This window comes from Ignavibacteria bacterium (assembly GCA_016707005.1).
Classification (GTDB): Bacteria; Bacteroidota; Ignavibacteria; order Kapaibacteriales; family Kapaibacteriaceae; genus UBA10438.
Genome location: JADJIQ010000002.1, coordinates 749,730 through 865,072, shown reverse-complemented (window position 1 = coordinate 865,072; position 115,343 = coordinate 749,730). Strand labels below are relative to the sequence as shown.

Sequence of the window (115,343 nt, the reverse complement as noted above, 5' to 3'; positions counted from 1 at the left end):
AGCACGAAGGATGTCCTTCGTCATTACATATCCCGACACCGTATCCAGATCCTGTCCGTCATAGACCGGAAGTCGTGAGAACATCTGCAGTTCCGGAAGTTTGATCGCATCAGCAACGGTATGTTCTGCTCCAATGGCCGATACCACCGTTCGTGGCGTCATCACATCCGTAACCTCAATGCTGCTCAACTGCATGATGTTGGTCATGATCCGGTATTCCCCGGCATCTAACGCCCCTTCTTCACGGGCTGTTTCTACAAGTGCTTCAAGTTCCTCCCGCGCCTCTTCTTCTTCCTCTTCCCTTGATCGTGGTTTTGTCAGTGCCAACAATGCGCGATGAGTAAGGAGGAAGGGGCTTGCCACTACCGTAACAATGGAGAGCGACAAACTGGTGAATCGAAGCATGAACTCTGCCGTGCGCTCGCCGAGTGCGCTGGCAACGATCTTGATGATCACAACGCCGATGATGAAGGCAATGGCATCTATAAAGAGTCGACCTCCATCATTCATCGTTACGGAGGCGATGATGAATGATGCGATCACGAGAACGATCACGTCAACGATGCTGATCGCAAGCCGAGTCTCGTTGGCCTCATCGATCGCACGTTTCAGTCGACGCCCAATATGAGACCCTTCGTCGGCCATGGTGGAAACCACAGACGTTGGGATGTTCAGCAATGCTGCTGCCAGAAAGTCACACAGACCACTGATGAAGACTGCGAGAAGGAGTACGGGGATGTCCATTATTTACCGCGGAACTCCGTGTCCACGATCGAAATGCGACTTGGGTATGTCATCGGACCAAGCGGTGTTCCAACTGTTGGCATCGCATCAAGCTTCACGCGTGAAGTGCTGCCTTTTTGACCGCCTAGTGCGAGTGCAAGATTCACGATGCCGTCATATCCTTTGTCGGCAAAGAACGAATACATGTCCATGCTCATCGAAAGCGGGATCTGCGTTGTCTTTCCGTTGCCCGGAACGTCTACCGGCTTGTCGAGATCGCCATTGATCGTTGGCTTGTCGTCGATCAGGAGACGCCAATCCAAACCCTTGAGCGTTAGCGGAACGCTCTTCGATGCTGATGAGCCGGTGTTGGGATTCTTTGCGTCCATGTTCACAACGAAGGTGGTTGGCAATGACTTGCGCGCAAACGCCTGCGTAAGTGCGAGGCCGTCGGAGATGGAGAGCGAGGTTGGTGATGCGATCCGTGAGACGTCAACACCGGCCAGGCGCATGCCTGTGATGCCGGTGAGTTTGAACTGCATGTTCTGAAGCGACGAAAGGCTGTTTGTGATGTCGCGAATGGATGCACACGAGACAAGAAAGACAACGGAAAGGAGAAGTAGGGTTCGCATGTTCTAGGGAGTTGAAAGTGATGACAAAAGTAGGTCTGCGGCGATCATACCGCTTGTGATGACCAGCGGAACACCTCCGCCGGGGTGAGAACTTCCTCCAACATACCAAAGATTCGCAACGTCTGTGGAGCGTTGGCGCGGTCGGAGGAATGCACTGAACATAGAATTTGACGATGCTCCGTAGAGAGCTCCGCGATAGGACGACCATTCGGTAGCCATCGTGTCCGGCGTTCTGATCAGTCGTTCTCGCACGTGCGGGCGCAGTCCGAACGTCTCCATTCGGTCGAGGATCATGTCTGCCTGTTCTTCTTCGTGACCTAGCCATACGGATGATTCGGTTGTCTCAAAGTTTGAGGAGATCCCACGTGGAGGTGCATTCACCAAGACGAACCAGTTCTCGCGGTCGGGCGGAGCATCCGATGGTGTGGAGTGGACTGAACGGGAGATGTAAACAGTGGAATTGCTGCGCGGACGTTGTTCAAAGCGGATATTGTGGAATTCTCCTGGATAGTCGTTGCCGAAGAGAATGTTGTGGTGCTGAAGCGATCGTTCCTGCCGGTCAACACTAAGAAGCATCACCAACCCGCTGCATGAAAGATCGGTTGGTTCGGGCATGCTCTTCCCGAGGAGATACGTTCGCGTTACGTGCACGTCCGCATTGGAGATAACGTGGTCAGCACGGACGAATGAACCGTCTTCGAGTTCAACACCACTGGCAACACCGTGGAACGTCCGGATAGACGCAACGCGTGTATTGCAGTGAATGCGAACACCGCGTAGTAAAGCGAGTTGCGTGATGGCCTCGGCGATCGCATAGATGCCACCCTTAGGATACCATGCGCCAAGTCCGATCTCCACCCATGGGATCACCATCAATGTTGCAGGTGCGAGGTATGGCGAAGAGCCATTATACGTTGCGAACCGGTCGAAAAGTTGGATGATGCGCTTGTCGCTGAACATCGACGTGTGTACATCGTGGAGCTTTGATGTGAATCGGAGTCGACTCAGCTTGGGCAGCAACGAAAGATTCTTCCGTTTGAAGAATTCCTTGAATCCATCGAACGGCGAGAAGATGAAAACGTCCTTCGTGAGTTCGTAGATCTCTCGTGCGCTGTTGAGATATTTTTTGACAGGAGCCCCGTGTCCGGGTGAGAATCGCTCGATGGCATCGGGCACAGCCTCTGCGTCGAACGGGAGATCAAGGATCGATCCGTCTTCCCAGCGGTACTGGCATGCGGGATCAACGCGTTGCAACGTAACGTGATCACTGAACCGTTCGCCCACGCTTGCAAAGAAGCGTTCAAAGACAAAGGGCATGGTGATAAGGGTTGGTCCGGTATCGAAGGTACACCCATCAACGACAACACGACCCATCTTGCCGCCGGTCTGTGTTCCCTGCTCAAAGAGGTCTACGCTGTGTCCTGCATGCGCAAGTCGAGTGGCTGCAACAAGACCGCCGATGCCACCGCCGATGACAACGATATGGCTCAGGATCGTGGCCCGATTGTGGCCATAAGTTCTTGGGCGCGTGCTGTATCGCCCCCTGCATAAGCATCGATCACGGACCGAAGTTCGCGGATCATCATGCGGGCATGAGAGAGCTCGGTGAGCATCGCTGCCTTGGTAAGGATCAGCTTCTCCTCGATCGGCTTTGTTAGGAAGTCATCTGCACCGGATTCAACAGCCTTGAGCTGTGTGGTGAGGTCATTGAGTGCCGTTACAATGGCAACCGGAATGAGGCGAGTTGTTTCATCGCTTTTTAAGCGACGAACGGTCTCAAATCCATCCAGACGAGGCATCATCACGTCGATGATGATGGCATCCGGAATTCGCTGACCAACTTTCTCCAGACACTCAATGCCGTCACCGGCTTCCTCAACCTCGAAACCATTGCCTTCGAGGTATCTGCGCATGAGCTTGGTAGTGATCTTGTTGTCGTCTACGACCAGGACATACGGACGATTCATGCAGGTTCCCGAGTTGACAGATCAGAATGCCCCATCACGACATGAGTGCCAATTGGCTGGCTCGCTATCGCCTCGGCAATTATACGTAGTTCTGCAGTGCCGAAGCGCGATTCCCAAAATCCGAGCGGAAAGTTTCGTTCTTGTAATGTACCACGAGGCATAACGATCGAATGGATGGCCTTGATGCGATCCATGGTCTGGGCACCGGCACGTTTGGCAGCTGCACGCAGCTTGCCCTCGAGCGCTTCTAGGGTGGCTGTGATGCCGGCCCCCTGAGCGCGCACCGTGGCGATCAATGTTTGATCGATCGACTGAGCAGCAGTCAGGTAGGGGGCTAGCAGGGTTTCTAGCGTTGCGTTGCGCTCTTCGGTGTTCGGCAAGACGTCTGACGTAAGGAGATCCGCCGTGGCGCGCTCAACGTCTTCAGAGCTTCGCATAAACCAGGAAAGTGGGTGACCATCCTTGGCAAGCAATCGCTCTGTCCGCGCGTCTAACAAGGTTGCCCCATTGCGCAAGACGAGGTACGGCATTGGCACGCCGCATAGCTCATAGAGCTCACGTAGCTGGGCCTGATAGGCGATCTCGGCAGAGCCAAGGACGCTGATCACTGTTGGCAGCACGGCGTCTTGGACAACGGGTCTGGCTAACACGTTGGGTGTGAATCGTTCAGGATGTTCCTGAACATGTTTTGCGAATGCCAGTGTTGTGAATTTCTCAGCACCCATCGTGACGGTGTCGCCTTCGATCGAACATCGTTGACGTCCATTGGAGTCACTTCCAAAGAAGAGCATCGATCCGGTTGTTGCCTGTGCTGTAAAGCCCCTTTCAAGAAGGACCTGTGTTCCGGCAGTTGTCGCTGCGGATAATGATCCCGGAGCTTCTGTCTCGCGCATGAGGATCGGCAGGTGGAGTCCGGATGCAATCACATCGGAACCGCGAACAACGATCACTCCCCACGGTGCAAGGTAGGGTTGCAGGACTGCGAGAAAGGCATCGGACCAAGAGCGGCCAACGGCATAGGCGTCCAACATTCGCTGTCGAGTAACATCGGCGAAGTGTCCAGTGAACGTGGCGGCTCCTGCCTCCACCATGTCTGCCATCTGGCCGGTAATGACACGCGCAGAAACCGACCTACGCTCATCCGAACCGTCCCAGATGTTGAGGTCTGTAACACCGCCGTCTGCAGCGAGGAGATGTGTTGATGCCGCTTCAGCTGCATCATGGTCGTTGTCCTCGAGCCAGAATACCGTTGCCGCCGGAACTGCTGTTGATGCAGTGAGCCTGCGTGCTTCTTCTACGGCTGTGCGGATCTTGTACAGGGTGTACATCGGACCGCCATAGAGTCCGATCTGTTGACCGGTGGTCACAACAACACTTGTTGGGTTGCGCAGCACATCAAGCGCAGAGCGCTGTTCTGAACTGAGTTCAAGGCCACGCATGGATGCTGTGGCAAGGTCTACAAGACGCGACCGAGAAGCCCCGTGCTTGGATCGTTGGAGGCAGAACTCGGCATCGACGGATAGACGTTGGAACCGATCTGTGATAGCGGGATCTCGATCGAGGTAGGCGCGAGTGATCGGCGTTGTGACGATCGTTTCCGTTGGGAGTGTTGTCATCGTCCGCTGACCGATCCCGACATTTCATCATCGTCTGTGTCGCAATGGTATTCACGGCGCGGTCCACTTCCTCCGGGTTTGGAGCCAGATCCTCCGGCAATGGCCTTGATGGCTTCTTGTTCTAGGAATCTGCGAAGTTCTGCATCACGTTCGCGGAGGCGCGCGTCGACGTCACGAGCGAAGTACATACGTCCGTCTACGAACGTGCGTTCTACGCGAGACATGTTGGAAAGCGGATCGCCTGACCACACAACAACATCGGCATCCTTGCCATCTTCGATGCTTCCGGTACGCGTGTCAATGGCCATCTGTTTGGCGGCATTGATCGTAACGAACTTCATGGCATCAACAGCGCTGACACCTCCGTACTTAATGCTCTTTGCCGCTTCTTGGTTAAGTCTGCGAGCCATTTCTGCATCATCGGAGTTGATCGAGACCGTTACGTCGTTCTCTTGAAGAATGGCAGGATTCTCGGGGATCGCATCGTAGACCTCAAACTTGTATGCCCACCAATCAGCAAACGATGATGCACCGGATCCATGTCTTGCCATTTCCTTGGCGACCTTGTAGCCCTCAAGGATGTGCGTGAAGGTGTGCACGCGGAATCCGAATTCTTCGGCAAGGCGCATGAGCATCAAGATCTCGCTCTGCACATAGGAGTGACAATGGATGTTGCGCTTGCTGTTAAGGATCTCCACAAGGGCATCGAGTTGGATGTCTCGTCGTACAGGTTTTGAAGGGTCGTTCGCGGCAAGTTCCTTCTCGTACTCGCGTGCTGTACGGAAGGCATCACGCATGATCTGCTCAACACCCATACGCGTCTGCGGATACCGCACCGAGAACTTGTCACCCCAGTTGGCTTGCTTTACATTCTCACCCAGGGCGAACTTCACCGTTGGTACAGCGCCCTGCACCTTGAGTCCGTCTGCATCAGAACCCCATCGGAGCTTGATGAACTGTAGCTGACCGCCCATTGGGTTGGCGGAGCCGTGAAGAAGGTGAGATGCTGTTACGCCACCAGCGAGTTGACGGTAGATGTTTACATCGTCAGGGTCCACCACGTCACCGATGCGCACTTCTGTTGTTACAGCATGCGTGCCCTCGTTCACACCGCGAGAGATAGCGATGTGTGAGTGTTCATCAATGATGCCCGGTGTGATATGCATCCCGGTGCAGTCAATGGTTGTGTCTCCGGTGAGCCCCTTACCGACACCTGCGATGGTGCCATTGCGGAGAAGAACATCCGTGCTATCCAGAGTGCCACGCGGACCGCATGTCCACACCGTAGCATTCTTCAGAACCACTGCACGTTGTGCCGGCGGTGCCGAGAGACCGAATGGTCCGAGAGGAGAGATCTGCGGCAGAGATCTGCGCTTGGTAGTAAGTGCTTTTGGACGATCCGGCTTGGCCTTGATCAAGGAGTCGCGACGAAGCACAAATGGGGTGACTCGTCCATCAGGAAGAAGGAGGTCGCCACTAATGAGGATACTATCGATCTCCACCGATGTGCGCGTACGCCCAACAATGCCCATCGTATCGAGCGTAAGGCCAAGTGTTGCACGTCTGCCGTTGATCGAAAGCGATGAAGGAATCGAGATCGAATCACGTTTTACATCCATTGACGGTTGCTCAACAGTGCCCGTGATACTAACGCGCAGTGATGTTGTTGAAGGCAGGGCGCTGGACGTGAGTGTCCAATGGCCGCGCACATCGACCTCTGTGGGACGAGAGTATGTTGTTTCATCGCCGGCTACTACTACTGCGCGGATATCACATTCTTCGGCGAAAAGGGGCTTCGTGGTGATGACAAGATTGGCGTAGTATCCCTTCTCGATCTTCCCGAAACGGTCGGCAACACCAGCGATGCGTGCAGCTTCTGTTGTGATGGCAGCAAGTGCCTTTGCGGAATCGAGTCCGCGTTCAACACACAGACGAATACGAGGAAGGAATTGAGACTTGTCCTTGAGTCCATCCGTTGTGAAGACGATGCGGCACCCAACGCTGTCAACCAATCGTGCATTATCGGCAGCCCAATACCACGAGATCAGGTCGCTGAGAGATACTTCATGGGCACTCACCGGATCGCGTACATCAGGAGTTTCCGGGAACGTGAGTGGAAGGATGATGTCGGGCTTCGTTGCTGCAAGTCCTTGGATCCTGCGGTATTCTCCGCCGCTGCCCTTGATGATGATCGTGAGCCCAAATTCCTTGGCGATCGCCTGCCAACGTGCGATATCGTGTTCGTCAACGGTCTCAACCACTATCGGCTTCTTTGCATCAAGTGCTGCCCGTAATGCCTGCAAAGAAATGTTCACTTCCGGTGGTGTTGCAAGTGTGCCACGTGCGGCTGCTGCGTGGGCCTTGCCGTACCACTCTGCATCGTAGAGTGCTTGACGAATGAGCGCGATCGATCCCATCTGCGACGACGGATATGGCGTCTTTGATGAGCCTTTCATAAAGGCCATCGCTTGGTAGGTGTTATCAGCAATAACGGTCTTAGCGGCAGGCCCTGTGCGAAGCAGTACGGCGGCAGCACTTCCGCGGAAGATCCCGTCGTGCGACGCCGCGGCTGCTGCACCGAAACCAAGTTTATTCCAGTCGCGTTGCGCATCATCGGAGATCGAGAGAGCGTCCGTGACTGTGCGTTCAGGACGAACCGCTTGGTTCCAATAATGTGCGCCTTGAGCCGGGGGAGTGTTTGGGCCTTCGTCTTCATCACTGAACATCTGCTTTGATGATCCGCCCTTTGCGCCCGAAGCAAGTGCTTGTGCATCGAGATACGGTTCAACGAAACCAGCATACACAAATGCACCATGAAGATCGCGCACATCTGCACCGGTGGGAATGGTTAGCCCCTTCCCAACGGCGATGATACGTTCATCGCGAATGATGATCACGGCTGAGTCTATTCGTGATCCCGGCTGCGGGATGGCCGTGCAATTCGTGTAGGCAACTAGTCGGATGCGTTTGTCGCGCAGACCATCAACAGCGGTTGTTGAGATCTGAGCCGACACGGTAGCGGCGGCGAGGAGGAGGACGAGGATCTTAAGCATCCCCAAAGTTACGGCAGGGAAACTACACGAGGTCGGTGAGCGGGGTTACCGTCATGGCATGCTCTCTGGCGGCGGCCAAAGCTGCGCGTTGGCTAACGACTCCGGCGCCTTGGCGGAGAGTAGGAAACGACTCTAACGGACGGGCAGTAGACGTAAGGATGTCCTTCACCTCGCGGGGGGTGAGCGACGGAGAAAGTTCCAGCATTTGGGCCACAATGGAGGCGATCACTGGTGCGGCAAAGGAGGTGCCGTCAACCATCTTGTAGAATGGCGAGGCAATGAGTTCCTTGTCGATCATCTCTGTGATCGCATTGCGAAGTGCCGGAATGTCCCGAGATGTCCATAGAGGCATTGGCAGACCGCTATGGGGCATCAGTGACGGTGCGCAGGCCAGGAGCATCTCATCTGTGAGCATGTCCAGAGCGCAGAGTGCCGATGCTTGGGTGTGCGTGGTCGTGCCCGGCAGTATAGGTGCCGGGAGCCAAATGGCCGGTGCGATCAGTTCCGGCTTCTGAACACCGAGTTGTGTGATACCAAAGGTGCTGTGATAGAGTTCTTCGTCCTCATGACCTAACGTGTTCTTATCGTCAAGTCCGCCAACTGTGAGTGCACTTGGTGCGGCAGCCGGAGGTCTGATCGGCGAGAAGGGATTATTCCCAGCGGCTGCAACAACTACGATGTCTCGTGCACAGATCTCTTCCACGGCTTTATTGACCGGATGATCCAGTGTGTGGTCTATCTCGTCTGAATACACGCTAAGGTTGACAACACGGATGCCGAGTTCTTCGGCATGCTCCTCAATGTAGTGTAGCGCTCGGACGATGGTTGGTGTGGTAACACGACCCGAATCGTTCATAGTCCGGATAAGAACAACGGTTGCATTTGGGGCGAGCGACGTGAATTCTCCGCGCGAGAGGTAGCCGTTTCCTGCTGCGGTACATGCCGTCATTGTACCGTGCCAATGCCGAGATTTTGCCACAGATGGTGGAAGATCATGCTCCTCATCTTCAACGGCATCGTAATACCGAACGATCCGCTGGTTCGGCATCGACAGATCGGGATGGTTCACAAAGTCACTGTCCACCATGGCTATGCAGATACCCTTTCCGGTGGATCGTACGTCGGCGTGAAGTCGAACGGGAAGGGGAAGAACGGGCTTTGTTGCGAGGGGGCGGATCGGTTCGTCGTGCTGCATATGTCTGCGAAGTTAGGGTGTTGCATCGAGGTGACGTGTATTTTTGCCCCACTTCTTTCACCCCTCAATGTGAGGTGCCTATGTTGATACGTTCGATTCTCGTTTTCATAGTCTTCGCAGGTATTCTGCAGCCTGTTCATTCGCAGGTAGATGCGAAGGCCTCGGCTGAGGCACTCCAGAAGACGGCAGCATTGAAAGCCGACTCCATCCCGTGGAAGTGGAAGACAGATTGGGGACTTGGATTCAGCACGGTGCAGTTGAACAACTGGACAGGGGGCGGTCAGGATGCCGTCTCGATCCGATTGCTCTTCCTTGGATCTCTTGATTATGCCAATCCCACGTTTGCATGGGATAACGATCTCGAACTGGGCTACTCGATCTTGAAGCAAGGATCACAGGCATTCCGTAAGGCCGATGACCGGATCTACTTCTCCTCACGAGCTTCACTCCGACAGTCCGATCATTTCCGGTATACAGGTTTCGCTGAGTTCCGAACTCAGTTTTACATCGGTAGTAACTATGACGTGATCGATTCAACAACAGGCGAGTTCTTAAAGATCTCCAACATCATGGCCCCGGGGTACCTGTCCGGCGCTCTCGGTATGGAATATCTCCCGGTACCTGAATTGCAGGTTCTGGTAGCCCCGTTGTCAACACGATCCACGTTCGTCGGTGACGACGATATCGTACAGTCCGGCATCACGTCCAACAATGGTGTCTATGGTCTAGCTCCCGGTGTACGCTCACGAACCGACATCGGTGCCGTCCTCAATGTTGCCCTCGATTGGGATTTTGTTGAGAACGTAAAATGGAAGGGCCGGTTCAATGCCTTCATGCCGTATGAGACGCCGGACCTTTGGGTGCTCACGTTTGAGAACGCCTTCTTGATGAAGGTGAATAGCTGGCTGAACGTAACGTGGTTGACAGACGTGTTCTACAACGACCGCGTACCGGTTCTTCGCGATGATGGAACAACTGGTCCAGCAACACAGATCCGCAACCAACTTGTGATCGCCATCAACTGGTCGATAGCAAACTTCTAAACTCCTCTTCACTGAGAACAGGTACGCCGAGTTCATTCGCCTTGGCGAGTTTGCTGCCGGCATTTGCACCGGCCACCAAATAGGACGTCTTCTTACTCACGGAGCCCGATGCCTTACCGCCTCGGGCTTCGATGTTTTCTTCTGCCTCTTTGCGCGTCATAGTTGTGAGCTCACCTGTAAGCACGAAGGTCTTACCGGCAAACGCTTGCGACGTGGGAGCCGTGTTTTCAGAAACGAAGCGGAGTCCGGCTCTCTTCAGTAGCTCTATAAGCTCAGTGTTATCAGTATCGTCAAAGAACTCGAGCACTGAGTTGGCGATCGATTCGCCGATCTCATGAACGCTTGTGAGCTGCTCCAACGTTGCGGAACGAAGCTCGTCGATCGATGGAAATGCCCGGGCTAGGATCTTCGCAACACCTTCACCAACGAACCTAATACCTAGGGCGAAGAGTACTCTCGCATAGGGCTGTTCAGTGCTCTTGATTATGCCTGCTACAAGCTTTTCGTAACTCTTCGGTGCCCATCTGTCGAGTGCAAGGATCTCGTTGCGACGTTCCGGAAGTCTGTAGATGTCGGCGATGCTTGTCAAAAGTCCGGCATCAACAAACTGATCGATGGCCTTTTCACCCAGTCCTTCGATATCCATCGCATCACGTGACGCAAAGTGCTGTAGCCTTCGACGGATCTGCCACGGACAAACCACGTCATCACAGTACCAGTTCACTTCACCCTCAGGACGGTGCAGATGTGAACGGCGCGGACATGGGCAATGATGTGGCATGTTCCACGGATGCGAATCGTGTGGTCGCATTGCTGCAACAACAGCGCTGACCTTGGGGATCACATCGCCCCCTTTTTCGATAACAACGGTATCGCCGATGCGCAGATCGAGTTCGTGAACGAAGTCCTCGTTATGGAGTGTGGCGCGCGATATCGTTGATCCGGCTAGGAGCGTAGGTTCAAGTTCTGCAACGGGGGTCACAACACCGGTGCGGCCCACCTGCAGTGTGATGTCGTTGAGGGTGGTCTGCGCCTTCTTTGCTTCGTATTTGTAGGCGATGGCCCAACGAGGAGATCTCGCCACAGCCCCGAGCTCGTCCTGATGCCGCAGAGAATCCACCTTGATCACAATACCGTCGATCTGGAACGGAAGCTCGAACCGACGTTCATCCCACTCGTTGATGAACTTCATCACGTCATCGATGGACCGGCACGTATGGATCGCTCCGCCCGTTGAGAAGCCCATTTGCTGCAGTAATGCAATGTTGGCAGAGTGGGAGGTAAGGGGCGTATCCGGTGTGTCCAGCCAATACGCGGTGAACTCGAGCTGACGTTTTGCAACGGCCTTTGAGTCCTTCTGTTTGAGTGTCCCGGCTGTCAGATTCCTCGGATTCGCATAGGTCTTTTCACCGGCTTGTTCTGCCTTCCGATTGATCTCCATGAAGGTCTCAGTGAGCATATAGACCTCACCGCGCACGGTGGCATTCACGATCTCTGTTGACGCAAGGCGCAAGGGAACTGAGCGGATGGTTCGCACGTTGGCGGTTACGTCGTCCCCGCTCTGGCCGTCACCGCGCGTAGCTGCGAGGGTCAGAACGCCGTCCGTATAGGTCAGAGACATAGCAACGCCGTCGTACTTGAGCTCGCAGACGTAGACGGGGTCGTCGATGCCAAGTCCTTCTCGGACGCGACGGTCGAAATCTTGCACTTCTTCTGCGGAGTAGGTGTTGGCCAGCGACAGCATTGGAACGGCGTGGGTAACGGTCCGAAACTCACCGATGGGTGCAACGCCAACCCGTTGTGTGGGGGAGTCTGGCGTGAGGAGTTCCGGATGGTCGCGCTCGATCGTTTGCAGTTCTGCAAGCAGATCGTCGTACTCGCGGTCACTGATCTCCGGCTGTGCGTCGATGTAGTAGAGTTTATCGTGCCGGCGGATCGTCTCGCGCAGTTCGGTGGCACGTTGATCAGGGTCGGATGGGTTGTCGAACAAGGACTTCATCGTCAAATATCACTCTGTGAGTTGAAAGCACAAGACTATATTCCCGTTCTGTTATCCTTTGGAGATGTCATGCTCGGACGATACTTCGTTCTGCTGTGTTTGGTCGGATTCCTTGCTTTTACGTCCACGTCGGCTCAGATCGCGTTCTCGGTAGGCCAGGCAGATGGCCTGCGGACATCCGCCGTTGTGCCGAAGACGGCAATGGTCGTCCGCCCTCCTGCCGGTCTGGTGGATCTTCTTCTCCAGAAAGGCGAGCACCGGATCACTGTGCCTACGGCAGAGGGGAACGTGACGCTGATCGCAGAACGATTCGATCTCTTTACGGACGATGCCGTCTTCATCGACCGGGGACGTGCAGGCGAAGAGATCGTCCCACTGCCACACCATGCTCTTGTCAGAGGACGTGTTGAGGGCCGTCCAGGCTCCACTGTCTTCCTTGCAGCCTTCCAAACCCACATCATTGCCATGGTGGAATTCCTCGAACCTGAGGGCAAGAGGCGTTTCCTTATTGCTCCTGATACGATCATCCCCGGCACGATGGCCACTCATGTCTACTATGAGTCGCTTCCGGGAGAAGGCTCACCTCGAGACTGTCATGCAGAGACCCTGCCTGATTATCAGCGAAAGGTGGACTCGGTGTTCCGCATCGTCAATGCCATGGATGCCCAGCGGAAAATCTCGGGAGACCGTGAACAAAAGGCAACGCCATATGCATTGCAGTTCGCTCTCGACTGTACGAATTCGTTCTACAAGAACCTTGGCAACGATCTCACAACAACTGCATCATCGGCCATCGCTATCGCCGGCGCTGCAGCAGTGGTCTATCAGCGAGATGCCAACGTCATCCTGCGTGTGCCGTACCTGCGCGTGTGGACTGTAACCGACCCATATCCAGGTGAGATCGGAAACAAGCTGGGGAAGATCCGAGATCACTGGGAAGCCAACATGAAACACGTTCGCCGTTCGGTAACGTGTCTTCTCTCCGGCGAAGGCGGAGGGGGCTTGGCATGGGTTGGCGTCTTGTGCGGCGGATATGGATACAACGTGAGCGGCGTTGACGGTAAAGTGAACTTCCCGGCAACGGGATATGTGTGGGACGTAGACGTTACCTCGCACGAGCTTGGACATAACATCGGATCCTCTCACACGCACAATTGCGGTTGGAACCCACCACTTGATTCCTGTTGGAATGCGGAAGGTGGTTGCTATGAGAATACGCGCGTGCAACGCGGAACGATCATGAGCTACTGTCACCTTCAATGGAAGGGAACAGAACTTCAGTTCCATCCACGCGTTGCGTCGCTGTTCAATCGGGTATTGGAGGGCACGAACTGCGCAGCCCCCTTACCGAGTGCACGTGATACTGATGTAGCCGTGATCAATATCCGTGTGCCGGCCAATGGTGCAACGATCGTTACGCGGCAAGGGTTCGCTCCGAGTATCGACGTTCGGAATCTCGGATTGAAATCGCTTGTGAATGTTCCTGTAACGTTCGCCGTGACCGGACTCGATAATGTTGTGAAGAAATCGGTCACGACGAATGTTGCTCGAATCGATCCTAACGCATCAGTAGTTGTGACGTTCCCAACGATGGCCATTGATACGGCGGGTGACTATCTGGCGGTGGCTAACATCCAGGCGGTCAGTGACCAGCATGCAACCAATGATATCATGACGAGACCCTTCCGTGTTGCTGCTGCTGAGAATGGTTCGATCACGATCACGTCACCCAATGGCGGGGAAACGTTGATCGGTGGAACCACGGCCAAGGTCTTGTACAAGGCAACGAATGTTGCTCGTGTGTTGTTTGAATATTCTGTTGACAATGGGTCCACGTGGAAGACACTTCAGTACAGTGTTGATGGAACACTGACCGAGCTCGACTGGGTCGTCCCATTCGTTCCTTCAACGCAGTGTTTGATACGGGCCAGCAGCCTCAAGAATGCCAGCACCGTGGATCTCTCGAATGCGGTGTTCGCGATCTCGGTCCCGCTGGATGTACAAGCCTATGATATTGCTGCTCCTGTAACGAATTCCTCGAGTGCTACTCCAGTTGCGCCGCGCGTTGTTGTCCGCAACAATGGTTCAACCGATGCCGTTGATGTGAAGTGCACGGTTGCGATCCGCTGGGTTCGTTCTGCTGTGCCATCGGTAGACACAACCTTCGTTGTTCCGCGCGTGCGTGCTGGCGCACAAGACACCCTCACGTTGTTACAAACGCCGATACTCGCTAGTGGTGTCCATGTAGTAACATTTACAGTGGACGCAGCCGGTGATGAGAATGATGCTAATGACAGATTTGGTCGCGAGTTCACATCCGTTGGCATTTCGCCCCCTTCCGATATTAGGTATGAAGAGGGTCCGGGTAGGGTTCTGTTGCAGTGGATGAACCGTGACAACAATGCGGCAGACCGGATCGAGCTCTGGCGTGGTAGTTCTGTAGAAGACCTGCGACGCATCCGAACATTCAGACCTAGTGTTACATCGTTTGTCGATGATGGTCTGGTGAATGACACTACCTACATCTATGCACTTCGTACCGTGAACGGTGCAAAACTAAGCGTGTATTCTCCGTACCTAACGACGCGTCCAACGATCTTCCCGGCGGGCACAAAGCTCTCCGCTCCGGTTTTGATCTCGCCAACGGATGGACTCTCTGGAGTGCCGGTGCCAACCGACCTCGTGTGGAGCACTGTGAAGGGTGGTGATCAGTATGAGATCCAGATCGCTGAAGACGCATCGTATCAAAACCTGCTCTACGTTCATATCGTGCGTGACCCGGGTGCGATCGTTCTACCGCTCGAGTATAACACAACGTACCGTTGGCGCGTGCGTGCCCTGAATCAGACGTATACCGGACCTTGGTCCACAAAAGCAACCTTTGTCACCACCCGTACATGTGCCGGTACGGCACTCTCCTTCAATGGAACTGATTCGAAAGCAACCGATGCATCTTTCACTTGGAATGGTGGACCCGTTACAGTTGAGTATTGGACGTTTGTAAAAAGTTCTGAGCGGAAAACCAGTTCTACGTTCATGGTTGGTGCCGGTGATAATGGCGCCAACAGATTCCAAGCCCACGCCCCGTGGGAAGATGGAGTGGTGTATTGGGACTATGGCTCGGTGAGTGATAAGGGGCGTATCTCAACCACATTCGGTCCGTATTTCGATCAATGGGTTCACGTGGCCATGGTCAGCGATGGTACATCCTTCAAGGCCATCTACTTCAATGGTCAACTCGCGGCATCTGCAAATGAAGCAGGCCAACCTATCGGACTCACAGAGCTCACGATCGGTGCGATGCGGACCAACCTCTTCTTTAAGGGGCTTGTGGACGAATTCAGGATCTGGAGCGTTGCGCGAACTGCAGATGAGATCAGATCGTCTATGTTCAGACGCCTCCCACAGCCGAGTGAAAACTCAAAGATCGCGGGTTGTTGGCGCTTCGACGAAGGGTCGGGAACAACGGCCAAGGATGCTGTCAGAAACCGACAGCTCACGCTTACGCCATCCACTGAATGGACCGCGAGTGGTGCTACAGTGAATTGCGAAGATGTTGCACCACTCACAACACCTACGTTCTTGTCGGGTGTTGGCAGTGTCCCACGTCCAAGAGACCATCGATACGAGATATCGTGGTCGGAGATAACTACAACGCGAGGAAATGTTTGGTATGACCTAGAAGTGACTGATCCGCGTGGCTCCAGTATAGTAGCCTCGGCCAATAACGTGACATCGTCTTCTCCTACCCATACCGCCCATGTTGTTGGGGAGTTGCCAGCCGATTCGACAATGACTGTCAGAGTGAGAGCTCATTCAACCTATTCACAGAGTGCGTGGGCCGAGGTCCCCATCACCACATTGCCTCCATGTGAAACAAAGGCCGTGCAGTTCAGCGGAAAGGGAGAGCGATTTACAAGTGCAGACTTCCTTTACGCCGGCAAGGCTGTGACGGTTGAATACTGGAGCTTGGTGAATGCTGACCAGCTGATGCGCAGTGTAGCATTTATGGCGGGTGAGAAGGATGATGAAACGAAACGGTTCCAGGCCCATGCGCCGTGGGATGACAAGACGTACTATTGGGACTACGGGAATTGGCGCGAAGCCGGACGTGTTTCGGCTTCCTATGAAGGGAGCCTTAGCTCGTGGACACACGTAGCACTCGTGAGTAATGGCTATGACACCATGGCTATCTACCTGAATGGCAACCTCGCGAAGAAATCAAGTTTCTCCGATGCGCCGGGAACTCTCAAGCAATTGACGATCGGTGGCAATCCGTTCTCCCGAAACTATCATAAGGGGTGGATGCGTGATCTGCGCATCTGGAACGTGATGCGTAGTGAACGTCAGATCCGCTCCGGTATGTATGAGCGGATCTCAGAGCCCCGTTCCAATCTGCTTGGTAGTTGGTTGTTGGATGAGGGAAGGGGCTTGCAGACAACAGACGTCACCGGTAGGACTGCGAACGCAGTGAGTACTACGGAGATCACGTGGGATGACGTTACGTCGAAGTTGATGCAGGCACCGGCCGTGGTGAGCGGACGCAGAGATGTGCAGCGCGGTGATACGGCCTCGTATCGGGCCCGTGCAACATCTGACGTTACCTATAAGTGGACAGTGGCCGGAGGAACGATCAGTAGCTCCGATGTAACGAATGAACTCGCGGTCACGTGGACCGGAGCAGACAGCATCGGAGTTATCACACTCGCACGTACATGGCCTGGTGGGTGCAGCGATGTAACGACAACAACGGTCATTCTCTACACAACGCTTGATGTAGCCAGTGAAGACAACACTTCCGCAAACATCAGTGTTCATCCAAATCCAGCCACCGACAATTGCTCGATCGTCTGGAATGGCTCCGAAGAGGCCCGACGCCTCGATGTCGTGGATGCACAAGGCCGAGTGGTCCATACTTCTGATGTGCTGAGTGCCGCCGTTATGGTCAACACGCAGCTCTTCGCATCAGGAACCTATCTGGTTCGCATTACAACTGACAGAACGGTCTATGTGCAGCGATTTGTTGTGCAGAGATAGAACGCAGTTCAATGAACGATCACAACGGGTACGGCCTTGCGGCTGTACCCGTTCTTCGTTTCAAGAAGGTACGTGCCCGACAGCCAGGTAGACACATCAATGGAACGAGACGCATTGGCATCAACGACGAAGATCACGGTACCCATGAGCGTACTGAACGTTGCTTCTCCATCCGGTATCGTAATGAACGTGGATGCAGGGTTAGGATAGGGGGCGAAAGAGTGATGCTCATCCTGGACGCTGCTCGGTGTGACTTGTGTGATGCGCTTGATCCGATCGCGCATCATGAAATAGGCGTTGTCGACGTTGTTGTAGACCGGTGGTAGTGATTCAGTGAACGGGCGGTTGAAATTCACCGAGCCGCGATAGGCATACGGGTCGAGGGTAAAGACGGTGGGTCCAATAGAGCCCCGACCAGCTTCAAATCCTCGCATGCCGGTTGACGTGCCGAAGAATGCGTTGTCGTTTCGAAAGTTGATGAGATCGCCGGCAAGGGGCATCCCATAACTCTTCCCATCGTCTCGGGAGACAACGCCACTGGGCGGGAGTGACCACGCACCATAGACGGTAGAGTCCAACAGCACCATAGCTGATGTGATCTTCTCACGAGTAGCAAACGAGAAGTCTCGCCATGAGCGTCCAAGATCATGGGAAACGCATGATCGGAACGGTGTGGTGAGGACGATGGTTCGATCGAACACACGAGACGGATGCCCGCTCTGATACTCCTCCAATGACCAAGCCTTCCACGTTGTTCCACCGTCAACGCTTATGTGGATGAATTTGGAACAGACCACGATGGTGTCGCCGTTGAAGGCGATGGCCGAAGCAGACGTATCGATGCGGTGAATGACGCTATTCGTTGACGAGTAGATCGAAGAGCGAAGAATGGAGTCGGCCGCGGAGGCAATGATCTCACCACCAACAGCAACAGCATAGGTGTCGAAGAGCTTCGGAATAGGTCTCATCGACCAAGAAAAACCACCATCAACCGAGGCAAACAGATGTGGTCGTAAAGTGCGTTTGTCGTCTGTCTCTTCGATCATTGTCGTGATGACCAACAGATCGCTGCCGGTCAACGTGAGTGTGCGCTGATACTGTGCCAGGCAGCGCCGCGGAACAAAGTGCGCCCGATCCTGAGAGATAGTTCCGTCGGCATCCAACCGCGCATAGGTGAATCGCGTCCCGCTCATGTGCCATTGGGGTTGAAGATCCTTGCGATACCACCATGCAACACCGGCGTGGATCTCATTGGTCAGGTTGTTGCCGATGGTCGTCCGTTGAGTGGAATCGATCCGACCGCCCGTTGCGTAATAGATGCTTGTCTTGCTCTTGTTGTTCGAGCCGGGTGCAACAACTACTGCGCCGCCGCCATGCAGTGATGCGCTAAACCGCGCAAGGAGGCTGGAGTAGAGCTGTGGATCGTGACCATAGATGTCGCGCTCTTTGTAGGAATGATGCCAGATGGCACGTAACGGCCGGACAACCTGTTCAGCGCCTTGATCCGTGATCGTATCGATTACGAACACGAGTGACACCGAATCCGAGAGTGCCTGAAGGAAGGTTGCCTCGCGATCGAGCTGACGAGAAAGCACAACAGCGTTCGAGGAGGCATCAATGAGCTGGAGAGTCCGTGTTGTTGAGTCGTAGGCAACTGCATGTGCGAAGTCTGCCGCCGACAACATGGTCACTGTATTCGCAATGCCTTTTACGGTGTCGATCTGGACGCTGTTGCCAGTGATCGACAGTCGTATGACATATCCGTCGCGCAGGGCAAAGGCGAATGATCCGCAACGCACGATGTTCGTGCCGCTCGCTGGGAAACCTGTGATGTTTGCTTCTGAGCGCGATGGGATGTCGATCGCAACAAGGATGTTGTCTGTTGTTGAGACAATGCCGGTGGTGTTCGACACAAGGGCTACACCATTGAAGATCTTGGTTCGATAGGTAGAGGTTACGTCAGTAAAGGCCGAACCGGGGATGGACGTTACGACGCCATCGCCTACGCCCACAACCGTTGGTTCGAGTTCCGACGTCATGTCCATCGCTATGATCCTGCGCATCTCGGGCGGCACGAACGGATACGTTTGCTCAGTGTATTGCGCCGTCAGACCCGGTGAGGCAACAGAAAGCAGAATGATGAGGATGGTTATGTGTAGTTTCATACATGTTTGAACTGCCCGACGATACTGACGAAACAACCAATGAGCGATATGCGAATATCGTTCAATCACTCGAGCATATCACGGAAGGAGAGCCAAACCTCGTGGCAAACCTTGCCAACACTGCCTCCATGCTCTTTCATTCTTTGCGTGATGTCAACTGGGCCGGATTTTACCTCTTCGATGGTACAGAGCTTGTCCTTGGTCCATTCCACGGCAAGCCGGCATGTGTTCGCATCGCAATGGGCAGAGGAGTGTGCGGATGGGCAGCCTCTGAGAGGCGGACGGTGATCGTTCCGGATGTAGCGGAGTTTCCCGGACATATCGCCTGCGATGCGGAAAGCAGCTCAGAGATCGTAGTGCCGCTCATCAAGAACGGTGAGCTTATTGGCGTGTTGGATCTGGATAGCCCCCTCCTTGATCGGTTCTCTGACGATGATGCGCGCGGATTGGAACAGGTCGCAGCGCTGTTGATGTCACGCTTGACCGATTAGAACACACATGGAAGAATGACCCGGCTCATTCTCTCGCTCATCATCTCGGTTGCTACCTCAAGCGCCCAGCTCATCATCACCGAGGTCCATCCAACACCATCGGCCGGTGAACCTGAGTGGGTTGAGTGTGTGAATACCACCTCCCGATCACTCGTTCTTCGTGATCATCTCATTTGCGACACGCGCACGTGCGTTCGTGTCGATCTCCTGGAAATTCCGGCAAGGGGCTTGGTGGTCCTCACACGCGATGCGAGCGCGCTCCGTGAGTCGCGCTGGCTGCCGCGCGATGCCGTGATGATAGAGGTTGCACTCCCATCCTTGAACAACACCACGGACCGAGTGGAGGTGCGTGATGATGATTCGGTGTTGATCGACAGTATGAGCTACGATGTGCGTCGGCATGTCCGCGGAAGGTCCATTGAACGAGCTGGCGATGATCGTAATGGAACAGTAACGTATGCCGATGCATGGTCGGCAAGTCTGGCGCGCGACAGTGCAACATGCGGACAACAGAATTCACGCGTAACGCGCGAACACGATCTGTACTGTTCTCAAGCCACGGCGTTGGATGATGCCATTCTCGTTGATGTTCGAAACGTGGGGCGAAGTGCTATGCCCTCTGTTTCGATCGAGATACAGACAGGTGGTGAAGTGATCAGAGCCATGACCGGAGAGCTCGACAGTGAGATGACGTGGACATGGAAGGTGCCCCTTACTGATCTTGCAATGAAGGGCGGACCTGAAGAACGTCTGGTACGCGTTGTGACGTCCGCCGAGGACGATCGTTCAGTGAACGACACGTCGGACGTAATGCTCACGTTCCCGCCGAGCAAGGGGACCGTGTTGATCAACGAAGTGTTGGCCGACCCGTTATCCGGCTCATGCGAATATGTTGAGGTGTGGAACGGAACCACCGATACCATCGATCTCCTCGGGTGGATCATTGAAGATGCATCTGGACTGCGAAGTATTGCCACTGGATCGTGTTTCGTTCTGCCCCAAGAATTTGGTGTGCTTGCGTCCGACACGTCGATCCAGCGTCGTGTGGAAGCTGGCGTTTGGTCCATTGTTCGTCCTGCAACGCAGATCAACAGCACGACGGACATGCTTGTCCTTCGAACGCCCAGTGGGTTTGTTGTGGACAGTATGTCCTACACTGGTGACAGGCATCATGCACTCCTTCCCTCGTCGAAGGGGGTGTCGCTCGAAAAACTCGCTCCTCCACTACTCAGCAACGAGCTCCTGAGCTGGACGTCGAGTGGGGACCTCAGCGGCGGCACGCCCGGCAGGCCGAATAGCATGTCGCAGGCGCCGGGGTTGGACGGTAGGATGTCCGCTGTGCCAAGCCCCTTCTCGTCTGATCCCGGACGCAGGAACTCTACCACCGTGATCTCCTGGACCCAGCCGTTCCTGCAGGCCATCGCCAGAGTGGGTATAAGACGTCCGGACGGGATGTTCGTGACCGACCTCCTAAACGCCGAATTCATCTCGAGGGAAGGGGGCGTTGTATGGAACGGAACCGATGCGATGGGCCAGCGCCTGTCTCCGGGACCCTACGTAGTGGTTCTGGAGTGTGTTGACGCTGCCTCAAGTGCGGTCTATCGCGACCGTTGCCTTGTGATAATAGGGGAGTGAATAAAACGTTCGGTAGCTTCGTGGTTATGGCTACGAAGAAAAACGGTGCGGTTCGCACCAAGAAGTTGAAGGCAAATGATCCAGTTGCCGCGGCAACGAGTACACCTGTGATCGACCTCAACGACGAGGAGCTCTACCTGAACAGAGAGCTCTCGTGGGTCGAGTTCAACAGGCGTGTTCTTGATGAGGCAGAGGATACGACGCACCCGCTTCTCGAGCGCATGAAGTTCTTGGCGATCTTCTCCACGAATCTCGATGAGTTCTTCATGATCCGCGCTGCAGGTCTGCAGGAGCAGATCTACTCGGGTGTGACGGAGCTCTCGTCGGACGGAATGACGCCGATCGAGCAACTCAAGGAGATTCGCTCTCGACTCCTCCCGCTGTACAAACGTCAGAGCGCGATCTGGCGCAAGGACATTGAACCGGCTCTTGAGCGAGAAGGTATTCACATCCATCATTTCGCCGATCTCACCAAGGAAGAGAAGATCGAGTTCGAGCGCGACTTTGTGGACAATATCATGCCGGTGCTCACACCATTGGCATTGGACCCCGGGCATCCGTTCCCTCGGCTCCTTAATCGATCGCTCACCGTGGCCTTTGTGCTCTTTGATGACACAGATGACACGGAAGACATGAAGGTAGCCGTGGTGCAGCTTCCATCGGCACTGCCGCGTCTTGTAAAGCTCAATCGTTCCTCTGGACACCACTATGTTCTCTTTGAAGACGTCATTCGTGCCCATGCCGGCATCCTCTTCCCGGGATTGCGTCTGCAAGAGAGTCACATCTTCCGTGTGACCCGTGATGCAGACGTTGAGATCGCCGAAGACGAGGCCAATGATCTTATGGCCGCCGTGGCTGAGGGCATCCGTCAGCGTAGGTGGGGAACTGATGCTGTGCGCATGGAGATCGGCTCCGATATGCCAAAGCGGCTCACTGCATTCTTCACAAAGGCACTTGAACTCGAAGCAACGGATGTCTATAGTGTAGACATCCCACTGAACCTTCAGGATTTCTTTGTCCTAATGCAATTGGACAAGCGCAAGCTCAAGGATGCCCCCTTCAATTCGCGACAACTGTCGGAGTTCACTACGGATGGGGCGGACATCTTTGATGTTCTGAAGGAAGGTGATGTGTTTGTCCATCATCCATTCGATTCCTTTACCAACTCCGTTGTTCGATTCATTGAGCACGCTGCTGATGACCCGAACGTGCTTGCGATCAAGATCACGTTGTATCGTGCCGGTGGACGGTCTTCGGTGATCGATGCTCTCAAACGAGCTGCCAGCAATGGAAAGAACGTGACGGCCTTTGTTGAACTCAAGGCCCGTTTCGATGAAGAGAACAACATCGCATGGGCGCGTTCACTTGAACAATCCGGCGTCCACGTTGTCTACGGCGTGATGGGACTCAAGGTGCATTGCAAGGTCTGTCTCGTGATCCGCAAGGAAGGGAAGAACGTTCTCACTTATGCCCACGTATCAACCGGCAACTACAACCTCACAACGTCGAGACTCTATACCGATGTTGGTGTGTTCACTGGGCGTCAGGAATTTGAGCGCGACTTCGTGCACCTCTTCAATCTTCTCACCGGATATTCAAAACACGCGTCGTGGCAGCACATCGGTGTAGCGCCTCTCAATCTTCGCGAAAAGATCTTAGCACTCATCCATCGGGAGATCGACCATCAAAAGGCGGGACGTCAGGGACGTATCGTCGCCAAGATGAATGCCCTCATCGACCAAACGATCATCGAAGCGCTGTACATGGCGTCGATGGCCGGCGTGAAGATCGAACTCATCGTACGCGGTGTCTGCACATTACGTCCGGGAATTCCCGGCGTAAGCGACAACATCACCGTGCGAAGCATCCTCGATAGGTTCTTGGAGCACAGCCGCATCTTCTCCTTCCGCAACGGCGGTGAAGAGGCACTCTTCATTTCCAGTGCCGACTGGATGCCGCGGAACATGGACCGTCGCGTAGAGCTCCTGTTCCCGATCTTCGACAAACGTGTAGGCAAACGTCTGCATGACATCCTTGCGGCCTATCTCACGGATGATGTAAAGGCGCGGATTCTCCAGACCGATGGAACCTATGCGCGGAAAGAATCCGGTGCCGTGCCAAAGCGCGTCCAGGCCGATCTCCTTGCAAGTATCAAGCGCAAATGAATCTGTCGCTGACCATTGCACGCAGATACGTTCGTCCGCATCGATTCTCCTTCATCGGACTCATCGGTGTTGTCTCCGTTATCGGCATTGTGATCGGTACAGCCGCCCTGATCATCGTGATGTCCTTGTTCAACGGTTTTCGTGGCATTGCCGTGAACATGATGACAGGCTTTGGACCCCACGTCCGCGTTCATGCTGCAGCCACAACGATGAAGGGGGCTAGCCCAACGTGGCTCAGCAAACTCGTGATACAAACGCCTGGGCGTACCGCGGCAGCGTTCGGTGTTGGAATGCCCCTTGCCGACACTCTTGCATGGCAGCCCATCAAAGGAGCTACGGTTGTTGGGACGGGAGACCTCCTTCAGCTTGTTGATGCAGAAGGTGTGGTTGTTGCTGCCGGACTTGCCGAGTCGCTCAACCTCTACATCGGAGACACCATCACCCTTGTCTCTCCAACGCAGATAGAGTCGGCCATTACCACCATGATGATCCCGTCCGGCAGGCGTGTGGTTGTGAGCGGCATCTTCCAATCCAACTCCTCTCGCGAGATCGATGCCTCCTATCTGTATGTCTCGGACGTGGTGATGAAGGGGCTCCTCCGCACCGAGGAGCCAACGGCGTGGGACATCAGGCTCAGCGACCCGGAAGATGCAGCGCGTGTTGCCACAGAGCTGCGTGCCACAGCTGCGAGCGGGGTCCGCATTGAGACCTGGGAGGACATGAACCGCGGCATCTACGATACCATGCGATTGGAGCGCATAGGTTCGTTCATTGTACTCACGCTCATCATTCTCGTAGCCGCCTTCAACATCCTTGTCTCGCTCACTCTTGGTGTTGTTGAGAAGCGTAGAGACATCGCCATTCTCAAGACCATTGGTCTCACCGATACACAGGTCCGCAACATCTACCTCTACCAAGGCCTCATGATCGGACTCCTCAGTGTTGGACTTGGTGTTGCCCTTGGTCTTGGTGTGTGTTATGGTCAGCAGACCTTTCACTGGATCAAATTCGATATGTCGCAAGGATATCTCGTTCCTGCCCTGCCCCTTCTCATCAAGACTTCTGATGTATTGATCGTTGCCGTTGTTGGTCTGGTCCTTTCCAGCACTGCTGCTATCTATCCGGCAATGAGGGCGTCTAGGGCTACGGTGGCGAATGGAGTGAGAAGCAGTTAGATTGTTAGAGTGGTAGATTGTTAGAGTGGTAGAGGAGGGCATTAGTGAAGTATGTGATCATGGTCATGTTGATGACCGGCGTGTGTGTGGGGCAGACGGTTGTGGATCTGCCGTCGTCGTTTAATCTGTTTAAGTCCAATGAGAAGTTGGCGTGTGTTGCTACGGCAACAGGCATTTGTTATGGGCCGACCGCAGATTCGATACGCGAGTGTTCGAACATACCGGTCGACATGGACTTTGTGGCCACGAGCTGGAGTATTCTGGATGTGGAGCTCGATCCGATTGGTCGGTACGTCTATGTTTCTGTATATGATGCCAATGGGCTGTATCGATTCGATGTTGAGACATCAGAATGGGAGTCCATTCGACCGTCGACAGCAGGGACAGACATTACGGCACTGTTTGTAGATCGCGATGGTTCGGTTGTGATCGGTACGGGAGGTCGAAGCACCAGCCCGATTCTCGGACGTCGAGGTATGTTCCGTTCTACGGATCACGGAGATACCTGGACTGAAGTGAACACACGAGATTCAACGAACAAGGATTATCCGGGAGTGTCAGCTATTCAGTCCACAACGGCTGGGAATCTGGTGGCGGGCTTTCGTTACGCGGGTGCGAACGTTCAATCAGGGATCTTTATCCAGCAGGACTCAGGGAAGTGGGTAAGCGTGACGCAATCAGGTGAGCCAGCGCAGATGGTTGTTGGTGGAGATGTGATCTACTCCGTGGGACTTTCTGGTGGGTCTGTGTTCTACGTGGATCTGCGGCAGGTACCTTGGACGCAAAAGGGACTGATCGGCACTGCGAACCGCACAACGATCCGGCTTTGGGCTGGCGATACGGTTGCAGTGTTCCTCGATGATGAAACTGATGAACAACCACCCGAGGTTCGACTGGCAGTTGATGGTGTTGTTGTTGATACGATCATGCTGGAGCATCGCCCTAGGACATATGTCAACATGCGATTCGGCACGGATTTGTTCACATCAGGCGCATCTCGATTCATTGTGCTTGGTTGTGGACGAAACAGCATTGTTGATGCGAAAGGGGCGGACATTGGCGAGGTAGCTCCGGGGCTGCGACTAGCATTGGCCTCAGAGATCCGACAGACGCCGACGTGGACGAGCGTAGGTGTGTCCGGGCATGGTTGGTACACGATCGGCATCGATGGAAAAGCGGAGCTCGATACGATGATCGGCCTCGGATTTCAAGGCGGATCGACGGCATTCAATGCCTATAGCGACGGGTGGCTTAAGACCACTCAATATCGACTGATCGACATACGTAGAACCATGATCGACACGATCGTTCAAGTAGAATATGATACGTCTTTCAGATGTGCCGTTCGAAGAGGAGATGGAACTGTGATCGCAGCAACACGAGAAGCAGGGCTGGTGGAGTATACCCCAAGCACCTCGTCATGGAAACCATTCAGCATCGAAGGATTGCCGGATAGTATGGCCGGCGATTCGAGAAAGAGCAGTCGGATAAGCTACATTTTCGAAGTCGACGATGAACCCTACGTTTGGGTCGGTAGTGAGCAGAATTCGGCTGACACATTCGATGGATTGTATGCCTTTCGGTCTAGATGGTCTCGAGTAGACATCCCTCTGTTGCCAGACAACTCAAGTCTGAGATCTGTTGCTTCGGACCAAGATGGTGTTGTGCTAACGGTATCAGGATCCAGCGGAGGCTTCTATCAAGAGTCCGTTGCAATCCATGTGCAGAGAGGTCGTGGTCAGCCTCCCGTGTTTGGGTCGCAGGCGCAGGACGACGCACTAATGACGCATGCCGTGTGTTCCGGCTCAACGGTCACATGGATCACTCTTCACGGAGACGTTTTAACATCACGTGATCCCAACACCGAGCCCGTTCGTATCCGTTCTGGTTTGAATTCGACAGTTGGCCGCGTTGGCAGCAGACTCTTGGTTGCAACGCGAGACTCCGGACTCTTTATCTACGATGCCACATCAAGCGTCAGTGAATCGGACAACAATGCCCGTGTAAGCGTCAATGCCTACCCACAACCCGCTTCGTCGCACATCACGTTCTCAACACGCAACAACGAGCAGATCCTTCGCACCGACATCTACAATGTTGCCGGTGAGCTTGTTCTCTCGTTGCAGCACGAACCGTCAAACAGTCTCACTATCTCTACCGATGGTCTATCCTCAGGCTTCTATCTGGCCCGCGTTACAACTACGTCAGGTCACTCAACCATACCCATCAGCATGCTAGCACACTAACAATCTAGCATTCTAACAATCTAGCACATTAGCACATTAACGCGTACGCACGCCATCCATCTACGTGGCTCGTGAAGCACGTGATGCTGGGGAGATTGTTAGATTGTTAGAGTGCTAGATTGTTAGAATGGTTGAGGAGGGCTACTATGAAGTATGTGATCATGGTCATGATGATGGCCGGCGTGTGTGTGGGGCAGACGGTTGTGGATCTGCCGTCATCGTTTCATGTGTTTCGGTCCAATGAGAAGTTGGCGTGTGTTGCTACGCCCACAGGCATATGTTATGGGCCGACTGCAGATTCGATACGCGAGTGTTCGACGATTCCGATCGACATCGACTACTTGCCAACGTATTGGAGCATTCTGAATCTAGAACTCGACCCTCAAGGTCGATTCGTCTATGCTGCCGTCAGCTATCCCAATGGGCTTTATCGCTACAATGTTGAGAATTCTGAATGGGAGCCCATTCGACCGCCAACAGCTGGAAGAGAAATTGATGCACTGTTTGTAGATCGCGATGGTTCTGTTGTGATCGGGACGGGTGGAGGCGGTCGGCGTGGTATATTCCGATCTGCTGACCAAGGAGATACATGGGCCGAGGTGAACACGCGTGATTCTACGATCAGAGATGTACTCGCTGTGCCGGCAATTCAGTCCACCTCATCTGGTAATCTGGTTGTCGGCGTTGTTTACGAAGGTGTGAGCGTCCAAAAAGGGATCTTTATTCAAAAGGACTCTGGGCCATGGAACAGTGTCGTAGATTCAATCGTGCCTGATCAGTTGGTCGTTCGTGGAGAAATGACCTATTACACGCAAGATGGCTCAAGAACTGTGTGGTACGTTGATTTGAAGCAGATTCCATGGACGCGAAAAACGCTGATCGGTACAGCGAAACGATCGACGATCCTTCCGTGGAATGGCGATACGATTGCGGTGTTCCTCGATGACGAAACCGATTCTCTGCCGCCGGAAGTAAGGCTTGCCGTAGACGGTTTTGTTGTTGATACGATCTCGTTGGAGCCCCGTCCAACAACCTTGAGACTCATGATGTTTGGAACGGATATTCGTACTTCCAACTCTTCCCGATTCATTGCTCTTGGATGTGGACGCAATAGCATCGTTAGTGCGCAGGGGGCTGATGTTGGCGAACTAGCTCCGGGTAAACGCTTAGCTTTAGTAACTGAAATCAAGCAGTCACCGAACTGGACGATTGCTAGTGTCTCGGGACATGGGTGGTATACCATCGACGTCAACGGAACTACAGCCCTTGATACCGTGGTAGGTCAAGAACTTGGCTGGGGTTTGGCGGTAGGTCAAGAACTTGGCTGGGGTTTGGCATACAATGCCTATAGCGAGGGGTGGCTTAAGACCACTCCATATCGACTGATCGATATTCGTAGAACCACGATAGACACAATCGTTCGCGTTGACGATAAAACCCACTTCAGATGCGCTGTTCGGAGAGAAGATGGATCGTTGATCGCAGCAACACACGAAGCGGGACTGGTCGAGTATATCCCGAGCACGTCGTTGTGGAAATCCTTCAGCATTGAAGGCCTGCCGGATGGTGTTGCCGGTGATTCAAGACAGCTCAGTCGGATAAGCTACATTTTCGAAGTCGACGGCGAACTCTATGTTTGGGCAGAACCATTACAGTATCGATCCGACACTCTTGGTGGACTGTATGTCTTTCGATCTGGTTGGTCAGAAGTTGACATCCCGTTTTTCGGAAGCTTGAAAGCTGTTGCATCGGATCAATTCGGCGTGGTGCTAACGGTGTCAGGATCATTCGATGGCTTCTTTGAAGCGAGGGTCGCAATCCGTATACAGAGTGGGCAAGATCAGCCTTCCATGTTCGGAAGGCAAAAACTGGACTATCCCCTAGTGATTCATGCCGTGTGTTCGGGCCCAGCGGTCACATGGATCACTATTGACGGTGACGTGTTTACATCAAGCGATCCGAACATGGAGCCCGTTCTCGTCCGCTCCGGTTTGAATTCAACTGTTGGCCGCGTTGGCAGCAGACTCTTGGTTGCCACGCGAGATTCCGGACTCTTTATCTACGATGCCACATCAAGCGTCAGTGAATCGGACAACAATGCCCGTGTAAGCGTCAATGCCTACCCACAACCCGCTTCGTCGCACGTCACGTTCTCAACACGCAACAACAACGAACACATCCTTCGCACCGACATCTACAATGTTGCTGGAGAGCTCGTTCTCTCGCTTCCCCACGCACCTTCAAACACAGTAACCATTGCGACAGATGCTCTCTCATCCGGTATCTATCTCGCGCGCATCATTGCAACTTCCGCAAGCATTACTCTACCCATTAGCATTCTAGCACACTAACAATCTAACACTCTCGCACTCTAACACATTCGAGATCCCTCGTCGCTCCGCTTCTCGGGATGACGCTGATTCCGCATTCGGTTACATATGAGAAACGCGAGCATCATCCATGATGATGCTCGCGTTTCTGAGCACCAGAAAGACAGCGAGCTACGTCATCCCGAGGAGCGGAGCGACGAGGGACCTGTAGAGTACTAGAAAGACAGCGAGCTACGTCATCCCGAGGAGCGGAGCGACGAGGGACCTGTAGAGCACCAGAAAGACAGCGAGCTGCGTCATCCCGAGAAGCGTAGGGGCACGGCATGCCGTGCCCAGAGCGACGAGGGACCTCTACCCCACCAACTGCATCACCTTCACCGTGATCTCATCACACACTCGATACCCTTCGCCTGTGAGGCGCAGAGTTGTTCCGTTGTCGATGATGAAGCCTGCGTCCATCCAATGTCCAAGATCCGGCATGAGTGCGCTGCGAAGGTCCACTCCGAAACGTTGCTCAAACTCTGCAACGGGTGTGCCGTCGGCCCGCAACGTGAGGAAGAGATATTCTGAGCAGAGTTCATCGTTCGAGAGCGATTCGCGGTTGGCCTCGGGCAGTTCGCCGGCGTTGACCTTTGTGGTCCAGGCAGAGAGAGAGCGGTGGTTCCAGTAGCGTGTGGTATCGATGAAGCCGTGCGCGCTTGGACCCAATGCGATGTAGTTCTCAGCGTGCCAATACGTGAGGTTGTGTCTGCACTGTTTGCCCGGACGTGCAAAGTTGCTCACCTCGTATTGAATGTAACCGGCATCTGTCAGTGTAGAGATCACCAAGGCATACATGGCAGCATCGATGTCTTCGCTTGTTGGGGTGATAAGCCCCTTCTTCAACCTTGCGAAAAGGGGCGTGCCATGTTCGTAGATGAGGGAGTAGGCACTGATGTGATCCGGTGCGAGCTGCAACATCCGTGAGAGGTTGTAGGAAAGGGTCTCCATGGTCTGTCCAGGCACGGCGAACATGAGATCCATGTTCACGTTGTCGAACCCAGCTTCACGGGCCATGGCCATTGCGGCAACGGCTTCATCGGCATCATGAATGCGATCGAGGAAGGTGAGCTCGGAGGCGGTGAATGACTGTACGCCAAAGGAAAGTCTGTTGATGCCTGCGTTGCGGTAGGCGGCTAAGCGTTCCGGTGTAACGGTGCCGGGGTTGCATTCCATTGTCCACTCGGCATCCGGAGCGATGGTGTAGCGCTCGCGAAGACGGGTGATGATGCGAGACATGGCATCGGGTGAGAGCAAGGAGGGGGTGCCGCCGCCGAAGAAGACGGAGGTGTGTGCCTCGGCTCCGCTCGGCATGACGATTTCTCCATCGCCACTTCGCCCTTTCGCCTCTTCGCCTTGTGCCTCGCTCGGCATGACGATTTCTCCATCGCCACTTCGCCTTTTCGCTTCTTCGCCTTGTGCCTCGCTCGGCATGACGACTTCTCCATCGCCACTTCGCCCTTTCGCCTCTTCGCCTTGCGCCTCGCTCGGCGTGACGGGGGAGCGGAGGTCGATCTCCTTGATGAGGGAGTTGACGAATGCGTCGATATGTTCGGTGGACTCCAGACTATAGAAGTCGCAATACGAACACTTCTTTTCGCAGAAGGGGATATGGAGGTAGAGTCCGAACATCAGTTGATGCGATGTAAGAGGCGATCCCAGCGCGCGTGGCGGACAATGTTCTCGTTGGTAGAACCAAACGACCAGTAGATGAAGAGCGGCGCGCCTTCTACACGATCTGCAGACAGGCAGCCCCAATACCGTGAGTCGAAGGAATTGCTGCGGTTGTCTCCCAGCACGAAGTAAGAAGATGGCGGAACAACGATCGTGACGTTGCTGGCCCCGATCCCGAGAAGAGGATTGAAGGGTGGACGGGCTTCAGGGGGCTCTGGTTGACGTATCCCATTCACCAGTACGTTGTCAGCTGTGAGGAGCACTGTGTCTCCCGGAAGTCCCACAACACGTTTGATGAAGAGGTCATCATGTTCGTCTGCGCGGAGAGAATCCGGAAGTGAGAAGATGATGATGTCTCCACGATGTACGTCGCGAAAGACATAGGCCAACTTGCTCACAAGGATGTTGTCGCCTTCAAGGATCGTGTCTGACATCGAGTGTGATGGGATGGTGTAGACCCCGATCACAAAGAGCCGCAGGGCAAGGGCAACAACAACAGCGAAGAGTGCTGTTGAGATAATGTCGCGCAAGCTGAGGTCTGCAAGCCCCTTCTCAGACATATCAATGAATGATGGTGCCGAGTCGACTCCAGCGAATGGCGCCGAGGCGTTGGAAGAGCGACAGGCTCTTACCCGTCTGTGGGTCTTCTACGGGCCACGACCAATACACAACCATTGGTGTGCCTACGACATCTTCTTCCGGGATGAAGCCCCAGAAGCGGGAGTCGAGGGAGTTGTCGCGGTTGTCACCCATCCCAAACACATAGTCGCGTTCAACGGTATACGACGTGATGGCCTGACCATCCACGGTGCGACGCATGGCATTGACTGTGTGACCTTCTCGTGCGATGAAGACCGCCCATTGGTCAAAGTTGGATTCGTCGAGAGCGATCACATCGCCTTCTTTTGGAATGCGGATCGGACCATAATCGTCACGTGTGAATCCCTTGCCCACAGGGAATGTAGAGACCCTGTCGTTCTCGTGCATCAGCGATCTCATCTCCGGCGTCATCTGCAAGAACTGCCCGTGTTTAGGGAGTGCGAATTCCACCTTGTTCACATAGATGCGACCACTGCGAATCTCAAGTGTATCTCCTGCAACAGCAACACAGCGCTTGAGGTAATACTCAAAACGGGGCGCCTTGGTCTCCTCACGATTTCCCGGGAACACAAACACGATCACATCACCTTGTTCAGGGGGCATGATCGGCGGAAGTTTGTAGTAGGGAAGGGGCATGTTGATGAACGGGATGATCTGCGGCGTTGATGGGCCGAAGATGAACTTGTTCACGAAGAGGAAGTCGCCGGCCATTACCGTGCGTTCCATCGACCCGGTAGGAACAGTGAACGACGCGAGAGCCAGACCGTTGATGATGGTCACAACGGAGATGGCCCAGACCAAGGTCTTGACCCATGCCCAAAGGTGCTGACCAAAGGTCTCGGGCTTGGGTGCGTTTCTGATCTTCCTACGACGTTCGAGGAGAAACTCTCCCACGATCGGGAGCTTGCTGTAGATGGAATCGATAATGGCCATAAGGTCAGTCTAGTGAGAGTACAGCATGGAAGGCTTCTTGTGGGATCTCCACACGTCCTACCTGCTTCATGCGTTTCTTGCCTTCCTTCTGTTTCTCGAGCAGCTTCCGCTTACGAGAAATGTCGCCGCCGTAACACTTGGCAATCACGTTCTTGCGGATAGCACTGATAGATTCACGAGCCACCACCTTGGAACCGATGGATGCCTGGATGGCAACCTCGAACATCTGACGCGGGATAAGTTCTTTTAGCTTGACGCAGAGTTTTTTGCCCCACTCGTGGGCTTTTTGACGGTGGACGATCGACGACAACGCGTCAACTGGTTCGCCGTTGAGCAGGATGTCCATCAGCACCAGTTCGCCGCGCTCGTAGTCCGAATATTCGTAGTCGAGTGATGCATAGCCCCGTGTGCTACTCTTGAGCTTGTCGTAGAAGTCAAAGACCACTTCTCCAAGGGGCATGTTGAACGTCATATCAACACGATCGGCACTGAGATATGTCTGTCCGAGCATCGTGCCTCTGCGTTCCATACACAGCTTCATGATCGTACCCACGTATTCGGAGGGGGCGATGATCTGCGCACGGATGTATGGCTCCTGGATCTCGTTGATCATGGTTGGATTTGGCAGCTGAGCCGGGTTGTCCACCCACATCACTTCGTTCTTTGTGGTGATCACCTTGTAGCGAACGTTCGGCACTGTGGTGATGATCACTTGGTTGAACTCACGTTCGAGTCGCTCTTGGACGATCTCCATGTGCAGAAGGCCAAGGAAGCCACAGCGGAAGCCGAAGCCGAGAGCTGTTGACGATTCCGGTTCGAACGAGATCGCAGAATCATTGAGCGTGAGTTTGCCCAATGCTTCGCGCAGATCCTCAAAGTCATCACTCTCTGCAGGGTAGATGCCCGAGAACACCATCGGCTTCACTTCGCGGAAGCCTTCGATGGGTCTGTCTGTTGGGTTGTTGGCAAGCGTTACCGTATCGCCAACCTTGGAGTCTTGCAGGCGACGAATGGCGGCTGTGAAGTAGCCCACGTTGCCGGCTTCCAGAATTCCTGTGCGCTGACGTTGCATGTAGAGCACGCCAACTTCATCGAGTTCATACGTTTGATTCGTGTTCATGAAAAGGATCTTGTCCTTTTCCTTGAGTGTGCCATCAAAGACCCGCACGTTCACTACCACGCCACGATAGGCATCAAAGATCGAATCGTAGATGAGTGCGCGGAGCGGAGCCTTCGGATCACCCTTTGGCGGTGGGATCCGTGCTACTACGGCTTCGAGGATCTCATCGATCCCGATGCCGGCCTTCGCCGAAGCCAGGATCATCTCTTCTTCCTTACAGCCGATGAGATCCATCACTTGCTTCTTCACGTTGTCGATCGTTGTTACCGCACTCGGCAGGTCGATCTTGTTGATCACCGGAATGATCTCCAGTCCTTGCTCGAGAGCCATGAACAGATTCGAGATCGTCTGTGCTTCAACGCCCTGTGTTGCATCAACAACCAGGAGAGCCCCTTCACATGCACTTAGGGAGCGAGAGACTTCATAGGAGAAGTCTACGTGACCCGGTGTATCGATGAGGTTGAGTTTGTACTTCTCGCCCGATGGAGACACGTAGTCCATCTGAATAGCGTGAAGCTTGATGGTGATGCCCCGTTCTTGTTCGAGCGGGTTATCGTCGAGGATCTGGTTCATCGTCATCTCGCGCGCCGAGACACGACCGGTCCGCTCCAGCAGTCGGTCTGCCAGCGTGGATTTCCCGTGATCGATATGCGCGATGATGCAGAAGTTTCGGTAGTGCTGCATAAGACCACAAAGATACGGGGTTACGAGGTTACGGGGTTACGGGGTTACGAGGTTACGAGGTTACGGGGTTACGAGGTTACGGGGTGACGAAATGACGGAATGACGTCCATATATCACCCATATACGGTTTGATCGTATCCGCATGGTGGTTTTAGCCACTACACCTGAGTTTTGAAGCTGTCAAACACTCGGAGGTACTATGGACTTGACGCAATTGATCCCCATTGGGGTTTTTCTCCTTCTCATTGCCGTGCTTTCGCCGCTCTTGGGGACCTATATCGCCCGGCTACTCGGTGGGGAAGGTGCAGACGAGATGGATTGGAAACAGTATCTCGGAGCCATTCTGACCTTTAATGCCGTCGGATTTGGCTTCCTGATCTGTCTTCTCATGTGCCAGCAATATCTCCCCCTCAATCCTGACGGAGCAAAGGGCCTTGATCTGGCCTTGGCCTTCAACATCGCTGTGAGTTTTGTGACCAATACGAATTGGCAGAGTTATGCCGGCGAAACAACGCTGAGTCAGTTCTCTCAGATGGTTGGACTTGGCACCCAGAACTTTCTCAGTGCAGCTACAGGAATCGCCGTCTTGGTAGCCGTCACGCGAGGTTTGGCAAGGTCCAGCGGTAAAACACTCGGGAATGCGTGGCGTGATATGTCGCGCATTGTTCTTGGCATCCTATTGCCCCTTTCCGTCCTCTTTGCCATGATCTTCGTTTCCGAGGGGATGGTTCAGACATTTGATTCGGCACACCAGATCACAACCCTTGAGGGGAAGCAACAGACCATTCCTGTTGGTCCGGCTGCCTCTCAGATCGCGATCAAACAGCTCGGAACAAATGGAGGGGGCTACTACAACGCGAACAGTGCCCACCCCTTGGAAAACCCAACGCCCCTTACCAATCTTCTCTCTACCATCGCCTTGATCCTGATCCCCGGGTCATTGTGTTTCACGTATGGGATCATGGCCAACCACCGCAAACATGGTATAGCTCTGTTTGCCACAATGCTCATTCTGCTCACGATCGGAATTGGAGTTTCGTTGTGGTCTGAGAATGCGTCGGCAACGGCTATTGGAGAGCGTTCGTTGATGGAAGGCAAGGAGTCGCGTTTTGGCGTCCCTGAAAGCATCCTATGGTCGACCACAACAACGGCTGCATCCAACGGCTCTGTCAACGCGATGCACTCAAGCCTTTCTCCAGTTGCCGGCGGCATTGCGATGTTGAACATGATGCTTGGCGAGATCGTGTTCGGAGGAGTTGGGTCAGGGCTCTACGGAATGATCCTGTTCGTGATCCTCACCGTTTTTCTTACGGGGCTTATGGTTGGTCGAACGCCGGAGTACCTCGGTAAACGGATCGATGCCGTGGATGTGCGATGGGCCATCGTGGCGATCATTGCCCCAAGTGCGGCGATGCTGATCGGCTCTGCGATCTCTCTCTCTACGGGCGTTGGAAGGAGTTCGATGTTGCATACCGGAGCCCACGGAATCTCTGAAGTACTCTATGCCTGGGCCAGTGCGGCTGGGAATAATGGGAGTGCATTTGCCGGACTCAACGCCAACACTACCTTCTATAACATCGGCATCGGCATTGCCATGTTGATCGGACGATATGCGGTGATCATACCGGTGGTGATCATTGCCGGACGTATGGTTTCTCGCATACGCATGAAGGAAAGTGCCGGCACATTCCCAACGCACTCTCCACTCTTTGTTCTCCTATTGATCGGTACCATCCTCATTGTTGGTGCTCTAACGTTCTTCCCTGTGCTCTTGATGGGCCCCCTGACAGAACAAGTCCAATTGATGAGAGGAGGATTCTAACATGGCTGTTACCTCAAACGTTGTATCTCGTGATCTGATCGTTCAGGCCTTGCGGGACGGCATCACAAAATTCCATCCGCGTGAACTTCGCAGATCGCCGGTAATGGCCATTGTGGCTATTGGAGCGGTTGCAACAACCATCGCGATGGTCGTAGACGCCATGAATGGCTCGTTCTCCGGTGTGGATCTTCAGATCACACTTTGGCTCTGGGGCACGGTCTATTTTGCCAACATTGCCGAGTCGATCGCTGAAGGAAGGGGCAAGGCACAAGCCGATGCCCTTCGTCGGTCAAGGCAGACCACCACAGCACGTAAACTTGTGAATGGTGTTGAGTCTGTGGTCGGCTCATCAGAACTTCATGTAAATGATCTCGTGATCTGCGAAGCCGGGGATCTCATTCCACTTGATGGTGAGGTGATCGAAGGCATCGCCTCTGTTGATGAAAGTGCTATCACCGGGGAGTCAGCGCCGGTGATCCGCGAAAGTGGAGGCGATCGTAGCGCGGTTACAGGAGGCACACGCGTTCTGAGCGACAGGATCGTGATCCGTATCTCTGTTGAGCCGGGACAGGCATTCCTAGACCGTATCATCGGACTCGTGGAGGGGGCTCAACGTCAGCGCACGCCAAATGAGATCGCTCTGAGTACCTTGCTCATCGGACTTACCGTTGTCTTCATCCTTGTGGTGATCACGCTGCCGTTCTTTACACAGTTCCTCTCATCTTCAGGTCATGGTAGTGCTGATACGTCCATTTCCGTTTTGATGGCGCTCCTTGTCTGCCTCATTCCTACAACGATCGGTGGATTGCTCAGCGCCATTGGTATCAGTGGTATGGACAGGCTACTGCGGTCGAACGTGGTTGCCATGAGCGGAAGAGCCGTGGAAGCTGCCGGTGACATCGATGTACTGCTTCTCGATAAAACGGGAACGATCACCTTTGGCAATAGAAGCGCTTCGGAGTTCATCCCTGCTCACGGTGTTTCGGTTACAGATCTGGCTCGTGCAGCCTACACGGCATCGTTGGCTGATGAAACGCCGGAAGGGCGCAGCATCGTCCACCTTGCACGTCATGCTCATGCCATTCGTGATGCACATGAAGATCTTCATGATGTTGTGACGCATCCCTTTACTGCGCAAACACGAATGAGCGGTGCAGACTTTACCGATGCCGACGGAATACCTCACCAAGTGCGCAAGGGCGCGGCAGATGCCGTTGAAAAGGCCGTGGTTGAAAATGGCGGTTGGATGCCCCAGGATGTGCGTGCTGCTGCCGATAGGGTTGCAAGCGCCGGATCTACACCGCTTGTTGTGAGCGATGGAAGCACGGTGTTGGGTGTGGTTGAGCTCAAGGACATTGTCAAGGGTGGCATTCGAGAGAGATTTGAGCGACTCCGGTTGATGGGGATTCGCACGGTGATGATCACCGGCGACAACCCACTGACGGCCGCTGCCATCGCTGCCGAGGCAGGCGTAGACGATTTTATCGCAGAAGCCAAACCGGAGGACAAACTCGCACGTATCAGGCACGAGCAGTCGCAAGGACGTCTGGTTGCTATGATCGGAGATGGAACGAATGACGCACCCGCACTTGCCCAGGCAGATGTTGGTGTTGCGATGAACTCCGGAACCCAAGCCGCCCGTGAAGCCGGCAACATGATCGATCTTGATAGTAATCCAACGAAACTCATCGAGATCGTTGAGACCGGTAAGCAACTGCTGATGACGAGAGGTGCGCTAACGACGTTCTCCATCGCTAACGATGTTTCGAAGTATTTCGCCATCCTGCCTGCTATGTTCGCCGGACTCTACGTTGGTGCAGATGGGTCTTCACCAATGGAGATCTTCAATATCATGGGGCTTGCCTCACCACAAAGTGCTATTCTCTCCGCCGTGATCTTCAATGCATTGATCATCATAGCCCTCATACCACTCGCGCTCCGCGGCGTAACGTACAAGCCACAGGGCGTATCGGCGGTGCTCCGCCGGAACGTGCTGATCTATGGCTTGGGTGGACTCCTCATCCCGTTCATTGGGATCAAACTTCTCGACATACTCATCACCGCATTAGGACTTGCCTAACATGAATGTGCGCCTACTTGCACTCGCCTTGTGCATCTCGATCATAACTGTCCCAATGGCAGCCGAAGACTCTGTTAACGTGTCATGGTCGGCCTCTGCAGACGTTTTCTACTCCTATTCTCTCAACGATCCACCTGACCACCAACGGGCCTATACAACACAGCCTGCTCGAAATGCTGAGTTCGGACTGATGTTGGGATACATCGGACTTGCTGTGAATGGTCCGGACTATCGTGGTCGTGTTGCCTTACAAGAAGGTTGGTTCACCCGTGCGAACTACATGGGGCCTGATTCGTCTTGGAGGTGGCTCCAAGAAGCATCGGCCGGACTCCGCATCACAAATGGTCTGTGGCTCGATGCCGGTGTAATGTTCTCACACATCGGCTACGAGTCGATGATCACACGAGATAATCTTACGTTGTCGCGATCTTTCACGGCTGACTATACGCCGTATTACTCCACCGGCGCTTCCCTCGCGTGGTCCATTAGCGATGCCATCACCCTAACCGGCCTCGTTCTCAACGGGTGGCAGCAGATCGTTGACATCAATGACGATCTCGCTCTGGGCACACGCCTTCTTGTGAAGCCATCGTCGGAGCTCACGCTCAATTGGAGTACGTTTGTTGGGAACGAGCAACCCCGAGGCATGCCGGCCCTGGTTCGGTTCCATAACAACCTCTGGGCAGAATGGAAGCCTTCCACTGCGTGGACATTGGTACTCATGGGCGACCTATGTATGCAGGAAACGGCAACAGATACTTCTGCGCAGCAGTGGTATGCCGGAGTGATCTCATCACATGTTTTGTCCGACGCGTTTCGATTGACAGCTCGTGTTGAGCATTACAACGATGCGAAGAACATCTTTATCGCAACGCCGGCTGGAACACCGTTCCAGGCCACCGCAGCTTCGGCCAATCTTGATTTTAGGCCGAATTCGGCCTTCCTCATTCGGTGCGAGGTTCGCACCATGATGGCGGCAGACGACGTCTTCCCGTCGAACGATGGGTTGACGTCGAATGACACCTACATCACCCTCTCCACCTCCGTTGCCTTTGGAGATTGATCATGATCAAGCATCTTCAAAACTCGTTGCTTATGGTTGCTGCCTTCACCCTCATCTGTGGTGTGGCATTCCCACTTCTTGTGACTGGGATCGCGGCTGTGATAGCCCCTTCTCAGCGAAACGGAAGTATGGTCATCGTAAAGGGACGCGAAGTTGGAAGTGCCCTCGTGGGGCAAGCATGGACATCTGAGAAGTACTTCCATGGACGTCCAAGCGCGATCGGCAACCAACCACTCCCGAGTGGCGGAACGAACCGCACCGTTGCCTCGGCAGCATTCCGAAAGGACGTTGCAGTTCTTCGTGATTCCCTTGCCAAGCAGAATGAGGTAGAGGGGGCTGCCATTCCATCAGATCTGGTGATGGCCTCAGCCAGCGGAATCGATCCGCATATTTCTACCGAGGCGGCCCAAGTGCAAGTAACGCGCGTCATGAAGGCGCGTGGATTGGCGTCGAGCAGAAGAGCCCACGTTGAGCAACTGATTTCGGCAGCTACGGATCAACCGTTAGTAGGGATATTTGGAATGGCACGTGTGAATGTACTTCGTCTCAACATTGCAATGGATGCCTTGCGACAATGAATGAACGCAGACCAGACCCCGATGCACTCCTTCGTATGCTTAAGGACGACGAGAAGACTGTAGACGCTGGAGTGCTGAAGATCTTCCTCGGCATGTGCGCCGGAGTTGGGAAGACCTATGCTATGCTTGAGGCGGCGCAGCGTGCAAAGGATGCAGGGATCGACGTTGTGGTTGGTGTTGTTGAGACACATGGAAGATGGGAGACGGAGAAGTTGTTGGATGGGCTCGAAGTGATTCCGCGCAAGAGTGTGGAGCATCGCGGGTCGAGTCACGCAGACATGGATGTTGATGCGATCCTCGCCCGACGTCCGCAACTCGTCCTTGTTGATGAGCTTGCCCATACCAATCCAACGGGATGGAGGCATCGCCGGCGCTACCAAGACATTGATGAACTCCTCGACAACGGTATCAATGTCTATTCTACCTTGAATGTCCAGCACCTTGAAAGTAGAGCAGATGATGTAGAGCGTATCACGGGTGTTGCTGTTCGAGAACGAGTGCCGGATAGCGTTTTGGCAAAGGCCTCGGAAGTTGAGGTTATAGACATCACTCCGGCTGAACTACTGCAACGTCTGTCAGAAGGAAAGGTCTACGCAAAGGACCGTTCTATTGTTGCCCTTCAGAATTTCTTCCGCAAGGGTAATCTCGTTGCCTTGCGAGAGATGGCACTGCGGACAACAGCAGAGCGTGTTGACACCGATCTTCGATCCTACCGTCAGCGTTATGGTATCGAGGAGATGTGGCCGTCCGCGCAGAGTTATCTCGTGGCCATCGGACCTACGCCACACGCTACACGACTTGTTCGGTGGACCTGTAAGGTTGCACAGGAGCATGGCGCTCGGTGGGTTGCGGCCATAGTGCGACGCCCAGGCGCTCTCTCTGAGTCGCAGGAGCGACATCTCCAGTCAGCCGTATCCCTTGTTGAGGAGCTCGGCGGCGAGATCGACTGGATCGATGATGATGACGTTGTGAACGGACTTCTCACGGCCGCGCATCGCAGAAATGCTGTCACCATTGTTGTGGGTAAGCCCAGAAGGGGTGGCCTGTTCTCCTTTGTTACGGGTGCCGGTATCGTTTCGCGTCTGATCGCAAGGGCTGACGGGATCGATGTGAGCGTGGTAGCTGCAGATGACGGAGAATCGGATGATGCAAAACCGACAGCATCAGGGTCGTATCCGATGCTTATTCAATCCGGACCGTTGGCATATGTATTGACTATTGCAACTTCCGTTGTGATGATCGGCATCGGCTTGCTGCTCTTACCGACAATTGGGTATCAGGCCGTTGGCATGATCCTCCTTTTGTATGTAAGTATCCTTCCGGTTCTTGCACCACGCGGGCCGGTCCTCGTAACAGCAGTCCTTACAGCCGGAGCATGGGATCTACTCTTCATTCCTCCTCGCTTCACGCTAACGATCGGCAGACTCGAAGATCAGCTCACGTTCACGTTGTACTTCATTACGGCGCTTACGTCAACGTGGTTAGCAACGCGTATCAGGCGGAGAGAGCAAGTGATCCGCAGACGAGAACAACGAACAGAGCAACTCTACGCACTTGCAACGGATGTGAATGCGTCATCGGCTGTTGCGGATATTGTTGATGCCATCGTGCAACGAACGCAGCAACTTCTCGATGCAGACGTTGCCATCATTGTTCGGCCGGATGGTGCCCAGGATAGTGACATACAGATGTACGGATCGTTCACACCGGATGCAAAGGAGTACGCCGTAGCAATGTGGGTGTACGACCATTCGCGGAGTGCCGGGAGCGGAACCGAGACATTGCCGTTCGCCACTGCGCGCTACGTACCAATGAGTGTGAATGACCGATGTGTTGGCGTTATCGGTTTCCGGCCGAGAACCTCTCGGACAAGATCATTCGAAGACCCTGGGGTGATCGAACGTGTGGTGCGTCAAGCCGCTTGGTCGTTTGAGCGCATGAGACTAAACGATAGTGTCAGCAGAGTCCGCCAGGCCGAAGAATCAGAGCGCCTGGCGCGCACGATCATGAACGCTGTCTCTCACGAGTTGAGGACTCCAATGGCCTCCATATTGGGTTCGGCCTCTACGTTGGAAGAGGTGGTTGGCGACAATCTCTCCGACACTCAACGCCAACTCGTTCATGATATACGATCATCGGCAGAGCGACTCGACGATCTCGTTACGGACCTACTCGACATGGCGCGAATCGATGCTGGCAAGGTTGAGGTAACGCAACAGCCGATTGACATCCGAGAAACACTGGACGCGTCGTTGGGCGACTTCCTTCCACTCAAGGACGGACGTAAGCTCTTCGTAGAGATCGATCCTCCGTCGCCCCCTGACATACAAACGGATGCGACGATCATCCGTCAGGTTGTGAGGAATCTCGTAGGGAATGCCATCGACCATACTCCACCAGGCACGGCGGTTTCAATCACAGTTGCTGTTCGATTGGAGGCACTGGCCATAACGATCGACGATGATGGTCCGGGCATCGATCCCACCGAGCTTGCAAACATCTTTGATCGATTTGTTCGTGGACCACGATCTACAGGTAGCGGACTCGGTCTCTCCATCGTGCGAGGTTTGGTAGAGGCTCTCAATGGGCGTATCGTTGCAGGACGTTCACCCATGGGTGGTGCACGGTTCACCGTAACGATTCCCCTTGCGCCGCAGTAGATGACCCCATCACTTCAACTTCTTATCGTGGACGACGACGCGCCAATTCGGCGTGTGATACGGATAGCTGCGGAAGCAACTGGCTATCGTGTTGAGGAGGCTGAGTCTGTCCAAGAGGCGCGAGTGAAGGCTGCCTTCATTCAGCCTAACATTGTCATACTCGATCTTGGTCTTCCGGACGGAAGTGGATTGGACGTGTTGCAGTCGCTTCGAACGTGGACCTCTGTGCCCGTCCTTGTGCTTACCGCGCAAGCAGACGACGCCATGATCGTCCGCGTTCTCGATGCAGGCGCGGATGATTACATCGTCAAGCCGTTCTCAATGCCTACGCTATTGGCACGTATGCGTGTTGCACTCCGCCATCATGCCAGCATCGAAACCGGTGAATCGCGGCGAACGATCGGCCCCCTGTCCATAGACTTCGCTGCTCGTGTGGTAACGAAAAACGGAGAAGAAGTCCACCTCACATCAACCGAGTATGATCTGCTAGCTCTGCTGTGCAAACATGCCGGACGTGTCCTTACACACTCCTTTATTCTCAATGCGATATGGGGCTCATCAAACGAAGATCCCCAGATCGTCCGCGTCTTCATCCGACAACTACGCGCCAAGATCGAATCAAACCCAACACACCCAACCCTCATTCGAACAGAGATCGGCGTTGGCTATAGGATGGAAGAAGGATAGTTACTTAGTTACTTGGTTACGAGGTTACGGGGTTACGGAGATTCTCTGTTCGCTATTCGCTATTCGCTATTCGCTATTCGCTATTCATTAAGGTTTTGTCAAGGTGCATCCCACCTCCCCTTCCCTGATGTTGCATCCGTTCAACTACCTCTCGGAGAACGGCGATGATCATCAAGAAGCTTCTCGGATATGTTTTTATCATCGTGTTGGCGCTGTGCCTAGCCCCTTATCTCAGATCACAGCCCGGACCAATGACGGTGCACGAATGGGCGTCGATCACCATTGAAGCCTATGTGAATGGGGAACGGGCGAATCCGGAGATCGTGGATGTGGAGATCTCAGCTCCTGCCGGACGTACTACACGGGGTCGAACACGATTCGATAGTCTCGACCCAGGTTCCTATACCATCGTTGCTCGCATTGGTCCGTACGTTGGGACGAAACGTGTGATCGCACGTGCAGGCGAATCCACCACGGAACGTATCTACATGTCCGAAAGTGGACGTGATAAACAGGTAGCGCGGATCATCCTCCGTGATGCTGTGTTCAAAGAGCCGATGACGGATCACAGTGTGCAGTTCGATTCGGATAGCTCTGTTACAACAGATGCTGAAGGTGGTGTTACAAAGACCCTTGTTACGCCCGGGACGTCCTTCACGATCACCGGACTGGTTCAAGGGAAGCGGTCATTCGTGGGCAGGGTGACAACAGTCCCCGGAGCAACAATGCGATACATAGTGGAGGTGGCGAGCGATTATTGGCAAAATCCAATCACAAATGGACTCCTCGCCTGGTATCCGATGAACAGTGGTGCTGACACTCTCAAGGACGCCAGTCCATTTCATAGAAACGGTACATACGGAAGTTCACAGCCCACGGAATGTGTGGATAGGCATGGGGCGAATGGTGGCGCACGATTCTTTTCGAATGGGACGGATGCTGCAGTAGTGCCGGATAGCGCCTGGCAATGTTCGTTTCCGATGACCGTGAGTTTCTGGATCAAGGTCGACAAAAGAACCGCTGAAACGTCCTTTTTCCTTGGCAAGTACCTTCACCCAAACGGCGAAGGATGGTCGGTCTTCTTTGAAGGCGAGAGGCTCTGCGCCGGCTACTTCCGCTCGAACTTCAACAACTGGTCGCGCGTTAACACAGTGACCGAGATCGACTCGCTCTGGCACCATGTTGTGATCACCATTGCAAGTGATCAACTTACGTTGTACGTAGATGGTGCCCGAGCACCTGCACGTCCGTTCGCCACACCAGGAGTCTCAACAACAACTACCGAACCACTCTCGATCGGTAAGATCCGCTCAACAATCAACCATAGTATCAACGGATTCGTTGGCGCGTTCGATGATATCATGTTCTTCAACCGAGTACTAGACGAAGCGGAGATACGAAAGCTCGGAGAGTAAGTCTCTTAGTTACTAGTTACTAGTTACTAGTTACGTAGTTACTCAGTTACGGAGTTGCGGGGATTCGCTGTTCGCTGTTCACTGTTCGCTGTTCACTGTTCGCTGTTCACTGTTCGCTATTCTCCGTATTTTCCCATATGGAAATCAAAGACTCCCTCGGTAACGTGCTCGCAACAGGCGACACGATCAAGGTCATCAAGGACCTCAAAGTTGGCGGAACTAGTGTAACGCTCAAGGGCGGCCAGGTGATCAAGAAGATCCGTGTAACGGACGATCCTGATCATGTCGACTGCAAGGTTGACGGCATCAGGATCGCCGTAAAAACAGAGTTCGTGAGAAAAGTCTCGTAACTGAGTAACTACGTAACTGCGTAACTAGTAACTAGTACCCAGTAACTACAAACACGATCTTCGTTCCCTCTGCATTCGTTGTGATGCGGGCGAGCGTGCCATTGAGATCGGTGAGGGTATGGAACGGGATGAACGTTGCGGTTTCGCCATTCTTCCAGAACATTAGACGTGAGCCGCTGACACTCAGGATCTTGCCATCGGGTAGGAAGCAGAAGTCTTCGCTTCCGGTCGGAAGATCCACAAGCGGAGTAGGGGCGTCTTCGCCCTGTGCAATGGTTGCGATCTTCCAACGTGTTGAGTCGGACTTGTCAACAAAGGCGAGTCTGCCGTCTGCGGTGACGCGCAATGTACGTCCGATATTCGATGCGAGCTGTATGGTCTGACGTGATGCGAGGTCGGCAGCGATGAGCTTAGGGGGAAGCCCCTTCTCCTCATCTCCAACGATGAAGAGGGCAATGAGGCCTTCGTCTATCCAGCAGTGATACCCAACTCTGCGCGTTGCAAGAATAGGGGCGATTGGTCTTCCACCAAGATCGTACCGCCATACTTGTTGAGATTCGGTGTATTCGTCTCCATCGGCAAGGGGCTTGCCAACACGCACAACGGAGAGACTTTTGCCGTCGTTCATGGGTGTAGGAGAGAACTCTTGCTCGTTGGTCTCCGTTACTTGTCGTGTAGCTCCCGACGTAAGATCGTACCGATAGATGTCGGTAACGCCCGTACTGTCGGAGACATAATACACGCCCTTGCCATCAGGACTGAACGACGGTTGATTGTCATACCCCGTGCGTTGCGTGATGTTCCGCACGTTGCTCACCTTCATCGATGATCGATCAAGATCGGCGATGTAGATGTCGGTGTTGGGAAGGGGCGTAGTGGAGCTGCACCCTACACACAAAACAATCAGAGTTACTAGTGACCAGTTACGAGTTACCTTCTTCGTAACTAGTATCTCGTAACTAGTAACTAGTAACTCGTAACTATTAACTAGTATCTGTAAACTAGTAGGCACGTGCAAAGAGGACGCGTTGGGAACTTGGTTTGCCGGTCTTGATGCAGACGCCGTTCTCTTGCGGGTTGTTGAGCGGGATGCAGCGGATGGTGGCCTTTGTCTCTTCCTTGATGAGGTCTTCGGTCTCCGGTGTTCCGTCCCAATGAGCACTCACAAAGCCCCCTTTACCATCGAGCGTTGCAACAAACTCTTCCCATGTATCAACGCGTGTGATGTGTTCGTCGCGGAAGGCCAACGCGCGGTTGTACATCGACTTTTGGATGTCATCAAGAAGGGCAGAGATGTGATCGGCAATGCCTTCTACAGCAACGCTAGACTTCTCACGTGTGTCCCTGCGTGCTACTTCGATCGTGCCGTTGGCGAGATCGCGCGCACCGAGTCCGAGTCGGACAGGATATCCGAGTTTCTCATACTCAGCGAACTTGTATCCCGGACGATTCTGATCGTCATTATCGATCTTCACACGAATGCCCTTTGCACGCAACTCGGCTGCGATCTTGTCTGCTACTTCGGTGAGTTCAGGAAGGGGCTTTGGGATCGGTACGATCACTACCTGTGTTGATGCAAGCTTTGGCGGGATCACCAGACCTTCATCGTCGGAATGCGCCATGACAAGAGCGCCCATCAGACGTGTGGAGACGCCCCATGACGTGGCCCAAACATATTCCAACGTGCCTTCCTTGGATGTGAACTGCACATCGAATGCCTTGGCAAAGTTCTGACCAAGAAAGTGCGACGTGCCGGCTTGCAATGCCTTGCCGTCTTGCATCAACGCTTCAATGCAATACGTGTCTTCAGCGCCTGCAAACCGTTCGTTGGCTGTCTTCACACCCTTGATCACCGGCATTGCCATCCACTCTTCAGCGAACGTGGCATACACGTCGAGCATCTTCCGTGTTTCTTCGATCGCTTCGTCGCGCGTTGCATGTGCGGTGTGACCTTCTTGCCAGAGGAATTCAGCCGTGCGGAGGAAGAGTCGCGTGCGCATCTCCCACCGAACAACATTCGCCCACTGATTGATGAGAAGGGGCAGATCACGATACGATTGGATCCAGTCCTTGTAGGTGTTCCAGATGATCGTCTCCGACGTTGGACGAATGATCAACTCTTCGTCGAGCTTCGCATCCGGATCAACGATCACACCGGAACCATCCTCAGCATTCTTCAGACGATAGTGCGTAACAACGGCACATTCCTTGGCAAAGCCCTCAATGTGGGCGGCCTCCCTGCTCAAGAAGCTCTTGGGGATCAACAACGGGAAGTAGGCATTCACATGCCCCGTCTCCTTGAACATACGGTCGAGTTGATCTCGCATGTTCTCCCAGATCCCAAAACCATACGGCTTGATGACCATACAGCCCTTTACGGCTGAATAATCAGCAAGCCCGGCCTTGCGAACCAGGTCGATGTACCATTGGGAATAATCTTCTGCGCGGGATGTTATCTCTTTGCTCATGCACAAAGATATCCGCTAAACGCTATTCCAAAACCCCCATGACTGCGTCATGGGCTACAAACTTCAATGAAAATCACTATTCTAAACCCACGACTTCGTCGTGGGCTACAAACTTCAATGAAATTCGCTATTCGCTATTCGCTATTCGCTGTTCTGCGTTCGCTATTCTACTGTTTTCCATCGAACAGATACACCAGCTGCCCATCCGGCGATTGAAAGATCGCATTGCCGATGCGATTGTCGGCTGTGGGAATCTCTTCGATCGGTGTGAGCCCCAGCTGCTTGATGCGTGCGATGCGTTGCTCCATGTCCGGCATGAAGTAGGTAAATGCAAGGCTGGCGATATCCCTGTCCTCGTGGATGCCGATCTCAATGCGTTCGTCACCCATATTCACATACGGATACGGAACGGAGTCGCCCCTTACCGGAGCAAACCCTAGATCTAGCCACCAGTTCTGTTCATCGCGAAGTTTTGTAGCACTGGTGCTGAATTCTGTGAAGTTGCCACAGACGGGGTTGAGTGCGCCGGTGGCTTTGAAGTCGTCCTCCATGGTCGAAGGTCGCACAGCCAGGTAGACGCTATTGGGAGAGCGGAGGCGAAGTTCTTTGTAACTCGGACCTTCAAGATCGAAGGTGGTGAGGATCGTGAGCGAGTCGAGCTGGGCCTTCAGACGTTTGATGTTGTCACAGCGGTAGACGATGACGGGTGACGGTTGATTGGTCTTCACAAGCGTGATGATGACCTGTCCATCGGAGAGGGTGATGGCAGAATCGATCTTGTCTTCCGGTCTTGATAGGGGGCTGAATCCAACCTTTGTCCACCACGCCATGGATTGCAGAAGATCTTTGACGCTGACGATCACGCGCGTGTGTGAGCCGATGATGGCCTTGGGCATCATCGATGAAGTCTGCGCCACTGTTTGTGAACACAAACCTGTGAAAACAACGACGAGGATCAATAGTAGTCGCACTGTCAAGAATTATCTCCTGAGAACAATGGCATGTCTGGCGTTGGTGCAGTGAGTCCGAGGTGACGGTAGGCAAGGGGCGTAGCAATACGCCCGCGAGGCGTCCGCTGGAGGAATCCTTGCTGGATCAAGAACGGTTCATACACCTCTTCAAGTGTACCGGGTTCTTCACCAACCGCTACGGCAAGTGTCGAAATGCCCACCGGTCCGCCCGCGAACTTCTCAATGAGGGCCGAAATGATTCGCGCATCCATCTCGTCGAGTCCGAACTCATCCACATCCAAGGCTTGGAGTGCAAGACGGGCGATCTCCAACGTCACAACACCCGTGCCTTTTACGTCGGCAAAGTCGCGCGTGCGACGCAGGAGTCTGTTGGCAATGCGAGGAGTTCCCCGCGACCTGCGTGCGAGTTCATTCGCCCCCTCCACATCGATCTGTGCGTTGAGGAGTCCGGCACTGCGGACGATAACACGTGCGAGTTCTGCTGCATCGTAGTAGTCAAGTCTGTTCGTTATCCCAAAACGAGATCGTAAGGGGGCTGTGAGCAGTCCTTGTCGTGTTGTGGCGCCGATGAGAGTGAATCGTGGCACAGAGAGCTGGATGGAACGTGCTGCCGGACCGGAATCGATCATGATGTCCAGGCGGAAGTCTTCCATGGCCGAGTAGAGGTACTCTTCGACAACGGGCGAGAGTCTGTGGATCTCGTCGATGAAGAGGATGTCGCCTTCTTCAAGACTTGTGAGGAGTCCGGCAAGATCCCCCGGTTTTTCCAACACCGGACCCGACGTGATCTTGATCTGCGCGTCCATCTCCCGAGCGATGATATGCGAGAGTGTTGTCTTGCCAAGTCCGGGCGGACCCGTGAGCAACACATGGTCCAATGCCTCGCCCCTTCCCTTCGCAGCAGCGATAAAGATCTTGAGGTTCTCTACGATCTTCGGCTGTCCGGTGAAATCCGAAAACGTAGCCGGACGCAATGCTGCATCGGCATCATCATCTACGCGGACCCGCGGATCCGTCTGTTCGTTCTGTCTGCTCATGTAGAAGAAAGTTACGGAGTTACTATCGTCCTGACGTATAGATGTTCGACGCAGTCACGGCAACGATGCCGTCATAGCCGCCGTAGTCGAGCTCGCGGTAGTAGGCGAAGGCAACGAAGCTGTTGGAGGCGGAGGCGGTGTTGCCTTCGAATTCTTCGTAGGTGAGATCGAGGATCTGGTCGGCGTCGGCGCTGAGGCGACCGGTGGCGTAGAGGTAGTTGTGTCTGCCGCGACGTAGCCATTGCCGACATCGGTAGAGTCGCAGCTCTTCGTCGAAATACATCATCCACGACTTGTCGGGCTTCCACTGATTGAACGACCCCACAACGAACACGTCATCTTCACTTGGTCCGCCAGGTGCGGGATCAAGAAGTATCTCCACTGGCACGTATTCATCGCTGTACCCGGAGATCATGGTTGTCACAAGAGCGCCATCATCAGAACGTTCGTAGAACATGCCGTTGCGACGGAGATCGCTAAGAGGCATACGAACGGGTTGACCGGTAAAGGGGTATCGCGACTGATCGGAGAGATCAAGAATGCGGTATTCATTCTGTGCGGGAAGTCGTGATACACGGAACACCTTGCCGCCATTCAGAATTCCAACAATGGCACTGCCTATACCGCGAGGGTTCACATCCCACGGAGCACGCTCGGAAACAATGAAGGGTTCGTTCCATCGATTGTTGCGGTAGAACGTTACGGTGTGAAGGTTGTTGGTGAGGAGATCACCGGTTGGCTCAGTAACAGTGGCTTCGATGGTATAGGCGATGGAGCTTACACGTTTGACGGGTTCGTAGAAGTCCGTCATAAAGGCCAGCGACATGGCTGCGCGTTTCTGCACGGCAAAGATCCTGGTCTGACCCAACACGGCATCGGTGTTGAGATCGTGGAGCGTAACGAGCCAGTTGCCGCTGAAACGAAGCGATGTTTGAGGGTTTGGGATCTGCATCTTCCCGCGATATCGATAATACTTGGATCGCTCGGGAGCGAGTGTCCAATCGACGATACTTGAGCGGTTGGTTACATCCGTAAGAAAGCCGTTATCGTCGGGCGACCAATCGGCCTTGCAATGCGTGATGCGCGCGTAGACATTGGGAATGGTCTGCGCAGTGAGATCGAACTCAATGGTGGCAAACTCTGAACCCACGTTCTTGTCGACGTCCTTATCCATCATCACGATGGGTGGCAGACTCTCATTATTGCCGCCGTATGCGCGGATCATGCGCACAGTTGGGATCTCATCCTGGGACCAACCAATGGTTGATGCCACAACAAGTCCAACGAGCACCCATCGGATCATCCGCGTAAGGCCTTCATCGTCTCGCGAGCACGAAGACGGTTTTCTCTGCGGATGGCGGCTTCTTCGAACCGACGTTTCTCGTCATCCGTTACGGGCTCGAGAGGAGGTGCGGGAAGGGGCTTGCCATATTGATCAATGGCCACAAACGTGAGATAGGCTTCCGACGTACGTGTACGGGTGCCATGCAACGGGTCTTCGCGCCAAACCTCAACGTACACTTCCATCGATGTGCGGAAGGCACGGGTAAGAACGGAGCGGATGTGGACCACGTGACCGAGTTTGATCGGCTCGTTGAAACTGATCTCGTCTACTGATGCTGTTACGCAGACCTTGCTGCTGTGGCGTTGCGCGCTGAGCGCTGCGGCGATGTCCACCCAGTGCATAAGGCGTCCGCCAAGGAGATTGCCAAGGTAATTGGTGTCGTTCGGGAGCACAAGCTCCGTCATGACAACGACGCTCTCTTCAGGGGTTTTCACGGAAGTCCTTTTTCAATTTCGTCAACATCGTCCTTGAGCTGCGGATCCTTCACCATTCGACGATACATCGCGATCAATGTGCGTGCATCATCGTTCTTCTCCTGCCACTCAAGGATCTGCAGCTTCAGTACCATTGCCTTTTCGAGCCACTTGGAGTCGGGGTATTCATCAATGATCGCATCAAGATGAATCGAAGCTGCACGACGTGCCTGGGTGCGCATGTAGTGTTCGGCGATGATCCAGTTCCGCTCAGCAAGTCGGTCTCGCAGTTCCCGTGTGCGCACGGCTGCCTCGCGAGAGAGCGAGTCGCTCATGAACATCGCTTGATAGTCTGCATAGGCCTGCAAGGCCTTGCGCGTATTCTCTTGATCGCGGTCAGCCGGCAACGAGATCTTGTCGTAGCAGAGTGCGGTCTTGTACATCGCAGGTCGTACGAACTCACTCGACGGATAGGAACGTCTGATCAGATTGTAATTGAACGCCGCCATGATGAACTCACCGCGTTCGAACGTGATCTCAGCCAGATAATACTGGGCGTCGTCGGCGTATTGGGATGCGGGGTATTGAAGTTTGATCACTTCCATACCCGACTGAGCATCAAGCCAATCGCCGTCATCGTAGGACTTCTTGGCACTGGCCCAAACATCGTCTACAGTCCGCTGCTTCTTTGCCTCGTCAGACGATGCACAAGAGAAGAGCGAAATAGCGAAAAGGGCAAGAAATATTCGGTAGGGGGCTGGCATAGACCGCAAAGATAACGGATGGCGACGGGAGGTATTGGCTTCAATAGCCAAGACTTGCCAATTGAGTGCGGTCATTGCGCCAATCATTTCGGACCTTGACGTAGAGCTCCAAGAACACCGGCATGCCAAGATGCTGCTCAATTGTGGCTCTGGAAGCCTCTCCAACCTGTTTCAACGCACCACCCTTGGCACCGATGAGGATGGCCTTCTGGTTCTCGCGCTCAACAACGATATCTGCAGCGATGTACCACTTGCCCCCTTCACGCTCCTTGAACTCTGCGATGGTGACGTCGGCAGCGTAGGGGATCTCTTCGGAGAATTGCTTGAAGATGGCCTCACGAATGAACTCGGCAACGAAGAACCTGTCCGGCTGGTCCGAGACGATCTCCGTGTCGTACTGAAACTCACCTTCCGGCGCGAGTTCACACAAGAGCTTTACAAGATCTTCCACAAAGGTGGTGTCCTTGGCGCTGATGGCAATGGCCTTGGCGAAGAGTCCGCTCAGACGTGCTTGTTCCATCAGGACGGCAGCTTCCTTGGGCACGCCGAGGACATCCATCTTGTTGAGGACGAGGATCACCGGCACTTTGCGCTTTGTGATGGCATCGGACCACATTGGGTCGATGACATTTCCGCGCTCAAAGGCCTTCTTGACGTCCACGATCACGCAGATGATGTCCGCTGCATCCAGCGACTCATCCACATAGCCCATCATGTGCTTCTGCATCCGATACTTTGGAGCAAGAAGTCCGGGAGTATCAAGAAAGACCAGCTGTGTATCGCCTTCAGTGTGAATGCCCAGGACACGTTTCCGTGTTGTCTGTGGCTTATTCGTAACGATGCTCAGGTGCATGCCCAGGATGGCATTCATGAGCGTAGATTTTCCGGCGTTGGGTCGTCCCACCAGGGCGATGGTTGCGAAACGTGTCACTCTGCCTCGGTTGGTTGCGGTTGGAACGTCACGTCGGGATGGGCTTCTATCCACGCACGTTCTCGCTCAATGATCTCTCGGATGGCCGGTTTCATGAACTGATCATCGGGAACGAACCTGCACAGCGCGCGGGCAAGGATCACTGCTGCTGCTTCTGGGGGCATGGAGCGGTTGAGAATGATCAGACGTTGCTCGTGGACAACACAGGCGCCGCCACGGAATGTGCCGGATTCGCGCCGAACGTTGTAGTCAAGCGACTTCGCAAGTGCCATCAATTCTTCGAGAAGCTTTTCTGCCTTCATGATTTCGTTTGATCCGCGTTAGGTCGTTGCAAGGGGCGTATGGTACAGAACAGGATCATCGTGAGCGCGGCAAGCAGGGACATGCCCAGCAAGATGTTCACTGTTGTGTTTGTATAACGGTTCAGAAAGGCCGCAATGATCTCCGCCGGCTGCGCCAAAGGCATACCCGTGGTTCGGTCAAAGAACGTCCAGAGTCGGTAATCCTCCCACGCCACGTAGGCTTGGACAGGGATCAAGAGCATGAGAAGCACGGCCGACATCAACAGCCATCCATGGGTGCGGAAGGACCTGCGGACGATCACTGCCGTCCCCACGCCTCCAACCGTTGCCAAGAGGAAGGACCATCCGGTCCACCCACCAAGCAACGTGAATAGCCAGATCGTGTGTACACGAACTGCCTCGGACTGTGTCGGCTTAAAAACGAGGGTCCCGGGAACGAAGACGTCAAACCCTACAACCATCCGGGCAATACTGGCACCTAACCAGATCACACCACCAACCGCAAACAACGAGAGAAAGACCCTGAAAGGCCAGCCGTTAAAACTCATTTGCGAAGTTACTCAGTTACCAGTTACCAGTTACTAGTTACAAGTTACTAGTTACCGGATTCGCGGTTACCCTGTCCCTAGTAACTAGTACCTAGTAACTAGTAACTGACTTACTAGTAACTATAATACACCTTCGTGAGCCACTTCATCGGGTCCTTCTCGGTTCCGGGATCGCCTACATACTCTTCGAAGGGGGCTGAGCGGGCTGTTTTGCCGTGTTCTTTGAGCCAGGCCAGACATGCGGTATGGGCCATCTCAGAGTCTTCATACGGACCGTAGTAGTGAGCGATGATCATTGGCCCCTTGTCGAGGATGACAGGGTGGATGGCCTCGTTGCCCTTAGCAGGTGCCTTGATGGGGATCACTGCTTCCATATCTGTTGTCTTGCCATCCCAGGTGTGGTAGATGGCCATTGGGTAGCCTTCCATGGTGATGTTGTTCTGGGCCATGAACTGCATGATGGCTCCGTAGTGCTTTGCCAAGGTTGTTCCGATCTCGGAGGCCTTGATGGTTGAGCGGATGCCCAGACCAAAACCACCTGCGCAGTTGTATTCTTCCATCTGGACGATTTTGCCCATCGCGATCTTTTTGGCTGGGGATGACATGCTGGCAATGCCTTTTTCGAAGTCAGGGCCAACCATCAGATCAAGCATGACGTTGAACCACCGTGAGAAGATGTTGCCCTTGGCGTCGGTATCCAGTGTCCACGTGACCTCGGTGCCGTTGCCCTTCGGTGTAAATGTGAACGTTGCCAACGCGGGTTCCATCTGGCCAAAGACAAGGTCGATCTCGATCTTCTCTGGTGTAGAGGATGCGATGGTGTAGGAGCCATTGTCGAGCTTTTCACTGACCCACGTGTATTTGGCCCCGACACCCTTGGTAGGACCAGAGAATGTGAGGACTGCATTGGTATCCATGGCAAGCCACGGTGACCAGCTCTTGATCAAACTCAGGTCGTTGACAAGTGCTTTGACCTGACGTGGTGATGCGTCCACAAAACCAGTGCGAGCCACATGCCCCTTGTCAGAGAGAAGGAGTCCGCCAACAACAACGATGAGGATGATGCTGGCGATGACGATGCCGATCCACTTGAGGAGTTTCATAGAGTGCTAGATTGTTAGAGTGCTAGATTGCTAGAGTGCTAGATTGTTAGAGTGCTAGATTGTTAGAGTGCTAGATTGCTAGAGTGCTAGAGTGCTAGAAGAGGGGGAGGACGTCGGCGTAGACGATGCGGCGGTCGAGGGTGAATTCCATGTCGCCCCCTCCACTTGCTGATTTGAGGCCGAGGCTGCCTTCACGTTTGCGATTGTCAAGCGGATCGGAGTAGAACTGTTCGTACTCCTTGATCACAACGCGATGTTGTACTCCGTCGATGCCACTTGGAACGCGAAGGGTGCCGCCCCACATGTTGGCGGCGGAGAGTCGGTCGAGACGTTGTGTTGTGACAGGTGTCCAGCCGATGTCTTCACCGCCGGCGGCGGCATCACGTTTTTCGATGGTCACTTCAATATCACTTCCGGTCTGACCGGTGGTGTTGATGCGATAGGTTGGACCTACCACCTGAATGTTGATGGATTGGCGGTCTGTATCGATGGTCGCAGTTGCTTGACGGTCAGGTGCGAGCTGACAGAATTCAGAGAGTACTGCACGTGAGCAATACACGTCTCTGCCCGTTGAATCATCATCAAGCGAATATGGCTGGAAGCGCACAAGGGCAAGACGAATGAACGGGTAGTAGGACTGGCCGGGGTCGATCGTTACGTCGCAATACCAGAGCTGACGGTCTTCGTCGTACTTCGGTTTGTAGGCAACCACTGTGAATCGCTCTGTTATGCCAAGCTCTTCGAGACTCACACCGCTCTCTACATGATCGGCATCGCTGAAGTTTGCAACAACGGGTGTGGAATCTGATGGAGTTGGCGCACTGAGCCACACGGGATCAAGTCCCCACTGCGTTACAAATGGTGAGTGACTCTCCGGAATATCCACCTTCACATTTGTAAGTCCGCTCAGCACGGTGCCTTTCGATGCGCCAATGCCAAGCCCCTTACTGTAGAAGTTGCCCTTGAAGTCTTTGCCACCACCACCGCCACTGCCGGGCTTGTACTTCTGTCCGGTGTAGAGAATGATGCCTACCATCTCTTCGTTGCCGGAGGAGTACCATGGACGTTCCATCCAAATGCGAAGTCCACCACCTTTGCGAGTTGACGTAACAGAATTGCCTACAAGCTTCTTCTCTTCCTCCACCCATGTGAATGATGGGATCACATAGAGAAGCTTCACAGAATCCGGACGTTTCGTGCTGAGGACGTGGAGTGCCTTGCCGATGCCCTTGCGTGTGAGGTTCGCAGGATCTTTGCGAAGTGACTCTGCCAGATACTCACGGAACCGCGTAGTTGCCGTAGGTACATAGGTGATGTGACGATGTTTTGTATCACCAAACTCTTGCGTCTTCTCGTTCGAAAGTTTGTCAACGAGTCTGTCTTCAACATGCTGCTCGTAGAAGTATGACTGTTGTTGAAGATCTTCCGGACCCTTCTTGTTCAGGTTGTCTTCCTTCATCAGCCACTCGGCATTCATGTCGATCTTCTGTGTTGTACGCCCATGAACATACGTCTCGGTGATGTCGATGGTGGCATTCGTCGACCCAAAATCACGAAGTGCAACCTTGGCCGTTTTCACTTCCGGTTTTTTAAGGGGCTTCTGTGTTGCGTGGACAAGATGCAAGGTCCTGCCCGGTGTGATCAACCAATTCAAGCCGCGTGATGCTGCCGCCATTGCGCCGGCTGCGATCCCAGCCGCCTGAAGTGTGCCCTTGTGTCCAAGGAGAGAAAGGTTGATGTCTGCGTCTGCTTGCTTTTCACCCAGTGAGCTACTGAAGAGGATCCAGGCCTGCTCACCCTTTGGCAGAAGGATCGTGAGCGTGCGTTGTGCGGCATCCCATGTTGGTGCGCCGGTTCCTTCGGCAAGCTTGATGATGATGCTTCTGATCTCCGGCCACACATCCATGCCATCAAAGACAATAGATGCCACGCCGGTAGCAGAGCTGATGCTTGCCATGTTCACACCGGAAAGCGTCACTTCCATGAGCTGTCCGGCCGTAACACCGGGAACACCACTGAGCGTGAGTCCTCGTGCAAGCGGATCCGGCAGATATGGCGGCGCAGCGGATGCACCGGGCACATACGGATAGTTGATCGCGTTCTCTTTAGCGTCGCCTGCCGGTGGAACGTTGTCTGTTGCTTCGGGCTTGAGGTCTCCGGTAACAGTACGTGTATACCAACGTGAAGGGAGTTGACCGCTCTTCTTCACGATGAGGTCGTACGTTGTTACGTCGCCCTTGAGTTTGCCGGTAGGTGTTACGTCAAAGAGTCCGTGACGTTCACAAGTCTGCTGCGCGGCAAGGGGCGGATAGACGTGACGTTCCGAAACTTCTGTTGTAGCTACTTCATCAGCATCGTTCTCGCTGGCATTGTAGTTGCGAACCACCATACGTTCGAGCGACTCGCCTTCCACAGGATGTTTGCGAAGAGCAAGCATCGGAGAAGAGATCGGATCCCAACGCAGATACCGCACAAGAGCAGTAGTGCATGAGATGTCGTCGGGGGCGAGCTCGTTGAGCAACGGACCGTTGCCAACAACATCCACCACACGTGCACGCATGCGATAGCCTCTGCCATAGCGCAAACGCGGGAGGGAGTTCTTGACGACTGTTACTGCCGACTCAATCTGGTACTCAAACGTGGCAGGTGGCGATGCCTTCTTCTGTTCTGGTGCTAACTCATCTTCTACACCAATGTGTTGTCCGATGAGTGGCGCTACAAGACTCCAACCTTCCCACTGCATCACAGTTTCGTGGGCATAGAGGGCGCGCATCGACGGCGTATCATCGGAACCAACCGGACGTGAGGCGCCAAACGTCATCACACCTTCTTCATCAAGCACAGTAACGCCGGTTGTCTTCAAGTCGCCCGTTGCTTTTGGGAAGGTATACGTTGCGTTCCGTCGCATCAATGAGTGCCACTTCTTCGAAACGTCGTCCCACACATCCACGCGGAATCCACGCAGAAGGTCATCCGCATACAGCGTTACCTCTGTATTCGCAACGATCTTGTTGTAGTTCTGGGCATTCCTGATGATGGCTTTGGCGAGCTTCAAACCGCGATTGACGCGGATGAGTTGCAGACCTGTGCCACGCACCGTTGGAGGCGATGCATCGGACGCAGAATCTCTTGTGTTGAAGGTCTTCTTTGCTCGATGCATCATGCCGCGAGTGTACTGCAGCGTCTTGATCGCAGCTGCATCTACATCGACCTGGATGATGTCGAAGTGACTCGCATCATCGAGGCAAAGGACAGCCCCCTTGATCTCAGACTCGGGTAGGGGGCGAGGCAGGAACTGCCAATATTGCGGTGAACCAGAACGATCAAGTCGATAGGCTACCCAGGGCGATGTGTTCTTTGTGCCGGGGAGTTGTGGGGATGGAAAATCGACGAGACAACGGACCTTGCTTACGTCATCAAACCCACTCGGGATCTCAAACTCCACATGCTGAACGATGCCGAGCTTGCGAAGCATGATCGGATACTCGCGCATGAGCGAGACCACTTGATGGAAGTCGTAGGATGGGCGTGCGATCTTGGCACGCTCTACGCGACGTTGCACCTTGGCCCCTTTGCCAACACCCGGCTTGTCCTTGCTGTAATTGCGTGCTGTGTGAAAGACCTCGGCCATGAGGAGTCCGCCAACAGGAGACGTCATGTTAACCGGACGATACATCATCGTCTCGGGGCTCGACGGAACTTCTACCTGACCGCCCTTGATGCCACGTACGGGGTTCTTGGATGTCTCGCTTTGGTTGAGGCTCTTGGCTGTTTGCGCCATGCCGTCTTTTTCGAAGGCACTCTTGAGCTGACGCAGATTATTCTCTTCTTCATCATTCGGTGTGAGATCCTTCATGAGGTCCATCACCTTTGGGAGTGCGGCAGGACCACCAAAGCTTGACTTTGTGTCCTTGGCTACAGACTTGATCATCTCGATCTTCGGTGCTGTTGCGAATTCCTTTGCCAGCTTCACGTAGGCAGAATTCACGGATGCCAGTACACCCTTCACCGGGAACGACACGAGCTTGTAGTTCGTAAATGGCTTGTATTCGAATGGATTGACAAGCGTGGTCTTCTGAAAGATCGCCTTCCATGTCTCTGAATCTGCGATTTCGTTCTTCACGGTCATCGCCGATGGCTTCACCTTTAGTCCATCAAAGTCGAGTGCGATCTTGATATTCTTGAGTGTCTCCGGCCAATCGATCCAATCCGGATAGTCCGCCAACGTGCGTGGCTGTGTTGTGGCCTCTTGAAGTTTTGGCGTTACGCTGATCGCAACAGAGAGATACGTCCGTCCGTCGCGTTGTTCAACGTCATACGGTACGGCCAACCATTGGAGTTCCTGTGTAGCCATGATATCAGGCCTCCTCATATTCGAAGCTTGAACAATACAGTTCCCATAGCGATGGCTCTGGGAGTGCGTCTTTGAACGTTGGGTCGCCGTCTGAGCCCTTAAGCTGACGTTCCACCGTTACACCAACACTGAAGCTGATGAAGAGGATCTCGATCTCCACTTCGATCGTGGCAACACCAAAGACCTTGCCGTTGCTTTGCCACGTGAGCTTCAATTCAAAGAGAAGGCTTATGCGAATCAAACCAAGTATGGAAAGATTTCCCGTGAGACGGAAGTAGCCCGTGAGTTCGGACTGTTCTACCATCTTGCCTTCGATCTCTTTCGATTCGAGTTTGTAATAGACGCCGGCCATCACACTTGCACCGCCGGAGGCCACGCCGCAGTCGAATCCGAAGTTGCCACCGAATTCAAATGCAGCTTCGAGCATACGCACGCCGGACGGTGTGATCTCGATGCCGAAGAATCCGCCCCCTGCAAACATCATGATCGTCAGGCGGAACGGATTGTCCTTGGTGCAGAATGCGAAGTAGGCGGAGAACGGACGTCCATCGAACGGAATGGTGATGCTCATGATGAAGGCCATGTTCTGCAGAGAGAACACGCCAACGGTCACATTGGGCAGACCGATCGTAAGGGAGGCCGTGATGCCTGATGGCAATACGTTGAAGTCGAATGAGAAGCCAACCCCACCGCCGCCGCCGCCCTTTGGAATGAGATCCTTGAGCTTGTTGACAAAGGAGAGGGGGCCTGCAAACTCCACACTTGCAATGTCGGGGTTGATCGATGGTTTCTCACCGATCTTCGCCGAGAACGACAGCTTGTTGAACGTGATGATGAGGAACTGTGCAGCACCATCACCGATGAGGTTGATGATAAAGTTCGACAGCGATCCGTAGAGTTTCACTTCCGGCGGATCGAGGTTGAGCTTCTTGATGAACTCAGCCTTGAGATACAGAATAGCTTTGTCGTCCTTATCGGTTGCTCCCGGATCACGTGGCATCAGAATGTTGCCAGGGGAACCCTTGATCTCCGTCTGCCATTCGTACACAAGTTGAAGACCCTTCTTCAACCCTTCGAGTGCACCTGCAACTTCTTTGTATTTCTCTGCTGCCTCGTTACCGGCCTCGATAAGGGGCTCCAGGGCTTTATCGATCTCGGACTTGAGTTCATTGATCTTATCGTCGATCCGTTTTTTCCATTCCTTGATGCGATCTTCAGCGGCCTTCTTTCCTGCATTGATGTAGCCTTGGATCTCGCTCTTCACGGCATCAACTTCGGCCTTGAGTGCAGCCTTTGCGGCGTTGACTTCTGCCGCGACATCAGCAACGAGTTTCTCCGCCTCTGCCTTTACTTCATCTGCCTTGGCCTTGATATCATCAATGTCGTCCTTGATCCCGAAGTCGTCCTTCTTATCAAGGCCAGGCATCTTGTCCATGTTGTTCAGAATGCCCTGAACAAAATCAAGGACGTCCTTGAGAGTGATGTCGCCCAAGATCTTGCTGTTCAGCAAGCCGGCGAAATACTCCATCGGATCGAAGTTCCCCACTGCGGCAGCAGAGTTCGCAAGGTCATTCACCTTGCCTTGGATCGGCCCCATCAAACGAGAGAGTGCATCAACACCAATGCTTGGTGCTGCCAAGCCCCCTCCCTTATCCGACTGAGCTCCGAAGTCCATGTTCAATGCGTCTTGAAGCGCAAGGAACATCTGTGTTGGATTCTTGATGTCGTTGACGTTGACGCTTGCGCCCTTGGCAACGGCGGCCCCGGCCTCGAAGGCATGGGCGAGGTATTTCTCGTAGAACTTGACGGTGTTTGTGCCGCTGGTGCCGAGGAGTTCTTGGACCTTCTCGATGGCAACCGTCGACTTCTCCATGCGCGGGAAGAACCGCGGTGTGTTCACCGGGATCTCGTTGTTCGCATATCCGTGAAGGTAGAACTTCGCCGTGGGGAAGGAGGTGTCGCCACGTTTGATCGACGGAGCAAAGGCAACCTTCTGACCGTTGATCTCTACGGTTCTGCGTGACATCTGCTTTACATACGAACTTGCATCGCCAGAGCCATTCTTGTTGCCACTGAACGTTTGCAACTTGCTCACGCTGCCCGAACCCGCGCAGTCTGGCGAAGTGAGGAAGGCTAGGGGCACACTGAACTGAACGGTGTTGTTGTCCCAGTCCGTTGCGATGCAGTTCCATCGCACATCTTGCGGCGCTCCGCCGCCAATGCTGAACATCGGCCAGAAGCTGTTGCTGGAGAACAGTGTGTCATCTGATTCAATAAGGGGCTTTGGGAGCTCCAAGTTCGGCGTCATCTTCGTTGTGATGGTTACGCGACGGAACGGGAACTCTCTGCCTTCATACTCCATGCCGTCGAGTCCGTCAGCCGGAAACTCGCGAACGGGCTCCTTGAGAATGATGAACATGCGCTGCATGAGATATGCCGCCATGTCTCCGCGTGGTGTCCGCACGAACTTGCGTTCGGTCTCCTTGATCAGCGTTGCTCTGTTCCCGAACGGATAGAGGTATCCTTTGTAGGCAACGCGAACAAACGTGTCTCTTCCCTGTGCGCCGCGTTGTACCCAACCTTCTACCTCGAGATCATCATCCGGATGCGGATCCCACGAACCGGTGCCATCCATCCATGCGCCAAGCGACGTGAGCATCAGTCGTTTCACCTTGACGGGTTCGGTTTCGGTGAACTTCAGCCCGTAATTGGATGTAAGGTCTACGATCTCACTGCGGTCTCTGCGATTGAGTGAGGTGCGGAACGGACGTTCTTTGAAGATGGGCTGCATCGTGCGTGCTGTGCCGTAATCGGGCGACCAAATAGCACGAACCGTGCGGAAGTACTCTGCGTTCTCATTCACCGATCCGTCCGTGTGGCGAACACCAAGACGGGTGTGCCACAGCTCTACCTTGCGTTGGTCAGGCGTAAGCCCGCTTGACGTGCGGTGGGCGAATCCGGCGTATTTGTTCGGCGAAAGGAACAAACGGTACGGATATTCGATCGCTGTTTCGTCGAGCTCCGGCCATTTGATAGGGGGCTTTACGAGTGCAGCAGCAAGGATGTCGCTGATCGTTGAGTCGGCAAGTGATGTTGCAAGGTCTGCCTGTGATTCGAACGCCGACTTCACGCGTGACTGTTTCTTCGACGTTAACCTGCTTGATGCACCGGCATTCACCGTGTACTTCTTGCCCGTGCTGATGCCCTTCTTCTTTACATAGAGCATCGAACTCTTCGCATCCTTTACTTCTGAGTCGCCAACAGACGCATACTTCAAGAAGGTGCTTGATGCCAATGAAGAGTAGATCGATTCAACAGCAGGGGGTTTGGCACTCGGTGAAACAGCAAGAGTGAACTTCTTCCAGTCGAGCAAACCTTCAATACTGTACTTGCCGGAATACCCGGAAGGAAGCTGGAACGAAAGCCGCGACGGATGAGCCATCGCTGCATCGATCGGCGGATCGAGCAATGGTTCGTCGCTGCTCGTCTTCTTCGATTGATCTCCGGGAGGATAGGCCGATTGATCGGCGGGTTTGTCACCCGTATAGAAGAATGCGCGTTCGGCGATGTGCTGCGGTTGGAAATGAACGATGAGTCGAGACCCGCTGCCGCCGCCGGAGAATGTTCCGCCGGATTTGTTGAGTGTGATATTCTGAAACTCAAAGGTCAACACCAGCAAGTCGTCAGGACGGATCACCGTAACACGAGGATTGTTCGGCATGGTGAACTTGGCCTTGCCAAGTTTTCCGAGTGATTTCTTCACCGTGCCGGTGACGGTTGGATCCTTTACCTGCGACTGCACAGACATCGTCTGTTTGAGGTCCACCTGCAGCGATGCCAGATGCATGTGCGGTTTAGGCAACGCCGAGGGCTTTACGGACTTCGTTAACAAGGCAAGCTGGTAGAGAGGATGTGTTGTTGTGGGTTCCGTGACGGCCCCGGATACGGGGATCACATATCTCTTCAGACCCGGCGCAACAATAAGCCTCGTGATCTCCTGGCCCCTGCGCTCGATCTCGAGCGGTGGAATACCTTCTCGGTCACCCAATTCAACGGAGACACCTTCGATATGTGTCCACTCGGCACCCTTCGCATATCGTGCTACAAGGCCGTCATGGCGCCCCTTCTCCGTCATAGCCCATGCGTAACGAAGGTCACGGAGAGGAAGTGTGATCCCGGCTTCTGCTACGTTGAGAAATGTTGCCCCCTCACGTGCTGCCTCCATCATCCCAGTTGCTTGACCGTCCGATCGTATCTCCAAGGAGCACGCATCGAACGAGGTGCTGTTCGACACGAGCTGCCAGTCTGCAAGACCGGTTGGATCGATCTTTACCTCCCACGGTTGATCTCCGCGCTCAACGCGAACCAAGGACCGTTTCCCATTGGCACCGGTTGTGAGAGAGGGGGCATCCTTTGCCAGAGCCATTACTGAGCAGCGTGAACCAAGGAGCGTGCGTTTGTCTGCCGTGAGCATTGATGCTGAGGCAAATGTCAAAACCCATGATGGTCGGAACGATGCCACTCCAGAAGCGATCGCAACGGATGCATCTGCGCCGATGTGCGAATGAATGGCAGACGTGCGCAGCAGGTGTGCTGCTGACGTGTCGAGAAGCCACTGAACGAAGTCAACGCTCTCTGTGGCCCCAAGTGCTGCAAAGCGGAATGTGGCCTGAGCGCTGATCCCTCGTGAGATATGGGCTTCAACGTCGGCTCTGATCTGGGTGCCGGGGAAGAGAGCATCACGCAGCGTGACGACGATCCCGGCATCGGTCTCTGATGCGTGAACGCTTGGCGTTCCATCGAAGAGGTCAGGATCCACAGACCAGCGTTCCACGCCGGCAACGAGGAAGACGATGCGCCGTCCGCGACGGACCATGACATACGAAGTGCTGACCGCGGCCTGGACGATCCCGGCAAGAGGTGCGGCTGCAAGAGTAAGTGCGCCGGCGAGTTTGATCGCATGTCTGCGCGAAAGCCCAAAGGCTTCTGGTCGCTCCACGACGGTGGCAACCGAGCGTTGCTCTGTTGGAATCCGCGGGACGAGCGAGCGCTTCAATGATGAGAGCGAAAGCCGTTGTCGGTTCATTGTCCCACCCCTTCCTTGGTACATGACGCCGTATAACCAGACGGCAAAACAACGTCAACCGAAGGACAATGCAAAGAGATGTTGAAAGTATTTTTTCGTATTTCATTGGTAGTTGTATGTTTGGAGCCTCGCAGGGGTGTGTGAACTTGAGTCGCACAATTTCATTTTCGGGGAGGTAGCCCGATGACTCGCACGTTGACGTTCGTAATTGCCTTGGTGCTCATCTGCAGTGCCGGTAGCCTCTTCGGACAATCACCCGAAATGGTGAGCATCCGTCTTTCTCAGCCCCCTCCCAATCAATTGCGAGTTGCAGACCTGTGGAAGGTCTACCTCACAAATACCTCGGGCAGACCTGTTAAGGTTTATTTACATGGCACTGCCGAGGAGTCATCGATCCCTGACGGCATCATTGCCGACGCCACAACGAAGGTCATCGAGATCCCGAATGGCCAGACTGTGGTAACTGGTACCATGGTTCAACCGGTGAAGATTGGGGAGTACAACCCAAAATATCGCGACGCCCTTCTGCGTACCGGAACCGTACCCACGGGCGACTACCAGATCTGCTGCGAAGTGATCAGCGCAGAGACAGACCAGATCCTCGGTAAAGATTGCAAGTTCACAACTGTGAACAGGCTCTCGCAGCCGATCCTGATCGCGCCACCCGATGAATCTGAAGTGCCGATGGATTATCCGGTGTTCACGTGGATGTCATCGGTTCCTCCCGGTCCCGGACAGCGCATCCTGTATCAGGTGCGCATCCATGAGATGTTCGCTACACAGACGCCCCAAGACGCTGTATCTCGCAACCCGGCGTTCTTGGATGTACGCGATCTCTCCCGAACGATCCTGCAGTATCCTGTTTCAGCGCGGAAGTTCACAGTCGGACAGAAGTATGCATGGGTGGTCTCTGCCTATGAAGAAAGCGGTTCGAGCATCATCAACCTTGGCGTTAGCGAGGTGTGGACGTTTGTCTTCCGTCCGTTCCGCGGTGATACAACGCCCCCAGACAGGCCAAAGCCACCTACCGTTGCTGCCGAACTCACGGATGTCTGCCCCGGAGAGAACTGGGACTTTGAGATCGGATCGCTTGCCTGTTGGACGGTAGAAGGTGAAGCATTCAAGAATGATCCGGTGAAGGACGATCACCCGGTTCTTGGAAGTCTAGGTCAGAACGGTCGGTATTGGGTCACCTCATACGGAGTGCTCATCGGCGATGAAGCACTCGGCAGAATGCAATCGCAGGAATTCCGCATTCAAACAAGTATGATCGGTTTTGTGGTAGGGGGCTCTCTATCACCCGACGCAGCTGTTGAGCTCTATGTTGAGCGCACAGCAAAGGATACGTTCAAACTTCCGGTTCGGAAACTGCCTGGGCTCCCCGGTGAATTCTACTTGGCATATTCTACAGGCCTTCCATCTGCGCGCGCCGCTGCGAGCGAACGCCTTGTTCCGGTGGAGTGGGATGTGGTGCGGTACATCAATCGAGCTTCGTACCTCGTAGTAAAGGACAGCTCGAAGATGGCGCATGTGAACGTTGACAACTTCCGGTTCTTTGACCGCGAGAAGCTCGACTCGATCAAGCTCCCCGTGCTTGTGATGGCCGCCGGAGAACGACACTCTCTCGTTGCTACTCCGGAAGAGAAAAGCCCCCTGAAACTCGTAAAAGAACTCAGTATCAGCGCAGCCGATCTAAAAGCAGGTAGTAATGGCCTCTTCACCGATGCAACGATCAACCAGGTAGCAACTGGCATCAAGGCAAAGAAAAGTTGGGCAAGTTCCTACGTGGCACAGAAACAAGAAGGACAGACAGAAGGCGGTCAGGTTGATTACGACGTGACGGACATGAAGCAGTCAGGCGGCGCCGGCACCTACATGAAGGGCTTCCCACTTGCGGCACTCGATCCAAAGAACATCGTGTGGGGCTGGGGCGATAATCTCCGTTACGCCATCACAAAAGCCTATCCGAGCGTAGTATCCGAGCCGAAGAAGCTGGCCAAGGTGAGCAACGTCCTGGCGCTTGCAGCAGGGATGGACATGTCATTCGCTGTTGAAAAAGGCGGCGTTGTAAAAGGATGGGGCTTCAACGACTATTGGCAACTGGGCGTGAACGACCGGATCACGAAGGGTGAACCAACGTCACTCCCCGGACTTACGGGTGTGATCGATGTTGCAGCCGGTTCACGTCATGCAATGGCGTTGACGAGTAAGGGCGACGTCTATGTGTGGGGCTACAACAGAACGTTTGAGAATGGATTCTTTGGCGGAAAGATCAACGTAACTACCGGACAGCTCGACGGGATCGATAACCCTCCAACACCTCGCAAACATCCGATGCTCAAAGGCATCCGCGCCATTGCCTGTGGCCACTCACATTCTCTTGCACTAACGATGTCGGGTGTAGTTGCCGGTTGGGGAGTGAACGGCAACGGTCAGGCTGGATTCGATGATGACTTCCCGTTCGTTCCCATCCCACTTCCGATCGCCATGGACCTCGGCGGAAGCCCGGGCATCAAGCGTGTAAAGGCTGTTATCGACATCGCAGCCGGTGATGCTCACTCAATGGCATTGACAAACACCGGTGAAGTGTTCGTGTGGGGGAGTAATGCGAGTGGACAGCTTGGTGATGGAACAACTACCGACAGACACGTTCCGAAGAAGGTTGAGGCACTCAAGAATATCCGTGCCATTGCGGCAGGGGGCTCCTTCTGCCTCGCACTCGACTCATCAGGAGTAGTGTGGGCGTGGGGCAACAACATCCTCGGTCAATGTGGTGACGGTACAAGGCTTGGCAGACTTACGCCCGTGAAGGTGTCGCGCGTTGATGCCGTACAAGGCATCGTTGCCGGAGGTGCACATGCCATGGCAGTACGGGCCGACGGATCATTGTGGACGTGGGGCCAGAACGGACTTGGACAAATGGGTGAAGGACCCGTGATCAATCTCGTACCGGTGCCTGCAGATCCACCGATCGGACCACTGCGTGTTGAACGTCTCGCAATGCCATGATACGTGCGAGTAACCTGATCGTGTTGGTGACACTAGCAGTTGCATCGGTGATCGCAACAGCACAGCCTGCACCACAAACAGGATCACCATTTGTTGTCTTTGGTTCCGACCAAGGTGATGCGCCCGTGATCTTCACCGGCGGGTATCGTGTGCTTGGTCAAACGTCGAATAGGTCGGGATCGTTTCAGGAGAAGCCCCCTGACTTCTGGCGTGTTGAATTCACACCATCGGCCATCATCTACGGCGTGCCCATCACGGCAAATCTCTTGATGAGTTCTGAACAGCAAGATATTCGTCAGAACATCAATGCCTTTTCTGTTTCACTTGATCCTGATGCCGTAAAGCGCATTGTTACGCAGCGTGCGTATCGCGAACTCGAGTCCTATGCGATGTCTGAGGCCGGATGGATGCTGGGAGAGTACGAGAGTGTGAAAGACTCTCTTAAGCAATATGATCCTGAACAGCTCGAACAACTTGAGGCCATGCGACAAGTAGAACAGTTGCGCGATGTCTCGAACGGCAACATCACCAACTACGAAGATGTGCTCACCAAGATCGGTGTTATGAGTGATGTTGAGAGTGTGATGGCCTCGCTCCCAAAGATCGGTGTGGGCACGGTCTTCCCAACGTTCACGCCACTTACCCTCAGCGGAGCGCGTATTGTTGGTGGGAATCTCGAATGGAACCCCGGCGGTGCGTTCTATCTGCATGCAGTGTATGGAACAACACAACGCCCCCTCTCGCGCATTGATTCTACACGCACAGATACAACCATCTATCGCACCTCTGACAACTCTGACTTTGGACGCAAACTCTATGGTGGTCGTATTGGCCTTGGTTCCATCACGGCAGACCACGTAACAATCACTGGAGTCTATACCATTGATGATAAGGCCAGCCTTACCGTGGTTGATACTCTCTCAGCTCTTACGCCTCAAAAAAACATCCTCTCAACGATCGATTTCCGTGTAGAACTCATCCCGGGTATATGGTCATTTGAAGGTGAAGTAGGGGGCTCCCTTACCATCGGAGATCTTAATGCACCTCAGTTTGGAACAACGAGTGTTCCTGACTTCCTCTTGAATGTAGCAGACTCCAATGCTTCATCGTATGTTGATTGGTCTGCAACTGCAAGTACTGCCGTGAACATTCGAAGCAGTGGCACACGGTTTAGTGGCAGTATCCGCCGCATCGGTGCCGGATATCGAGCGCTGGGAGTCCCAAACCTCCGTGTGGACGTACTGCGTTTTGATGTAAAAGTGGATCAGGCACTTCTGAAACGCCAAATGTCGATCGGACTCTTTGCCCGGCAGGATCGCGACAATCTCATTCCGATCAAGCGTTCTACTTCTACCTTGCTCTCTATCGGCGCAACACTTGGTCTCAACTTCCGCGGACTGCCATATCTCCGCGTTTCGTACTCACCGTACGTTCAACAAAGTGACGCAACCGACACTCTTCTCCAATACGTGAATCGTACGACCATGTGGAATGCGTCAGGGGGCTATGCATATCGCATCGGCGATCTCAGTGCTAGCACCAACGTTACCTTTGCTCGACAGGACGCGGCAACAAAGAACAACCTCTATGATTATGCCGTCACATCCGTGATCGCCAGTCAATCCGTCACGTTGCTCATCCCTCTCTCGCTCACAGCCGGCATCGGATGGATCCATCAAGAAGCAGTGGCATCTCCAAGCACAACTATCATCACCATCGATGGCTCCGCTTCGTACATCCTCTCCGACATCCTCACCGCCAGTGGTGGACTCACCCTTGCACTTGATGACACCTACGGAGACCGCACCGGCTTCTTCCTCGGCGTTACCGCCCGCCTCGGCAACTTCGCAGACGTAGACCTCCGTGCAGAACGCACCCTCTTCAACGAACGCCTCACACCACCGGTGTTGGGTGGAGGGTATCAGGAGAGCATTGTGCGTCTCACTGTTTCTCGAAGTTGGTAATCTCGATAGAGTGCTAGATTGTTAGAGTGCTAGATTGTTAGAGTGCTAGAGTCACGTTCTGTGGTGTTAGTAGCACATAGAAGGATGACGTCCCCATCAATGATAAAATCGCGTCTGTTATCGATCTATCTGTTAGAAGTTGTGAGGATCGTAAACAGTCAACATCTGTTTCGTCTTGGAAATCAGACGGAGGGTGTCGCCCTAGCTGTCATGAATAACATCTCTGAAGCGCAGAGCTGCCAAAGTCGGCGAGACCTCATACACAAACTGAAGCTTGCTCATAAGGAGTTACGAGAAGCCGAATCTCTCTCTATCCATTTCACCGAAAGAAATGGAGTGCCAAGCTCATGGAAACAAACGATCGATGGTCTTCTTGATGAGCTTGGACGGCTGATGAGTTCGTCTATATCTACCGCAGTTCGCAATCAACAACGACCCCCAAAAACCAGATGAGGGTCTAACAATCTAGCACTCTAACAATCTAGCACTCTAGCACTCTAACGCGTTTCCCAATACAACTCTTTCCGCAGCTTCTGCACCCACTCTTGTTCGAGGCGTTGCTTCTTTTCGAAGGATGCCATTTGTTCGAGTTGTTTGTAGTCTTCGTCGACGGACGGGGTGTGAGCAGGGATGATGCGCTTGCGGTAGAGGATGTGGAAGCCGGGCTTAGTTGGGTCTGCGGCATACGGTGAAGGGTCGGAGACAGCACCGTCCTTCATGGCATTGAGAGATGTTTGCATCTCTTCCGGAAGACGGGCGAGTTCGATCTGACCCATTGATCCACCGAAGCCTTGGGTCTCTTTTTCATCACTGAATTCACGAGCGAGTGTCTCAAAGTTCTCGCCCTTTTCAACACGTTGTTTGAGTGCAACGAGTTCGGTCTTAACGCGTTCTCGGTCTTCGTCGCTCTGACCTACGCGAATGAGGATGTGTCGCGCAGTCATCGAGGTTGCTGTCTTGCTGATGAGCTGAATAACGTGCCATCCGAACGGCGTCTCGACTGGTTGAGAGATCTCATCAGGGGACAGGTTGAATGCAGCGGTTTCGAAAGCCGGGACAAATTTGCCGCGATCAACGGTTCCGAGGTCGCCACCGTTCGATGCAGAGATCGGATCTCCGGAATACCTGCGTGCGAAGTCGCTGAAGGAGCCCCCTTTTACGATGGAGTCTCTGATACGCATGGCAAGGGTGTATGCTTCCTTGTTCTTTTCGTCGGAGGCCTTCACGTACTTCACGATGTGGAAGAGGTCTACACGTTCCGGTACCTTAGGCAAGGAGTCGCGGTATTTGGCGTAGAACGCTTCCACATCTGCACGGGAGGCCTTGACCTGACCGAATTGCTTCTGTTGCATCTTCTCCACGAGAAGACGTTTGCGGATCTCATCGCGGAATTCACGTCGGATGCGCATCATGCTCATGCCGTACATGTCTTCGATACGCTTCTCTGAGCCGAATTGCTGGATCAGTGTTTGGATCTGATATTCCATGCGCTGCGTGATCTCTTCATCTGTTACCTCAATGCTGTCCTCTATGGCCTTGGTCATGATGAGGCGCTCGTTGATGAGCTGATCGAGGATTGCTTGACGCAGTTTGACGTCCTTGCGGTCTACGCGCGGATCACGCTGGGCCAACATCTCCATCTGACCGTCTACATCGGACTTGAGAACGATCTCACGACCAACGATGGCAATGATACCTTCCATGGAGTCTTGGGCCCAAACAGAGGTAGGGATGCCAAGTACAAGGAGGCACATGAAGAAGATGTTGAGTGTGCGCATGGGGCTTTTCATTTCGTTTTCACTGACGAGGCCTTGCCCCATATCTTGTCGATAACAGCGGTGTCATACACAACAGGGTGAAGCTTGCGCACACCGGAGAGCCAGTTCTCGGTGAGACGCTTCTGCAGCGCATCCTGATAGGCCGGAGCGAGCTCACTGAGTGCTGCTTCAAAGGACTTCTGTTGTGGCGGAACAACGGCATCAAGGCGGATGACCGCCCAACCGGCGTCGGCTGCAAACGGACCGATGATGTCCCCAACCTTTGTTGTGGCAGTGATCTTCGCTGCAACCTTTGAGGTCTTAGGTGATGCCGACTTCACAGCGCCGTTCTTATCCCTGCCACCTTCGCGTTGCGTGTGTTGTGCGGCAAGTGTGGCAATGTTCTCGCCCTTCTTGATTCTATCGCTCAAGGCCTTTGCAAGGGAGTCGCTGAGTACGTAGAGCTCGGTGAGGTCGTACTTCTGCTCGGTCATCCAACGCGACTTGGTTGAGTCATAGAAGACCCGCGCATCGGTAGTGTCAAATCGTAGCTTGCTCCAGACTTCCTTCTCTTCTACCTTGAAGAGCAAGATGCCGTCATTGAATTCTTGCATCAACGAGGCAAACTCCGGATACTTCGTTTCGAGGTCTGCAGTGGCCTGCTCTAGGGCAAGTGGGTCTGCGATGCGATTCATTGCACGCTCAAGCCCGGCACGGTTGAGCGAGTATCCTCGCATATCGATGCGCAGGCGAAGTGAGTCGCGGAATTGGCCTACTGTGATCGGGCCGCGTGGCATCTTGTAGATGATCTGTTCTGATTGATACGGTGTGAGTGAGCGTGACCACGTTGTGTCTTGTGTGTTCTTCGTGGTATCGATCGCACTCATAAACATGATCAATGTTTGATCCATCCACTGATATCCAAGGTGCTTCTTCACAGAATCGAGAACGATCCTCTTGTCTTCTTCGAAGTAAAGTCTGCGATAGGTGCGCTTTGCCGCGTCGCGCTCCGCCACAGCATCAGGCTTCTTGGTGGAATCACGGATCATGATGTGTGTTCCGTAGATCGTCTTGACCTTGCCGGAGAGCTCGCCATCCTTGAGTGCAAACACCGCGTTCTCAAAGGCCGGTACAAGACGGGAACCATTGGCATCCATTCCGCCGGAGCGGGAATATGATGAGCCGAGGAAGCCGCCCTTGGCAGCGGACGTCTTGTCGTCCGACACGGCCTTTGCCAGGTCAGAAAAGGCATCGCCCGTTGGCTCGATCTTCATCGCACGCAATGCAGCTGCTTGTTGAGCCGGCTTCATCTTGAGGATGGTGATGAGCGTGTCTGCAAAACGATCTGTTGCGGCTGAGTCTCTGCCATCTTTTGCGGAAAGAAGGATGTGACGGAACTTCACTTGGTCACGGGGCTCCTCACGGAAGACCTTCACCACGAAGTATCCGAAACGCGAGTTCACGGGCTTCGGGCTCACTTGCCCAGCCTTCAAAGAATATGCTTCGTCTTCTACGGCCTTGATGATCGAACCGCCGGAGATCCACGGAAGGATCCCTCCGTTCGCAGCGGTCTCCTTATCGTCCGATGAATCACGAGCGATCTTCTCGAAGTCAGCACCGGCGTTGAGTTGTGCGATAAGACGTTCTGCCTTGAGCTTGCTTCCAACCGTATCCCATTGTTTGGTCTGCGGATCGGCGATCGCGCACAAGATGATGCCGATCTGGAGCTCCTTCATTCTACGACGTGACAGCTGATCCACTCGCGAGTCAGCTACTGCCTTGTCATAGAAGAACGTCTCTGAAAGGAGCTTGCGATTGTTCGCAAGGTCTACCTTCACTGCGGAGTCCTTGTCGAGACCACGATCGTGTGCGTCCTGCACCTTCAATCGATAGTTCGTGTAGAGGCGCAGGAATTCAAGGGCGGTGTCTCGTGGCACTGAAGTAAGCTTCGTATCCCGACGCGACAAGTTTTTTTGAAATGCGCGCTCAACGTCGGAGAGAAGGATCTTCTCTGTTCCAACCGTGGCGATCACGGTGGAAGGGGTTGACGTTTTTGCCGGTGTTGCCGACTTTTTGCTTTTCTGGGCTGACGCGATAGAAGCGATGCACACAAGACCGAGAGCGATCGAGAGAACACGAGAATTCGTCGTCATGGCGGAGATCGTCATGAAATGGGTACACTGGGATTGTGAGTGGATACGGGGGTCACAGACGCCCGAACCACAAAAATAGTCAGGCGAGCAGTGCCGACCCTACTTTCCATATATCTCCGGCACCCATTGTGAGCACCATATCGCCCTCCAAAACCAGGGTCTTGAGCAGTGCCGGGATGTCTGCAGGCGCTTCTACATAGTGCACGTTGCGGTGTCCGGCATCCCTGGCAGCGTCCGCGATAAGCTTCCCATTGACCCCCGGAATTGGCTCTTCGCGTGCCGGATAAACGTCTGTGAGGATCAAAACATCGGCCTCGTCAAAGGAAGTGGCGAACTCGGCGTAGAAATCCCTGGTTCGGGTATAGGTGTGCGGCTGGAACACGGCAACGATCCGACGCTTCCAACCACGTCGGGCCGCGGTGAGCGTTGAGCGGATCTCGGTAGGGTGGTGGGCATAGTCGTCTACGACCAGGATGCCCCCTACCTCTCCCTTGACTTCGAACCGACGGAACACGCCTCCGAACTCTGCAAGACCATCCCTGATCACATCGAACGGAACACCGCACAAAAGAGCAGTTGCGCAAGCAGCAAGGGAATTGCGGACGTTGTGGTCACCCGGTACGTGAAGCTCGATCTCTCCAAGGGGGCTCCCCTTGTGTACGAGTGTATAGGTGGAGGAGCGTTCGTTGTAGCTGATGTCTGCAGCGCGCACATCACACTGCGCAGACATGCCGTAGGTGACAACCACCCGTTTGATGGACGGCAGGATGGCGCGCACGCCCGGATCATCTAAGCAGACCACTGCAGTGCCATAGAACGGCACCTTGTTTGAGAACTCGATGAACGCCCCCTTTATATCGTCGAGGTCACTATAGATGTCAAGGTGATCCGCCTCTACATTCGTGATCACAGCAATGGTGGGCAAGAGCTGGAGGAAGGAACGGTCGTATTCATCGGCCTCGAGTACGATCCAGTCGCCCTGTCCAAGCCGGGCATTCGTGCCACCAAGTCCCTTGAGACGTCCGCCAACAATGACCGTTGGGTCCATGCCAGCCTTCATCATCACGATGCCACACATGGACGTGGTGGTTGTCTTGCCGTGAGTGCCGGCAATGGCCAGACAATACTTCAGTCGGGAGACCTCGCTGAGCATCTCTGCCCGACGGATGATCGGGATCTTGCGCTCCAAGGCGAACAACGTCTCGGGGTTCTCCTGTGGACGAACGGCACTGGAGTAGACCACTACCTCGGCGTTATCTACGTGTTGTGCATCATGCCCAATGCAGATGCGCGCCCCAAGAGTTGCAAGGTGGTCCGTTACTTCACTTCGGTTAAGGTCTGAGCCACTGACAACAAACCCCTGCGAAAGAAGGATCTCGGCGATCCCGCTCATGCCAATGCCACCAATGCCAACGAAGTGGATGTGTCGAACGGAGGAAAACGTCATAGTTGCAAGTTACTAGTTACTAAGTACTAGTTACTAGTTGCCAGTTACTAGTTACTAGTTACTAGTTAGTAGTTACCAGTTACCAGTTACAAGTAACTAGTAACCAGTAACTAGTAACCAGTAACTAGTATCTCTCTGGGCGGCGATCGGCAAGGATGTCATTAACAGAATTGAATGTCTTGTTGCGGGTGGCGGTGGGGTCGATCTCGGTGATGAGTGTGGTTGTGCCAACTGCATCGGCGCTTGCCAGTACGTCTCCGTTGTAGGAGTAGATCACGCTTTGGCCGTTGAAGGTGACGTCTTCTTCGGTGTTGGATTCTGTGCCGTAGCGGTTGGCCACTGCCAGGTAGACCTTGTTCTCGAGGGCGCGTACGGGCATGGCCATGCGCCAGATGTGGGTGACGAGGTTTGATGGGCAGGCGATCACGTCAGCTCCCTTGAGTGCAAGGGTCCGGGCACTTTCAGGAAAACGCCAGTCGTAGCAGATCATCACGCCGAGATTGCAATCGAGATGGGGTAGATGAACAACGGAGAAACCGCTATCGCCCTCGTCAAAACACAGCGTCTCCTTGTAGAACAGATGCGTTTTGCGATAGACCTGTGTTTCGATGTTCGGTCCGGCAATCACCGCTGAGTTGAAGAGACGGTCTCCATCACGCTCAGCAAAACCGCAGATCACTATGCGACCGTGAGTTTTTGCAGCGTTGATGATGCGGGTGATATGAGGTCCGGTAAGGGGCTCTGCAATGCCCCCTACTTCTTCGCGGGTGACAAAGAAATATCCGCTGGTGGCGAGTTCGGGAAAGACGATGACGTCCGCTTCAGTACTGGCAATGGTCTCCACAATGAAGTCGGTATTGGCATCCGGATCTCTGTACGCGGGACAGAACTGTACGGTAGCGAGGCGCATCATAGCGGGATGCTCATCGAGAAGACAGGAATGGACTGTGTTGGCGTGAAGTTCAACAATATCGTTTGTGAGTTAGCGGCATTGGGCAGAATTGGATCGGCCAGGTCAAACAACTCATTGTTGAGGGCGTTCACACCAAGCGCGATTCCTATGCCGATTGCGTAGCCCACGAGCACATCGGTGAGATAATGCATGCCAAGATTGAGTCGGGCAAAACCGGTATAGAGGGCATAGGCAACGGAAGGGGCTACCACATACCACTGCGGATATCTGAGAATGAGCGAGGTGGCAAGGGCCGCCGAGCCGGCAGAGTGTCCGGAAGGCATGGATCCGTCGGAATCATTACGGTAGTTCTGAATGCATCCGGGATACGCTTCATACGGCCTTGGTCTGTCGATCACGTTCTTCAGAACGATCACAACGCCATACGTGAGGCCCATGGTCACAAACGTCTGGAGTCCGGATTCCGCAGCATACCGTTTGTCTGCAAGGTTGCTCCCTTCCGGTGCGATCATGCCGTACACATAGAGTCCAACCGGTACACCAATGGCAAGGGGCAGCAGAGCATCGGAGGTTACCTTGGACATGTCCCGTAGAAAGGCGCTTTCGATGCTGTTCGCTCGATACGTGAGGTTGGCCTCCCATGGGAGGTTGCCGCAGTCTTGTGCCGAGAGGGAGCAGGTTGTAGCGAAGAGGACGACGAGCAAGAGTCGGTGCATGTGCAAATGTAGTGGTGACCGTATCTTCGTCAGCTATGAACATCGCTATCGTAGGCGCAACAGGACTTGTTGGCCGAACCATGATCCGCGTTCTCGAAGAGCGAGAAACGCCACTTTCCTCCCTCACCTTGCTCGCCTCGGGCAGAAGTGCCGGCACGGTGATACCGTTCCGTGGTCAGGACCTGGTTGTGAAGGAGCTCAAACCTGAGAGCTTCAACGGCCTCGACGTTGCGCTGTTCAGTGCCGGTGGTGCTCTTAGCAAGGAATATGCGCCGATAGCTGCGGCCGCAGGGTGCACGGTGATCGACAACTCAAGCGCTTGGCGGATGGACCCAGATGTTCCGTTGGTTGTCCCGGAGGTGAATGCCTCAGATGCCTTCCTCCACAAGGGCATCATCGCCAATCCGAACTGCAGTACGATCCAGATGGTTGTTGCTCTGAAACCGATCAGCGATGCTTTTGGACTCAAGCGTGTTGTTGTGAGTACGTATCAAACACCAAGCGGTGCTGGACAGAAGGGGCTTGACCAGCTCAATGCAGAACTTGCCGGTAACGAGCCAACAGTTCGCATCACCGGTCATACGCTGGCCGGGAATACGGTCTTCCACACCATCGGTGGTGTTGGAGAATCGTCGGAAGAAGAAACAAAGATGATCCGCGAGACACGACGCATCATGCACCTGCCGGATCTGCCCCTTGCCGTAACGTGTGTTCGAGTGCCGGTCTTGGGCGGTCACGGAGAATCTGTAGCGGTTGAGACGTTGCGTCCATGCACCGATGTTGATGTGCGCGCTCTTCTCTCGTCCACTCCCGGCATCGTTGTGATGGACAATCCCGTCCATGCCGTCTACCCAACGCCAAAGGTCTCCAACGATACGGATCCGGTCTATGTTGGACGTATCCGCAAGGACGAATCCGTTGAGAACGGCGTCTTGATGTGGATCGTGGCCGACAATCTTCGAAAAGGGGCTGCAACAAACGCGGTTCAGATCCTTGAAACACTAGCAGAGCGCCAATGAACTCCTACGTTGTCATCATGGCCGGCGGATCCGGCGAACGTTTCTGGCCGCTCTCACGCATGAAGAGGCCAAAGCAACTTCTCAAGCTTACTTCGCCCGACATCACAATGTTGGAAGAGGCCATCGCGCGTGTGGAGCCCCTTATCCCGCTTGAGAGGATCTTGATCATCACGAGTGAGGTGTTGAGACAGCCGATCATTGACGCGCTGCCGAAACTCCCGCCGAACAACGTCATTGCCGAACCATCAAAACGCAACACCGCGCCGTGTTTGGCATTGGCCTGCAGTGTGATCGATCAGCGTGAAGGGGGCGATGCACTAATGGCCGTTCTCACGGCGGATCATTTCATCGGAAATGCTAGTGCATTCCGTAATGATGTGTCAACGGCGTTGACCTATGCAGAGACGCATAATGCGTTGGTGACGATGGGTATTCCGCCAACAAGGCCAGAGACGGGCTATGGCTATATCAACGTTGCGGAACGTATCGCTGAAGGTGAAGTGTCGCGTGTGGCGGCGTTCAAAGAGAAACCAAATTTCGAAACAGCTCGTGAGTATGTACTGAGCGGACGGTATGTGTGGAACAGCGGGATGTTCTTCTGGCGCACCAACACGTTGCGTGAAGCAATGTTCGCACTGCTTCCCGACGTAGGAAAAAAGATCGAGGTGATGGCTGCATCGATCGCTGCGGGAGACAGAGGTTCCTTGGCTGCAACCTTTGCAGAGATGCCGGACATCTCCATCGACTACGGAATCATGGAGCGTGCAAAGAACGTGTTCGTTGTGCCGGCCTCCTTCCCGTGGGATGATGTTGGGTCGTGGGATGCTTTGGAGCGTATGCAACCCCTTGATGACCATCGCAATGTTGTGCAAGGTGAGTCGGTGGTGATCGATTCGGAAGGTTCGGTGATCGTCAATGCTCATAGCGGCTCGCATGTCGTAACGACCATTGGTATCGAAGACTTGGTCGTGGTGGTAACGAATGATGCAACGTTGATCTGTCCCAAGGACCGTGCGCAGGATGTGAAGAAGATCGTCACCACACTACGAGCGGAGGGCAGACGTGACGTCCTCTGATGCCCTCGCGCGCAGTGCGGCAGACCGCATCGCCATTGCCTTTGATATCGATGAAGGTCATGGGCTCACGGAGCACGACATCCTGCAGCAGATCCGCGAAGAACTTGTGAGTCGGATCATTCATCTGTTGAATGCCAATCCTGAAAAGCTCATGGCCATTCTCTATCGCATCGATGTTCAAGAAGCAGTGGTGAATGAGATTTTCGCAACAGCGATCCCGCCGGACGTACCAGAGCTGATCGCTGAGCTCATCATTGAACGTCAACTCGCCAAGGCGCGTACTCGCGCAGAACACCAACGCTCAGAAGGAGACGACGCATGAAGACCCTTCTGATGAATATCGACTCGCTGGTGACCGTGAGTGCTGATGGATCGTTGTCGAAGACCGGTTCATCCATGCGAGATGTGGGTGAACTCACCAATGCCGCCATGCTCTTTGATGAGCGGATCCTTTGGATCGGTCCAACGTCGGAAGCAAAACAGCATCTATCAGCAGATGTCGAGGTTGTTGACTGTTCGGGTAAGACCGTGATGCCTGGGTTTGTAGACTCGCATACACACATGGTCTTTGCCGGCTCACGTTCCGGTGAGTTTGCCCGTCGGCTTGCAGGTGCTTCGTACGCCGAGATCGCAGCTGAGGGCGGCGGTATTCTCACCACCATGCGTGCCGTGCGCGAAGCAGATGTTGAATCACTCATCGACGTAGGGGATGCACTCCTCACGTCGGCCCTGCAGCATGGCACAACCACAGCAGAGATCAAGAGTGGGTATGGGTTGGATGTTGAGAGTGAGCTCCGACTCCTCGACGCCATAGGTCAGCTACAATTGGGTCACGAAGCACGTGTTGTGGGAACGTTCCTCGGCGCCCATGCTGTGCCCCCTGAATACAAGCACGACCCTGAAGCCTATGTGAATCTTGTGGTCAACGAAATGTTGCCACGTGTACGTGAGCAGGGCACAGCATCGTTCTGTGATGTGTTTGTTGATGCAGGGTTCTTTGCCGAAGCTCAAGGAGAGCGCATCCTCAATGCCGCACGGGAGCATGGGTTGCGACTCAAGATCCACGCCGATGAAATCGCTCTTGTTGGTGCATCCACCATGGCTGCACGTGTTGGATGTATCAGTGCCGATCATCTTGAGCACAGTACCATCACAGAGATACAAGCTCTGCGTGATGCCGGTGTTGTGTGTACGCTTCTGCCGGGGACAGCCTATACGCTCCGACTCCCATATCCCGATGCAAGGACGATGATCGATGAGGGGGCAGTTGTTGCCCTCGCTACAGACTGTAATCCCGGGTCGTGTTTTACCGAGAACATGCAGACCATTCTCTCACTCTCCTGCATCAACATGGGAATGAGTATTGAGGAAGCCATTGTTGCGTCAACGCTGCATGGTGCGGCTGCGCTCGGACTTGCCAATGATCTTGGTTCGCTCGAAGTAGGAAAGTTCGCAGATGTTGTGGTCTATGACGTGCCATCGTATAAGGACATCGTCTACCACTTCGGCGTCAATCACGTCTGGGGTGTATGGGTCGGAGGCACTGAGGTCTCGTGATCGACCGTCGCACCATCATCACGTCACTCGTTACCATTGGAGCAGGATCCATGCTCGATCTCCCAACCTTTGCTAAGACGTTTGCTGGAGCCCCTTCCACACCTCGCATGCCGGTGATGTTTGTGGGACATGGCAATCCGATGAATGCCATCACCGACAACACGTTTGCTCGTGTCTGGGAGAAGTTTGGCAGGGAGCTTCCAATGCCCAAGGCCATTCTCTGTGTGAGTGCACATTGGCAGTCGCGCGGGACCAAGGTGACGGCGATGGAGCACCCCAAGACCATCCACGACTTCGGTGGTTTCCCCGATGAACTCTTCGCCGTGCAATATCCTGCACCCGGCTCACCCGCATTTGCTGATGAGATAGCCAAGCTTACAAAGAAGACCATCGAGCTCGATCACGAATGGGGTTTGGATCACGGCACGTGGTCGGTTCTTGTGCGCATGTATCCCAAGGCCACCATCCCCGTCCTCCAGCTCAGTCTCGATGTGAATCTCACACCCCAGCAGCACAGTGACCTTGCCAAGGACCTCGCACTCTTGCGAACCAAGGGTGTCCTTGTTATCGGTAGCGGAAACATCGTCCACAACCTCCGTCGGATGAAGATGGAAGGGGCTCCTTTCGACTGGGCCCTGGAGTTCGACGCCACATCCAAACGCCTCATTGAATCACGAGACATCGCCTCTCTCGCCAACTATCGTTCGCTCGGCACCGCCGCCCAGATGGCCATCCCAACCGATGAACACTATCTTCCCATGATCTACGCCCTATCGATGGCAGAGAAGAACGAAAGCCTCACATTCTTCAATGAACAGATCGATCTTGGCAGTGTGAGTATGAGATCGTTTGTGGTGGGGTAACTTTGCAGCATGAACATCCGACTCTTCAACACGCTCACCAAACGCATTGATGCGTTCAGCCCGTTAGACCCTACTCGTGTGCGAATGTACTCGTGCGGACCAACGGTCTATGATGTGGCACACATTGGAAACATGCGGGCGTTTCTTTTGCCCGACCTGCTGCAACGGACACTGCGAGTGGTAGGGGGCTTTGATGTTTCGTGGGTGATGAACATCACAGATATCGATGACAAAACGATCCGTGATAGCGCAGTTGGTTCTGAGAAGTGGCGACCAGAAATGGGCACACAAACCACAGATGCACTCGCAAATCTGAAGATGCTCACGGCGTTCTATGCAGAGGAGTTTCATCGCGATCTTGCGTCGTTCAACATCGTCAAAGATCACTTTGCTGCTCAGCCCCTTGCCACAGACTACATCCCGCAGATGCAGGCGCTGATCAACGATATCCTGGCGGCTGGGTATGCGTATGCAAGTGATGGCTCCGTGTACTTCAATGTTGCCGCCTATGCTAAGGATCATGCGTATGGCAGACTCTTTGCCATCGACACGGAACACTTCCGAGAAGGTGTGCGCATTGATGCAGATGAATATGATCGTGAGTCGGTGAGCGACTTCGTTCTTTGGAAGGCGCGCAAGGAAGGCGAACCGTATTGGGACTACGACGTTAACGGCACAAACCTTCCCGGACGTCCGGGATGGCACATCGAATGCTCTGCGATGTCAAAGGACATTCTTGGATTGCCGTTCGATATCCATACGGGCGGTGTAGACCTGCGTTTCCCGCATCACGAAGATGAACTTGCGCAGTGCACGGCTGGATATCACGAGCACGACCAAGCAACGTTCTGGGTGCACAACGAATTCCTCGAAGTAGAAGGCAAGAAGATGTCGAAGTCGCTTGGCAACTTCTACACCATGCGAGACCTTGTAGCAAAGGGCATCGACCCACTCGACGTACGTTTCGCAATGCTCCAGGCACATTACCGCACGGTCTATAACTTCACGTTCGATGGAGTGAAAGGGGCTTCTGCTGCCCGCACCAAGATCCAAGACTACATCTATGATGTGAAGGAACGCTCCACTGCGAGTTCCGGGAGTAGCGCCCTTGCGAGTGAGCTCCGCACCTCTGTCTTCACCGAACTTGCTGACGATCTCCACACACCAAAAGCACTTGCGGCGTTGTTCTCGTTCATCGGTCAGCACGCAGCATCAAGTCTTACTCCAGACGAAGCGTCGTCTGTTCTCGGTGTCCTCGCGGAGATCAACGACGTCCTTGCAGTCTTCGAGATCGCTGATCGTCCGGTGATCGTAATCCCTGATGATGTAGCATCTATCGCAGAGCAGCGTTGGACTGCACGTTCGGCCAAGGATTGGGCGGAGAGCGACAGACTGCGTGCGCAGCTAACTGCTCTTGGCTGGACGATGAATGATGGGAAGGACTCCTACACACTCGAACCAATGGCATGATCACGCACGTTACCATCGTTGGTCGAGGTCGAGTTGGTGGTGCAATCCATCATCGACTCAACGAGCGTGGTGTTGCGGTTACTGTTGTACGTCGGGATGGTTTTGATGCTTGGTGCAATAGCACGGATCCCATCGGCAACATCATCATCGTTGCCACCAAGGACGACGTGCTCCGCGCAGTGGTAGATCGCATCGTAGAGAAGCGCGGCAACGACCTTCAGAACGTTCTCGTGCTCCACGTCAATGGTTCACTCGGCACCGAATTGCTAAGCCCCGTTCATGATGTTGGTGCACTTGCTGCAGCCGCACATCCGTTCCAAACATTTGGCAATGACGATCCGTCAGCCCTCGATGCGATAGGATGGGGCGTGCAGTGTGATGATGCGGCGTGGCATCGTACGCGCGAGTTCGTTGAGCTCCTCGGCGGTATCCCGTGGTTGATGACCGACATGTCTCATGAGCGGAAGCGCCGATATCATGCAGCTGCAGTTGCTGCATCGAACTTTACCTATGCAGCGTATGAGTTAGCGCGCCGACTTGCCGATGATGCAGACATCCCCGCAGATGTCTTTCTCATTCCCATCATGCAGCGCACGTTGAAGAATGCATCCGAAGCACTGGAGAAGAATCTCCCCTTTGCCATTACCGGCCCCCTCATGCGCGGCGATGTAGACGGCGTGCGACGTCAGTTCGAGAGTATCCCACCGGAAGAACGAGATCTCTACCGCAACCTCTCTCTCGCCCTCCTCCAAGTGGTAGGGGGCGGATTGGATAGTGCAACGAGGGATGAGATGGAGCTGATGCTGCGTTAGCGAACGTCATGCCGAGCGAAGTCGAGGCAGCGAATAGCGAATAGCGAACATTCGATCAGCCCCGTAGGGGCGAAAGTTCGCTAGCCCATGACGTAGTCATGGGGGTAAAGCGCTCCGTCACCAAAGTGTCTTCAGCCCGCTCACGCCCGCGAAGGCAACATCCTTTGTAACGAGGACGCAATGTTCTTCGAGTGCTTGAGCTGCGATCATTCGATCAAATGGATCACGGTGATCCCAATCGAGGTTAGCGGCTCGGAGTGCATGGTGATCATTGACCGGTAGAATAGTAAACCCATACAAACGAAGGCGAACGTGGATCTCGTTGACGAGATGCGTTGCCGATGGCAATGATTGGCGACGCACCTTCTGAGCGATCTCGTAGAGGCTTATAGGAGAAACAAATATTGTCGCATTGGGGTTGCGAAGCACCTTGCGAACCGCACCCGATAGCTTGTCTGGTTCATCGTCGTACCAGAGAAGAGTATGAGTGTCAACGAGAAGTGACTTGTTCATTCGTTCAACGGATCGTTGGGGTTCTCTTCGTAGACATCTGGGTTTGTGGCTGACAAAAGCTCAAACTCAGAATTGTCGATTAACGGCACTCCTGTGCACCCAAGTCCAATGGGACGAAGCTTCGATGTGTCAACCGGAATGAAAGCCACAAGCCTTGCGACGGGCTTGCCGTTGCGGGCAATAACCACATCCTCTCCCATGAGAGCTTCCTCTACGAGCTGTGAGAGGGTTGACTTTGCTGTGTGCATATTGACCATGATCATGTAGTGCCTCCGTTGAAGGGAAACGTGACATGCAACATGCAAAAGGGCTAAGGAGAAGTCAACTTAGCTAAGCGACAACCTTCTTCATCTCACCAATATTCGCCCCAAGATCTCCGGCAAAAAGGCCACTGCCTGATACAAGGATCGATGCGCCGGCGTCAACGGCCTGACGTGCATTGTCGATCTTGATGCCGCCGTCCACTTCGATCTGAACGTTGCTGTGACCATTGGCATCGAGCCATGCGCGGAGTCGCTCGCAACGCGTAAGGAAACTTGGGATGAATGACTGACCGCCATATCCGGGGTTGACGCTCATGAGGAGGATGAAGTCCGATTCTCCGGCTGCCTCAAAGGCATACTCAAGGGGAGTTGCGGGGTTGAGCACAACGCCGGCTTTGCAGCCGTGACTCTTGATCCGTGCAAGTGTGCGATGGAGGTGTGGTGCCACCTCTGCATGAACACTGATCCAATCTGCACCGGCCTCGGCAAACTGCTCTACCTGATGGTCGGGGTTCGTCACCATCAGATGGACATCAAGCGGCATGGAGGTGATGCGCTTGAGCTGCTGAACAAATGCAGGCCCAAAGGTGATGGGAGGAACAAAGTGCCCATCCATCACATCCACATGCAACACGTCTGCACCTGCACGTTCGCAAGCACGCACATCGTCTCCAATGCGCAGGAGGTCTGAAGCGAGGAGGGAAGGGGCGATCTGGATCATGATGTGTGCTTTATGATTGTTGTCACTGCGAAAGTCGTGCCAAGTGTTCTGCAACGCGTTGCCATGTTGCTCGATGATAGGTTGGTTCGGGCAACTCAAAGACGGAGAGAATGTCTTCTACGTATTCGGGACGTCGCATTCCCACAAGAACATGGTCCACGCCGGGAGTGCACCGTAGTGACTGTACGGCAATATGCTGAAGGGGAGTGTCGATCGGCATGCCGAATTCGTCAGCAAGGATCTGACGGAGCTCTTCTAGCGAAGCATTCTCTTCCGCGGCATACACCACGTCGATGTCGATCAGCACGTGTTCTACGTCATGCAAATACGAGTGTACAGCTGCAGGGTCAGGTGCGCGGTCTGCGAACATCGCTGCCGCTTCGAGCCGTGGATCGAGATAGGTGGCACGCACGTCTCGCCAGTGCGGTAGACCCTGGAACTTTGTCCATGCAGAACATAACGCGCCGGCGATGCGGAACGCTTCCTGCGCTACTTGCGTCTCCCGTTCAGACAAGGAGCCCCCTGCCATGATGGAATTCACGAGGTCGTGCTCGATGGTCTCAAGGGCATGTATGCGTTGTTCTACATCGTCGGGGTGGACGATATGCGATGGCATGGGGTGGGAGACGAGTCGGATGAGGTCGCTGTCGACGATCGCATTCAACGGTCGGTTGACGATGACCTTCACCCCCAGCTGAACGGCTCGTTCCAACGTGGTGGACGTACCTCCGGCTTGGTTCGTTGTTGTTGCAGCGCCATGTTCAACAACATTCATTGGCATCTGGGCGGTAGTGAAATGATGCCCACTATTACCGACTCGTTCCGCACACGCAAAACAGAGTTCTAGAGAAACGGCATCGGGTGCGTCTGTTGCATTAGCAAAGGTGTTGGAGGAGATGCCATAGGATTTGATGCGACCATCGGTAACAGCACGTTCCAGCCACGCGAAGGCGAGTTCTATGCGACGGTAGAATTCTGTGCGTGCCTCATCAAGTGACGTTCCGCTCTGATGAGCGATCTGCAGATAATACTCGGGGTTGTGCAGCAGAACTACATCGATAGGCGTGATGCCGATGCGTTCAAAAGAAGTGGAAAGTGCTTCTTCGAGAAAGTCCGGATGAATGCAGTGCCAGGCAGAATCGGAGAGTTTCACAACGTCTGCGAGTTCGTCGCCCATGGAAGCGCGTGCCTTGGCCAGATCCAGCATGTCTCCTTGGATGTAGCCGAGTTTTGTCACTACCGTCGGACGCTTCGCTTCCGGGATGGAGGCCAGTACCGTGCCAACCAACATCTCGCTCTTGCCGTTGCTGTAGTTGGACGAGGTGTCCACCATATCAACGCCGTGGGCAAGTGCTTGACGCATTGCCTCGTCGTGGACGGGATCACTCTGACTCACGCGATAACACCCGAAACCCAAGCCCCCTGCCATATCTGATCCTGTTCGTGTAGGTGAAAGAGAGTCGATCATCTGCCGCCAAAGGTTATGCCGATCTGAACGCCGTAGGGAGTTTGTCCGCGCTCGGCTGTGAACCAGGAGCCAACCAAGGCCGCATGCAGACGAAGCCATTTGCTGACCTCGATGTTGCCGCCAATGCCACCCACGGTTGAAAGTCCGTACGTGGTGGAAGGGTCGGAAAAGACGTCGAACCCACCAAGACCTTGCGAAGAGCCCATTGCTAGGCCGGTATGCACGTATGCAAAGAGTCCGAGGCGCGAGTCACCCGCCAGATAGACGCCCGGACCGATCATGAGCGAGAGCACGTCGCGTTTTGAGACGCCTGTCCCGCGAAGGGCAAAACCGAGCCACCATCTACGGGGCTTATCTAGATCCACAAAGGACTGGATCCCAAAACCTCCGTTCGGAAAGTCACGTTCTTGGGGTGACCAGGTACGATGAACAGAGAGCATCGTCCACGAACCTGACGGTTGGGGTTCATCACCCATTTCTTCCTGGGCGGTGGACATTCCGACGCTTATCAACGTCATCAGAAGGGCGGCGGCAAGGCGCATTTGAGTGAACATCCTGCAAAAATGCGTCATTCACTCAAGAGGTCGGTATTTTCGCGAGCTATGGAAACAACCACACCACAAAAAAAGACGATCCTTTCGGGGATGCAGCCCACCAACGACCTCACCTTTGGCCAATACGCCGGTGCGCTCAAGAACTGGGTGGAATTGCAGCACGAGTATGATTCTCTGTTCTGTGTGGTGGACCTACACGCCATCACGGTGCGCCAGGAACCGGCCAAACTGCGGAAGCGTTCGCTGGATGTGGCGGCGATGTATATGGCGGCCGGGATCGACCCGAACGTCTCTACGTTGTTCATCCAGAGTCACGTCCCTGAACACGCCCAGCTTGCATGGGTCCTGAATTGTCTGGCTGGGTTTGGTGAGGTGTCTCGGATGACGCAGTTCAAGGACAAGAGTGCGCAGCATGCGGACAATGTGAATGTTGGACTCTTCACCTATCCTGTGCTGATGGCCGCTGACATCTTGCTCTATAACGCCGACCTTGTGCCGGTAGGGGAAGACCAACGTCAGCATCTTGAACTCACACGCAATCTTGCCGAACGATTCAACTTCCACTACTCGCCTACGTTCACCGTGCCCGAACCGTTCATCCCGAAGGTTGGGGCCAAGATCATGTCGCTGCAGGAGCCGGAAAAGAAGATGTCCAAGTCGGACGCCAACGACAAGGCAACGGTCTTCCTCATCGATTCCGATGACGTGATCATGTCAAAGATCAAACGCGCCGTTACCGATAGCGGAACAGATATCGTCTACGATGCCGAAAAGCGTCCGGGCGTGGCCAACCTCATGACCATTCATCATATCACAACAGGAAAAAGCATCGCCGAGATTCAAGCAGACTTTGCCGGACTCGGTTATGCGGAATTCAAGGAAGCTGTAGGCGAAGCGTTGGTTGCGTTCATTCGTCCGGTGAGAGAGCGCTACACTGCGCTTCGCTCGGACGAAGAGTCGCTCAAGGCAACGCTCAAGGCAGGTGCCGAGCATGCACGCGATCGTGCACGTAAGGTCCTTCGCAAGGTCTACAAGAAGACCGGTTTCGTTGAATTGTAAGGACACATCACAATGCCAACCTATGACTACGTCTGCACAACGTGCGGCAAGAACTTTGAGTACATGCAAGCGATGAAGGAGGAGCCCCTTACTACCTGTCCGGCAGAGATCTGCGATCAACCGGAAAAAGGGAAGGGGCATGTGGAACGTCGCATCACCGGCGGAAGCGGCATCATTTACAAGGGCGGCGGATTCTACCATACCGACTACGTGAAGAAGTCCGGCTCGGGTTCCGGAGAAGGTGAATGACCCTTACTCTAACGCCAATGGGTGATGGCACGCCGGCCGGTGATCTTCTCAACGGACTCAACGCCGCTCAAGCAGAAGCCGTGAGCACCACAGAAGGTCCGGTCCTCATCATTGCCGGTGCGGGCTCCGGTAAAACACGCGTTCTCACCTTCCGCATCGCCTACCTTTTGCGTTTGGGTGTGAACCCATCTCACGTTCTTGCGCTGACCTTTACCAACAAGGCCGCCCAGGAGATGAAGGAACGCATCTCTCATCTTGTGGGAGGGGGCATAGCACGATCAATGATGGCCGGTACATTCCACTCGGTGTTCGCAAGGATCCTTCGTCAGTTCGCTGATAGGATCGGCTACACATCATCGTTCACGATCTACGATACCGACGATCAAGCCGCAGCGATCAAGGCTGTGATGAATCAGCTTGGTGTTTCGCAGCAGGTTGTGCCGGTGAATGGTGTACGTGGACGGATCTCGAGTGCGAAGAACTCCATGATCTCGTGGCAGGAGTATGTGCGAAGTGCAGACTCTGTTCTTGAGAAGCAGACCGGACAGATCTTTGAGGAGTACGAGAAACGTCTGGCGCAGAGTAATGCGATGGACTTTGATGATCTGTTGCTCAATACCATCAGACTTCTTGAACATCATCCCGACGTGCTCGAGTCGTTGCAGGATAGATTCCGATATCTGCTGGTGGATGAGTATCAAGACACCAACCGTGCACAGTATCAAGTGGTGACGATGTTGGCGCGGAAGTACCGCAACCTTTGTGTTGTGGGCGATGACGCGCAGAGTATCTACCGGTGGCGTGGTGCGGATATCCGCAACATCCTCGACTTTGAGCGCGACTATCCCGAATCAAAGGTTGTCCGTCTCGAGCAAAACTACCGGTCAACCAAGACCATTCTTGCGGCGGCAGATAGCGTGATCAAGCGCAACACCAAGCAGCTGAAGAAGTCGCTCTTCACCGACAACATCGAAGGCGAAAAGATCACTGTTCTTGCGTGCAGAGATGACCGCGAAGAAGCCGACATGATCGCACGGACGATACGTTCACGCGTTGAGAAGTACGGATACTCGTACAAGGACGTGGCCATTCTGTATCGCACCAACGCTCAATCGCAAGCATTGGAAGATGCACTGCGTAGAGGGAACACTCCATACCATATCGTGAGCGGAGTGAGTTTCTATAAGCGTAAGGAAGTGAAAGACGTCCTCGCCTATCTGCGACTCCTCGTCAACCCCAACGACACCGAGAGCATCCTCCGCGTCATCAATGAGCCTGCGCGTGGTATTGGCGCTACAACCCTTGAACGCGTTCAAGAGTTTGCTGTCCGAACCAACAGTCCGGTCTTCGAAGTCCTATCAAACATCGAAACCGTCCCCATGATGCAGGCCCGCACGGCAAAGGCCGTCAAGGACTTCGTTGGGATCATCGCTCGTTACCAGGAGATGATGCCCGAGCTTGCTCCTGCATCACTTGCCCAGGCCTATATCGAGGCAACGGGGCTCCCCCAGATGTACAAGCTTCAACAGTCGGAAGAAGCACTCGATCGATGGAACAACATTGAACGTCTCCTCGATCACATCGCCGAGCAGCAAGAGCTTGATGAGAACATGACCCTCATCAACTACCTCGAGCAGATCGCCTTGCTCAGTGATGCTGATGATCCAAAGCTTGGAACAGAACGTATCGCCATGATGACCATGCATGCTGCTAAGGGGCTTGAGTTTCCCCTCGTTGTTATTGCCGGACTCGAACAAGGTTTGTTCCCGTTGGCAAAGGCAGAGACCGACATGATGGAGCAGGAGGAAGAACGCAGACTCCTTTATGTGGGCATCACACGCGCACGTGAGCAGCTCGTTCTTTCCTACGCAGAACGTCGGTACCGTTTTGGCGAACTCGTCTTCTCCCGTCCATCCATGTTCTTAGGTGAGATCGACAAGGACACCCTTGCACCATCTGCACGCAGTATGACCGGCAACAATGCACGGGAAGCAGCGCCACGAACAGCCCCCTCATCACCAAAACAATCCTCGTATTCTCAGGTGGCGCAGGGTGAGTCGTATTCACAGCTGCCAATGCCAAAGCGCTATACCAGCGTCAGCCAACCCAAGGCCCGTGGCGTGCAAGGTCCGGCCCCAGAAGGCCCTTCATCCGTCAAGGTAGGTCAGCGCGTCAAACACCCCATGTTCGGCGCCGGCACCATCAGCTCCGTAAGCGGCACAGGTCAGAGTGAAAAGGCCACCGTGCTGTTTGATAACGGTCAAAGGAAGCAGTTGATGGTTGCGTTTGCTAGGCTGGAGGCTTTGTAAGCGCCTTCTGCAAGCGCCTTCGTTAAGCGCCTTGTTCAAGCGCCTTGTTCAAGCGCCTTCTCTAAGCGCCTTGTTCAAGCGCCTTCTCTAAGCGCCTTCGTTAAGCGCCTTGTTCAAGCGCCTTGTTCAAGCGCCTTGTTCAAGCGCCTTGTTCAAGCGCCTTGTTCAAGCGCCTTGTTCAAGCGCATTGTTCAAGCGCCTTATTCAAGCGCCTTATTCAAGCGCCTTCTGCAAGCGCCTTCTGCAAGCGCCTTCTTTAAGATTGTTCGTTTGGGGGAGCTGCGCCGTTCTTGGCGAGCTTCTTCACAAGCCAGGCGCGGCGTTTTGCGATTCGTTCGCGGAATGGACCCTTGTATGATGGGTCTCTTTCAATTATAGCATGTGCGAACTCTACGATACTAATCGACAATGATACGAGGCGCTGTTGAAGTCGAGCGTTGGTGTCTGCGTCGATGAGGTTCCGGCCGAATGCTCTATGTAGACAGTTTCTTGTTTCTGAGATCGAGCCATCGGCATACATCAGAAACTGGATGCGTTCTCCTGTTGCTGTTCTGCCATACCCTTCAGCAATGTTGTTTGAGATCGAATCCGCCGCTCTAATGATCTGATCTCCGATCGTGTTCCGATGGATGTGCGGCCATGCACTTGCAAACAGAGCAACCTCATCAGAGATCTCGCCGGCCCGTTTATACATGCGGAGTTGAAGAAGAGACATAGGGTTCCCCTAAAACCTCTTCGTACTCTCACAACCCTTAAACGTGACTCAGCTTACAAAGGCGCTTGAAGAAGGCGCTTACAAAGGCGCTTACAAAGGCGCTTACAAAGGCGCTTGAAGAAGGCGCTTACAAAGGCGCTTACAAAGGCGCTTGAAGAAGGCGCTTACAAAGGCGCTTAAAAAGCCTAAGCGGCTCTAGGTATCGAGAACGTCACACTCGTCCCCATACCCAAGGCGCTGCTTACCGTGAACGTTCCGCCGTGGAGTTCAACGAGGCGCTTGGCTATGATGAGGCCAAGGCCGATGCCTTGTTGTTCCTGTGACTGACGGCGGAACTGACGGTAGGCGCCGATCTGCATGAGTTCTTGTTCTTGCATCCCAACACCGTGGTCGCGGATGGTGAAGACTACGTCGCGGGTGGTGGCGGTGGCGTTTACGCTGACCGGGGTGCCAAGGCGACTGTAGTACAAGGCGTTGTCGACGAGTTCGGTCATGATCTTGTCGAGATGCTGCTCCATCATAGCAAGGGGCACTCCCTCAATATCAAGAGCAACCGACATGTCGCCCTGACGCTGATGTGCCAACGCACGCTGGATCGCAGCGTCGTAGACGATCATGGCTGGCTCGCGCGATGTACATTGACGCATCCGCTCAACATGGAGCGGACTCTCGGCAAGTGTCTCGATCTGGGCATACATGAGGAAGTTGTCTGTTGTGCGGAGCAATCTGCGGGCGGCGGAGAGGATCTCAGCACTCACGTCGCGGATGTCTTCTACCGGAACTTCTGTGGCATGACCGTGAAGAAATGATGCCTGACCGATGATGTCCGTCAGTGGCGTGCGATATTCGTGTGGCAGCGCATACAACAAGGAAGGCTGTGTGGACTGATTCTGATTCACCAAGGGAGGCGTTTCGCCGTATACCGGCAGGCCTTGAATGGTGAGCAGAGACTGAATGCCGGCGTCGGTGAGCGGACGAGAGATCACTCCATACGGGGCTGATGTCTCTGCAAGGGGCTCGCGTTCGTCTGCCAAGACGATGAAGGGTGTGTCAATGTTAAGGCCATGGATGTACAGTTTTTCACGCAGGTCCGGTTGCCGGATGAAGGCAGCATCGACGACCACGGCTGACGGCCGGTGGTGGCGTACGAGGGATTGTGCCGTTACCATGTCTGAAGCCAGCAGGACAGAAACGTCGTGCACCATGATCTGGCGGGCGGTCTCAGTGCGACGCGATGCATCAGCATCGATCAGCAGGATTGTGCGGGGTGACTGTGACATGTGCTTCTCGGACTCGAACGGATTGGGCTGTAATTCTGAATGCAATTTACCGGGCCTATTCTCCAACACCGCTACGAATTGCTCCGTTTTGTTACAAGCTGCAAACTGGCGTGGTTGTGCGAATTTGGTGAGTGGCCGAAACAGTCGAATTTGGCCTCTATTGGCTGTCTTACTGGGTTTTTACCTATTCAGCCCCCTATCCGGATATGCTCAACAAATCGCCCCTTTGTTACATGCCCCAGAGACCCGTTTTGGCAAGGGGATTGAGTTCGGCGTGGACAAGATCACCAACACGTTTGTGTGGATCGGCAATGCGGATGTCGATGTCAGCACGGATCTGGGCCAGTTCCGATTGTACAATGTCTACCGTTCCTCGGCCTTTCGGACAAGTACCTTGGCCACCCGAGACGACCAGCAAATGCAGCTCTCGTGGATGCATCCGATAGGGGATGGTCTGCAGGCAGTGGCCCGACAAGGCTGGATCCTCTCCCGAGATTCCCGCAGCGTGGGGCTGAACTCGCTGGAGCGACTGAATATCGCCGCCGGACTGCACTATGAGCCTAGTCCGGTGGCAATGGTGGAGGCGATCGCCGGCGTAGAGGCCTCTTCCCAGCTGGGTGTGCGAGCCACAGGCCCCCTAGCCGGGATATCGGGTCGACTCTCCAACTTTGACGCGGAAGATTGGATGATCAGCGGTACGGGGCTGGCGGATTGGCAACTCCTGGATGCCCAACGCACCAATACCGATCTCGACCTGCGTGCCCAAGTGGTGCGGTCTCTTGCCGAAGGGTCTACGCTCCGACTTTCCATAGAGTCGGTGAATCTTGGACGTGAGTTCTACACGGTGATCGACCCCACACAGCCACTCGACGTAGAGCAACGATCAGAACGCCGGTTGGTCTTCGGTGGCGACGTGTCCTATGCCGTTACTTCCTCTTTAACGCTAGGTCTGATCACGTCCCTTTCCTCGGCTGGTGTGAATCGCTCGTACGAAGAGGCGGTGTCAACTATCTCCCTCACAGCCGTTGAACGTCAGCTTCGAGAGCTGCTGTTCGATGTAGAAGCCTATGCTCAGATCCATCTGCCGAGGCTGACGTTTATGGCGGGTGGAGCTGTCTATCAGCGAAGCGAACAGAATGGTGTGTCCAATCTTCACGGACTTTCGGAGGACGATCTGGAAGCGATCCGATCCCAAGAGTTTCAACGCGATAATGAGACGTTCAGGAGTAGGATGTTTGGAAGGGGCGAGTGGTATCCCTCAGATATCGATACGGTCCGGCTTGACGTGACCGGCTGGCTGCTTCGGTATGATACTCCGAGCCAATCCAATGACGATGATCGCGACGAACTGGCCACGGTGGCAACGATCACCTATGCACGCAGACTATCGGACATCCTCTCTATGAGCCTTGGCTTGTCAGGGCAATACCTGCACCTTGTCTTCCTGAAAGCAACACGCAGCGCCTTGAACAACGAGAACCGCGTATTACGGTTTTCCCCATCGTTCCATGTGACCGGCAGCGTGGTTCGGATGCAGCCACAGTTCGAGATCCTTGCCAACTACACGGTCTATGACTACGAGGGCACCGCCTCGTCGGTGCGGTCGTTCAGCTTCAGGCAGCTGTCGTACCGCGACTCCATCCGCGTTCAACTCACGCCTGTTTTGCACGCCGAATCCCAGATCCTGCTTCGCTACTATGAACGCGCTACCTTGCAATGGTCGGAATTCGCAGAAACTCCCGAGACCGGAAGCCTTGAGTACCTTGCCAAACTGCTTATCTTCTCCCAGCCCAGCAGGCAATGGAGCATTGGAGCCGGAGTTCGACTCTATACCATGAACCAACGGTCCATTCTTGCCGGAGCACCACCGGTCAGCATCGGTTCCGTGGAATCTGTTGGTCCGGAAGTGGTTCTTCGGTTCATTGCCAACGATGGATCGCTGCTTTCACTCACGGGGTGGTACGAATTTCAACGCATAAATGTCACGGGGCGACGGGAATTGCCGAACCTTTTATTGCGAGCTGTCGTTCGACTCTGATACCATGAGCCAGGTCAACACATATTCCCTTCGTGTGCCAAGTGAACGCTCCTGTATCACGATGGTGGAGCCATTCCTGCGTTCCGTCAACGAACTGCAATCGCTTGGACCCAGCCGCTTCCACGATATGCATGTTGCCGTTACGGAAGCGGTGAATAATGCCATCATCCACGCACACCACTGCATCGCTGAGATCGCTGTACACGTGGACATTCAGATCTCCGCTCACGAGATCATCGTGTTGGTCCGCGATTTCGGTAGTGGTTTTGATGCTGACGCCGTACCCGACCCTCGACTCCCCGAAAATCTCCTTCGTGAAGGGGGCAGAGGGGTTTTTCTCATTCGCCACCTCGCTGATGTGGTCGAATTCCGTCGCGCCGATCCGGGCACGACGGTCATGATCAAATACTTCCGCTGATGATCCTCTCTCTTCTCCTCGCATTGGCCATCGGTGGCGCATCAGAGCCCCGACCATTCCCACCGGATGCAGAGCTGTATTTCGATACGGTTGCTGCAAGACGTCACCTTGCATTTCTGTCCTCAGACGAAATGCGCGGCAGAGACACACCTTCACGAGAACTCGAGCAGGCCGCCGATTACATCGTATCGGAATTCAAACGTATCGGTCTTGAGCCGATCAATGGTTCCTATGATCAGGTCTACGATCTCGAACGCCTCGATCTTCGTCTCCCAACATCGATGTATTTCACAAGAGGCACAGACACTTTTGCGTTCTCCGTCAAGACCGATTTTATGCCCTTTGAACAGACGGGCGAAGGAGTCATCACCAACGCACGTGTTGTATTTGCCGGATATGGGATCACTGCACCGGAGTATTCATACGATGACTACGCCGGTATCGATGTAAAGGGGGCAGTGGTCGTTGTCTTGCGAGGCGAGCCCGACAATGCAGACACCACCCGTTTCCGTGGCAAACAATTCACCCGCCACGGCTCAAACAGTGAGAAGCTAAAACTCGCACGTTCCAAAGGCGCAGTAGGACTGCTCGTCATCGATGCCCTTCGCACGCTCCGCAAACCATTCGTTTCCGGATATCCATGGCCATCGGTCTTCCCAAACCTCTCGCGTGCATCCCGCCCCCTACAATTGCCGGATAGCACAAAACGTATCCCGTCCATCCACATCGGAGAACGCCCGGCTATTCTGTTGTTTGACTCCCTCGCCGGTGTAGTATCGATAACACGTGCGATCGACTCAACCCTCATCCCGCGCTCACGAGAGATCGCCGGAGTTCGTTTCTCATGTTCTGTTGCCCTTGACCACGAGATCGTAAAGGTCCGCAATGTTGTTGGTCTCCTACGCGGCTCCGAAACACCGGACGAATATGCCGTGATCGGTGCGCATTATGATCACGTTGGTGTAGGGAAGGCCAATGCAGAAGGTGACTCTATCTATAACGGAGCGGATGATAACGGCTCCGGCACTACCGGACTCCTGCTTTCGGCACAAGCACTCGCAGCAAGCACTCAGCGTCCGTCACGAAGTATTGTCTACGTTGCCTTCTCCGGCGAAGAAAAGGGGCTCCTCGGCTCCAAAGCCTATGTGCGTGCTTCGCCCCTTCCACTCTCGAAGTGTGTTGCGATGTCCAACATGGACATGATCGGCAGATGCGAAACGAACAAACTCTCCATCGGCGGCAACGAACGCTGTCCGGATCTCATGAAGCTCAATGAAGAAGCAAACACATCACTCGCCAAACCCTTCAACCTTGCCTACGACATCGAGCAGTACTTCTTCCGCAGCGATCAAGCATCCTTTGCAATGAAACGCATCCCCGTGATCTTCTACTTCACCGGCGAACACAAAGACTATCATAAGCCCGGCGACGAGATATCGAAGATCAACATGGCAGATCTCGTTGGCATCACACGCCTCGCAACCCACGTTATGTGGACTGCCACTCAGATGCCAAGAGGAACGTATGTTCCGGCGGGATTTGAAGAGTAAGTCTAGTTACTAGTTTCTAGTTACTAGTTACACCATACCTCGTTGAATTGCAATTCGTAAGAGATTACAAACTGTTGTTGCGTTTCGTTGTTACAATGATCGAAGAAAGTAGCTTTTGGACTTGTGTGCCTTTGTTGACGCAGGCAGCGGCAGCGTCTTCATCAAAAATGTCGTGTTTCGACGACAGCAATCCAATCCAATAGAAGAATTCACCCAGCTCTTTCTCCGCGATCTTGAGCTTATGTACAAAGTCCTTTGGAGATTCTGCATATCTGCTCTCACGGATATTCGCTCCAACCGAGGACCCCGAACGATACAGTTGATCAAGTGGCATTCGCTCAACAACCTGATGTTGGAATGCCTTCCGTACAAGACTGCGCACCTCTCGAGAAAACTCGATTGAAAGGATGTGCAGTGGACTAGCGACAAGTCGCTCTTTTATGATATCTCGTTCATGACCCATCCTGCTACGTGCTCTCAACACGTCAGTACGTGACACGCCTCAATAAACTTCTCCTTCGCCAGACCTAGTAAATAGTAACCAGTAACTAGTAACCAGTAACTAGTAACTAGTAACCAGTAACCAGTAACTAGTAACTAGTAACCAGTAACTAGTAACTATTCGTCCTCTGTCATCGACAAAGGCGGCGTAAAAATGCTTCCCACCAGATCTCTGTACGTGGTCTGCATGCTGTTGTCGTCTTTTGCAAGCTTGGAATGTTGATGCAGTGCATCCAGAATGAATTCCATAGCGGTTGCTAGACGAATAGTGTCTGACGTCTCTACATGGAACGAGACGGATGCGAGCTGAGCGAGTGTGGGGACGGCGATGAGGGCGTTGTAGAATTCCTCGTTTGTCATTCGGTCATCGATGTTCACAACGTGACCTTGTTCGAACCACCGGACGATGGCCTGATAGGGATCGGGTTTCTCTTCAGCAGTTCCCTTACGAGCTCTGCGCACATTCGGATCAGGCATGGAAAGACGGAAGACCTCGCGCACGGCCTTGCCGATGAGTGCTCGTGCAACCTTCTGCGGTCCTTCTTCTTCGCCCTCAAAGACGAGTTCCACCTTGCCGGTGATGCCTGCAAGTGCCTGACCAAGGTCGCAGAGTCGGGGGGCTACGATCATCTCGCCGGTGATGTAGGCGCGACGTTCGGCATTGGAGACCATGTTCTCCATCGTGGAGATGGTGAGTCGCGCACTAACGCCGCTGGTTTGATCGATGTATTCGCTCGTGCGAGCGATCATGGCAACGGACTCAACAACCTGGCTGAGATACGTAGGGATGATAAGGGGCATTCCCGAGCGCTCAACCCATGATTCTTGTGCAGTGATGGCCATGCCGTCTTCGATGCTGCGCGGATAGTGCGTGAGGATCTGCGACTGAATGCGGTCCTTAAGTGGCGTAACGATGGATCCACGATTGGTGTAGTCTTCAGGGTTGGCCGTGAACACCATCACGATGTCCATCGGGAGGCGAACATTAAAGCCCCTTATCTGAATATCGCGCTCTTGTAGAATGTTGAACAACGCTACTTGAATGCGAGGCTGAAGATCGGGTACTTCGTTGATGACAAAGATGCCTCGGTTGGAGCGCGGAATGATCCCAAAGTGGATGGCGCCCTCATGTGCATAATGCAGACGTTGCGAGGCAGCCTTGATCGGATCGATGTCTCCGATGAGGTCGGCCACACTAACGTCTGGAGTTGCAAGCTTCTCGCCATAGCGTTCCTCGCGCGGACGCCATTCGATCGGTGTAGCATCTCCGTGTTCGGCAACGAGCTGCACGGCCTGGTAGGACACGGGGCGCAACGGATGATCGTTGATCTCGGAGCCCTTGACAACAGGGATGAATTCGTCGAGTAGCGTGGTGAGTTGACGTGCGATGCGCGTCTTTGCCTGACCGCGTAGACCGAGCAAGAGAATATCGTGCTTTGCAAGAATGGCGTTCACGATCTGCGGTATCACGGTGTCATCGAATCCGATGATGCCGGAGAAGATGGGCGTGTTGGTTCGCAGTCGTTCGATCACGTTGCGACGTAGCTCGTCCTTCACAGACTCGTATTGATATCCTGCTGCCTTCAGCTCGCCGATCGTTGTTGGGAGGCTCATGATGTTCTGTAGGTGGCGATGTTTTCGATGTATTTGGCGAGGACGTCGAATTCGAGATTGACGGAGTCCTTCTCGTTCAACGTTGAGAGCGTTGTAACGGAAAGTGTGTGTGGAATGATGGCCACCTTGAATCGTTCTGGCTCGAGTTCTGCCACGGTCAACGAAATGCCGTTGATACAGACGGATCCAACGGGAATAAGCCACTTGCGATACTCGGCAGGGAATCTGATCCACATCTCCCAGCCTGCGTCGCCGGTGCGGATGGTGTCAACGATGCCGGTTGCATCTACATGCCCTTGCACGATGTGACCACCAAGGCGATCGCTGAGTCGTACGGCGCGTTCGAGGTTCACAGCGGAATCCGGACGAAGCATTCCGATGGTTGTCTTTCGCAGCGTCTCAGCAACCACGTCAACATCAAAGGTGTTCGGTGTTCGCTCCACCACTGTAAGGCAGACTCCGTTGACGGCGATACTGTTGTCGATCTCAAGATCTTCCAACGTTAGCGAAGCGGCGATCGTGATGCGCTTGCCATCTGCTTGGTCAACCGTTGACGTGACCACGCCTGTCTCTTCGATCAATCCTGTGAACACGCTCAGTTGCCTCGGATGAATGTGGTGATGAGGTCGATATAGTTCTGCGTCCCATAGACGTACGGAACGTTGTTATGGTCTGCACCTTCGATGCGCACGAAGCTCCGTGGCTGACGTGCCACATCGTACAGTCGTTGACCATTGGCGTCAACACCGATAAAGGTGTCGTTTGTTCCATGGATGATCAGAACCGGACATGTTCTTTTCTGCATCGGGACCATATTGTCAAACGCCCCCTCCAAAAGGTAGGAACCGGGAACATTGAGGAGTGTGCCGCTTTGAACGAGTGTTTCGCCGGAGGCAAAAATGCTCTCTGTGATCAACGTCTTTGGACTGTGAAGTTCAGTTGCAGAATAGAGCGCAGGGAAGCCCCCTAGCGAAAATCCGTAGTGGACGATCTGCGTTGTATCTACATCGGCTCTGCTCATCACGTAGGAGAGTGCGGCACGTGCATCGGCCCTCAAGCCTTGTTCGGAGCTGGTTCCGGTGCTCTTACCAAAGCCACGATAGTCGTAGATGAAGACATCGAATCCTGCCTGATACAGAAGTTCAACACGGTCCCAATAGTACTGCAGGTGATCGCGGTTGCCATGATGGTAGATGATCGTGGGATGGGGCTTCACCCGCAACGAATCTGTCTGACGCACAAAATATCCGTAGATCGTTTCACCATCGGATAGGAGTGCTACTTCTACTCTACTGGTGTCGGGGATGACTGTGGTGCGGAGAACGTATTCGGTAAGGGGCTCTGCATTGAACAGAAAACTGTCCATCGTGCAGGACGTTGCGATGAAGCATGTAGCAAGAGACAGCAGTAGAGTTCTCATAGCGTGATCACTCCTGCTACAAAGGCGCCGAATGAGCCCATGCCGCCAATGGATGATTCCCCTTCAAAGATCCCTACGCGTGTATCATGATTCGATGCCTGCCAGATGAGTTCTGTTTGAAGGCTGAAGGAGGTAGAAAGAGGAAACTGTAGGCCAACGAACGGACTGAGGTAGAATGCGCCAGGCTTCCATTGAAATGTGCCGTGCGCACCGGCATAGACAAGTGTTCGATCAGCGATCTCCCAGCTGCCATTGAGAGAGACGTCCGGATACAATCGAGGGGCAACAGGGTCGCCGAACTTCATGAAGCCGATGAGTCGCGCGCCCAGAGTGAGCTCCGGGATAACGTTGTCTTGACGGATCAGACGGGCGCTGGCACCAAGGTCGAGTCCACCCACGGCAAATGCCGACATCAACAGGTGTAGGTTCCCGTGGACAGAGATGTCATTGTTGAGGCCGTGAGTAGCACCGGCGGTGATGTACGGAACAAAGCCCACCGGTGAGCTTGACGGAACGATCGGTCCGCCAAGGGAGGCATTGATCGTTGTCTCTCCTTCGGAGAGTACGCGCACGGGCTGACCGGAACCGCAGCCGGCCAGAGCCATGATGAGCAGTGCAGCAGGTGCGCTGAGAATGTATGATTTGCACAGGTGGAAAGGGGCGGTCATATTGAGTCCGTGCACAGAAGTGCACGAAGATACCGACCCCTCACCGCACAGCCATCACGATGCCGCTTTGGACCACTTCGATCCCCAACTCTGTACTGCAGCCCGTTGTACAGGCACAAACGTTGACATCGCGGATAGCGGCGTTGCCGGAGGGGCCGCTTGTGATCGTTGTGCCAACGGCGAGGCAACGGAGCGAGGTGCTGGTTGCTTGGGCTCAAGCTCATGGCAGAGGGGAGCCCCCTGAGATCCTCACAATGGCAGGATTCATCAGAGCGGTTGGACAGCAAGTGTTGCCGGATGGTCCGCGGATCATGCCCGATGCGTCGGTCGATGTTCTTCTTCGTTATGCTGCTTATGCGGCAAAGACACGTCCGGGCGCTGTTAGAATGCAAGCATCGCGTCTTGCACGCTGGGCGCAAGAGGGACTCTCGCCCGGACTCGTTCGACAGTTGTCGGGGCGAGTAGAAGGACAACGACGAAGGAAACACCTTCAGACAGTAGCAAACGTGTGGTTCGAACTCCTCGATCTGGTCGGACGACGTGCATGCGACAGAGGAACCTATAGCGGTTTTGTAGCAGACGAGATCTCCCGTCGCAGCTCTTTCAAACTCCTCCGTCCATCCGGTGCCGTTGTTGATCGTTTGCTCGTGCTCGATACGCATGGTGTGACCTTTGTGGACAGGATGTTGCTTCATGCGCTTTGTAGATGTGACTGGGATGTTGCAATCGCATTCTCTCCTGAATTGCCCGGAGTAGAAGAAGGGGCTTCTCGGAGGTCCCGCACAGACCACATGTGGTTCGTTTCCCATGGATGGATCAGTAGTACTCCAACGGCATCCATAATCAATGTGAACTCCGATTCAACACTTCTTCAACGCTCGTTCTCGACCCGCAGTGAAGAGGTCCGTCGTGCACTGGCTCTTATCAAGGAAGCACTAGGACGTGGGACTCCTCTTTCTGAAATGGCGATATGTGTCCCGGGCTCATCTGACTATATGCGAATCATTCGGGAACTCGCCACATCGAGCGGTATCCCGATCGATCTTGATGCCGACATCTCACTTGCATCAACACGCGCAGCATCGGCTGTGCTTTCGGCATGCACAGTCATCGGTGGTGGATGGCTTCGCAGTGATGTTGAAAGACTGTTGCGCGATCCGTTCGTTCGTGATGCCGTGCCCGATGTGGCGCATCTTCTTCGTGTTGCGAGGGAGGATCGTATCGTAGGGGGCGAGGGGCCGAACGCTTGGCATCAACGATGTGAGCGCAAACGTTCCGACGCGATCTCGTTCGCGCGCGCAGATCCGGATAATGCCGAAGAGTGGGAGGCAAAGCGCACGCGATATGAGCGCGCGATACGTGCGATCTCGTCTCTGCGTAGCAGACTCGAAGTGCAAGCAGAACACGCCATGGATGCGGAACGATTCTCGTCGATCATTCGGCAGAATATCGGGAACGGTCTAGGGATCTTCGACGCTGCTGCGACGTATGAACGTGTGGCAGTTGCGGCATTGGAAGAGTCACTTTCCTCGTATTGTGCTGTAGCAAAGGATCACCGGCTGCCACCCGTACCATTCGCGGAGCATACCCGGGTGTGGTGGATGCTTGTTCAAAGTGTGAGCGTATCGTCAGAGAGTGGATTTTCGACCGGACTCAGCATCGTTCGTCCGGCTGAACTTCGCGGACGTAAGCGCAAACTTGTTGTTGTCGTGGGTTGTATCGAGGGAGAGTTTCCACGGACATCGCAGGACATGCTCGATGAAGATCTTGTGCCCGGACTTCGCGAGGCTATGGCCATTGAGTCAATGGCAGACATTGTGGCATCGGTTGCATCGGATGGTATGCTTCTTTGTACCTATCCTGAATCGTTGGATGGGTCGATGGTTCTCTCGTCATCACTTCTTGATCGCGTATCAACGGTCTCGGAACCAAACGAACACTGGGAGTCGCTTGATCCGCAACGAACGATCCTGCTCGATCAACGCGATCTGCGAATTCGAAGTGAATTCTCGCCCTTTATCGACGATTCGCAGGAAGGTGAAGTTCGAGTCGGACTTGATGAAGAAACTGCTGCTCTATTTGATGAGGACGTGAACAGACCCATGAGTCCTTCACGCCTCGACGTGGTGATCCAGTGTCCGTTCAAGTATCATGCGAGCAAGACTCTCCGTCTGGAGGACGATGGTGGTGAGAACGACACGCAGATGACGTCGATCGAACGCGGCATCTTGTTGCACGAACTCGTCCAGCGGTTCTATCGATCTTACCAACCCAATGAAGAACTACAATTCGCGAGTGCCGAAGAACTATCCGCTTATTGCGTCGATCTCCGGAAAGCCCCTTTCGAAGATCATTGGAAGAGACTTTGCGATCTACTTGATGAGCTTCTCCACGAAATGCGTCCGGACCATCTCTATGCCGAAGTTGAGCGTCGAGCCCTCGTTGGCACAAGCATGCGCGTTGGTCTCCTGCGTCGATGGCTTGCCAATGAGATCGCGTATCAGCAAACAACAGGGTTCTTGCCTGTCCTCTTTGAGATCGAGATCGATACGGAGATCGACGTTCCGGTAGGCGATGTGATGCAGAAGATGAAGGTCAAGACCCGCATCGACAGAGTGGATGTTGCCATGGTGGATTCCGTGCTTGAGTTTGTTGTCAACGACTACAAAGCAAACCTTCCGGGAACGGCAACACGTCCATTGATCAAGGCCGGCAAGGCAACACAAATGCCGATGTATCTCGCCGCGGTGGCCGCCTTCTTCCGCGAGAAGGAGATCGACGCTCGTCCTGCTGCTGCTGTGTATCGAATGTTCGGCACGGCACTGCGGTCACCGGAGAAGTCGATGTATCAAGTGATGCTGGCCGACGAGAGTTTCCCGATCCCGATCCGCAGATCAAAGAAGGACCCGCCCCCCTTGCCCCTTGCAGAACAGGTGGAGGTCATCATTCAACGGATATCCCCGGCTTTCATCGATCTTCGTAGCGGTGCATATCCCGTGCGTCCCTCGAAGGAGGCGTGTACCTACTGCTCCTATCCGGATTTGTGCCGACGTGAACATTGGGGCGTGATCGAACAACCTATTGACCAAGAGAACGCCGAACAATGAAACGTCAAACGCCTAAACAACTACTACCTTCCGACCTTCGTTGGAAGTGTGCTCCGTCGTCCTTGCCATTTAAGACGTCGACAAAGGAACTCAAGCCCCTTGGTAGGATCGTAGGACAAGAACGTGCCATTGAAGCACTAGAGTTGGGCGCTCGCCTGAGAAGTCAGGGCTATAACATCTGGGCATCGGGCGTTGTAGGTACGGGGCGAATGACAACCGTACGGCAGATCCTGGATGACCTCAAGCATCAGAAGGTAACGCTGCATGACTTTGCCTACGTCAACAACTTCCGTCAGCCTGAAGCTCCTGTCCTGCTTCGATTCTCAGCCGGTGAAGGACGCGTCTTCACACGCATGATCGACGAGGCACTCACAGTGGTCCGACGTCGGATCCCGCAATTGTTTGAAGAAGAGCAGTTCCAATCTGAGCGGAAGGAGATCATCCAACGATATCAAGCTCGAGAGAAGAAACTGTTGGCGGAATTCGATACCAAGATCCGGCCAACAGGATTTGTTGTTGGTCAATTGCAGGAAGAAGACGGAACCTCGCGAACAGAGATCTTTCCGCTGATCGACGGGAAACCGGTGGCTATTGAAGAGCTGGATACTCTTGTGCAAGAGGGGAAGATGGCGGTGGAGAAGGCTCAGGCTCTCAATGATGCTTATGCCACCCATCGCGATGAGCTCACAGAGATCGGACGACGATCGATGCGCGTGATGGTTGACTTCCGCAAGGAGCTATCGAAGCACGATCAAGCTGCTGTTGGTGTACTGTTGAAATCGATCTTCGAAGATATCCGTGGCAGTTTCCCTCGTGATCGCGTAACGGAGTTCCTCAACGGTATCACAACGCACATTCTTGAGCGACTTGAAGATTACGTTCGTGTATACCAAGCAAAACAGGCCGGTGTTGTTGATGAAGCAACAGAAGAGCTGGCCCGACAACTTGAGCGAATGACATCTGTGAACCTCATCGTAGACAACTACGATGCCAAGGTCGCCCCGATCATCGTTGAAACCGTTCCAACGTATACGTCGCTCTTTGGCACTATTGAACGTCGCGTTGATGCGCGTGGGTTCGCTGTGAGCGACTTCACGCATATCCGCGCCGGAGCCCTACTCAGAGCCGATGGCGGTTACATCGTGCTCAATGCCATGGACGTCTTGGTTGACCCCAACATATGGATGTCTCTGAAGAAGGTGATGCTGTATGGTCGACTCGACATCCAATCGCTCGACTCGCAATTCCAGCTCAACAACCTCAAGCCGGACTACATCAACATTGATGTGAAGATCATTCTTCTTGGAGACCCTGCTGTATACCTGGCAATGTGGGCTGCAGATGAAGACTTCCACAAGATGTTCAAGGTCCATGCTGAGTTTGATGCGGAGACGAAACGATCCACGGAGATGATCAGGCACTACTGCTCCTTCATCTCACAGATCTCAACGGAAGAGAAACTCCTGCACTGTGATCGCGGTGCTGCCGCTGCCATCATCGAATGGGCCGTTGCATTCACCGAGTCCAAGAAGAAGATCACTCTTCAATTCAGCTATGCGGCTGATCTTCTGCGCGAGGCCTCGCACTTTGCACAGCAGAAGAAAGCGCGGATCATTCGCGCAGAACACGTCAAACATGCTATCTCGATGCGTCATCGCAGGAGTAATCGTGCAGACGAAGCCATCCGCGAGACCATCGCAAAGGGAACCCTCCTCATCGACGTAAAGGGTTCGCGCGTAGGTCAGATCAATGGTCTCACCGTGTATAGCAGCGGTATTGTGTCCTTCGGGAAGCCGGCGCGTATCACAGCCACAGTAAGCGCTGGCAATGCCGGCATCATCAACATTGAGCGCGAAGTTCAAATGAGCGGACCCATCCACTCAAAGGGTGTTCTCATTCTTTCCGGTCTGCTTCGATCATTATTCTCGCGTGCACAGTCGATCTCCTTCTCGGCCAGTATTGCTTTTGAGCAATCGTACGGAGGTGTGGACGGAGACAGTGCATCGGCTGCTGAGATCATTGCCCTTCTAAGTGCCATCTCCAACGTTCCTGTCCGACAGGACAGAGCTATCACCGGATCGATCAATCAAAAGGGTGACATTCAGGCGGTGGGCGGATTGAATGAAAAGATCACCGGCTTCTTTGAGGTTTGTAAGGATAGGGGGCTTACCGGCAAACAAGGTATCGTGATGCCGATCCAGAACGTGGATGACCTTATGCTGTCGGACGAGCTGATCGATGCTGTAAAGAATGGCAAGTTCTCCATCTATCCAGTCTCTCGACTCGAAGAAGCCGTTGAGCTTATGATGGAACTCCCTGCAGGAAAGATCGGCAAGGATGGCAAGTTCCCGGCCAACACGGTGTTTGCCAAGGTGCAGTCCAACCTCGACGTTCTGCACGAAGCCTCACGCACGCGATAACGCATGCGTGTGCTAACGTATTAATGTCGGAAGTGACGTGTCCCGGTGAACATCATAGAAAGCCCCTTCTCGTTGGCGGCTGCGATCACTTCTTCATCGCGAACCGAACCGCCGGGCTGGATCACGCATGATGCGCCGGCTTCTGCCGCCTGCAGCAATCCGTCGGCGAACGGGAAGAATGCGTCAGAGGCAACAGCGCAACCCGTCAGGTCGATGCTGGCATCCTGCGCCTTGCGAACAGCGATGCGTGCGGAATCGATGCGCGACATCTGTCCGGCACCAATGGCCAGTGAGCGGTCATGCGATGCATACACTATGGCATTGCTCTTAACGTGTTTTGCGATCTTCCATGCGTAGAGCATTGCTTGACGTTGTTCGTCCGTTGGTGTCTGTGCTGTAACAACACGAAGGTCTGCCTCATTGAAGAGGATCGAATCCGTGTGTTGTGCCAGATAGCCCCCTGCAACAGACCGAAGATCCATCGCAAGTGATGATCGAAGCTTTGCTGTGTCCACCACCATCAGGCGGCGATCCTTCTTCTTGGTAAGTACTGCAAGCGCATCTTCATCGAAGGAAGGTGCGATGATCACCTCGGCAAAGAGAGAGTGTACCTCGTTGGCATAGGCGAGATCCACCGTGCGATTCACGGCGATGATCCCTCCAAACGGGCTCACTGTATCTGTTGCAAAGGCCTTGCGATAGGCATCTACCAGGTCGTTGCCGGAACCAACACCACATGGATTGTTGTGCTTGACGATCACAACCGTGGGCTCATCGAATTCAAGGCACAGCTTTGATGCGGCATCGATATCGAGAATGTTGTTGTAGGAAAGTTCTTTGCCGTGGAGCTGACGGAAGATCGTTGTGAACGATCCGTACAGCATTGCGGTCTGATGCGGATTCTCTCCATACCGTAGGTGCTGATCGGCACGTAATGGCACTGCGGTCTCCGACAAAAAGCCAGAGTGCAAGTGTTTGGCAAAGTACTCTGAAATACAGGCGTCGTAATGAGCTGTGTGGGAGTACGCTTCCATTGCCAGTTGTTGTCGGAATGAAAGGGGCACTTCATTGTTCGATCGCAGATGATCGATCACTGTGTTGTAGTGTGCCGGGTTGACAACGATCGTTGTGAATCGATGATTCTTCGCAGAAGCGCGCACCATGGCCGGACCGCCGATGTCGATGTTCTCAATGATCTCGTCGTACGAAGCCCCCTCTCGAGCAACGGTCTGCTCGAACGGATAGAGATTCACAAACACAAGGTCGATCTTCTCAATGCCGTGCTCATGCATTTGGCGCAGATGTTCCTCATTATCCATCACAGCAAGGAGTCCGCCATGGATCTTCGGATGCAACGTCTTCACTCTGCCATCCATGATCTCCGGGAATCCCGTGATATCTGCAACCTTTGTCACCGGAATGCCGGCATCGGCAATGGCCTTCGCCGTGCCTCCTGTAGAAATGATTCGAACCCCTAAACCATGAAGTTCACGAGCCAGTTCAAGTATGCCGGTTTTGTCGGAGACGGAGAGGAGGGCGGTCATGTTAATGTGCTAATGTGCTAATGTGCTAATGTGCTAATGTGCTAATTAGCTAACGAGCTAATACACGAAATTAGCACATTAGCACATTAGCACATTAGCACATTAGCACATTAGCACATTAGCACATTAGCACATTAGCACATTAGCACATTAGCACATTAGCACATTAGCACATTAGCACATTAGCACATTAGCACATTAGCACATTAGCACATTAGCACATTAGCACATTAGCACATTAGCACATTAGCACATTAGCACATTAGCACATTAGCACATTAGCACATTAGCACATTAGCACATTAGCACATTAGCACATTAGCACATTAGCACATTAGCACATTAGCACATTAGCATGACTTCATCGATCACATGGAAACTCCCGCACACAACGGTTGGGCCATGAGCTATTGCTGCCTTGTAGGCGTGAGCCACGCTCGAATGGGCTACGGCGTTCATGATGCCTCGTGACAGGGCCAGGTTGAGGAGCTCTTCCACAGCAAGGGCGCGCGGGAGAGCAGGAGAGCATAGGTGTAGGGTGTGTGCAAGCGGGGCGATGGCGTCGATCATACCAGCCACGTCCTTATCGGACATCGCACCAAAGACCACCTGCATGCTGTTCGGCGTTTTGCCGGAGGCGATGAGCGTGTCTCGCAGGGCAGCAATGCCTCCGGGATTGTGCGATACATCGATCACTGTGAAAGGATCTACATTGATGAGGTCGCATCGTCCGTAAAGTCCAGAGGTTGACTTCACGCGAAGCAGTCCTTCTCGTATGTGTGGCTCTTCGACGAAGTACAGTTCACTGATGGCCGGCAGGGCAGCGATCACTGTGGCGATGTTGCTCGTTTGATGCTGACCACAGAGGTCGGTTGTGTAGTACTTGCGATCCGCGTCATTCGTAACACTCACCGTCATCGTAAGGTCGGGGTGGATCGCATCCATTTCCACATAGATCGTGTCTTCTGCGAACGAGATCGGAGTATTGGCGGACTCTGCCTTACGAACGAAGACATCTCGGATGTCGGGAACGGGCCGTCCATTTACCACAATGCCGGAACGATGTCCGATCACGACAGGAGCCCCCTGTTTGATGATCCCGGCCTTTTCGCCGGCGATCTGCGGAAGTGTTGTGCCGAGGTATTCCGTGTGGTCGATATCGATCTGCGTGATGATGCTCAGGAATGGCTGTACGATGTTCGTTGCATCAAAACGTCCGCCAAGCCCCGTCTCAATGATCGCAACCTCAACTCTGCGCTCGGCAAAGTATTGGAATGCCATTGCTGTGGTGACCTCAAAGAACGTTCCACCGAACGACTTTGCCTGGTCCATTAAGGGGCGAGCCAGACGAGCCACGTCCTCATCGGAGATCATTGTACCGTTGATGCGAATACGTTCGTTGAACTGCCTGATGTGCGGCGAGGTGTAGAGGCCAACCTTGTACCCGGCGTGGGTGAGGATCGAGGCTAACATGGAGCAGGTAGAGCCCTTGCCATTTGTGCCGGCAACGTGGATGACGGGATAGCGCAGATGTGGTTCATCAAGGTGCGAGCACAGCTCCGTGATGCGCTCCAAGCCGGGTCTGATGCCGGCATGGAACGTCATCGCGAACAATTCATCAAGAATGGGTTTCAGGTCCATAGTGGGAACATAAAAAAAGGCCCGCCAATGGCGGGCCTTCGTTGACTGCACAGATGTGCATGGAGTGCGGTAATTATTCTGCGATCGGTTCGCTGTCTTCCAGGTCTTCGATCGTTGTGTTTGCGTTGGCCGATCCATCTGCGTTGTACTTGTCGGCATTCGGGACGGGATGGTTGGCGTTATACTTCGCCACTTCTTCGTCGCCGCGTGCGCGGAGGTATTCAACTACAGAGAGAACGATCTTCTTCTGTTCCTTGTCGAACTCAACAACCTTCAACGGGAGATTGTCTCCAACGTTGAAGAAGTCGGCGATGACGCGGACAGGAGCGAAGGAGAGTTGGGAGACAGGGACGAAGCCATCTACGCCTTGCGGCATTTCGACGATGACACCCTTGTCGATGAGACGGACGATCTTGCCTTCTGTCTCAGTACCAACGCCGAATTCACCTTCAAACACATCCCATGGGTTTTCGCTGATCTGCTTGTGACCAAGGGAGATACGACGATGCTCGTTATCGACGGCAAGAACAACAACTTGAATGCTGTCGCCCTTCTTCACGAACTCACCCGGGTGACGGATCTTCTTCGTCCACGAGAGGTCACTGATGTGCACGAGGCCATCAACGCCTGGTTCGAGTTCGATGAAGACGCCGAAGTTCGTCAGGTTGCGAACTTCACCCTTATGGACCGATCCGATAGGATACTTGGCCATGAGATCGTTCCATGGATCCGGCTCGAGTTGCTTCATGCCGAGGGCAAGCTTGCGATCGCCCTTATCGATGTTGAGGACAACGGCGTCAACCATTTGACCAAGCGAAACCACTTGTGATGGGTGCTTGACGTGTTGCGTCCAGCTCATTTCGCTGATGTGGATGAGGCCTTCCACGCCCTTTTCGATCTCGATGAATGCACCGTAGTCCGTAAGGGAGACAACCTTTCCGCGAACCTTTGTGCCCGGCTCGTACTTCTCGCCGATCTGGTCCCATGGGTGCGACGTGAGCTGCTTCATGCCAAGGGAAATGCGCTTGCGGTTCTCGTCGAAATCGAGAACAACAACCTTGACCTGTTGGTCGAGTTGAACGATCTCGCTCGGATGAGCTACGCGGCCCCACGAAAGGTCTGTGATGTGAACGAGGCCGTCCACGCCGCCGAGGTCGACGAATACACCGAAGTCCGAGATTGCCTTGACGGTACCTTCGAGAACGAGACCCTTTTCGAGCAGTTCGAGGATCTTGCCGCGTTGTTCCGTGAGTTGCTCTTCGAGGAGGACCTTGTGGGAGACAACAACGTTCTCACTTGGGTGGTTAACCTTCACGACGCGTACGTCGATCGTGCGGCCTACCCATGCATCGAAGTCGCGTACCGGACGAACGTCGATCTGCGAGCCAGGAAGAAACGCTTCGATCCCGAGAAGATCTACAACCATACCGCCCTTGATGCGGCGAAGGATGCGAACCGGAGTGACTGTTTGCGTTTCTGCAAGCTTGAGGATCTCTTCCCATGTCTTCATGAAGTCAGCGCGACGGCGGCTGAGCATCAGGCGGCCTTCGCCGTCTTCGATCTTCTCAACGAAGACGTCTACTGTCTCGCCTGGGGCAAGAAGTTCGGCGCCTACGAATTCAGCGCGTGGGACAACGCCGAGAGACTTGAAACCGATATCAACAAGGATCTCGTCCTTGGTGACCGAAACCACTGTACCGTGAACGAGATCGTCTGCCTTGAGCGTAGACACCTTGGTGTCGAACAGCTGAAGGAACGCTGCATCATTCATAGCTGAGCCGTCGAGTTCTCCGCCGAGCAGTGCGGCGATTGCCGACCGCTTGGTTGAGCGTTCTCCGAGGACTGATTGTGCTGGTTGTTCCGAGGCAGCAGCGACCGTCTCCATAGAGATGTCTTCTGTTGCGCCCGTGTTTTGTTCCGACATATTGTAAACTCCTTGTCAACTCGCTGGCGCGGCCCTCCGCCATCGTGTTGACCCTATTAGGGATAGTGCAACAAAGTTGGGGCCCGGGGAAGACAGCCAAAATACGGAATATTTTTTATCCCCAAGTGTAACTTTGGCACGACTTTTCCTGTTATCAATGGGAACGGACAGATCACGGAAAGTGAGGCTCAAATGGAATGGTTCGATGCTTTCGAGGAGCTGATGGCCTCCATCGAACGGTACGTAGATGAACACGGACAGGCACCCCGGGAGGTTGCAGTGTCCGCGGACCTCTATGCCTGGCTGTCTGACATACGTAGAGAGTCCCATTTCCTCTCCGGCGGTGAAAACGGAGACCCCGACCTCCTCCCTACCCCGCACGGCCCCGTCCGCCTGGTGATCGACGAAGCGCTGAGTTCGTTTGAGATAGTCCCGAGTTAATGTGCTAATGTGCTAGTGTGTTAATGTGCTAATGAGATTGCTAGAGTGTTTGAGTGCTAGAGTAACCCCGTAACCCTGTAACCCCGTAACTCTGTAACTGCGTAACTCCGTAACTCCGTAACTCCGTAACTTCGTGTGTTGCGCCCATAGCTCAGTTGGATAGAGCAGCAGCCTTCTAAGCTGCGGGCCGCAGGTTCGAATCCTGCTGGGCGCGCAGAATAGTTGTTGTTCTTCAGTGAGGTCTGGAATGGGCTACATGAGCGGCTTCGGCAATGACGTAGCAACGGAGGCGGTAAAGGGGGCACTGCCGGAAGGGCAGAATTCTCCGCAGAAACCGCCATTGGGGTTGTACGTTGAGCAGATCAATGGTACGGCGTTTACCGCACCGCGGTCTGCAAACAAGCGGTCGTGGATGTACCGTATTCGTCCGAGCGTTGTGCATCGCCCATACGAGCGTATCGACAACGGACTTATCCGCTCTACGCCCTTCAATGAAGTAGAGACAACGCCAAATCAGTTGCGTTGGAGCCCCTTACCGCTCCCAACAGCGCCAACAACGTGGCTTCAGGGTATCGCAACGATGGCTGGTGGGGGAGACCTCACTACACATTCGGGATCGGCGATCCATGTGTATGCGGCCAACACGTCCATGACGGATACGTTCTTCTACAATGCGGATGGTGAGCTGCTTATCGTGCCGCAACTGGGGTCGCTCAGAATCCTGACGGAGATGGGTATTGTTGACGTTGAGCCTCAGGAGATCTGCGTTATTCCGCGCGGCGTGAAGTTCCGTGTTGAAGTGAACGGTCCGGTTCGCGGGTATATGATCGAGAACTATGGAGCCCCTTTCCGACTCCCGGATCTTGGTCCGATCGGTGCGAATGGTTTGGCCTATCCTCGCGACTTCCTGATCCCGGAAGCTTGGTATGAAGAGCGAACGGGAGAGTTTGAGGTCATCACGAAGTTCCAGGGGAATCTCTGGAAAGGCATCTACGATCACTCACCGTTGAATGTGGTGGCATGGCACGGGAACTATGCACCGTACAAGTATGATCTTCGCAAGTTCCAGTGTATCAACACTGTCACGTTCGATCACCCGGATCCATCGATCTATACGGTACTCACATCGCCAAGCGATACGCCAGGAACAGCCAATATTGATTTTGCGATCTTCCCGCCACGCTGGATGGTTGCAGAGAACACCTTCAGACCGCCATGGTTCCACAGAAACTTCATGAATGAGTTTATGGGGCTTATCCACGGCGTCTATGATGCCAAGGAAGGCGGAGGCTTTGTTCCGGGCGGATCGTCGCTGCACAATTGTATGAGCGGACATGGTCCGGATGCAGATACCTACAAGCGCATGACGGAAGTGGAACTCAAGCCGGTGAAACTGGAAGAGACAATGGCCTTCATGTTCGAAACACGATTTGTGTCGAGACCAACAGCATTTGCCATGACAACCGGTGAACTGCAAAACGATTATTGGGAATGCTGGCAAGGTTTAGTGCCGGAATTCAGAAAACCCTAGTATATTTGTGGTTCAAGCAATGAGAACAACACGGCCAAGTCCCGTGCGATTGTACCAAGCCCAATCCCGCCAGGTCCGGAAGGAAGCAACGGTCAGCATGCGTACAAGGCGCCACGGTCAACTTGGCTGTATTTTTTAATGGTACGTCGAATTCTCATTAGTGCCTCGGCATCACACCTCCGGATCGCGATCACGGAGGACGGTAAACTCGTTGAGCTTTTTACCGAGACGCCCGACACAGAACACCACGTTGGTAACATCTACCTCGGACGGGTCACGAAGATCATCCAGGGAATGAATGCGGCCTTTGTCGACATCGGTCTTGAGCAGGACGCATTCTTGCATTTCAGCGATGTTGACTCAACGATGGAGGGCATGTCCACAGACGATGATGATGATGACCGTCCGGTCTCTCATGCAGTTGAAACCGCTGATGTCGCACTTCGCACATCCAAGGCCGGTTCCACAAAACGCCTCCCAACGTTTACAACAAAACGAAGCGGCCAAGTAACGATCAATCTGCAGGCGAAGCAGATGGTTGTGGTGCAGGTCACACGCGAAGCATACCACCAAAAGGGTGTGCGAGTGACCACAAAGGTCGGCCTCACCGGACGAAACGTTGTGCTGCTCCCATTCGAAGAGAATGTTGGTGTCTCTCGCAAGATCTTCTCTGTGAAAGAACGCAAGCGTCTTCGGGCAATCGCTCGCGAGATACTTCCTGAAGGCATCGGCTGCATTATTCGTACCGCTGCTTCGGGCCTAACAAACGACGACGTTGGGAGAGACTTTGCCTCGCTCCTCGAAGATTGGCGCGAGATGGAGAAAGAGATCCGCGATGCAAAGGGGCCAATGCTGCTGCATCAAGAAGCCAGTGTTGCTCATAGTGTGATCCGAGATCTCTTCAAGGACGATGTAGCACAGGTTGTTGTGGACGACAGGAAGTTGTTCCGCGATCTCAAGACCTATGTGTTGCGAACAGCCCCACATCTTGATGGGAAGCTCGAGTTCTTCGCCGATACAAAGCCGATGTTCGATGTCTACGGCATCGAACGAGATGTACACCTTACGCACTCACGCCGAGTTCCGCTTCCGAGCGGAGGATCGTTGATCATCGACCATACAGAAGCGATGGTTGTGGTGGACGTGAACTCCGGTCGCGCATCAAACGAGCGAACACAAGAAGCCAATGCCGTGAAGTCGAACTTCGAAGCGATGAAGGAGGTTGCAAAACAACTTCGTCTTCGTGACATCGGAGGAATGGTGCTGGTAGACTTCATCGATATGCAGCAAGAAGAGAATCGGCGCAAGCTGCATGCGGAAATGAAGAAGGAGACCTCGCGAGACCGGGCAAAGACCATCGTCTACCCGATCACCCAACTCGGCATCATGCAGATCACGCGGCAGCGTATCCGTCAGAGCATGGCCGAACGAACGAGCGAAGAATGTCCGTTCTGCATGGGTACCGGTAGGGTTCTCTCAGCAGCCAGCACTGTTGCAGGCATCGACCGTTGGCTACGGAACTATCGTGCAAAAACGTGGGGCCTGCGTGTAACGGTTGCAACACATCCGTACATCATCCACTACATCGAGCGCAACAAGGCATCGACATTGCGCCGGTGGCTTCGCACGTATTTCCTGTCCGTTTCACTTCGTGAAGACGACACCATTGAAGCAGGGGAGTTCCGCTGCTATGCAGGGTCGAACACGAAGGACATCACACGTCAATACCTGTGATGCCAACTGCCGCACGTCGTAACGTGACGATCCTTGGTTCAACCGGTTCCATTGGAACGCAAGGTCTCGATATCGTTTCGCGCGACCCTGAACGTTTCGCACTTCGGTGGATCACGTGCAATACCAAATGGCAAGATCTCGTTGAGCAGGTACGTCGGTATCAACCGTATGGCGTAGCCATACGCGAAGAGTCGGCATGGCAGTCCTTTCGCAATGCTCTCCCGGATTTCACAGGTCCTGTCCTCTGCGGCGACGAAGGGATCTGTGATGCTGCAGCGGACGCCGAGAATGATGTGGTCCTCTCCGCAATGGTCGGATTCAGCGGTGTCTTGCCAACGATGGCGGCGATCCGCGCCGGTCATGTGATCGGACTTGCCAACAAAGAGTCGTTGGTCAGTGCCGGTGC

General features: G+C 54.1%; 84 protein-coding genes, 1 tRNA gene and 1 other RNA gene (2 of these 86 cut by a window edge). 40 read left to right on the top strand and 46 right to left on the bottom strand.

Annotated elements, in window-relative coordinates:
* The 7 genes in view from IPI29_06365 to IPI29_06335 are tightly spaced (at most 22 nt apart) and all read right to left on the bottom strand, a layout consistent with a single transcriptional unit that may run on beyond the window.
* Positions 1–744, bottom strand: partial view of a DUF21 domain-containing protein gene (locus IPI29_06365; protein ID MBK7412161.1) — the 5' portion only. 294 nt of this gene lie to the left of the window's left edge; the window shows 744 of its 1,038 coding nt (coding positions 1–744); its start codon is at positions 742–744; its stop codon lies off the left edge, out of view.
* The gene (locus tag IPI29_06360; protein MBK7412160.1) at positions 744–1,355 is read right to left on the bottom strand and encodes an LEA type 2 family protein; all 612 of its coding nucleotides are present in this window, start codon (positions 1,353–1,355) and stop codon (positions 744–746) included. The genes IPI29_06365 and IPI29_06360 overlap by 1 nt, the downstream gene beginning before the upstream one ends.
* A gap of 3 nt (positions 1,356–1,358) precedes the next feature.
* Positions 1,359–2,849, bottom strand: a complete 1,491-nt coding sequence (gene crtI, locus IPI29_06355; GenBank protein MBK7412159.1) for a phytoene desaturase — start codon at positions 2,847–2,849, stop codon at positions 1,359–1,361.
* Complete coding sequence (locus IPI29_06350) at positions 2,843–3,322, bottom strand: response regulator (GenBank protein ID MBK7412158.1); 480 nt, start codon at positions 3,320–3,322, stop codon at positions 2,843–2,845. Before IPI29_06350 ends, crtI begins: the two co-directional genes overlap by 7 nt.
* Positions 3,319–4,938, bottom strand: coding sequence for a bacillithiol biosynthesis cysteine-adding enzyme BshC (gene bshC, locus IPI29_06345; protein MBK7412157.1), 1,620 nt, complete (start codon positions 4,936–4,938; stop codon positions 3,319–3,321). The genes IPI29_06350 and bshC overlap by 4 nt, the downstream gene beginning before the upstream one ends.
* Positions 4,935–7,991 (bottom strand): amidohydrolase family protein, encoded by a 3,057-nt coding sequence (locus tag IPI29_06340; protein ID MBK7412156.1) that lies wholly within the window; start codon positions 7,989–7,991, stop codon positions 4,935–4,937. Before IPI29_06340 ends, bshC begins: the two co-directional genes overlap by 4 nt.
* A 22-nt stretch (positions 7,992–8,013) precedes the next feature.
* Positions 8,014–9,186 carry a S8 family serine peptidase gene (locus IPI29_06335; GenBank protein MBK7412155.1) on the bottom strand — a complete coding sequence of 391 codons (1,173 nt, stop codon included), beginning with the start codon at positions 9,184–9,186 and terminating at the stop codon, positions 8,014–8,016.
* Positions 9,187–9,266: 80 nt separating this feature from the next.
* Here IPI29_06335 and IPI29_06330 point away from each other — a divergent pair, with 80 nt between their 5' ends.
* The gene (locus IPI29_06330; GenBank protein ID MBK7412154.1) at positions 9,267–10,229 is read left to right on the top strand and encodes a DUF3078 domain-containing protein; all 963 of its coding nucleotides are present in this window, start codon (positions 9,267–9,269) and stop codon (positions 10,227–10,229) included.
* On the opposite strand, the gene ligA is transcribed toward IPI29_06330, so the two are convergent.
* A complete protein-coding gene (ligA, locus tag IPI29_06325) occupies positions 10,204–12,228 on the bottom strand; it encodes an NAD-dependent DNA ligase LigA (protein ID MBK7412153.1) in 2,025 nt (674 codons plus the stop codon). The two genes, IPI29_06330 and ligA, sit on opposite strands and share 26 nt — an antisense overlap.
* 69 nt (positions 12,229–12,297) lie before the next feature.
* On the opposite strand from ligA, the gene IPI29_06320 reads away from it, so the two are divergent.
* The gene (locus tag IPI29_06320) at positions 12,298–17,265 is read left to right on the top strand and encodes a T9SS type A sorting domain-containing protein (protein ID MBK7412152.1); all 4,968 of its coding nucleotides are present in this window, start codon (positions 12,298–12,300) and stop codon (positions 17,263–17,265) included.
* Between the two features lie 8 nt (positions 17,266–17,273).
* Here the strand turns inward: IPI29_06320 and IPI29_06315 are convergent, their stop codons facing one another.
* Positions 17,274–19,430, bottom strand: a complete 2,157-nt coding sequence (locus tag IPI29_06315; GenBank protein ID MBK7412151.1) for a T9SS type A sorting domain-containing protein — start codon at positions 19,428–19,430, stop codon at positions 17,274–17,276.
* Between the two features lie 2 nt (positions 19,431–19,432).
* On the opposite strand from IPI29_06315, the gene IPI29_06310 reads away from it, so the two are divergent.
* From IPI29_06310 to IPI29_06285, 6 genes are all read left to right on the top strand, one after another.
* On the top strand, positions 19,433–19,921 hold the full coding sequence (locus IPI29_06310; protein MBK7412150.1) for a GAF domain-containing protein: 489 nt from the start codon (positions 19,433–19,435) through the stop codon (positions 19,919–19,921).
* A gap of 15 nt (positions 19,922–19,936) precedes the next feature.
* A complete protein-coding gene (locus IPI29_06305) occupies positions 19,937–21,556 on the top strand; it encodes a lamin tail domain-containing protein (GenBank protein ID MBK7412149.1) in 1,620 nt (539 codons plus the stop codon).
* 26 nt (positions 21,557–21,582) lie between these two features.
* The gene (gene ppk1 / locus IPI29_06300) at positions 21,583–23,721 is read left to right on the top strand and encodes a polyphosphate kinase 1 (protein ID MBK7412148.1); all 2,139 of its coding nucleotides are present in this window, start codon (positions 21,583–21,585) and stop codon (positions 23,719–23,721) included.
* Entirely contained in the window at positions 23,718–24,896 is a 1,179-nt protein-coding gene (locus IPI29_06295) for an ABC transporter permease (GenBank protein ID MBK7412147.1), read from the top strand. Before ppk1 ends, IPI29_06295 begins: the two co-directional genes overlap by 4 nt.
* A gap of 44 nt (positions 24,897–24,940) precedes the next feature.
* Positions 24,941–27,142, top strand: coding sequence for a T9SS type A sorting domain-containing protein (locus tag IPI29_06290; GenBank protein ID MBK7412146.1), 2,202 nt, complete (start codon positions 24,941–24,943; stop codon positions 27,140–27,142).
* Between the two features lie 146 nt (positions 27,143–27,288).
* Positions 27,289–29,493, top strand: a complete 2,205-nt coding sequence (locus tag IPI29_06285; protein MBK7412145.1) for a T9SS type A sorting domain-containing protein — start codon at positions 27,289–27,291, stop codon at positions 29,491–29,493.
* A gap of 330 nt (positions 29,494–29,823) precedes the next feature.
* Here the strand turns inward: IPI29_06285 and hemW are convergent, their stop codons facing one another.
* The 4 genes from hemW to lepA are packed head-to-tail and all read right to left on the bottom strand — an operon-like array spanning position 29,824 to position 34,522.
* A complete protein-coding gene (gene hemW / locus IPI29_06280) occupies positions 29,824–31,143 on the bottom strand; it encodes a radical SAM family heme chaperone HemW (protein MBK7412144.1) in 1,320 nt (439 codons plus the stop codon).
* Positions 31,143–31,745 carry a signal peptidase I gene (gene lepB, locus IPI29_06275; GenBank protein ID MBK7412143.1) on the bottom strand — a complete coding sequence of 201 codons (603 nt, stop codon included), beginning with the start codon at positions 31,743–31,745 and terminating at the stop codon, positions 31,143–31,145. The genes hemW and lepB (IPI29_06275) overlap by 1 nt, the downstream gene beginning before the upstream one ends.
* A 1-nt stretch (position 31,746) precedes the next feature.
* Positions 31,747–32,718, bottom strand: coding sequence for a signal peptidase I (gene lepB / locus IPI29_06270; protein MBK7412142.1), 972 nt, complete (start codon positions 32,716–32,718; stop codon positions 31,747–31,749).
* Between the two features lie 4 nt (positions 32,719–32,722).
* The gene (gene lepA / locus IPI29_06265; GenBank protein MBK7412141.1) at positions 32,723–34,522 is read right to left on the bottom strand and encodes an elongation factor 4; all 1,800 of its coding nucleotides are present in this window, start codon (positions 34,520–34,522) and stop codon (positions 32,723–32,725) included.
* Positions 34,523–34,721: 199 nt separating this feature from the next.
* On the opposite strand from lepA, the gene kdpA reads away from it, so the two are divergent.
* The 8 genes from kdpA (at position 34,722) to IPI29_06225 (ending at position 45,177) form a co-directional block, all read left to right on the top strand.
* Entirely contained in the window at positions 34,722–36,344 is a 1,623-nt protein-coding gene (kdpA, locus tag IPI29_06260; GenBank protein MBK7412140.1) for a potassium-transporting ATPase subunit KdpA, read from the top strand.
* Position 36,345: 1 nt separating this feature from the next.
* Positions 36,346–38,424 (top strand): potassium-transporting ATPase subunit KdpB, encoded by a 2,079-nt coding sequence (kdpB, locus tag IPI29_06255; protein ID MBK7412139.1) that lies wholly within the window; start codon positions 36,346–36,348, stop codon positions 38,422–38,424.
* A 1-nt stretch (position 38,425) separates the two neighbouring features.
* Positions 38,426–39,487 carry a porin gene (locus tag IPI29_06250; protein MBK7412138.1) on the top strand — a complete coding sequence of 354 codons (1,062 nt, stop codon included), beginning with the start codon at positions 38,426–38,428 and terminating at the stop codon, positions 39,485–39,487.
* 2 nt (positions 39,488–39,489) lie between these two features.
* Positions 39,490–40,065: a potassium-transporting ATPase subunit KdpC gene (kdpC, locus tag IPI29_06245; GenBank protein MBK7412137.1), complete on the top strand. Its 576-nt coding sequence runs from the start codon at positions 39,490–39,492 to the stop codon at positions 40,063–40,065.
* Positions 40,062–42,725 carry a sensor histidine kinase KdpD gene (locus tag IPI29_06240; GenBank protein MBK7412136.1) on the top strand — a complete coding sequence of 888 codons (2,664 nt, stop codon included), beginning with the start codon at positions 40,062–40,064 and terminating at the stop codon, positions 42,723–42,725. Before kdpC ends, IPI29_06240 begins: the two co-directional genes overlap by 4 nt.
* A complete protein-coding gene (locus tag IPI29_06235; GenBank protein ID MBK7412135.1) occupies positions 42,726–43,412 on the top strand; it encodes a response regulator transcription factor in 687 nt (228 codons plus the stop codon). It abuts the gene before it with no gap.
* 164 nt (positions 43,413–43,576) lie between these two features.
* Positions 43,577–44,827, top strand: coding sequence for a LamG domain-containing protein (locus tag IPI29_06230; protein MBK7412134.1), 1,251 nt, complete (start codon positions 43,577–43,579; stop codon positions 44,825–44,827).
* A 137-nt stretch (positions 44,828–44,964) separates the two neighbouring features.
* On the top strand, positions 44,965–45,177 hold the full coding sequence (locus IPI29_06225; GenBank protein MBK7412133.1) for an alkylphosphonate utilization protein: 213 nt from the start codon (positions 44,965–44,967) through the stop codon (positions 45,175–45,177).
* Between the two features lie 31 nt (positions 45,178–45,208).
* Here IPI29_06225 and IPI29_06220 read toward each other — a convergent pair whose 3' ends face one another.
* The 13 genes from IPI29_06220 to IPI29_06160 all read right to left on the bottom strand — a co-directional run bounded on the left by IPI29_06220 (position 45,209) and on the right by IPI29_06160 (position 64,499).
* Positions 45,209–46,075, bottom strand: a complete 867-nt coding sequence (locus IPI29_06220) for a PD40 domain-containing protein (protein ID MBK7412132.1) — start codon at positions 46,073–46,075, stop codon at positions 45,209–45,211.
* A 103-nt stretch (positions 46,076–46,178) separates the two neighbouring features.
* Positions 46,179–47,645, bottom strand: coding sequence for a proline--tRNA ligase (locus tag IPI29_06215; protein MBK7412131.1), 1,467 nt, complete (start codon positions 47,643–47,645; stop codon positions 46,179–46,181).
* Positions 47,646–47,812: 167 nt separating this feature from the next.
* Positions 47,813–48,622, bottom strand: coding sequence for a hypothetical protein (locus IPI29_06210; protein ID MBK7412130.1), 810 nt, complete (start codon positions 48,620–48,622; stop codon positions 47,813–47,815).
* Positions 48,619–49,653: a Holliday junction branch migration DNA helicase RuvB gene (ruvB, locus tag IPI29_06205; protein ID MBK7412129.1), complete on the bottom strand. Its 1,035-nt coding sequence runs from the start codon at positions 49,651–49,653 to the stop codon at positions 48,619–48,621. The genes IPI29_06210 and ruvB overlap by 4 nt, the downstream gene beginning before the upstream one ends.
* 22 nt (positions 49,654–49,675) lie before the next feature.
* On the bottom strand, positions 49,676–50,956 hold the full coding sequence (locus IPI29_06200; GenBank protein MBK7412128.1) for a DUF5103 domain-containing protein: 1,281 nt from the start codon (positions 50,954–50,956) through the stop codon (positions 49,676–49,678).
* The gene (locus IPI29_06195; GenBank protein ID MBK7412127.1) at positions 50,953–51,402 is read right to left on the bottom strand and encodes an acyl-CoA thioesterase; all 450 of its coding nucleotides are present in this window, start codon (positions 51,400–51,402) and stop codon (positions 50,953–50,955) included. The genes IPI29_06200 and IPI29_06195 overlap by 4 nt, the downstream gene beginning before the upstream one ends.
* A 26-nt stretch (positions 51,403–51,428) precedes the next feature.
* Entirely contained in the window at positions 51,429–52,175 is a 747-nt protein-coding gene (bamD, locus tag IPI29_06190) for an outer membrane protein assembly factor BamD (GenBank protein ID MBK7412126.1), read from the bottom strand.
* 40 nt (positions 52,176–52,215) lie between these two features.
* Positions 52,216–53,106, bottom strand: a complete 891-nt coding sequence (era, locus tag IPI29_06185; protein MBK7412125.1) for a GTPase Era — start codon at positions 53,104–53,106, stop codon at positions 52,216–52,218.
* A complete protein-coding gene (locus tag IPI29_06180; GenBank protein ID MBK7412124.1) occupies positions 53,103–53,408 on the bottom strand; it encodes a hypothetical protein in 306 nt (101 codons plus the stop codon). Before IPI29_06180 ends, era begins: the two co-directional genes overlap by 4 nt.
* The gene (locus IPI29_06175) at positions 53,405–53,956 is read right to left on the bottom strand and encodes a hypothetical protein (protein ID MBK7412123.1); all 552 of its coding nucleotides are present in this window, start codon (positions 53,954–53,956) and stop codon (positions 53,405–53,407) included. The genes IPI29_06180 and IPI29_06175 overlap by 4 nt, the downstream gene beginning before the upstream one ends.
* A gap of 113 nt (positions 53,957–54,069) precedes the next feature.
* Positions 54,070–55,059, bottom strand: a complete 990-nt coding sequence (locus IPI29_06170; protein MBK7412122.1) for an SRPBCC family protein — start codon at positions 55,057–55,059, stop codon at positions 54,070–54,072.
* A gap of 94 nt (positions 55,060–55,153) precedes the next feature.
* Positions 55,154–59,413: a hypothetical protein gene (locus tag IPI29_06165; GenBank protein ID MBK7412121.1), complete on the bottom strand. Its 4,260-nt coding sequence runs from the start codon at positions 59,411–59,413 to the stop codon at positions 55,154–55,156.
* Between the two features lie 4 nt (positions 59,414–59,417).
* Positions 59,418–64,499 carry an apolipoprotein A1/A4/E family protein gene (locus IPI29_06160; GenBank protein MBK7412120.1) on the bottom strand — a complete coding sequence of 1,694 codons (5,082 nt, stop codon included), beginning with the start codon at positions 64,497–64,499 and terminating at the stop codon, positions 59,418–59,420.
* 183 nt (positions 64,500–64,682) lie between these two features.
* On the opposite strand from IPI29_06160, the gene IPI29_06155 reads away from it, so the two are divergent.
* The 3 genes from IPI29_06155 (at position 64,683) to IPI29_06145 (ending at position 69,925) form a co-directional block, all read left to right on the top strand.
* Positions 64,683–67,508 (top strand): hypothetical protein, encoded by a 2,826-nt coding sequence (locus IPI29_06155; GenBank protein MBK7412119.1) that lies wholly within the window; start codon positions 64,683–64,685, stop codon positions 67,506–67,508.
* A complete protein-coding gene (locus IPI29_06150) occupies positions 67,505–69,472 on the top strand; it encodes a hypothetical protein (protein ID MBK7412118.1) in 1,968 nt (655 codons plus the stop codon). Before IPI29_06155 ends, IPI29_06150 begins: the two co-directional genes overlap by 4 nt.
* Before the next feature lie 99 nt (positions 69,473–69,571).
* Complete coding sequence (locus tag IPI29_06145; protein ID MBK7412117.1) at positions 69,572–69,925, top strand: four helix bundle protein; 354 nt, start codon at positions 69,572–69,574, stop codon at positions 69,923–69,925.
* A 44-nt stretch (positions 69,926–69,969) separates the two neighbouring features.
* Here the strand turns inward: IPI29_06145 and IPI29_06140 are convergent, their stop codons facing one another.
* The 5 genes from IPI29_06140 to IPI29_06120 all read right to left on the bottom strand — a co-directional run bounded on the left by IPI29_06140 (position 69,970) and on the right by IPI29_06120 (position 76,458).
* Positions 69,970–71,262, bottom strand: a complete 1,293-nt coding sequence (locus IPI29_06140; GenBank protein ID MBK7412116.1) for a peptidylprolyl isomerase — start codon at positions 71,260–71,262, stop codon at positions 69,970–69,972.
* Positions 71,259–73,397 carry a peptidylprolyl isomerase gene (locus tag IPI29_06135; protein ID MBK7412115.1) on the bottom strand — a complete coding sequence of 713 codons (2,139 nt, stop codon included), beginning with the start codon at positions 73,395–73,397 and terminating at the stop codon, positions 71,259–71,261. The genes IPI29_06140 and IPI29_06135 overlap by 4 nt, the downstream gene beginning before the upstream one ends.
* 64 nt (positions 73,398–73,461) lie before the next feature.
* On the bottom strand, positions 73,462–74,829 hold the full coding sequence (locus IPI29_06130; protein ID MBK7412114.1) for a UDP-N-acetylmuramate--L-alanine ligase: 1,368 nt from the start codon (positions 74,827–74,829) through the stop codon (positions 73,462–73,464).
* Positions 74,830–74,953: 124 nt separating this feature from the next.
* A complete protein-coding gene (locus IPI29_06125; GenBank protein MBK7412113.1) occupies positions 74,954–75,742 on the bottom strand; it encodes a carbon-nitrogen hydrolase in 789 nt (262 codons plus the stop codon).
* A complete protein-coding gene (locus tag IPI29_06120) occupies positions 75,739–76,458 on the bottom strand; it encodes a phosphatase PAP2 family protein (protein MBK7412112.1) in 720 nt (239 codons plus the stop codon). The genes IPI29_06125 and IPI29_06120 overlap by 4 nt, the downstream gene beginning before the upstream one ends.
* 35 nt (positions 76,459–76,493) lie before the next feature.
* On the opposite strand from IPI29_06120, the gene IPI29_06115 reads away from it, so the two are divergent.
* From IPI29_06115 to IPI29_06085, 7 genes are read left to right on the top strand one after another with little or no spacing between them, the layout of a single operon-like run.
* Positions 76,494–77,477: an aspartate-semialdehyde dehydrogenase gene (locus IPI29_06115; GenBank protein ID MBK7412111.1), complete on the top strand. Its 984-nt coding sequence runs from the start codon at positions 76,494–76,496 to the stop codon at positions 77,475–77,477.
* Entirely contained in the window at positions 77,474–78,553 is a 1,080-nt protein-coding gene (locus IPI29_06110; protein ID MBK7412110.1) for a mannose-1-phosphate guanylyltransferase, read from the top strand. Before IPI29_06115 ends, IPI29_06110 begins: the two co-directional genes overlap by 4 nt.
* A complete protein-coding gene (locus IPI29_06105) occupies positions 78,540–78,875 on the top strand; it encodes a hypothetical protein (GenBank protein ID MBK7412109.1) in 336 nt (111 codons plus the stop codon). The genes IPI29_06110 and IPI29_06105 overlap by 14 nt, the downstream gene beginning before the upstream one ends.
* Positions 78,872–80,110 (top strand): imidazolonepropionase, encoded by a 1,239-nt coding sequence (locus tag IPI29_06100; protein ID MBK7412108.1) that lies wholly within the window; start codon positions 78,872–78,874, stop codon positions 80,108–80,110. Before IPI29_06105 ends, IPI29_06100 begins: the two co-directional genes overlap by 4 nt.
* Before the next feature lie 50 nt (positions 80,111–80,160).
* Positions 80,161–80,973, top strand: a complete 813-nt coding sequence (gene ygiD / locus IPI29_06095) for a 4,5-DOPA dioxygenase extradiol (protein MBK7412107.1) — start codon at positions 80,161–80,163, stop codon at positions 80,971–80,973.
* Positions 80,974–80,982: 9 nt separating this feature from the next.
* Positions 80,983–82,443, top strand: coding sequence for a cysteine--tRNA ligase (locus IPI29_06090; protein MBK7412106.1), 1,461 nt, complete (start codon positions 80,983–80,985; stop codon positions 82,441–82,443).
* Positions 82,440–83,255, top strand: a complete 816-nt coding sequence (locus IPI29_06085; protein MBK7412105.1) for a DUF2520 domain-containing protein — start codon at positions 82,440–82,442, stop codon at positions 83,253–83,255. Before IPI29_06090 ends, IPI29_06085 begins: the two co-directional genes overlap by 4 nt.
* Positions 83,256–83,372: 117 nt before the next feature.
* Here the strand turns inward: IPI29_06085 and IPI29_06080 are convergent, their stop codons facing one another.
* The 5 genes from IPI29_06080 to IPI29_06060 form a co-directional block, all read right to left on the bottom strand.
* Entirely contained in the window at positions 83,373–83,768 is a 396-nt protein-coding gene (locus IPI29_06080) for a type II toxin-antitoxin system VapC family toxin (GenBank protein MBK7412104.1), read from the bottom strand.
* Positions 83,765–84,031, bottom strand: a complete 267-nt coding sequence (locus IPI29_06075) for a type II toxin-antitoxin system prevent-host-death family antitoxin (GenBank protein ID MBK7412103.1) — start codon at positions 84,029–84,031, stop codon at positions 83,765–83,767. The genes IPI29_06080 and IPI29_06075 overlap by 4 nt, the downstream gene beginning before the upstream one ends.
* A gap of 67 nt (positions 84,032–84,098) precedes the next feature.
* On the bottom strand, positions 84,099–84,752 hold the full coding sequence (gene rpe, locus IPI29_06070; GenBank protein ID MBK7412102.1) for a ribulose-phosphate 3-epimerase: 654 nt from the start codon (positions 84,750–84,752) through the stop codon (positions 84,099–84,101).
* A gap of 22 nt (positions 84,753–84,774) precedes the next feature.
* Positions 84,775–86,220, bottom strand: coding sequence for an aldo/keto reductase (locus IPI29_06065; protein MBK7412101.1), 1,446 nt, complete (start codon positions 86,218–86,220; stop codon positions 84,775–84,777).
* Complete coding sequence (locus IPI29_06060) at positions 86,217–86,762, bottom strand: hypothetical protein (GenBank protein ID MBK7412100.1); 546 nt, start codon at positions 86,760–86,762, stop codon at positions 86,217–86,219. Before IPI29_06060 ends, IPI29_06065 begins: the two co-directional genes overlap by 4 nt.
* Before the next feature lie 60 nt (positions 86,763–86,822).
* Here IPI29_06060 and trpS point away from each other — a divergent pair, with 60 nt between their 5' ends.
* The 3 genes from trpS to IPI29_06045 are packed head-to-tail and all read left to right on the top strand — an operon-like array spanning position 86,823 to position 90,391.
* Positions 86,823–87,833: a tryptophan--tRNA ligase gene (gene trpS, locus IPI29_06055; GenBank protein ID MBK7412099.1), complete on the top strand. Its 1,011-nt coding sequence runs from the start codon at positions 86,823–86,825 to the stop codon at positions 87,831–87,833.
* A 12-nt stretch (positions 87,834–87,845) separates the two neighbouring features.
* Positions 87,846–88,082 carry a zinc ribbon domain-containing protein gene (locus IPI29_06050; protein MBK7412098.1) on the top strand — a complete coding sequence of 79 codons (237 nt, stop codon included), beginning with the start codon at positions 87,846–87,848 and terminating at the stop codon, positions 88,080–88,082.
* A complete protein-coding gene (locus IPI29_06045; protein ID MBK7412097.1) occupies positions 88,079–90,391 on the top strand; it encodes a UvrD-helicase domain-containing protein in 2,313 nt (770 codons plus the stop codon). The genes IPI29_06050 and IPI29_06045 overlap by 4 nt, the downstream gene beginning before the upstream one ends.
* Positions 90,392–90,647: 256 nt before the next feature.
* Here the strand turns inward: IPI29_06045 and IPI29_06040 are convergent, their stop codons facing one another.
* Both IPI29_06040 and IPI29_06035 read right to left on the bottom strand, forming a co-directional pair.
* Positions 90,648–91,106, bottom strand: coding sequence for a four helix bundle protein (locus tag IPI29_06040; GenBank protein ID MBK7412096.1), 459 nt, complete (start codon positions 91,104–91,106; stop codon positions 90,648–90,650).
* A 185-nt stretch (positions 91,107–91,291) separates the two neighbouring features.
* Positions 91,292–92,386, bottom strand: coding sequence for a HAMP domain-containing histidine kinase (locus tag IPI29_06035; GenBank protein ID MBK7412095.1), 1,095 nt, complete (start codon positions 92,384–92,386; stop codon positions 91,292–91,294).
* Between the two features lie 274 nt (positions 92,387–92,660).
* On the opposite strand from IPI29_06035, the gene IPI29_06030 reads away from it, so the two are divergent.
* From IPI29_06030 to IPI29_06020, 3 genes are read left to right on the top strand one after another with little or no spacing between them, the layout of a single operon-like run.
* Complete coding sequence (locus IPI29_06030) at positions 92,661–94,424, top strand: hypothetical protein (protein ID MBK7412094.1); 1,764 nt, start codon at positions 92,661–92,663, stop codon at positions 94,422–94,424.
* 4 nt (positions 94,425–94,428) lie between these two features.
* Entirely contained in the window at positions 94,429–94,842 is a 414-nt protein-coding gene (locus IPI29_06025; GenBank protein MBK7412093.1) for an ATP-binding protein, read from the top strand.
* Entirely contained in the window at positions 94,842–96,392 is a 1,551-nt protein-coding gene (locus IPI29_06020; protein MBK7412092.1) for a M28 family peptidase, read from the top strand. The genes IPI29_06025 and IPI29_06020 overlap by 1 nt, the downstream gene beginning before the upstream one ends.
* Positions 96,393–96,456: 64 nt before the next feature.
* Here the strand turns inward: IPI29_06020 and IPI29_06015 are convergent, their stop codons facing one another.
* The 5 genes from IPI29_06015 to IPI29_05995 form a co-directional block, all read right to left on the bottom strand.
* A complete protein-coding gene (locus IPI29_06015) occupies positions 96,457–96,855 on the bottom strand; it encodes a four helix bundle protein (protein MBK7412091.1) in 399 nt (132 codons plus the stop codon).
* A 155-nt stretch (positions 96,856–97,010) separates the two neighbouring features.
* Entirely contained in the window at positions 97,011–98,507 is a 1,497-nt protein-coding gene (locus IPI29_06010; GenBank protein ID MBK7412090.1) for a sigma 54-interacting transcriptional regulator, read from the bottom strand.
* Positions 98,504–99,100: a riboflavin synthase gene (locus tag IPI29_06005; protein ID MBK7412089.1), complete on the bottom strand. Its 597-nt coding sequence runs from the start codon at positions 99,098–99,100 to the stop codon at positions 98,504–98,506. Before IPI29_06005 ends, IPI29_06010 begins: the two co-directional genes overlap by 4 nt.
* Positions 99,101–99,102: 2 nt before the next feature.
* The gene (locus tag IPI29_06000) at positions 99,103–99,927 is read right to left on the bottom strand and encodes an alpha/beta hydrolase (GenBank protein MBK7412088.1); all 825 of its coding nucleotides are present in this window, start codon (positions 99,925–99,927) and stop codon (positions 99,103–99,105) included.
* Positions 99,924–100,595 carry a hypothetical protein gene (locus IPI29_05995; protein MBK7412087.1) on the bottom strand — a complete coding sequence of 224 codons (672 nt, stop codon included), beginning with the start codon at positions 100,593–100,595 and terminating at the stop codon, positions 99,924–99,926. Before IPI29_05995 ends, IPI29_06000 begins: the two co-directional genes overlap by 4 nt.
* 59 nt (positions 100,596–100,654) lie before the next feature.
* On the opposite strand from IPI29_05995, the gene IPI29_05990 reads away from it, so the two are divergent.
* Together IPI29_05990 and IPI29_05985 are read left to right on the top strand one after the other, a co-directional pair.
* Positions 100,655–103,702 carry a PD-(D/E)XK nuclease family protein gene (locus IPI29_05990; protein MBK7412086.1) on the top strand — a complete coding sequence of 1,016 codons (3,048 nt, stop codon included), beginning with the start codon at positions 100,655–100,657 and terminating at the stop codon, positions 103,700–103,702.
* Positions 103,699–106,122 (top strand): AAA family ATPase, encoded by a 2,424-nt coding sequence (locus tag IPI29_05985; GenBank protein ID MBK7412085.1) that lies wholly within the window; start codon positions 103,699–103,701, stop codon positions 106,120–106,122. Before IPI29_05990 ends, IPI29_05985 begins: the two co-directional genes overlap by 4 nt.
* A 20-nt stretch (positions 106,123–106,142) precedes the next feature.
* Here the strand turns inward: IPI29_05985 and purH are convergent, their stop codons facing one another.
* From purH to rpsA, 3 genes are all read right to left on the bottom strand, one after another.
* Positions 106,143–107,666 (bottom strand): bifunctional phosphoribosylaminoimidazolecarboxamide formyltransferase/IMP cyclohydrolase, encoded by a 1,524-nt coding sequence (gene purH / locus IPI29_05980; GenBank protein ID MBK7412084.1) that lies wholly within the window; start codon positions 107,664–107,666, stop codon positions 106,143–106,145.
* Positions 107,667–108,008: 342 nt separating this feature from the next.
* Positions 108,009–109,307 (bottom strand): bifunctional folylpolyglutamate synthase/dihydrofolate synthase, encoded by a 1,299-nt coding sequence (locus IPI29_05975; protein ID MBK7412083.1) that lies wholly within the window; start codon positions 109,305–109,307, stop codon positions 108,009–108,011.
* A gap of 73 nt (positions 109,308–109,380) precedes the next feature.
* Complete coding sequence (gene rpsA / locus IPI29_05970; GenBank protein MBK7412082.1) at positions 109,381–111,078, bottom strand: 30S ribosomal protein S1; 1,698 nt, start codon at positions 111,076–111,078, stop codon at positions 109,381–109,383.
* Positions 111,079–111,423: 345 nt separating this feature from the next.
* Between rpsA and IPI29_05965 the strand changes: the two genes are divergently transcribed.
* The 6 genes from IPI29_05965 to IPI29_05940 all read left to right on the top strand — a co-directional run.
* Positions 111,424–111,672 (top strand): hypothetical protein, encoded by a 249-nt coding sequence (locus tag IPI29_05965; GenBank protein ID MBK7412081.1) that lies wholly within the window; start codon positions 111,424–111,426, stop codon positions 111,670–111,672.
* Between the two features lie 140 nt (positions 111,673–111,812).
* A tRNA-Arg gene (locus tag IPI29_05960) sits at positions 111,813–111,886 on the top strand.
* Positions 111,887–111,919: 33 nt separating this feature from the next.
* Positions 111,920–113,203 (top strand): homogentisate 1,2-dioxygenase, encoded by a 1,284-nt coding sequence (locus IPI29_05955; GenBank protein MBK7412080.1) that lies wholly within the window; start codon positions 111,920–111,922, stop codon positions 113,201–113,203.
* Positions 113,204–113,235: 32 nt separating this feature from the next.
* An RNA gene (gene ffs, locus IPI29_05950) (signal recognition particle sRNA small type) lies at positions 113,236–113,334 on the top strand.
* Between the two features lie 7 nt (positions 113,335–113,341).
* Entirely contained in the window at positions 113,342–114,937 is a 1,596-nt protein-coding gene (locus IPI29_05945; GenBank protein MBK7412079.1) for an Rne/Rng family ribonuclease, read from the top strand.
* Positions 114,937–115,343, top strand: the beginning of a protein-coding gene (locus tag IPI29_05940; GenBank protein ID MBK7412078.1) for a 1-deoxy-D-xylulose-5-phosphate reductoisomerase. 775 nt of this gene lie beyond the right edge of the window; 407 of the gene's 1,182 nt are visible here — the first part of the coding sequence; its start codon is at positions 114,937–114,939; the stop codon falls past the right edge of the window. Before IPI29_05945 ends, IPI29_05940 begins: the two co-directional genes overlap by 1 nt.

Coding starts and splice junctions, on each gene's coding strand:
- IPI29_06360 (MBK7412160.1), bottom strand. CDS start 1,355: ATGCGAACCCTACTTCTCCTTTCCGTTGTCTTTCTTGTCTCGTGTGCA.
- IPI29_06020 (MBK7412092.1), top strand. CDS start 94,842: ATGATCCTCTCTCTTCTCCTCGCATTGGCCATCGGTGGCGCATCAGAG.
- IPI29_06080 (MBK7412104.1), bottom strand. CDS start 83,768: ATGAACAAGTCACTTCTCGTTGACACTCATACTCTTCTCTGGTACGAC.
- bshC (MBK7412157.1), bottom strand. CDS start 4,938: ATGACAACACTCCCAACGGAAACGATCGTCACAACGCCGATCACTCGC.
- IPI29_06180 (MBK7412124.1), bottom strand. CDS start 53,408: ATGAAGGCAGAAAAGCTTCTCGAAGAATTGATGGCACTTGCGAAGTCG.
- IPI29_05975 (MBK7412083.1), bottom strand. CDS start 109,307: ATGGACCTGAAACCCATTCTTGATGAATTGTTCGCGATGACGTTCCAT.
- IPI29_06050 (MBK7412098.1), top strand. CDS start 87,846: ATGCCAACCTATGACTACGTCTGCACAACGTGCGGCAAGAACTTTGAG.
- bamD (MBK7412126.1), bottom strand. CDS start 52,175: ATGCCAGCCCCCTACCGAATATTTCTTGCCCTTTTCGCTATTTCGCTC.
- IPI29_06060 (MBK7412100.1), bottom strand. CDS start 86,762: ATGCGCCTTGCCGCCGCCCTTCTGATGACGTTGATAAGCGTCGGAATG.
- IPI29_06100 (MBK7412108.1), top strand. CDS start 78,872: ATGAAGACCCTTCTGATGAATATCGACTCGCTGGTGACCGTGAGTGCT.
- IPI29_06015 (MBK7412091.1), bottom strand. CDS start 96,855: ATGGGTCATGAACGAGATATCATAAAAGAGCGACTTGTCGCTAGTCCA.
- IPI29_06090 (MBK7412106.1), top strand. CDS start 80,983: ATGAACATCCGACTCTTCAACACGCTCACCAAACGCATTGATGCGTTC.
- IPI29_06320 (MBK7412152.1), top strand. CDS start 12,298: ATGCTCGGACGATACTTCGTTCTGCTGTGTTTGGTCGGATTCCTTGCT.
- rpsA (MBK7412082.1), bottom strand. CDS start 111,078: ATGAATGATGCAGCGTTCCTTCAGCTGTTCGACACCAAGGTGTCTACG.
- IPI29_06170 (MBK7412122.1), bottom strand. CDS start 55,059: ATGAAACTCCTCAAGTGGATCGGCATCGTCATCGCCAGCATCATCCTC.
- IPI29_06240 (MBK7412136.1), top strand. CDS start 40,062: ATGAATGAACGCAGACCAGACCCCGATGCACTCCTTCGTATGCTTAAG.
- IPI29_06025 (MBK7412093.1), top strand. CDS start 94,429: ATGAGCCAGGTCAACACATATTCCCTTCGTGTGCCAAGTGAACGCTCC.
- IPI29_06285 (MBK7412145.1), top strand. CDS start 27,289: ATGAAGTATGTGATCATGGTCATGATGATGGCCGGCGTGTGTGTGGGG.
- trpS (MBK7412099.1), top strand. CDS start 86,823: ATGGAAACAACCACACCACAAAAAAAGACGATCCTTTCGGGGATGCAG.
- ruvB (MBK7412129.1), bottom strand. CDS start 49,653: ATGAGCAGACAGAACGAACAGACGGATCCGCGGGTCCGCGTAGATGAT.
- IPI29_05955 (MBK7412080.1), top strand. CDS start 111,920: ATGGGCTACATGAGCGGCTTCGGCAATGACGTAGCAACGGAGGCGGTA.
- IPI29_05985 (MBK7412085.1), top strand. CDS start 103,699: ATGAAACGTCAAACGCCTAAACAACTACTACCTTCCGACCTTCGTTGG.
- IPI29_06000 (MBK7412088.1), bottom strand. CDS start 99,927: ATGAGAACTCTACTGCTGTCTCTTGCTACATGCTTCATCGCAACGTCC.
- IPI29_06140 (MBK7412116.1), bottom strand. CDS start 71,262: ATGAAAAGCCCCATGCGCACACTCAACATCTTCTTCATGTGCCTCCTT.
- IPI29_05965 (MBK7412081.1), top strand. CDS start 111,424: ATGGAATGGTTCGATGCTTTCGAGGAGCTGATGGCCTCCATCGAACGG.
- lepA (MBK7412141.1), bottom strand. CDS start 34,522: ATGCAGCACTACCGAAACTTCTGCATCATCGCGCATATCGATCACGGG.
- rpe (MBK7412102.1), bottom strand. CDS start 84,752: ATGATCCAGATCGCCCCTTCCCTCCTCGCTTCAGACCTCCTGCGCATT.
- lepB (MBK7412143.1), bottom strand. CDS start 31,745: ATGTCTGAGAAGGGGCTTGCAGACCTCAGCTTGCGCGACATTATCTCA.
- kdpB (MBK7412139.1), top strand. CDS start 36,346: ATGGCTGTTACCTCAAACGTTGTATCTCGTGATCTGATCGTTCAGGCC.
- IPI29_06335 (MBK7412155.1), bottom strand. CDS start 9,186: ATGCAGCACGACGAACCGATCCGCCCCCTCGCAACAAAGCCCGTTCTT.
- IPI29_06075 (MBK7412103.1), bottom strand. CDS start 84,031: ATGATCATGGTCAATATGCACACAGCAAAGTCAACCCTCTCACAGCTC.
- ligA (MBK7412153.1), bottom strand. CDS start 12,228: ATGAAGTCCTTGTTCGACAACCCATCCGACCCTGATCAACGTGCCACC.
- IPI29_06200 (MBK7412128.1), bottom strand. CDS start 50,956: ATGATCCGATGGGTGCTCGTTGGACTTGTTGTGGCATCAACCATTGGT.
- IPI29_06340 (MBK7412156.1), bottom strand. CDS start 7,991: ATGCTTAAGATCCTCGTCCTCCTCCTCGCCGCCGCTACCGTGTCGGCT.
- IPI29_06305 (MBK7412149.1), top strand. CDS start 19,937: ATGACCCGGCTCATTCTCTCGCTCATCATCTCGGTTGCTACCTCAAGC.
- IPI29_06045 (MBK7412097.1), top strand. CDS start 88,079: ATGACCCTTACTCTAACGCCAATGGGTGATGGCACGCCGGCCGGTGAT.
- IPI29_06125 (MBK7412113.1), bottom strand. CDS start 75,742: ATGATGCGCCTCGCTACCGTACAGTTCTGTCCCGCGTACAGAGATCCG.
- IPI29_06065 (MBK7412101.1), bottom strand. CDS start 86,220: ATGATCGACTCTCTTTCACCTACACGAACAGGATCAGATATGGCAGGG.
- IPI29_06230 (MBK7412134.1), top strand. CDS start 43,577: ATGATCATCAAGAAGCTTCTCGGATATGTTTTTATCATCGTGTTGGCG.
- IPI29_06310 (MBK7412150.1), top strand. CDS start 19,433: ATGTTTGAACTGCCCGACGATACTGACGAAACAACCAATGAGCGATAT.
- ygiD (MBK7412107.1), top strand. CDS start 80,161: ATGCTCGATCTCCCAACCTTTGCTAAGACGTTTGCTGGAGCCCCTTCC.
- kdpA (MBK7412140.1), top strand. CDS start 34,722: ATGGACTTGACGCAATTGATCCCCATTGGGGTTTTTCTCCTTCTCATT.
- IPI29_06195 (MBK7412127.1), bottom strand. CDS start 51,402: ATGACGGAGCTTGTGCTCCCGAACGACACCAATTACCTTGGCAATCTC.
- kdpC (MBK7412137.1), top strand. CDS start 39,490: ATGATCAAGCATCTTCAAAACTCGTTGCTTATGGTTGCTGCCTTCACC.
- IPI29_06175 (MBK7412123.1), bottom strand. CDS start 53,956: ATGAGTTTTAACGGCTGGCCTTTCAGGGTCTTTCTCTCGTTGTTTGCG.
- IPI29_06160 (MBK7412120.1), bottom strand. CDS start 64,499: ATGAACCGACAACGGCTTTCGCTCTCATCATTGAAGCGCTCGCTCGTC.
- IPI29_06295 (MBK7412147.1), top strand. CDS start 23,718: ATGAATCTGTCGCTGACCATTGCACGCAGATACGTTCGTCCGCATCGA.
- IPI29_06110 (MBK7412110.1), top strand. CDS start 77,474: ATGAACTCCTACGTTGTCATCATGGCCGGCGGATCCGGCGAACGTTTC.
- IPI29_05995 (MBK7412087.1), bottom strand. CDS start 100,595: ATGACCGCCCCTTTCCACCTGTGCAAATCATACATTCTCAGCGCACCT.
- IPI29_06215 (MBK7412131.1), bottom strand. CDS start 47,645: ATGAGCAAAGAGATAACATCCCGCGCAGAAGATTATTCCCAATGGTAC.
- purH (MBK7412084.1), bottom strand. CDS start 107,666: ATGACCGCCCTCCTCTCCGTCTCCGACAAAACCGGCATACTTGAACTG.
- IPI29_06115 (MBK7412111.1), top strand. CDS start 76,494: ATGAACATCGCTATCGTAGGCGCAACAGGACTTGTTGGCCGAACCATG.
- IPI29_06330 (MBK7412154.1), top strand. CDS start 9,267: ATGTTGATACGTTCGATTCTCGTTTTCATAGTCTTCGCAGGTATTCTG.
- hemW (MBK7412144.1), bottom strand. CDS start 31,143: ATGTTCGGACTCTACCTCCATATCCCCTTCTGCGAAAAGAAGTGTTCG.
- IPI29_06040 (MBK7412096.1), bottom strand. CDS start 91,106: ATGTCTCTTCTTCAACTCCGCATGTATAAACGGGCCGGCGAGATCTCT.
- IPI29_06145 (MBK7412117.1), top strand. CDS start 69,572: ATGATAAAATCGCGTCTGTTATCGATCTATCTGTTAGAAGTTGTGAGG.
- IPI29_06035 (MBK7412095.1), bottom strand. CDS start 92,386: ATGTCACAGTCACCCCGCACAATCCTGCTGATCGATGCTGATGCATCG.
- IPI29_06135 (MBK7412115.1), bottom strand. CDS start 73,397: ATGACGATCTCCGCCATGACGACGAATTCTCGTGTTCTCTCGATCGCT.
- IPI29_06010 (MBK7412090.1), bottom strand. CDS start 98,507: ATGAGCCTCCCAACAACGATCGGCGAGCTGAAGGCAGCAGGATATCAA.
- IPI29_06130 (MBK7412114.1), bottom strand. CDS start 74,829: ATGACGTTTTCCTCCGTTCGACACATCCACTTCGTTGGCATTGGTGGC.
- IPI29_06235 (MBK7412135.1), top strand. CDS start 42,726: ATGACCCCATCACTTCAACTTCTTATCGTGGACGACGACGCGCCAATT.
- IPI29_06120 (MBK7412112.1), bottom strand. CDS start 76,458: ATGCACCGACTCTTGCTCGTCGTCCTCTTCGCTACAACCTGCTCCCTC.
- IPI29_06165 (MBK7412121.1), bottom strand. CDS start 59,413: ATGGCTACACAGGAACTCCAATGGTTGGCCGTACCGTATGACGTTGAA.
- IPI29_05990 (MBK7412086.1), top strand. CDS start 100,655: ATGCCGCTTTGGACCACTTCGATCCCCAACTCTGTACTGCAGCCCGTT.
- IPI29_06085 (MBK7412105.1), top strand. CDS start 82,440: ATGATCACGCACGTTACCATCGTTGGTCGAGGTCGAGTTGGTGGTGCA.
- IPI29_06155 (MBK7412119.1), top strand. CDS start 64,683: ATGACTCGCACGTTGACGTTCGTAATTGCCTTGGTGCTCATCTGCAGT.
- lepB (MBK7412142.1), bottom strand. CDS start 32,718: ATGGCCATTATCGATTCCATCTACAGCAAGCTCCCGATCGTGGGAGAG.
- IPI29_06225 (MBK7412133.1), top strand. CDS start 44,965: ATGGAAATCAAAGACTCCCTCGGTAACGTGCTCGCAACAGGCGACACG.
- IPI29_06250 (MBK7412138.1), top strand. CDS start 38,426: ATGAATGTGCGCCTACTTGCACTCGCCTTGTGCATCTCGATCATAACT.
- IPI29_06150 (MBK7412118.1), top strand. CDS start 67,505: ATGATACGTGCGAGTAACCTGATCGTGTTGGTGACACTAGCAGTTGCA.
- ppk1 (MBK7412148.1), top strand. CDS start 21,583: ATGGCTACGAAGAAAAACGGTGCGGTTCGCACCAAGAAGTTGAAGGCA.
- IPI29_06315 (MBK7412151.1), bottom strand. CDS start 19,430: ATGAAACTACACATAACCATCCTCATCATTCTGCTTTCTGTTGCCTCA.
- IPI29_06350 (MBK7412158.1), bottom strand. CDS start 3,322: ATGAATCGTCCGTATGTCCTGGTCGTAGACGACAACAAGATCACTACC.
- IPI29_05945 (MBK7412079.1), top strand. CDS start 113,342: ATGGTACGTCGAATTCTCATTAGTGCCTCGGCATCACACCTCCGGATC.